Origin of the sequence: Micromonospora inyonensis (assembly GCF_900091415.1) — a bacterium.
Classification (GTDB): Bacteria; Actinomycetota; Actinomycetes; order Mycobacteriales; family Micromonosporaceae; genus Micromonospora; species Micromonospora inyonensis.
Genome location: NZ_FMHU01000002.1, coordinates 108,896 through 224,238, shown reverse-complemented (window position 1 = coordinate 224,238; position 115,343 = coordinate 108,896). Strand labels below are relative to the sequence as shown.

Here is a 115,343-nt window from a genome sequence, read left to right as displayed (position 1 = left end):
TCGCCAGCATCGGGGTCTACCTCGTCGTCCGGGACGTGGGCGACAACCTACGGTTGCCGATCGCAGGGCGCAGCTGCACGGTCCGGGCCGACGGGCAGGTCCGGCTCAACGCCGAGCAGATGGCGCACGCGGCGACCATCGCGGCGATCGGCATCCAGCGGAACATGCCCGAGCGGGCCGTCGTGGTCGCGCTCGCCACCGCCTTCCAGGAGTCCGGGCTGGAGAACCTGGCCGGCGGCGACCGGGACTCGATCGGGCTGTTCCAGCAACGCCCCAGCCAGGGCTGGGGCACGCCGGAGCAGATCCGCGACCCGCGCTACGCCGCCAACAAGTTCTACGCCGGGCTCAAGAAGGTCCGCGGCTGGCAGGAGATGCGGGTCACCGACGCCGCCCAGGCGGTCCAGCGGTCGGCGTTCCCTGAGGCGTACCAGAAGTGGGCCGACGAGTCGGAGGTCCTCACCCGGGCGCTGCTCGGCGACGCCACCGCCGCGGTCGCCTGCACCGTGGGGCGCACGCCGGTGATACGGGGCGACGCCGCCGCGGCCGCGCTCACCCAGAGTCTCACCCTGGACTGGGGGCTGCCGGGGGCGACCAGCCTGGCCGGGCTGACCGGGCTGTCCGTGCCCGCCGCCGACCCCCGCGACGGCTGGCGGTACGCCCACTGGCTGGTGTCGCACGCCCACGACCACGGGGTCAAGCGGGTCCGTTTCGCCGACCTGGAGTGGACGGCAGACAAGGGCACCTGGTCCCGGGTGTCCGACCGGAAGGCGCACGACGCCCGGGTGGTCGCCGAGGTGTTCGCCGAGGCGTGACCTGCGTCTCTCTCCGTCACGACGCGCGGGTCCACCCGCACCACCGGCAGGTGGGGACGTCCACCGTCAGGCCAGCTCCCGGTGGTCGGGTGTCGGACGCCGACCATGGAGACGGCGCGTTACCATCGGCGATCTGTGCCAGAAATGGCGGATTCCCCATGGGGAGGGGTGACGGCGATGTTCGACTACGGTGGCCGGACCGGATACGAGCCAATCAGCGAGGTCGACCGCAAGGAGTTCCACGAGCAGGGCTTCCTCCTGCTGCGCAACGTCCTGACGGAGGACCACCGGGCCGCCCTGGAGGCCGCCGTGGACCGCGTCTACGCCGAGGAGAAGGCCAAGGGCACCACCACCAAGGACGGGACGCTGCACCTGCTGGGCTTCCTGGAGCGGGACGAGCTCTTCGGCGACCTGCTCACCCACCCGATCGCCTTCCCGTACATGTGGGGGCTGGCGGGATGGAACATCTACACCCACCACAACCACCTGGACGTGACCCCGCCGGCGCTGGAGCCGGAGAAGCCGTACTGGGGTTGGCACCAGGACGGGTACCGGCAGAACTCCGACCCGGAGACGATGGACCCGAACCTGCCCCGGCCGATGTTCTCGCTCAAGGTCGCCTACGTCCTCTCCGACCTGTCGGAGACCGGGCGGGGCGCGACCAAGGTCATCCCCGGCAGCCACCTGTGGAACTCGCTGCCCCGGCCGGACGACCTGACCGTGCACAACCCGGACCCGGAGGGCACGGTGGAGATCACCGCGAACCCGGGCGACGCCTTCATCTTCGACCGCCGCCAGTGGCACTCCCGGTCGACGAACCTGTCGAACATCACCCGCAAGATGCTCTTCGTCGGCTACACCTACCGGTGGATCCGCCCGCTGGACGAGCTGCACATCGACTCCGACGGCGAGTGGTGGGCCAACCGCACGCCGGTGCAGCGCCAGCTCTGCGGTGAGGGCACCCACACCGCGAACTACTGGGGCATCAACTGGAACGGGTACATCGACGACGAGATCCCGCTGCGCAAGGAGCTGAAGGAGCGCGGTCTGCTCGACCGCAGCGTCCCCTGGCTCCGCTGACCGCGCGGCCGCCGACCGTGCTGTGGTGACTTTGCACGGCCGACCGTGCTGTGGTGACTGCAGGGCCGCCGACCGTGCTGTGGTGACTGCAGGGCCGCCGACCGTGCTGTGGTGACTGCAGGGGCCCCTTGTTACCGCTTTTTGTGTAGCAGGGGACCCCTGCAGTCACCTCGGGCCGGCGACGCCCAGTCGACGGCGGGCCTTCTCCCGGATCGACTCGGGCAGGTCCGGCGCGTCGAGCAGCCGGGGCAGCAGTTCCGGCTCCCGGTGCAGTGCCCGGAACACCTCGCCGACGGTGACGCCGTGCGCCGGGCGTTCTCGCACCTCGACCGGGTCGTCGGCACCGACCTCGCCCTCCCGGAGCACCCGCAGGTACGCCCCGGGCGCCGCCCGCGCGCCGAACCGCTTGATCAGATCCGGTACGCCCCAGAACCCGGCGAACGTCCGGCAGGGCGTACGCGGCTTGGTGACCTGGAGCAACGCGGACCCGACCGCCCATTCTTCGCCGATCACCGCCCCGGTCACGTCCACCCCGAGGGTGCTGAGGTTTTCGCCGAAACGGCCCGGTGGCACGGCCCGATCCAGCTCCGCCGCCCACCACTCGGCGTCCTCCACGCCGTACGCGTACACCGCTTGGTCCGGGCCGCCGTGGACAGCCCGTTCGGCGATGAAGTCGCCGACCACCCCGTCGACCCGGACCGGTACCCGCCCGGCCGCCGGCCGCTTGTCGATGCCGCTGCGCCCGCTGGCGTCCCCGGCCCACTCCGCCTCGGTGATCACCGCGAGGTTCACCGAAACCAACCTCCCCGTCATGCCGGTCAGCCTACGACCAGACCGGGGGCGGCTGGCGAGTCGTTTCCGGCGGCGGAACCGCCGTGGCCGAGAATGCGCATGTGGCGATGTCCCGTACCGAAGGCAGTGGAGCGGCTCACCGACCGGCGGTGCCCGTCCGACGGCCCCGGCCCGCCGAGCCTGCCCTTGACTACTATCTGGTCCGCCCTCGACGACCGGACGGGCGGGAGGCGTCGCCCGAGGGCATCGTCGTCGAGGAGTTCCGGTTCGGCGCGGACCACTCGCTGGTCCGGGTGGACAGCGCCGCGTGGACGCCGGACGGGCCGGGCTGGTGGACGTCACCGACGCTCAGTCGGAGCATCCGGGCCGACCCGGAGCTGCGCGAACGGGTCGTCGGGGTGCCCCGCCACCGGGTCGAGGTCGTCTACCGTGAGCTCGGCGGCGTCACGCTTCCGGACGAGGCGACCCTGCGCGGTCACCTGCGCGCCGGGGATACCCGCCCGGCGTCAGCCCCGCTACTGCTGGACCGGGAGCGGCCCACCCCGGGTTTCCACAGCACCCGGGTCTACCGGGTGCTGTTCGCCAACGAGCTGGATCCGGACGATCTCGCCCAGTTGGCGGCGGAGTGGTCGATGACGGGTGCCGACCCGGCTCGGGCGGGTGGCGTTCTCGGCACCGCCCGCCGTCGGATCGGGGCCGACGTCTTCCGCTGGGACCTGCGCCGGATCGGCCTGGTCGGCGCGTACTGCCTGGATCTGACCGTCGACCTGGCGACCCGCCGGGACGACGGCGTACGACCGGTGCTGCGCGAGCTGACCACGGCGCTCCGCCTACGGGGGCTGATCCCGGTCACGGTCGAACGCTTCTCCTGAGCCCTTTCGGAGATGGCCCGGTCAAGGGCTGAGGTGGTTGCAGGGGTCCCCTGCTCCACAAAAAGCGGTAACAAGGGGCCCCTGCTACCAACCTCAGCCCTTGACCGCACCCGCCACCAGGCCGGAGACCATCCGACGCTGGACCAGCAGGAAGAAGATGATCACCGGCAGGGTGAAGATCGTGGAGGCGGCCATCACCGGGCCCCACGCCGTGTCGTCCCGGCCGAAGAAGAACGTCATCGCCACCGGGAGCGTGTACCGGTCCTGGTCGTTGATGAAGGTCAACGCGAAGATCAGTTCGTTCCAGGCGGTGATGAAGGAGAAGATGCTGGTCGCCACCAGACCGGGTGCGACCAGCGGGAAGAGGACCTTGCGGAAGATCTGCGCCCGGCTGGCCCCGTCGATCGCGGCCGCCTCCTCCAGTTCCTTGGGCACGGCCGCCACGAAGCCCCGCAGCATCCAGACCGCGAACGGCAACGAGAAGCCGAGGTAGGTGAGGATCAGGCTGGGCAGCGTGTTGTAGAGCCCCAGCCGCTGGATCATCAGGAACAGCGGGATGACCAGCGCCTCCAGCGGGATCATCTGCACCACCAGCAGCATGATCAGGAAGCTGGTCCGCAGCTTGAACCGGAACCGGGCCACCGCGGTGGCGGCGAGCAGCGCCACCAGACCGCTGAGCAGCACGGTCGCCCCGGCCACCAGCACGCTGTTCAGGAGGAAGTCAGCGAAGCTGACGCCGGGGATCAGGTTGCCGGTGAGGATGCTCTTGTAGTGGGCGAGCGTCGGCTCGGTCGGCACCGGTCGCGGCGTCGAGGAGAAGATCTCCCGGTTCGGCTTCAGCGACGTCGCGATCATCCAGTAGACGGGGAACGCGGCGAAGAGCGCCACCAGCAGCCCGGCGCCGTTGAGGGCGATCCGCTTCACGAGCGTGCCGCGCATCACTCCTCCTCCTGCTTGAGCACCATACGGACGTAGAGGCCGGTCACCACGAGCAGGATCAGGGTGAGGATCACCGCGATGGCCGCGCCCAGGCCGTACTTCGGCGGTGGCGAGAACGCCTCCGCGTACGAGTAAATGGAGAGCATGAACGTCGGCCGGTCCTGGGTGCCGCCGGCCAGCACGAACTGCTGGGTGAAGACCTTGAAGTCCCAGATGGTGGAGAGCACGATCAGGATGCCGAAGACCGGCCGCAGCAGCGGGAAGGTGACCTTCCAGAAGACCCGCCACGGTCCGGCCCCGTCCACCCGGGCGGCCTCGTGCAGCTCGCTGGGTACGCTCTTCAGCCCGGCGAGCACGCTGACCGCGATGAACGGGAACGAGTGCCAGACCACCACCAGGGTGAGGATGGTGAAGAAGAGCAGCGGCGAGTTGAACCAGCCGTAGCCGGTCCAGTCGGTGCGGCCGAAGAGCGCCTGGGACAGCCCGTCCGGCAACGCGTTGAACAGCCACGTGACCAGACCGCTGGTGTCGTCGAAGATCCACTTCCAGACGATGGTGCCGGTCAGCGCCGGGGTGGCCCAGGCGAGCATCACGCAGCTGCCGACGAAGGTCGCCATCCGCTTGCCCAGCCGGTTGAGCAGGAGCCCGACCAGGGTGCCCAGGATCATCGTCAGCGCCACGTTGGCCACCGCGAAGAGCACGGTGTTGCGCAGCACCGTCCGGAAGAACGGATCACTGAGGATCTGGACGTAGTTCTCCAGTCCGATCCACGGCCATTCCCGGTCGCCACGTAGCTGGCGGACGTTGTTCAGCTTGTGGAACGACATCCACACCACTTGGCCGAGCGGCCAGAGCAGCAGCACGGCGATGATCGCCAGGCAGGGCAGGAGCAGCAGGTACGGCAGGCGGTCCACCCGGGGCCGCCGCCGCGCGGGGGTCTCCCGCGCGGCGGCGGCCTTCGGTGTGTCGGTCAGCGTGCTCACTTGGCGTTGAGGATGCTTTCCATCTCGGCCGCCGCTTCGGCGGTGGCCTGTTCCACCGTCTTCTGGCCCTTGATCACCGAGCTGTTCATCGCCTGGGTCACCGTCTTGGTCCGGCTGACCTCCACCCACTTGGGGGTGAGCGGCGTGAGCTTGGTGTTCTGGAGCGTGATGGCGAACGCCGCCATCACCTTGTCGTTGGCGTACCCACCGCCGGTCACCAGGTCCTGGTAGACCGGGAAGAAGCCCAGGCTGTCGGCGAAGGTCTTGGAGTTCTTCTTGTTCAGCAGCACGGTGAGGTAGTCCCAGGCGAGGTCCTTGCGCTCACTGTCCTCCCAGACCGCCAGGTCCGAGCCACCGGCGAAGGCCGGAGCCGGCTTGCCGTCCGGGCCGGGGATGGGGAAGGTGCCCCAGACCTTCTCGATCTCGGGGTTGTCCTTCTTGATGGCGCCCTGCTGCCAGCTGCCGCCGAACGCCATCGCCGCCTTGCCGGTGGCGAACTGGGTCCGGGCGTCGATCTCGTTCCAGCCTGCGGCGGCCGGCGGGGCCACCTTGTGCACGGTCACCATGTCGGTCCAGAACTTGACCGCCTTCTGGGCCTCCGGGGTGTTGTAGCCGGACTTCCAGGTGTCGCCCTGCTTGGTGGCGATCTCCGCCCCGGTACTCCAGAGGAACGAGTAGAAAGGCAGCTCGGAGTTGCCCGGCAGGGCGATGCCGTAGGTGTCGGGCTTCTTGGCCTGGACCGCCTTGGCGGCGGCGACGAGCTGGTCCCAGGTCGTCGGCGGCTGGACGCCGGCCTCGGCGAACCAGTCGGTGCGGTAGTACATCGCCCGCACGCCCGCGTACCACGGCAAGCCGTACTGCTTGCCGTTGAGCTGCGCGTTGCGCACCAGGTCGGGCAGGATGTCCTTGCCGTCGGCCCAGCCGTCCATCCGGCCGCTGAGGTCGGCCAGCGCCTCCTGCGCGGCCCAGCCCTGCGTCTCGGTGTTGCCCAGCTCGGTGATGTCCGGTCCTTCGCCACCGGCGAGCGCGGCCTGGAACTTCTTCGGCGCCTCGAGCCACGGGATGTACTGGACCACCACGTCGGTGTCGGGGTGCTTCTTCTTGAACTCGGCCTCGACGCCGTCGAGGAAGGCGGTCTGTGCCTCGCTTCCCTCGCCCATCATCCAGACCGTCAACGTGCTGTTGTCGACTGACTCGGCCTCGCCGGAGCCACCGCAGCCGGCGATCACCATCGCGGCCGAGGCCACGACGGCGGTGACCGGGGCCAGCCGTTTCCACCTGTTCACGCCACTTCTCCCTCGCGCCGTCTGGCACAAACCTTCTCCGCCGCACCATAGTCGGTAAAATTCCTTTACGACAGGGGTGGCCGAGCAGCGAACGTACAACAGACGGAAGGGGCGCCCGGCCGATGGCCGGGCGCCCCTTCGCGGGTGCTCGTGTGGGGGGTTACCGGTGCGTGACGTGGCGACGACGACCGGCACCGGCGACCAGCGCGACGCCGATGGCGGCGAAGGCGACCTGGAACAGCAGCTCGAACCAGTCGACGCCGCGGGTGTCCGCGACCCCGGTGGCCCGCGCCACGATCGTGCCCAGCAGCGCGGCACCGACACCGATCAGCATGTGCAGCCAGATCGGCATGTTCTGCCGGCCCGGGACGACCAGACGGCCGAGCGCGCCGACGATGAGACCAACGATGAGCGCAGTGATGATTCCCCAGACGGTGAGCTCCACGGTCGCCCTCCTCCAATGTGTTGTCACGAGGTGTGTCGTTCCTGTCGTGACCGCTAAGTTCCCGGGGCGCCGAAATCTCAAACCGGCACAACCGGACATCCGGCACCGAGGCCCGACCGGGGGCAACCTGAGAACTACCTGAGAGCGCGACAAAGCCGCAGGTCAGGAAGGGGCCGGGCCGCCCTTTCCCGCGCCGGGCGCGTACCGGAAAATTCCTTCCGGTACGCGGGACGCAGGGCCGGGCGGCCCGCAGAGCGCTCCGCGCGGGTCGATTCGATCCGCAGCTTCGATACGGAGAGTGATCGTCCGGGGTTACTTCTTCCCCGCGCCCTTGCCGTCACCACCGCTGTCGGAGGAGAGAGCGGCGATGAAGGCCTCCTGGGGCACCTCCACCCGGCCGACCATCTTCATCCGCTTCTTGCCCTCCTTCTGCTTCTCCAGCAGCTTGCGCTTCCGGCTGATGTCACCGCCGTAGCACTTGGCGAGCACGTCCTTGCGGATCGCCCGGATGGTCTCCCGGGCGATGACCCGGCTGCCGATGGCCGCCTGGATCGGCACCTCGAACTGCTGGCGCGGGATGAGGGTGCGCAGCTTCGCGGCGATCGTGGTGCCGTAGTTGTACGCCTTGTCCTTGTGCACGATCGCGCTGAACGCGTCGACCGGCTCGCCGTGCAGGAGGATGTCCACCTTGACCAGTTCGGACGACTGCTCGCCGGAGGGCTCGTAGTCGAGCGAGGCGTACCCCTTCGTCCGGCTCTTGAGCTGGTCGAAGAAGTCGAAGATGATCTCCGCGAGGGGCAGCGTGTAGCGCAGCTCCACCCGGTCGGCGGAGAGGTAGTCCATGCCGAGCAGGCTGCCGCGCCGGCCCTGGCACAGCTCCATCACCGCGCCGACGTAGTCGTTCGGGGTGAGCACGGTGGCCCGCACCGTCGGCTCGTACACCTCGGCGATCTTGCTGGTGGGGTACTCGCTCGGGTTGGTGACCACCACCTCCTCGCCGTCCTCCTGGATGGTCCGGTAGACCACGTTCGGGGCGGTGGAGATCAGGTCGAGGTTGAACTCCCGTTCCAGCCGCTCCCGGATGATCTCCAGGTGCAGCAGGCCGAGGAAGCCGCAGCGGAAGCCGAATCCGAGCGCACCCGAGGTCTCCGGCTCGTACGTCAGCGCGGCGTCGTTGAGCTTGAGCTTGTCCAGCGCGTCCCGCAGGTTCGGGTAGTCCGACCCGTCGATCGGGTAGAGACCCGAGTAGACCATCGGCTTCGGGTCCTTGTAGCCGCCGAGCGCCTGGGACGCCGGCCGGGAGTTGATGGTGACCGTGTCACCCACCCGGGACTGGCGGACGTCCTTCACGCCGGTGATCAGGTAGCCCACCTCGCCGACGCCGAGCGCGTCGGCCTTCTTCATCTCTGGGGAGATGACGCCGATCTCCAGCAACTCGTGGACCGCGCCGGTGGACATCATCTTGATCCGGTCGCGGGCGCTGATCCGCCCGTCGATCACCCGGACGTAGGTGACCACGCCCCGGTAGACGTCGTACACGGAGTCGAAGATCATCGCGCGGGCCGGGGACTCGGCCTCGCCCACCGGCGGCGTGAACTGCCGGACGATCTCGTCCAGCAGGTACGGCACGCCCACGCCGGTCTTGCCGGAGACCCGGATGCAGTCCTCCGGCTGGCAGCCGATCAGGTGGGCCAGCTCCTCGGCGTACTTCTCCGGCTGGGCGGCCGGCAGGTCGATCTTGTTGAGCACCGGGATGACGTGCAGGTCGTTCTCGAGCGCGAGGTAGAGGTTCGCCAGGGTCTGCGCCTCGATGCCCTGCGCGGCGTCGACCAGCAGCACCGCGCCCTCGCAGGCCGCGAGGGACCGGGACACCTCGTAGGTGAAGTCGACGTGCCCGGGGGTGTCGATCATGTTCAGGACGGCGTGCTCGCCCGTGCGCTCGCCCTCCCGAACGGTCCACGGCATCCGGACCGCCTGGCTCTTGATGGTGATGCCGCGCTCCCGCTCGATGTCCATCCGGTCGAGGTACTGCGCGCGCATCTGCCGGGGATCCACCACCTCGGTGAGCTGGAGCATCCGGTCGGCCAGGGTCGACTTCCCGTGGTCGATGTGGGCGATGATGCAGAAGTTCCTGATGCGCCCCGGGTCGGTGGCACCAGGAGCGTTCGCGCCGGAGTCGAGCATCGGTGGCACAGCGGTCCGTTCTGGTCGGCGTGACGTGAGCAGGCCGGCGTGACGCCGGCCCCCTCTATGCTCCCACGTCTTCCCGGACGCGGTCGGAGCGCTCCTCCACGCCCTCCCCCTCACGTGGTAGCAGGGGTCCCCTGCTACCACGTGGTGATGAGCAGGGGTCCCCTGCTACCACCTCAGCGGGCCGCCGGCCAGGCGTACGGACGGGCGGGGTGGTCACTCGGCGGGCGGTTCGGTGAAGAGGGCCGCCAGCCGGGGCAGCCGGCGGTGGGCCTCTTCCTCGTCGTCGAAGTCCCAGAAGTCGTTCAGGTCGGGCGGGGCGACCGGGTCCCGGTCCGTCGGCAGGTCCGCCGCGGTGGCCTTCCGGTACGCCTCCCAGGGCACCGCCAGCATGTCATCGCACTCGAACTCCTCGCCGCTGAGCGCGGCGGAGCGCACCCGGGGCAGTTCGGCCAGCGAGTCCGGGTCGGCGACCGCCCGGGCGAACACCGCCCGGCCCTGGGTCATCAGCCAACCCCGGAAGTACTCGAACCCGTCGTCCGAGGCGCCGCCGTTGATCAGGTACGCCGCGCCCCAGAGGTCGACCCGGTACGAGGCGGCCAGCACCCGCCGCTGGTGGTGCGCGTACCCGACGTTCTCCTCCGGGTCCCGCTCGGCGAGCAGGGCGACCGCGGGGGCGGCGACCGCCTCGGGCTCCCCGCCGGCACCCTCCCGGGCCCGGTCGATCAGCTGCCAGAAGTCGTCGGTCCTCATGGGGTGGCAGTCTGACAGAGCCGTGCCGTCACCGGCGGGGCACCGGGAACAGCTCGGCGAGCCGGTCGGTGAGCCAGGCCAGCGGTACGACCACGGTCGGTGCGCGTGGAGTACGACACGGTCGCGCGGCACCATGGACGTCATGCGCGCCGTCTCGCTGCCCCCGGTGTCGTACGCGGCCACCGCCGAGCGTCCGTCCTGGGCGGAACTGCCGGCCGGGCTGCGCGGGGCGGTGGCCGCGCGGCTCGGAGCACCGGTGCGGTCGGTACGGGTCGCCTCGGCTGGCTTCACCCGGGGCTTCGCCGGGGTGCTGGAGACCGCCGACGGCGGGCGGGTCTTCGTCAAGGCGGCGTCGGCGGCCGACCAGCCCCACCTGGTCGGCTGGTACGGCCGTGAGACCGCCATCCTCGACCGGCTCCCCGCCGGGCTGCCGGTCCCCCGGCCCCGGTGGACGCTGGAGGCGGCCGGCTGGTTCGCGGTGGGGCTGACCGCGGTGGACGGGCGGGTGCCGCAGCTGCCGTGGACCGCCGCCGACCTCACCGCCACGCTCGCCGGGTACGCCGAGGTCGCCGCCGCGCTCGCCGACCGCCCGGCCGACCTCGTCGCGGTGGGCCTGCCCCGCCTGGCCGACCTGGCTCGCGACGACCTCGCCTGGTGGCGTGAGGTGGCCGCCGGGCGGGAACCCCGGCCGACCCCCGGTGGCTGGGAGGAGGTCCTGCCCGAACTGGTCCGGCTGGAGTCTCTGCTGCCCGGGTACGCGCTGACCGGTGGGCTGGCCCACGGCGACCTGCGCCTGGACAACGTGCTGATCGACCACTCCGGCCGGGCGTGGTTCTGCGACTGGACCTGGCTCTGCCAGGGACCGGCCTGGTTCGACCTGGCCGGACTGCTGCTCACCGCGTACGGCAGCGGCCTCGACGCGGACGCCCTCTTCGCTGACCATCCGGCGGCGGCCGGGGCGGCGCCCGACGCGCTGGACGCGGCTCTGGCGGCCCTGTCCGGCTACTACCTCACCGGCGCCACCGCGGCTCCGGGCACCGCCTCGCCGCAGGTCCGCGCGCACCGACTGTTCAGTGGTGGCCTCGCCCTCGACTGGCTGGCCGACCGGCACGGCTGGCCCCGGACGGGCCGACCCGGACGGTGAGCGCACACCCGGTCTGAGAAGGTCGACGGCGGCTGGCCCCGGACGGTGTGTCCGCACCCGCCCCCGGGTGTCGACGCACGGGCGGCGACCCCGGACCGGGTCGGGGCGACGCCGGGAGCGACGCCCGTTTTGGCTCGTCCCGAGGGACCTGGTAACCTGGCTCTTCGCGCAGCGATGACGCATGCTCGTCGCGCGCGAAGCAGACCGAAATCCGAGCTATCAAGACGAGGCTGTCGCGTGGCGAACATCAAGTCCCAGATCAAGCGCAACCGGCAGAACGAGAAGCGCCGGCTGCGTAACAAGTCGGTCAAGTCGTCGCTGAAGACCGCCGTCCGCAAGTTCCACGAGGCTGTCGCCGCCGGCGACACCGAGAAGGCCGCCGTGCTCATGCGCGACGCGTCGCGCAAGCTGGACAAGGCCGCCAGCAAGGGTGTGATTCACGCCAACCAGGCCGCGAACCGCAAGTCCGCGATCGCCAAGCGCGTGCAGTCCCTCTCCGCCTGATCGAGCGAGTTCGATCCGGCGAGCGTCGATCTGACCGGGAACCCCCCGGGCCGCACCTGGCCCCGGGGGGTTCCGGCTTTTCCGGGTACGCCCGCACCGATCGACCTGCCCGTGCAGGTCACCGGTGCCGGCGTGTGCCCGGCGACCGTGGGGACCCGCCGACCGGGGCGACGGGTGTGCCCGCTCAGCGGCGGGTCTGGCGGCGGTTCGGCTCCGCTGGCCGGTGATCGGAGCCGACCGCCCGCCGTTCCGGATCGGTGTTCCCCCGACCGGCGTCGTCACGGGTACGCGGCCGACCGGGACGGGCCTGCGGGGCCGACACCACCTCCCCGGGAATCCAGGAGGCCCGGCCGGTCACCGGGTCGACAGGGTGCCCGACCGGGGTGGTGTCCCGACGGCGTGCCGCGCGGGCCGGCACCGGCGCCCGCCCCACCGCGGGTTCCATCTGCCGCCGGAAGCGGTCCCGCTCCTGCTCGGGGACGAGAGAGGCGCTGCGGACCACCGAGGCCGCCACGATGTCGTTCAGTTTGACCATCACCGCCACCGCGGCCGGCAGTAGCAGCACCGCCCACCAGCTGGTCAGCTCGGCGAGGGCGAGCAGAGCGGCCAGCGCCACCGTGCCCTCGAAGAAGAGGAAGCAGAGCACTCCACCGGGGTTGACGAACCGCAGTCCGAGGATCCGCGCGTAGAGCGGACGGTAGCGTTCCTCGTCCGCCGCGAGGGTCGCCCATCCGGTACGCGTCGGCCCGGTCACCGGGTACTGCCCTGCCGGGCCGCCACGACCGAGAAGACCGCTCGCTCCAGCGCGTACGCCCGGTCGTCCGCACCGCCCTTGACCGCCGCGTTGCACTCGGCGGCCACCTGCATCGCGCGTACCAGCCCCTCCGGCGTCCAGCCCCGGGCCTGCCGCTGTGCCCGTTCGATCTTCCAGCCGGGCATGCCGAGGCTGCTCGCGAGCTGGTAGGGACTGCCTCGGCCGGCGGACGCGACCCGGGCCACCGTCCGCACCCCGTCGGCGAGCGCGTCGGCGATCGGGACCGGGTCGACCCCGACGTGCAGGGCCCAGCGCAGGGCTTCCAGCGCGGCGGGCACGTCACCGACCATCGCGGCGTCGGCCACGGTGAAGCCGCTCACCTCGGCCCGACCCCGGTAGTAGCGGGACACCGTGTCGACACCGATCCGCCCGTCGGTGTCGGCCATGAGCTGAGAGCAGGCCGCCGCCAGCTCCCGCAGGTCGTTGCCGACCGCGGCGAGCAGCGCGTGGGCGGCGTCGTCGGTGCACCTGCCCCCGGCGCGCCGGATCTCGTCGCGGACGAAGGCCACCCGTTCCCGGTCGCCCTTCAGCTTCACCGCGGGGACGACCGTGGCCCCCGCTGCCCGCAGGCCGTCGGCGAAGGCCTTGCCCTTGGCCCCGCCCGCGTGCAGCACGACCAGGCAGACCTCCGGGTCCGGGTCCTTCGCGTACGCCAGCAGCGCGGCCACCAGGTCCTTGCGGGCGTCCTGCCCGGCACGGAGGATCAGCACCCGCCGCCCGCCGAAGAGCGACGGGCTGAGCATCTCGGCGATCTCGCCGACGGTGAGGGTGCCGGCCTGGTACTCCCGGACGTCCACGCCGGGGTCGACGGCGCGGGTCTCGGCGACGGCCTGGGAAACGGCGCGCGTGGCGAGCAACTCCTCGTCACCGAGGACGAGCAGAATGGGAGCGAGGCTGGCGGGGGTCACGCCGCCCATATTCGCACGCTCCGGAAGCACATCGTGCCTGCTCGCCACTGCCGCGACGGCGGAGCCCGCACTCAGTGCAAATCCAGACATATAACTCGATCCGCCTCTTTGTTGGTCAATACCGCCGGGCTGTGGAACCGACCGGAGCAGAGAGCAGCGAACCCGGTCGTCCCCGACACCGGTCGGCTCTACGGTCGGCGGCCCGGTGCCTCCCCCCGCGCCACCACCGCCAGGCGTCCGTCCACCGTCACCACCGCCAGGTCCCCCTCGGTGTCGGTCCGCAGCACCCGGGCACCGGCGCGGGCCAGCCTCGACAACACGGCCGGATTCGGATGCCCGTAGTCGTTGCCGGTGCCGACCGGCACCAACGCCACCGCCGGACGGGTCGCGTCGAGAAAGGCCGGATCCTGGTACGCGGATCCGTGATGGGCCACCTTGAGCACGTCGACCCGGAGCGTTCCGGGCGGTACCCGGTCCAGTACCGCCCGCTGCTCCTCGGTCTCGGCGTCCCCGGCGAGCAGGATCCGCACCCCGTCCACCCGGGCGAGCAGCACCACGGAGTTGTTGTTCGGGTCGGATCGGGTGCCCCGGATCGGGTAGGGCGGACCGAGCAGGCTCAGCTCCACCCGGCCGTCGCGGAACGTCCACCCGTCACCGACCGGTGCCACCGGAGCCCCACCCACCATCGCCGCCGACCGGACCAGTTCCCGCCCGGCCGCCGGCTCCGGCCACTGTGGGGTGGCCACCGCCGCCACCCGGCGTGACCGGAACACCCCGTCGACACCGGCCGTGTGGTCGGCGTGGAAGTGACTGACCACGAGCAGCGACACGTGTCGTACGCCGAGCCGGCGCAGACAACCGTCGGCGGCGGCCGGGTCGGGGCCGGCGTCCACCACCACGGCCCGATCCGCCGCGACCGGGAGCACGACCAGGTCACCCTGGCCGACCGCGCACACCGCCACCACCCAGCCCGCCGGTGGCCACCCGCTCGCCACCAGACGGACCGGCAACGCCCCCAGCACGGCGGCGACCCCCACCACGGCGACCGACCGCCGGACCACCGGCCGCCGGACGGCCACCAGCAACGCGACGGTCAGCGCCGCCAGCAGCAGCCCACCGGCGACCCCGCCCGGCCAGGGCAGCGTGCCCGCCGGCAGCCGTGCACCGTACCGGGCGACGCTGACCAGCCACCATGCCGGCCAGCTCGCCAGCCAGGCGACGAACTCGGCCGCCGCCGGCCAGACCGGGGAGAGCAGCGCGGCCATCACCCCCAGCACCGTGGCGGGCGCGATCGCCGGCACCGCGAGCAGATTCGCCGGAACAGCCACCAGGCTGACCGTGCCGGAGATCCCGGCGACCACCGGCCCACAGGCGAGCTGGGCGGCGGCCGGCACGGCGAGCGCCTCGGCCAGGCCGACCGGCACGCCACGCTGGCGCAGCCCGTCACGCCACCGTGGGGCGAGCAGCAGCAGGCCGGTGGTGGCGAGGACGGAGAGGGCGAACCCCGGGTCGCCGGCCAGCTCCGGGTCGACGAGCACCAGCACGGCCACCGCAGCGGCCAGGGCGGGCAGCGCGGCCCGGGGCCGTCCTGCCGCGAGCGCGGCCAGCCCGATCGCGCCCATGGTGGCCGCCCGGACCACGCTCGGGGACGGGCGGACCAGGATGACGAAGCCGACCAGGGCGAGCCCGCAGAGCACGACCGCCAGCCGGGGACCGGCCCGCGCCCAGCGGGCGACCAGCAGCACCGCGCCCAGCACGATCGCGACGTTGGAGCCGGAGACGGCGTTCAGGTGGGTCATCCCGGTGGCCTCGAAGTCCTCCTCCACCGCCGACGGCAGCCGACTGGTGTCGCCGACCACCAGGCCGGGGAGCAGCCCACCCGGATCGTCCGGCAGCGGGACACAGGCCCGTTGCAGACCGGCGCGGAGGGCGCCGGCCGCCCGCTGCGCCCAGCCGGGTCCGCCGCGCGGGACCGGCGGGCCGGTGGCGCTGAGCACCGCTCCGGTCAGGTCCCCGCCGCGCGGCGCGGCGAGCCGCCCCTCGGCGGTCAGCCGCTGACCGGGCAGGAGCGGGCGCCAGGTCGCGTCGGTGGCGAGCACCAGGACGCGGACCGGGGCGTCGACCCGCCGTCCGTCCGGGCCGGTCACGGTGACCAGGTCGGCCGGGACCAGCAGCATGGCCGGACGGCCGGCCACGCCCCGGACGGGACGCGGATCGTCCCGGACCACCAGCTCGGCGGCGACCGGGGCACGGGTCTGGGTCAGCGCACGGATCACGGCCGCGTCCCGGGCCGTCAACCGGGCGCTGGTCGCCGCGCCACCGCAGACCACGCCGAGCAGCACGGCGACGGCGACCCATCCGTACCGCCGAACGGGTTCACGCGGTCGCCCAAGCCACCCGAGCAGGTGGGCGGCGAGCGTGCCGGCGAGGGCGGCGGCGACGGCCGCCAGCAGCGCGCCGGCCGGAGCGGAGAGGTGCAGTCCGGCGAGGGCGGTCAGCCAGGTCGCGACAGCGAGCCCGGCCAGCCGCAGGTCGGGGGGTGGGTCGTGCTGCTCCCCCGCCCTGGCTGCCGACACCCGACCGGTCACACCGTCACCAGGTCCTTGAGCTGCTCGTAGCGGGCGTCCCCGATGCCCTCGACCTGGCGCAGGTCCCCGACCGACCGGAAGCCACCCTGCCGGTCGCGGTGGTCGACGATCCGCTGGGCGAGCACCGGGCCGACTCCGGGCAGCGTGTCGAGCTGCGCCACGGTGGCCGTGTTCAGGTTGACCTTCGCCCCCGGCACCGCCGGTCCCGCCGGGCCGGGCGCCGCTCCTGCCGTGGGCGGGCCGGCACCCGGCGGCGGGGTGACCCCGACGACGATCAGCTCGCCGTCGGTGACCTTGCGGGCCGGGTTGAGCAGGGCGACGTCCACGCCGGGCTGCGCGCCGCCGGCCGCCTCGATCGCGTCGGCGACCCGGGCACCGGCGGGCAGCCGGACCAGACCGGGGCGACGGACCCGGCCGGCGACCGCCACGACCAGCTCGATCCCGCCGCTGCCCGATGACGGCTCCGGGGCGGCCCCGACGGGCGGCGCGGCTGACGCCGACGGCACCGCCACCGGCTCCACCTGCGGCCGGGACCGCCAGGCCCAGAAGCCCGCCCCGAGCACTACCAGGGCCGCGACCACGGCGAGCGCCCGGACGCCCCGCCGGCCCGGGTCGAAGGCCCCCGGACCGGGCAGCGGCGACCGGGCCACCTCGGCCTCGACCGGCGCGGCGTCGGACACGGAGACGTCGGGTGGCGTCGGGCGGGACGGTCGCACCGCACCCGGTCGGTCCGGCGGTCCACCGGCGTCTCCCGGTGGCCCGCCGGCATCGCCCGGGGACGGGCGGGCCCGTTCCGGGAGTGAGCCGGCCCGGCGGGACGGGGCGGCGAACGGCTCGGCGGGCCAGCCGGTACGCACGGGTAGCAGCTGTCGCAACCGTCGGCCCGCTTCGGTCTCCTGGTCGTCGGACACGGCGCGACGGTAGGCCTGCGGAGCCGGGGGCGTCGCCCGGAACCGGGTCACCTGTGGACAGGCGACCGTCCTGTGGACAACGCCCTGATCATGCCCCCGATGTGCTAGCCGTCGCGCACGGCGGCCCGGACCACCGGCCCGGGCCCGGCAGCCGGGCCCCGTTCCGGCTCGTCCGCCGACGGCCACCGGTCACGGTGACGACTCCCGGGCTCGCCGGTGCACCACCACCGACGCCAGCCCCGGTCCGGCGTGGGCGGCGACCACCGCGCCCGCCTCGGTGAGGTACGTGTCGTGCAGGCGGTCGCCGAGCCGGACGCGTAACGCGTCCAGCAACTGTTCGGCCCGTCGCGGGGCGGCCAGGTGGTGCACGGCCAGGTCCACCTGGTCGTCACCGGCCGCCTCGGCGGCGAGATCCACCAGGCGGGCCACCCCCCGGCTGGCGGTACGGACCTTCTCCCGCAACACGATCGCCCCGTCGACCATGTGCATGATCGGCTTGACCGAGAGCGCCGTACCGAGCAACGCCTCGGCGGCGTTGATCCGCCCACCCCGCCGCAGGAACTCCAGCGTGTCGACATAGAAGAGGACACAAGTGCGGTCCACCGCCGCCAGCGCCGCGTCGCGTACCCCGGCGAGGTCGGCGCCCCGGGCGGCGGCCCCGGCGGCGGCGAGCACCGGGAACCCGATGCCCATCCCGGCCGAGCGGCTGTCCACGACGGCGACCCGGCCGTCGAGGTCGGCGGCGGCGGCACGGGCACCCTCGACGGTGCCGGACAGCTCGGCGGACAGGTGCACGGAGACCACCCCGTCGGCACCTTCGGCGAGCAGCCGACGATACGTACGGCCGAACTGCTCGGGGGCGGGCCGGGAGGTGCTCACCGACACCCGGCGCCCGCCGAGCGCCCGGGTGGCGTCGTCGGGGCGGGTCTCGATCCCCTCCAGGCCCTCGGCGCCGTTGAGCACGACGGTCAGGGGCACGACGGTCAGCCGGTGCGCACGCACCAGCTCGGGTGGCAGGTAGGCGGTGGAGTCGGTGACGACCGCGAGGGGCATGCCCGCACGCTAGTCGAAGTCGGGGCAGGTCGCCGACTCCCGGCGGCCGGACCGGGGACGGCCCGACCGACGGGACGAGTCAGACCGCCTCGGTGGCCGGAGCGCCCGCCCCGGGGCCGCCGATCCCGGCGGGTACCTCGGCGGTCAGCACTCCGACGTTGTGGGCCCGCAGCTGCCAGCCCCGGACCTCGTCGTGCCGCAGCTCCGTCCAGTGGCAGTTCGCCAGGGAGGTGACGGTGGCCAGCACGCGGTGGTCCCAGCCGAGCAGCTGACCGCAGCCCTGGCGGGCCCCGCCGCCGTGGGTGGCGACCACCACGGTGCCACCGGGCACGGCGTCCGCCGCGGCCTGGAATCCGGCGCCGACCCGCTTGCCGAGGTCGTCGAGGCTCTCCACCCCGGCACCCGGGTCGGGGTCACCGGCCCGCCAGCGGGTGTACTCGGCGGGGAACCGCTCGGTCACCTCGTCGAGCAGCAGGCCCTGCCACTGCCCGAAGTACCGTTCCCGCAGTCGCGGGTCGGTGCGGACCGGTAGCCCGGTGAGCGCGGCCAGCGCGGCGGCGGTGTCCGCGGCCCGGCTCAGATCGCTGGCGACGATGGCGTCCGGGCGGAGGGCGGCGAGCAACGGCGCGGCGGCCAGTGCCTGCTCACGACCCCGCTCGTTGAGCGGCACGTCGGTCTGCCCCTGCACCCGCCGGTCGTTGTTCCAGTCGGTGTTGCCGTGTCGCCAGACGATCAGCCGGGTCATTCGGCGGTGGCCGCGGAACCGGCGGTGGCGTCGGCCTCGACCAGGTCCCGGTCGACGAACGGGATGGTCGGGCAGTCCTTCCAGAGCCGGTCGAGGGCGTAGAACTCGCGCTCCTCGGTGTGCTGGACGTGGACCACGATGTCGACGTAGTCGAGCAGCACCCAGCGTCCGCCCCGCTCGCCCTCCCGCCGGACCGGTTTCGCCTTCTCCGGCAGCTCCAGCAGCCGCTCCTCGATCGCGTCCACGATGGCGAGCACCTGACGCTCGTTCGGGGCGGAGGCGACCAGGAAGGCATCGGTGATGGCGAGCTGGTCGCCCACGTCGATGATGACGATGTCCTGCGCCTTCTTGTCGGCTGCGGCCTGGGCGGCCGCGGTCGCCAGCTCGTGGGCGCGGTCGGAAACTGTCACCGTTCTCCTTCGATCAACCGTGCGATTCTCCTAGCGTCTCACACGCGGCGGGAGAGTGACGCGTCAGTTCTGGTCGACTACCGGGCATGTCGGGATGAAGCAGACGCCGGCCGCTCCCGGTAGAGCCCCCGTTTGGCGATGTACTGCACCACACCGTCCGGAACCAGGTACCAGACCGGCTCGCCACGGGCGACCCGGGCCCGGCAGTCGGTCGACGAGATCGCCATCGCCGGCACCTGCACCAGGCTCACCGTGTCGGCGGGCACGTGCGCGTCGGAGAGTTCGAAGCCCGGCCGGGTCACCCCGATGAAGTGGGCCAGCTCGAAGATCTCGTCCAGATCCTTCCAGGAGAGGATCCGCTCCAGCGCGTCCGCCCCGGTGATGAAGTAGAGCTGCACCTTCGGGCCGTACTCGGCGTGCAGGTCGCGCAGCGTGTCGACGGTGTAGGTGGGGCCACCCCGGTCGATGTCGACCCGGCTGACCTGGAAACGCGGGTTGGAGGCGGTGGCGACCACCGTCATCAGGTAGCGGTCCTCGGCCGGGCTGACCGGCTCGTCGGCCTTCTGCCACGGCTGCCCGGTGGGAACGAAGACCACCTCGTCCAGCCCGAACCGGTCAGCGACCTCGCTGGCCGCCACGAGGTGGCCGTGGTGGATCGGGTCGAAGGTGCCACCCATGATCCCGATCCGCCGGATGTCTTCCTCCATCCGGAGATCGTATGCCCGGCGGGAGGCGGTCGACCTGCCCTGCTCCACGGCTGCGGCAGCGGTCACAGCGACCGCCGTCGCTCAGCCCAGGTCGTCGCCGACCAGCAGGGACCGGACGTCGCAGCCGACCGCCACGTCGAAGGCGATCCGGCCGAGCCGGCGCGCCGAGCGAGTCGGCGGCCACCCCGGACACCGGTACGTCCGTCGGTCCGCCGGCCGCCAGCGCGGCATGCGGGGTGGGCGCGCCGACCGGCCCCACCCCGACCACCCGGGCCACGGCGGCGTCCACGTCGACGCGGGTGACGGCGGTGTCCCTGCCGTCGGCGGTACCGGCGGTGGTCACGCCGCCACCGCGCGGGCGGTCCGGGCGACCAGGGCCCGCCGCAGGTCGTCGTCGGCGTCGGTGACCACCCGGCGCAGACCGGGGGTGAGGTCCTCCCGGGCCAGCAGCGCCGCGGCCAGCTCCCGGGTCGAGGCTGCCACGGCGTACCGGGGGTAGGCCAGCTTCGCGACCTGCTCGGCCACCCACGCGGTACGCAGCGTCGCCGCCGCCGGCATCTCGGCGAAGTACCGCGCCACGTACGGCCCGGTCACCTCGGCCTGTTCGGGCTGCCAGAAGCCCCCGGCAGCCGCCTCGACCAGCCGGTTCGACAGTCCGGTGTCCCGGGTGACGATCTCCCAGGCCCGGCGCTTGGCGTCCGGGTCGGGCAGCGCCGCCCGGCACCGGGCCGCCTCCACCGCGCCGGTCGCGCTCGGATCGGCGGTCGCCTCGGCGGCGATCTCCGCCTCGCCTGCCGCACCGAGCACCACCAGCCGGCGCAGCAGCGACCAGCGCAGGTCGGCGTCGACGGTCAGCCCTTCGGGCACCCCGGTCCCGGCCAGCCAGCCGCCGAGCAGCGCGGTGTCGGTGCCGGCCGCGATCAGCCCCTGGGCCGCGGCCAGCTGGAGCGACCCGCCGGCCGGCGCGGCGGCCAGCAGTCGTCGGCAGGCTCCGGCCACCTCGGCCAGCGCCGCGTCCCGCGCCCCCGGTTCGAGGTAGCGGTCGATCAGCGGGCGGCTCAGGGCGAGCACGTCCTCGGCGATGATCACCTCGGTCTCGGCGGGGAGCGCCACCGCGATCAGCGCCACCACGTCGGTCACCGGCCGCTCCCCGTCGGTCGCCGCGTGCAGCGCCTCGCCCCAGAGCAGCGCGCGCGCCAGCGGGTCGGCCAGGCCCGGCAGCACCAGCGGTACGGCGTCCACCGAGGCCGGGTCGAGGCGTACCTTGGCGAAGGTCAGGTCACCGTCGTTGGGCAGCAGCAGCCGGGCCGCCGGCCGACCGGCCAGCTCGGGTAGGACGGTACGGCCGCCGTCGGTGGCCGGGTCGAGGTCGACCTCCCGTCGCTCCACCGTCCCGTCGACCGAGTAGAGCCCGACCGCGATCCGGTGCGGACGCAGCACCGGGTGGGTCTCCGGGGCGGTCTGCGAGATGGCCACCTCGGTGTACCGGCCGTCGGCGTCCAGGCCCACCTCGGCCCGCAGGGTGTTCACCTGCGGCCGGCGCAGCCAGCGCTCCGCCCAGCCGCCGAGGTCCCGCCCACTGGCGGCGCTCAGGCTGGCCAGCAGGTCGGCGAGGGTGGCGTTGCCGAACCGGTGCGCGGCGAAGTGCGCGTTCAGGCCGGCGAGGAACGCCTCGTCGCCCAGCCAGGCGACGAGCTGCCGCAGCACGCTGGCGCCCTTGGCGTACGAGATGCCGTCGAAGTTGAGCAGGCCCTCGGCGGCGTCGGTGACCTCCTCGGGGGCGACCGGGTGGGTCGAGGGGCGCTGGTCGGCGGCGTACCCCCAGGCCTTGCGCCGCAGCGCGAAGGTCGTCCACGCCTGGTCGAAGCGGGTGGCCTCGGCGGTCACCCGGACACCGAGGTACTCGGCGAAGGACTCGTTCAGCCACAGGTCGTCCCACCAGCGCATGGTGACCAGGTCACCGAACCACATGTGCGCCATCTCGTGGGCGATCGTGGTGGCGCGCAGCTCGCGCTGCGAGTCGGTCACCGCCGACCGGAAGACGTAGTCGTCGCGGATGGTGACCAGGCCCGGGTTCTCCATGGCACCGGCGTTGAACTCCGGCACGAACGCCTGGTCGTACTTCTCGAACGGGTAGCGCTCGGCGAAGAGCTGGTGGAAACGGTCGAGGCACTGCCGGGTGACGGTGAAGATCTCCTCGACGTCGGCGTCGAGGTGCGCGGCGAGGGAACGCCGGCAGTACAGGCCGAGCGGGATGCCGTCGTGCTCGGTCCGCCGGACGTGGTACGGCCCGGCGATCAGGCTGAAGAAGTAGGTGGCCAGCGGCGCGGTCGGGGCGAACTCCCAGCGTCCGGGGCGGGGCGTGGCGGCGAGCGTCCCGTTGGCGGCGACCGTCCACTCCGGTGGGGCGGTGACCGAGAGGGTCACCGGCGCCTTCAGGTCGGGCTGGTCGAAGGCGGCGAAGATGCGCTGCACGTCGTCCAGGAAGGACATCGCGTAGAGGTAGGTCTCGCCGTCGACCGGGTCGACGAACCGGTGCATGCCCTCACCGGTGTTCGAGTACGCCATCTCCGCCTCGACGGTCAGCGTGTTCACCGCGGCCAGCCCGGTCAGCGGCAGGCGGTCGTCGACCAGCAGACCCGGGTCGAGGGCCCGGTCGTTGAGGCGGACCCCGACCAGCTGGGCGGGTTTGACCTCGACGAAGGTTCCCGCTCCGGGGGTGGCCCGGAAGGTGATGGTGACGTGTGAGTGGAAGCGGTCACCGTCGCCGGTCAGGTCAAGGTCCACCTGATAGGACTCGACGGTAATCGACGCGCCACGCGCAGTCGCCTCTACACGGCTCAGGCTCGGCATCCGCTTATCCTGCCCGATGAGGGAACCGACAGCGTTCCCATTACTCCCGGCACTGGAGGAAGCAACAATGGGTCAGCACCCCAAGGGCGATTTCGACCTGTCGCGGGCCGTCTGGCAGCGCGCCGAGGGGGACACCTCCGACAGCGCGGTCGAGGTCGCCTTCGTCGACGACCTGATCGGCATGCGCAACTCGGCCGAGCCGGACGGCCCGGTCCTGGTCTTCACCCAGGCCGAGTGGGACGCCTTCGTCGCCGGCGCGCAGGACGGCGAGTTCGACCTGGACTGAGACCTGCCCCCGCGACCGGGCGCTCGACGGCGGGCGACGTGGAATCCGACGGGACCCCACGTCGGCCCGGTCCGGCCCCGGTCACCCGTCACCGTCGCCCCACCCGAGCCCGCCGAGACCGGGACCGTGGTGGAAGCCGGGATGACCGACCACGTCGGCGCAGCGCTCCCCGTCCGGACCGATCGCCCCGCAGAACAGCGGCTCCGCCCGGTGCCAGGCGTTGGCCGGCGAGCAGGCCGCACCACCGAGCGCCATCTCGGGACGGAGCAGGCTGAGCGCCTCGGCGTACTCCACCGCCCGCTCACGCGCCTCGGTCAGGTGCGCCGCCTCGAAGGCGAGATGCGCGGTGTAGAGCCGGGGTGGTACCGGGAGCCGCCGACCGTCGCGTCGCCGGTCCACCCGCCACCGGGGTGACCTGTTGTCCTTCATGCCGCTCCCTCCCGTCACCGGCGCTCGGCGTCGGTCCGCGCCAGGCTCCGACACCCGCGTCGGATCGCGCCGCCGGTCTGCCCAGCCAAGCAGGATCCGGCCGCACGGGGAGGAGCCAGCGGACGAGACCGGAGCTGGCCCACACCCGCAGCCGCTGGCCCACACCCCGAGGAGCCGGACCACGGTGGAGCGTGCGGAGCTGTGCCGGACGGTCAGGCCTGCGGGTGCAGCACGGTACGTAGGCAGGCCTCCTGCTTCTTCTCGAAGATCTCGTAGCCGCGCACCCCGTCGGCCAGCGGCATCGGATGGGTGGCCAGGTAGCCGGGGTCCATCTCGCCGGCGGCGATCCGGTCCAGCAGCATGGGGATGTAACGCTGGGCGTGCATCTGCCCCATCCGCAGCACCAGCGCCTTGTTCATCGCCGCGCCGAGCGGGAACTTGTCCACGAACCCGCCGTAGACGCCGACGATGCTCACCGTGCCGCCCTTGCGGCAGGCCATGATCGCCTGCCGGACCGGGACCGGCCGGTCGGTCTGCAACCGGGCCGTCTGCTTCGCCCTGTCGTACGCGTATCCCGGGCCGACGTCGTGGGCCTCCATGCCGACCGCCTCGATGCAGGCGTCCGGGCCACGGCCGGCGGTCATCTCCCGCAGCGCCTCCAGCACGTCCGTCTCGGCGTAGTTGACCGTCTCCACACCGAGCCGGTCGGCGGCGGTGGCGAGCCGCTCCGGCAGCCGGTCGACCATGATGACCCGTTCGGCCCCGAGCAGCTGCGCGGCGCGGGCGGCCATCTGCCCGACCCCGCCCGCACCCCAGACGGCGACCACCTCACCCCCGGTGAGGTGACAGAAGTCGGCGGCCATCCAGCCGGTCGGCATCGCGTCGGAGGCGAAGACCACCGAGTCGTCCGGCACCCCGTCCGGGACCTTGAACGCGCCGATGTCGCCGAACGGGACCCGCACGTACTCGGCGTGGCTGCCGGAGTAGCCGCCGGCCGCGTGCGAGTACCCGATGATGCCCGCCGGGGAATGTCCCCAGAGCTTCTCGGTGAAGACCGGCTGCGGGTTCGAGTTGTCGCAGAGCGAGTACTGCTCGGTACGGCAGTACCAGCAGCCGCCACAGGCGACCACGGAACCGACCACCACCCGGTCGCCGACGCGGAGCCGGCGGACGTCCGGGCCGGTCTCCGCCACCTCGCCCATGAACTCGTGGCCCAGGACGTCGCCCTCCCGCATCGCCGGGAGGTAGCCGTTGATCAGGTGCAGGTCGGAGCCGCAGACGCTGCTGGCCCGGACCTTGACGACGATGTCCCCGGCCGACCGGATCCGCGGCTCCGGCACGTCGCGTACGGCCAGCTTGCCGACGCCCTCCCAGCAGAGTGCCTTCACGGCCGTCCTCCCGCCGTCAGCCTGTCGCGGACCACGTCGGTCACCCGCTCCTGCGCCGGGGTCCGCCCCGACGGGTCGCGGTACGTGTCGATGACCTGGCCGCACTCGATCAGCGCCTTGACCCGGCGCAGGGTGGTCCGCAGCCCCAGGTCCGGATCGTCCCCCCGGGCCAGTCCCAGCGCCCGACGCAGCGGGCCGCCGGAGCGGTACCACAGCTCGGCCCGGATCTCGGTGCCCCGGCCGCCGGGAGCGGGAACCAGGTCGACGTGCCCCTCCTGCGGCACCCGGCCGTCGATGACCTCCCAGGACAGCCGTCCCGGCCCGTCCACGGTCACGTCCGCCCGCCACTCGACCCCACCCTCGCCGGAGGGGTCGCGGGCCACGCACCGCCACCGGTTCGGCCCCGCCTGCTCCAGGGTCGCCCACTCGCCGAGGGCCCGGTCGAGCCGTTCCCGGTCGGTCCAGAAGCCCACGACGGCCTCGACCGGCCGGTCCACCGTGACTCCCCGGCGCACCACGTACCAACCGTTGACCGTGTCCGGTTGCCGCCGGCGCCGCCGGGCGGCGACCGTACGCCCGACGCCGACCGCCCCGCCGGTGGCGACGACGGCGCCGAGCAGCGTCCACCTCGTCCTGTTGCTGGTCATCACGTCTCCTCCAACCGGACGTCCAGGGATGGATCGTCCGTATCCCCGCGCTACCCGGTCAGGTGGCGTCGAAACGGCTCCGGTCCCCGTCGGCGACACGTTTGGTGACCGGGATTGCGGGCACCTGCCCGGGGCAACCGCCCGCCGCCGTCCGGACGCGCCGCCACCCCGGCACCCGACCGGCCGACCCGTCAGCGAGGAGCACCGTTGTCCTTCGACGCCAGCGAGTACGGTCGGCGCGTCGCGGACGTCTACGACGAGGCGTACGCCCACCTCACCGCCGACGACGCGGTGGACCGGCTGGTCGGGCTCGCCGAGGGCGGCCCGGTCTGCGAGTTCGGCATCGGCACCGGGCGGCTCGCGCTCCCCCTGGTGCAGCGGGGGCTGAGCGTGGCGGGTGTCGAGGGATCCCCGGCGATGGTCGCCGGCCTGCGTGCCAAGCCCGGCGGCGACCGGATCACGGTGACCGTCGGGGACTTCTCCTCGGTCCGGGCGCCGGGTGAGTTCGCGCTGGTGCTGCTCGCCTTCAACACGATCTTCGCGCTGCCCGACCAGGCCGCCCAGGTCGCCTGTTTCCGCAACGCCGCCGCGCACCTGCGCCCCGGCGGACGGTTCGTGGTCGAGACCTGGGTGCCCGACCCGGGCGCGTTCCGGGCCGGCACGGCCCTGCGGCCGGTCCGGGTGGCCGAGGACGAGGTGCTGCTGGAAGCGGCCGTGCTGCACCCGGCGGAACAGCGGATGACCACGACCAAGCTGCGGATCACCGGCTCCGGCGTCCGCCTGCTGCCGGCCAACCACCGCTATGCCTGGCCGGCGGAACTGGACCTGATGGCCCAACTGGCCGGCCTGCGCCGGGAGCACCGCTGGACGGACTGGACCGCCCGGCCGTTCACCGACGAGAGCCGCCAGCACGTCTCGGTCTACCGGCGGGAGGAGTCGTGAGCACCCCGCTCCGCCCGGTCCGGCACCCGGCGGCCCGGTCCGCCCCCGCCGCGAGCCGGCTGGCCCTGTCGTACGTGCTGCCGCTGCGCTGGTCCGACGACACCGGGCTGGCCGACCTCACCGGGTACCTGCGGCAGCTCGCCACGCGGGTCGAGGTGACCGTCGTCGACGGTTCCCCGCCGGAGGTCTTCGCCCGGCACGCCGCCGTCTGGCGCGACCTGGTGCGGCACGTCCCGCCCGATCCGGCGCTGCGCGGCGCGAACGGGAAGGTGACCGGGGTGCTCACCGGCGTACGCCTGGCCGGGCACGAGCACGTGGTGATCGCCGACGACGACGTCCGCTACGACGAGGCGGGACTGCGTGCCGTGCACCGGCTGCTGGGCCGGGCGGACCTGGTCCGTCCGCAGAACTACTTCGACCCGATGCCCTGGCACGCGTACTGGGACACCGGTCGGATCCTGCTCAATCGGGCGCTCGGCGCGGACTACCCGGGAACCCTGGCCGTGCGGCGGAGCACGTTCGTCGCCATGGGCGGTTACGACCCGGACGTCCTCTTCGAGAACCTGGAGCTGATCCGCACCGTGCGGGCGTACGGCGGCACCGAGGCGGCACCGGCCGGCCTCTACGTCCGCCGGCTGCCCCCGGCCGCGCGGCACTTCCTCGGGCAACGGGTGCGGCAGGCGTACGACGACCTGGCCCAGCCGGTGCGGCTGGCGGTCTTCCTCGCGGTGCTGCCGGCCCTCGGCGCGGCCGTCGTCGCGCGTCGCCCCGGCCCGGTCCTCGGCGCGGTGGCGGCCACGGTGGCGCTGGCCGAGGCGGGACGGCGTCGGGCCGGTGGCACCCGGGTCTTCCCGGCGGGAGCCGCTCTGACCGCCCCGCTCTGGGTGCTCGAACGGGCCATCTGCTCCTGGCTGGCGCTGGGGCAGCGGGTGTTCTTCGGTGGTGTCCGCTACGCCGGCACCCGGATCCGTCACGCCGCCCACTCCCCGCGCGAGCTCCGTTCCCCCCGGCGCCCCTGACCCGACGTCGATCCTGGACGGTTTCCGTTCTCGGGGAACGAGAACCGTCCAGGAATCACGGCAGGCGCAGGGGGTGCACACAGCGGCTCGCGGCCACCTCCGGCAGTTGGTGCCGGGGATGGCCGCGAGCCGCCGCGTACGGGTCCGGACGGCTGGTCAGTGCCGGACCTGTTCGCGCGCGTGCTGCGCCTGGTCCCGTACGTCGTGAGCGGCGGACCGGGAGTCGTCCTTCACCGTCTGCACGGCCTCCTGGGCGGTCGACTTCACCGACTCGGTGGCGTGCTGCGCCGGCTCGCGGAGCTGCTCCTTCATCTCGCTGGCGACCTCACCCAGCTTCTCGGTGACCACGTGCGAGTGCTCGCGCGCCTTCTCCTTCACCTGGGTGGCGGCCCGCTGCTCCCGGTCGGTGGCGGGCAGCAGCGACGAGGCCAGCCAGCCCACCCCGAAAGCGATCAGGCCGGCGGCGAGCGGGTTCCCCTGGGACTTGCGGCGCAGGGTCTGCGGGGCCCGCTGTGCCGCGTCCCCCACCGACGAGGCGGCCGACTGCGCCGCGTGGCCGACGTTGGACGCCGCCGAGGAGGCACGATCGGTGACCGAGTGGGCGGCGTGCCCGCCGGCGTGGCCGAGGTCCGACGCGGTTCCCATCACCTTGTCCCTCACATTCTGCAGGGCGTTACGTGCCTGCTGCTTGCGGTCGTCGACGATGCGGCTCGGGCTGACCTTGTACGCCAGGGCGTCCACATCGGAGCTCAGGTTGTTGCGGGTGGCTTCGATCTCACGGCGGATCTGGTCGGGGTCGGTGCTCATCGGGTGACTCCCTCCGGGTGGGGCTTCAACGCGTCCGGGATCCGGTGCACGGTGTCGTTGGTGCGCTTCAGACCTCGTACGCGCTCGGCGTTCTTCTTGCCCATCGAGTAGAGGACGGCGGCGACCACGCCCCAGAGGACGGCGACGATCAGTGCCGCCCAGCCGGCGTCCATCACGTTCGACAGTCCGGCCCAGAGGGCGATCGAGAGGAACAGCGCCACCATGTAGCCGCCGAAGCCGGCGCCGCCGAAGAGTCCGGCGGCCTTGCCGGCCTTCTTCCCCTCCTCGCGGATCTCGGCCTTGGCCAGTTCCACCTCCTGCCGCATCAGCGTGGAGAGGTCGGCGGTGACCTGCCGCATGAGGTCGCCGACAGAACGGTTGGTGACCTCCTCGGCGGTGTGCGGGTGGGCTTGCCCGTTCAGGCTCGTCGTGGGCTGGTAGGTGGGGTCGTACCCCTGGGTCGGCATGCTCACGCCGCCGTCTCCTTTCCGTGCGCGCCGGTCCGCGCCCGGTCGGGGGCGTGCCGGCTGGTCAGCGGGTTCACGGGCGGGTGACCCCGCTCGACGGGACGCCCGGCAGCGGGTCGGTCTGGTCGACCGGCGGCAGCGGACGGCCGGTGCCGGTCGGTGGCAACGGCTCGACGTAGCCGGTCGACGGCATCGGGTCGACATACCCGGTCGACGGCGTCGGCTCGACGTAGCCACCCGGACGCGGGGGCTGGGTGTACCCACCGGCCAGCGGGTCGGCGTAGCCCGGGTCGGGCACCGCGTACGCGCTGGGCGGGATCACCGCGGTCCGGTCCGGGTCCGCGACCGGCTGGTAGGCGCGGTGGCCGTTCGTCGTCTGCCCGTCGTCGGCGGCGATGTTCTTGGTCAGCCGGCCGGCGAGGACGCCGAGCAGGGCCGCGCCCACCAGGAAGGTCCCCGGGTTGCGGCGGGCATAGTCGCGCACCTCGTGGAGCAGGTCACCCGGCTGGCGCTCCTCCAGCCAACCGGCGACACCGTGCACCCGCTCGGCGGCCTGGTGGGCCAGTTCGGTCACCGGGCCGGCCTGCCCGCCCTGCTGCGCCATGGCGCGCATCTCGTCGGCCAGCGAGCGCAGGCCGTTCGCCGCGCGTCGCTGCTGGTCGCCGGCCTGGCTGGCGAGTTGGGTGCGGGCCTCGCCGTAGACGTTGCGGGCCTGCCGGGTGGCCTCACCGATGACCTCCCGGCCCTGCTCCTTGGCGGTCTGCGCGACCGCGCCGCCCGCCTGGGCGGCCTCCGCGCCAACCTGCTTGGCCTGCTCACGGACGCCGCTGTCCGAGTTCGACGTACCGTTGTGCGACTCGTAGGTGGCACTGTGCGATCCGTACGTGCCGTTGTGCGGCTCGTAGCCGTAGCCGGTGCTGTGGTTCGAGGACGTGGTTGCCGGATCGTAGGTCATGGTCTGCCTTCCGTCCGCTAGAAACTCGTCGCGGTTCTACTGGGGGGATGTCGCCGACACTCTCGCCGGCTGCCTATTGACCTACCCCCGGTCGACGGGTCCATGCCGGTTTTCTTTGCCGATTCGCCACGGCGGCAAGCCCGATCGGGAACAATGCCGGCCGGCGCGCTGATCCGGCCCGGCCGGCGGACAGCAGGCGGCGAACCGGCCGGCAGGCGGGCGACGGGCGGGCGACGGGCAGGCGGACGGCGATCCGACCCCGGGCAGGTCTCACCGGGGCCGGCCGCTCCGCTGGTGACAGCTCAGGCGGCCAGCGGAAGCCGCTTGGCGAAGCAGACGCTGTACGGGTTGCCGACGTACTCCCCGTACACCGGGATCGGGGCGTACCCGCAGGAGGTGTAGAGCGCGATCGCCGCCGGCAGGCAACGGCCGGTCTCCAGGCAGAGGGTGTGGTGCCCCTCCTGGAAGGCCAACTCCTCCAGGGCGGCCAGCAACTGCCGGCCGATGCCCCGACCCCGGAACGCCGGGCGGACGTACATCCGTTTGATCTCGCCGGTGCCGCTGTCCAGGGCCTGGACCCCGCCGCAGGCCACCGCCCGCCCGTTGACCACGACCGCCAGGTAGCGAATGTCCTCCCGGGTCAGGGTGGCCTGGCCGTCCAGCCCTCCGTCGGCCTCCCGCAACTCGCGCTGCTGCGCCGTGACCAGGGTGGCGATCTCGGGGTCGCCGGCAGGGCGCGTCTCGATCAGCATCCCGCCACGGTAGGACGGCCAGGTTTCCCGCAGGTTGCCGGCGGTGGACCCGGTCACGGAGCGCAGCCGGCTATTCGGCGTCGTCGCCCGCGTCGTCCTCGGCGTCGTCGTCGACCTCGTCCCCGGCCACGATCTCGTCCGCCGGACGCTGCCGGCGGGCCTTGCGCGCGGCGAGCCGGTCGGCCGCCGAGGCCCGGTTCGACTTGTCCTCCAGCCGCACGTCGGTGCCCCGGTTGCCGGGGACGAAGTCGACACCTGCATAGAGGGTCGGCTGCCAGTCGAACTCGCGTTCCCCGATCCGCACCAGGTCACCGGGCTGGGCCCCGGCCTTGGCCAGCTTCTCCTCGACGCCGAGCCGGGCCAGCCGGTCCGCGAGGAAGCCGACCGCCTCGTCGTTGTCGAAGTTCGTCTGCCGCACCCAGCGTTCCGGGCGCGTGCCGCGCACCACGTAGGAGCCGTCGGGCTGGGCCTCGATGGTGAAACCGGCGTCGTCGACCGCCTTCGGGCGGATGACGATCCGGGTGGGCTCGGCCGGCGGCGCGGCCTGCCGGGACTGTTCCACCAGCTCCGACATCGCATAGATCAGCTCGCGCAGCCCTTCGCGGGTGGCCGCGGAGACCTCGAAGACCCGGTAGCCGCGTTCCTCCAGGTCCGGCCGGACGATCTCGGCGAGGTCCCGCCCGTCCGGCACGTCGATCTTGTTCAGCGCGACCAGCCGGGGCCGGTCGGCCAGCCCGCCGTACTCGGCCAGTTCCGCCTCGATGGTGTCGATGTCGGCGACCGGATCCCGCCCGGGCTCCAGGGTGGCGGTGTCGACCACGTGCACCAGCACGGCGCAGCGCTCGACGTGCCGGAGGAACTCCAGTCCGAGCCCCTTGCCGGTGGCCGCACCGGGGATCAGCCCCGGCACGTCGGCGACGGTGAAGGTGCTCTCGCCGGCCTGGACGACGCCGAGGTTGGGCACCAGGGTGGTGAACGGATAGTCCGCGATCTTGGGCTTGGCGGCGGAGATCACCGAGATCAGCGACGACTTGCCGGCCGAGGGGAAGCCGACCAGACCCACGTCGGCGACACTCTTCAACTCCAGGACGACGTCGAGTTCGTCACCGGGCTCACCCAGTTCGGCGAAGCCGGGGGCCTTGCGCTTGGCGTTGGCCAGCGAGGCGTTCCCCCGGCCGCCCCGGCCGCCCCGGGCCGCCTCGAAGGTGGTGCCCGCGCCGACCAGGTCGGCGAGCACGGTGCCGTCCGGAGTCTGCACCACGGTGCCGTTGGGGACCTTGAGCACCAGGTCGCGACCGTTGGCCCCGTCCCGGTTCGAGCCCGCGCCGCCCTTGCCGTTGTCGGCCTTGACGTGCGGACGGAAGTGGAAGTCGAGCAGGGTGTGCACCTGCGGGTCGACGACCAGCGAGACACTGCCGCCGTGGCCGCCGTTGCCGCCGTCGGGGCCGCCGAAGGGCTTGAACTTCTCCCGGTGGATCGAGACACAGCCGTGTCCACCGTCGCCGGCCCTCAGGTGCAGGACGACCCGGTCCACGAACATCGTCACGTCGTCAATCCTCTCCGCGAGGCTCTGTCCCCCGCACGGAAACGCCCCGGGGCAACGCCGGGACGTGAAAAAGACGAAGCGGGCCGGGACACCAGGTCCCCGGCCCGCTTCGTCGGAAGACTACTGCCCCGCCGGTACGATGCTGACGGTCTTGCGACCGCGCCTGGTACCGAACTGGACCGCACCGTCCGCCAGCGCGAAGAGCGTGTCGTCCCCGCCACGGCCGACCAGGTCTCCGGGGTGGAACTTGGTGCCACGCTGCCGGACGATGATCTCGCCGGCGCTGACGACCTGACCACCGAAGCGCTTCACGCCGAGCCGCTGGGCCGCGGAGTCGCGACCGTTACGCGAGCTGGACGCACCCTTTTTGTGAGCCATTGGAGGACGACCTACTTCCCGCTGGAGATGCCGGTCACCTTGACCTGGGTCAACGGCTGGCGGTGACCCTGGCGCTTGTGGTAGCCGGTCTTGTTCTTGAACTTGTGGATCCGGATCTTCGGGCCCTTGGTGTGCGCGGCGATCTCGCCGGACACCGCGACCTCGGCGAGCTTGGCCGCGTCGGTCACCAGGTCGTCACCGTCGACGAGGAGCACCGCGGTGAGCTTCACCGCGTCGCCGGGGGCACCGGCGAGCTTCTCGACCTCGATCACGTCGCCCTCGGCGACCTTGTACTGCTTGCCGCCGGTCTTGACGATCGCGTACATCGGAGGCGGACTCCCTGTCGTTGAGGCTGCTGGCGGTAGTTCCCGCGGCGGCTCACCGGGCGTCGGAGGCGCGGCGGCTCGGGCAGCGAGAACTCGGCGCACCAAAGTACGCCGCAGGCAAGCGTACGCCATGCCCGACCCCGGCCCCAAACCGGGGGCCGCCCCGCCGTGTGTGACAAGGCCCCGGCACGCGACCGGCCCGGGCACGCGACAGGACCCCGTCGCCGGCACGGTCGCCGGGAGCGGGGCCCTGTCGTCCCAGCTACACGCGGGGTCGCCTCACGGCCGGGTACGCCGTCGCGCGCCACCCCGCCGGGACCGGCGACGACCGCCGCCCGCCTCGGCGAGTTCGTCGTCACCCTCCCCGTCGCCCAGGGCGTCCGGGTCGTCGGCGGCGGCGAGCCGGGCCGACTCGCCGCGCTGGGCGTCGGCCACCGCCGGGGCGGCCTCCGTGTCGACCTCGTACCGGGACAGGTCGTAGCCCATCGTGTCCTGGTTGGTGTCGGTCGGGGTCTCGGTGACCTCGACCTCGACCGTGCTCCGCTCCGGCGTGGCCGACTTGCGCCCCCGCCGACGCGTCGACGCGCCGTTCTGCTCGGCCGGCGCCGAGGTGGCCGGGGCCGTCGCCGCGACCGCCTTGGTCTTCTCCGGCGCGCCACCGGCACGCGGCTTCTCCGGCACCGGCTCGGTGTGGATGATCAGGCCCCGGCCCTTGCAGCACTCACAGGTCTCGCTGAACGCCTCCAGCAGCCCCGCGCCGATCCGCTTCCGGGTCATCTGCACCAGGCCGAGCGAGGTGATCTCGGTGACCTGGTGCTTGGTGCGGTCCCGGCCGAGGCACTCGGTGAGGCGGCGCAGCACCAGCTCCCGGTTCGACTCGAGCACCATGTCGATGAAGTCGATGACGACGATGCCGCCGATGTCCCGCAGCCGGAGCTGGCGGACGATCTCCTCGGCCGCCTCCAGGTTGTTGCGGGTGACGGTCTCCTCCAGGTTGCCGCCGGCACCGGTGTACTTGCCGGTGTTGACGTCCACCACGGTCATCGCCTCGGTGCGGTCGATGACCAGGTGACCGCCGGAGGGGAGGAAGACCTTCCGGTCCAGCCCCTTGAGGATCTGCTCGTCGATGCGGTACGTGGCGAAGACGTCGGCGGTGCCGGTGTGCCGGCGCAGCCGCTCGACCAGGTCCGGCGACACGTGCGACAGGTACGACTCGACCACGTCGTACGCCCCGTCGCCCTCGATGACCAGCTCGCGGAAGTCCTCGTTGAACAGGTCCCGCACCACCCGGATGACCAGGTCGGGCTCCTCGTAGAGCAGCACCGGGGCGCCGCCCTCCGCCGCCTTGGCCCGGATGTCCTCCCACTGCGCCTGGAGCCGCTTGACGTCCCGGGCGAGTTCGTCCTCGCTGGCCCCCTCGGCGGCGGTTCGGACGATCACGCCCGCGCCGTCCGGTACCAGCTTCTTCAGCACGTCCCGCAGCCGCTTGCGCTCGGTGTCCGGCAGCTTCCGGCTGATGCCGGAGGCGTTGCCGTTCGGCACGTAGACCAGGTGCCGGCCGGAGAGCGCGATGTGGCTGGTCAGCCGGGCGCCCTTGTGGCCGATCGGGTCCTTGGTGACCTGCACCAGCACCGAGTCGCCGGACCTGAGCGCCTGCTCGATCGAGCGCGCCCGCCCCTCCAGGCCGGTGGTGTCCCAGTTGACCTCACCGGCGTACAGGACCGCGTTGCGGCCGCGCCCGACGTCGACGAAGGCCGCCTCCATGCTGGGCAGGACGTTCTGCACCTTGCCCAGGTAGACGTTGCCGGCCATGGTGCCGGAGGAGTTGCGGGTGACGTAGTGCTCGACCAGGACGCCGTCCTCCAGCACGCCGATCTGGGTGCGGTCGCCGCGCTGGCGGACCACCATCACCCGGTCGACCGCCTCCCGACGGGCCAGGAACTCCGACTCGCTCAGGATCGGCGGCCGGGTACGCCGCTGCTCCCGGCCATCGCGGCGGCGCTGCCGCTTCGCCTCCAGCCGGGTCGAACCGGAGACGCCCTGCACCTCGTCGACGGTCTTGCGCGGCTCACGGATCTTGACCACCGTCGGGACGCCGTCGTCCGCGGTCGACTCGACGTCGCCCGCCCCGCGACGACGGCGACGACGGCGACGACGGGTCAGCCCGTCGGCGCTGTCGTCCTCCTCCTCGTCCGTCTCGGCCTCGGCCTCGGCCTCCTCCTCGGCCTGCGCCGACTCCTCGGCCTCCTCGTCGTCGTCGGCCTCGTCGGCCCCGCCCCGGCCCCGGCCCCGGCCCCGGCGGCCGCGACGGCGACGCCGCCGCCCCGCGGCGGTCTCGTCGTCCTCGTCCTCGTCCTCGGCGGTCTCGTCCTCGGCCTCGGCGGTGGGCTCTTCCTCCGCTTCGACCTCGACCTCGACCGGTTCGAGGTCGCGTCGACCACGGCGACGGCGGCGCGGGGCCTCGACCGCCTCCTCGGCGGCGGGCTCCTCGGCGGGCGGCGTCACCCGGACGGGCACCGCCTCGGGCTCCGGGGCCATGAAGAGCACGACCGGCGGGATGGCCCGGCGACGGCGGGTCGGCTTCTCCGCCACGGGCCCGGCCGGCGGTTCGGCCGGGGCGGACACCGCCACCCCCGGCGGGACCTCGCCGGACCGGTTCTCCGCACCGCTGGACGTCGGGACGGCCTGGTCGGCGTCCTCCTCGGCGACATCCACCGCCGGCTCCGCGTCCGTCCGCGCGCCCACGGCCGGCACGCTCTGCGCGACCGGCGGGTTCACCACCGGCGGCACGTCCTCCGACGTCGGGGCGGCGGCCGGCTCAGCCGGCAGCGGGGGGACGACCTCGGTGGCCGGGCTCTCGGCCGCCTTCCGGCGCCGCGTCCGGGTCACCTTGACCGGCGGTACGACCTCCGCGCCGGCATCCGTCACCTCGGTGGCGACGACCGGCTCCTCGGCAGCCTTCGGGCTGGTCGCCTTGCGGCGGCGACGGGTGGTCTTCGGGGCCGCTTCCAGGTCACCGGCGACCGGGGCGAACACCTCCGCCTGGGGCGCCTCGGGGCTGGTCGAGGCGGTGCCGGCGGCCGCGTCCACGGGTGCCTCGGTCTGTTCCGGCTGGTTGAGCGGCGCGGCCCGGCGCCGGCTGGTCCGCCGTCGCGTCGGCGCGGCGGCGGGGGTCTCGGTGGTCTCGGCGGTCTCACCGGCCGGCTGTGTGCCGGTCCGCTCGCCGCCCTCGGGCTCGTTCTCGAGCATGGACGTTCTCCAGTTCTGGCTGCCCCGGGCGCGGGTGAGCGCTGCCACGCAGGGTTGCCGCAAATGTTTTCCGCGGGCACGCGAGGTGCACGCCCGTCGAAGTCTGCCTGCCTGAGAACCGACCGGATGTCCGGTCAGCGCTCAACGATGGTTGCCCTGTCGCGGTCCGCCTCCAACGGATCCACGATCGCGCCCTGCGCGGTCAACGTGCCCTGCGCCAGCCGGGTCACCCGTGGCGACACCGGCGGCTCCAGGTCGGCCACCACGCGAAGGCCGGAAAGGACGTCATCGGGTCGAACGGAGGGGGTGACCTGCCGGACGACCAGTTCGAGTATCGCACACGGTACGCCGGTGACCTCGGAAGGCGTCTCCACCGGCTCCCGGACCCCGATCCGGAGCACGGCGGCGCGGGCGTCGAACGTGCGCCGTCCCTGCTTCGTCATCCGCTCGACCAGCACCTCGTCGGCGGCGGTGAAGGCGTCCACGGCCCGGCCCAGCGTGACCGGGTCGACACCGGGCAGCTCGATCCACCAGTGGGACGCCTCGATCCGGTCGGCGAGGCTCCCGCCGCCGGCCACCACCGCGTCGAGCACGTCGAGGCCGGGCGAGAGTGCGACGTCCAGCGCGACACGCAACTCGGCCGGGTCGACCGGGGCGCGTAGGCCGATCTCCAGGTACTCCGCCTCGCTGGCCACCCCGGTCGGGGCGGCGCTGGCGTAGGAGATCTTCGGATGCGGGGTGAAGCCCTGGGAGAAGGCGATCGGCACCCCGGCCCGCCGAAGTGCCCGTTCGAAGGCCCGAGCGAAGTCCCGGTGCGAGGTGAACCGCAGTGGTCCCCGCTTGGCGTACCGGATGCGGACGCGCTGGACGACCGGCGCCTGCCCACCCTCCGGCTGTGGTTTCTTGTTGATCGTCGTGCTCCTCGGAATGTCAGTACCCATCGATCATGGAGTCATTGTCGGCGACACGCACCGTGACGACAACTCCATGATCACCCCCTACCGGCCGCGACGCACGACGAGCGCGCCGAGGGTCACTGCTGGGCTGCCGGGGCGGGTACCCGCAGGCCGGCACCGGTGATCGGGGTGAGCGGGAGCAGTTTCCGCCCGGTGGGGCCGATCTGGATCTCGGTGTCCATGGACGGGCAGACACCGCAGTCGAAACAGGGCGTCCACCGGCAGTCGTCCTGCTCGTACTCGCTGAGCGCGTCCTGCCAGTCCTGCCAGAGCCAGTCCTTGTCCAGGCCGGAGTCGAGGTGGTCCCAGGGCAGGACCTCCAACTCGTCGCGCTGCCGGGTGGTGTACCAGTCCAGGTCGACGCCGAACGTCGGCAGCACCTCGGCGGCGGCGTCCACCCAGCGCTGGTAGGAGAAGTGCTCGCTCCAACCGTCGAAACGGCCACCGTTCTCCCAGACCCGGCGGATGACCGCGCCGACCCGCCGGTCCCCCCGGCTGAGCAGGCCCTCGATCAGCGACGGTTCGCCGTCGTGGTAGCGGAAGCCGATCGCCCGGCCCAGCGACCGGTCAGCGTTGATCGCCTGCTTGAGCAGCCTGAGCCGGCCGTCGATGACCTCCGGACGCTCCATCGCCGCCCACTGGAAGGGGGTGTGCGGTTTGGGCACGAACCCGCCGATGGAGACCGTGCAGCGGATGTCCTTGGAACCGGTCGCCGCCCGCCCGGCCCGGATCACCTCGTGTGCCATGTCGGCGATCTCGAGGACGTCGGCGTCGGTCTCGGTGGGCAGACCGCACATGAAGTAGAGCTTCACCTGCCGCCAGCCGTTGGTGTACGCGGTCACCACGGTGCGGATCAGGTCGTCCTTGGAGACCATCTTGTTGATCACGCGCCGGATCCGCTCCGACCCGCCCTCCGGAGCGAAGGTCAGGCCGGTCCGCCGGCCGTTACGGGACAGCTCCTGGGCCAGGTCGATGTTGAACGCGTCGACCCGGGTCGACGGCAGCGAGAGCGACACGTTCGTGCCCTCGTACTGCTGGGCCAGGCCGGAGCACATGTCGCCGATCTCGGAGTGGTCGGCCGACGACAGGGAGAGCAGACCCACCTCGTGGAAGCCGGAGAACTCCAGACCCTGCTGCACCATCTGCCCGACGGTGGTGATCGAGCGCTCCCGCACCGGACGGGTGATCATGCCGGCCTGGCAGAACCGGCAGCCCCGGGTGCATCCCCGGAAGATCTCCACCGCGTACCGCTCGTGCACCGTCTCGGCGAGCGGGACCAGCGGCTTCTTCGGGTACGGCCAGGCGTCCAGGTCCATCGTCGTGCGCTTGTGCACCCGGAACGGCACGTCCGCCCGGTTCGGCACGACCCGCTGGATCCGGCCGTCGGGGAGGTAGTCCACGTCGTAGAAGCGCGGTACGTAGACGCTCTCCGTACGGGCCAGCCGCAGCAACAGCTCGTCCCGACCACCGGGCGAGCCCTCGGCCTTCCACTCCCGGACGATCGCGGTGATCTCCAGGACCGCCTCCTCGCCGTCACCGAGCACGGCGGCGTCGACGAAGTCGGCGATCGGCTCCGGGTTGAACGCGGCGTGTCCACCGGCCACGACGACCGGGTCGGCGTCGGTGCGGTCGGCGGCGAGCAACGGGATGCCGGCCAGGTCGATCGCGGTGAGCAGATTGGTGTAGCCCAGCTCGGTGGAGAACGAGACGCCGAACATGTCGAAGTCGCGCACCGAGCGGTGCGCGTCGACGGTGAACTGCGGCACGCCGTGCGTCCGCATCAGCCTCTCCAGGTCCGGCCAGACGGCGTACGTCCGCTCGGCGAGCACGTCGGGCAGCTCGTTGAGCACCTCGTAGAGGATCTGCACGCCCTGGTTGGGCAGGCCCACCTCGTACGCGTCCGGGTACATCAGCGCCCATCGGACCGTCGCGGCGTCCCAGTCCTTGACCACCGCCCCCAGCTCACCACCGACATACTGGATGGGCTTGGTCACTTGCGGCAGCAGCGGCTCCAGCCGGGGCCACACGGAGTTGGCCACGGCGGGGCGCGGCGTGGTGGACGGGACGCTCATGACGCCCAAGGGTACGCGCCCACCCACCCGGGTCCGCCGGACCGGGTGGACCGAGCCGAACGGACGACGCGGGACCGAACCGGTGACCGCGGGAAGACGCCGATGATCGACACCGTCCCGCGCCGGGGAGCGGTGGGGCATCGGCGGGTACGGGGGGCGCGAATGGCCCCGGTTGGCGTACCGGTACTAACCTCGCAACGGCGCGAGAGGAGATTGCCGCGATGCCGGAGCCGCAGCCGGGAGCAGTAGGACCGGCCGCCGGGAACACGCCGGCCCCGCCACCGTCCGCGACGGAGGCCCGGGACCAGGTGGTTCCCGGCGAGCCCGACCCCTCCGCCGGGTCCGCCGAGCGGACGGTCGAGAACGTGCCGGACGGCTCGTCCGGTGAACCGGCGACCGAGGAGAACCCGGCCGGGCCCGACCGGACCGCCCTGGACGCCACCGGGCCGGACCCGACCGCCCTGGACGCCGCGCGCCCGGAGACCGTCTCGCCCGCGACCGCGCCGACGCAGCGGGGCGTCGCGGCGACCGCGAAGGTCCCCGCCCCCGCGGAGCGGCAGGCCGGGCCACCCGCGCCCGACCCGACCCGGATCGACCCGATCCGCACCGACCCGACGAAGCTCGATTCGGCCCCCGCCGCCCCACCCGCGCCCCGCTGGAGCGGTTCCGCGTCGGTACCGCCGCCCAGGCCCAAGAAGCGCGGTTGGGGCCACTCCGCCGAGCCGGCCCCACCGCCCGTGCCGCCACCCGCCCCACCGGAGAGCCAGGCACCGGTCGACCCGTGGGCCGGGGCGGACACCGGAGGCTGGGACCTGAACGCGGGTTTCGAGCCGCTGCCGGCCACCCGGATGTACCCGACGCCGGCGGACTCCCCGGCCTGGACGCCGGACCCGCCGGCCCCGGCCTGGACCCCACCGCCGGTGACCCCGCAGCCACCACCGGTGGCACCGGTCTCCGGGCAGCCGGTACCCCCTCCGGTCGCGCGCCCCGTCCCGCCGCCCCCGCAGGCGCGTCCCGTGTCACCGCCGCCGGCACGTCCCGTGTCGCCCCCGCTGGCCGCCCGGCCGGTGTCGTCACCGTCCTTCCCTCCACCGCCGGTGCCCACACCGCAGGCACGTCCGGTGCCCCCGCCACCGCAGCCCCGGCCGGTCTCCTCGCCCCCACCGCAGCCCCGGCCGGTCTCCTCGCCCCCGCCGCAGCCCCGGCCGGTCTCCTCGCCGCCACCGGTACCGGCCCGGCCGGTCTCGCCGCCCCGGCAGCGACACCACCCGACGCCGTCCCCGGTCGGCCCACCTCCCAACTGGCAGGCGCCGCAGGGGTACGCTGCGCCGACCCGCCGGAAGCGGCGCTGGCCGGCCCGCATGCTGATCCTGACGCTGCTCTCCATCGCCTGCTGCTGCGGTTGTCCGGCCTGGCTCGGCAAGCCGATGTGGGAGCAGTACCCGGCCAACGCGAGCCTGCCCCCGCAGGTGGCCGACCTGCGGCTCCAGACCGACGCGCGCAGCGAGAAGGTTGCCGACGAACTGCGCGGCGAGGTGAAGACCGAGCACACGCTGGCCGAGGAGACCTTCGCCGGGGTCTACAGCACCCCGCAGGGCAAGACGGTCGTCGTCTTCGGCAGCACCGGTTTCACATTCACTCCGGAGTCGAACGCCGAGGACGAGTTGACCCGGCTGACCCCGAAGTACAACCTCGGTACGCCGCAGGTGGTCGAGACCGACGTGCGTGGCGAGCACCAGCGCTGCGCGGTCGGCCGCGCGGACAGTGTGGACGTGGTGGTCTGCACCTGGGCCGACCACGGCAGCCTCGCCAGCGGGGTCTTCACCCGGCTCTCGCTGACCGACAGCGCCGCGCTGCTCGGCACCCTGCGGGAACGGATCGTGAGCCGGGGCTGACGCTCGGGACGGCGCGGGCGAGGGGTCAGCGGGTGGGCTGGTTGCGGGGCGGGGCGTAGCGGGGGACGTACTCCTGGCCGGTGAGCTTCTGGAGCTCGGTCATCAGTTCGTCGGTCATCGCCCGCAGTGACGTGCGGTCGTCCGGACGGCCGGTGAAGTCCAGGGGCTTGCCGAACCGGACGGTGATCTTCCCCGCGCCGAGGCGGGGCATCCGCGCGCCGATCGGCTGCACCTTCTCCGTGCCGATCATGCCCACCGGGACGACCGGTACGCCGGCCGAGATGGCCAGCCGGGCCGCGCCGGTCCGTCCCCGGTAGAGCCGGCCGTCCGGCGACCGGGTCCCCTCGGGGTAGACGACGACCACGTCACCGCCCTTGAGCGCGGGGATCGCCGCGTCGAAGGCGGACAGCGCCGCCCGACCGCCGGCCCGCTCGACCGGGATCGCCCCCAGCCCGGTGAGCAACGACTTGGTCAGCTGGCCCCGGAAGCCGGTGCCCCGGAAGTACTCCGACTTGGCCCAGAAGGCGAGGTGCCGGGGCACCGTCGCGCCGAGGAACAGCTCGTCGGCGACGGAGAGGTGGTTGCCGGCGAGGATCACCCCGCCGTGCTCCGGTACGTGCTCCAGACCCTCCACGGTCGGGCGCCACCCCCACCGCAGCAGGTTCCCCACGGTGTACTGGCCGATGGTGTAGAGCAGCGGCACGGGTCCTCCGGCGGTCGTACGGGTTCAGGCGGTGTCACGTTAGCCGACGCCCCGCCGATGTGCGGCGACCCCCGTCAGGTCACCCGACGGGCGGAACCGGTACGGCGCGAAGGGCCTCCTCCAGGGAAAACAGGCAACGCGCGCTACGTCGTGTACTCCAACTCCTCGAGTGCGAGCAGTCGCAGGGCACCCGCGGTGCTGTCCGGGTCGAGCGCTAGGAGATAGGCCACCAGTGCGTCGCGGGTCTCCGACACGATTCCTGGCAGCGCTTCCCTTTGCAGATCGCCGGGTAAGAGAATCTGGCGGAAGGCCGGATCGTCGATGGCGTCGGCGACCAACTTCTCCGCCACCCAGTACGGGGTGCGCTCACGGATGGCGAAGGTGAGGTGCACGCTGGGGTCGTCGTCGGCGTTGTACGGGTTGTGAACCCAGCCCCTCGGCAGCAGCATGGCATCGCCAGCCCCGAGGTCGATGACCCGCTCCGGGCCGGCGGCGATCCAACCTTGCAGGTACTCGTCACGCCATACGCGCCAGGACTCCAGGTGGGCCCGCATCGGTGCGTCCACGACCGGCGGCCACAACTCCCACCGCTTCGTGCCCGACACCTGGACGATGACGGCCATCTGCTGGTCCCAGTGGTGGCGCAAGCCCTGGTTGCAGCCGGGGGTCATGAACACGTGCGCGTAGTTGGAATAGCCGGTTTCAGCCTGGATGCACCGGGCGATGCGAGCCATGAACGGCATGACTCGCTGGAGATTGCCGATTCGGATGGTGTAGCCGTCGTCGTAGAGCTTGTGCAGCTTGGCTGCGTCGGCTCGATTGCGGGCGGTCGTGAAGGATCGAGGGTTGATGGCCGGGTGCGGTGCCTTGATCGCGTCGACCTCGTCCGCCGGAGTGCAGTTGAGGTCGATCCAGGCCCACACCTGCTCGGCCGTGAACATGCGGTCCACCTCGGTGCGGGTGCGCTTGTAGACGCGCGGCTCGTCAGGCCAGCGGTCCAGTAAGTCGGCGACGCCTTTCTCGGGCAACAGAAGCTTGAGTGACACGTCTCCTCCTTGTCAGCGTGGAGGCAGGGGACAGGGGATGTCAGGGAAAAAGAGATTCGGACAGCAGACGACGGAGTACGACACGAAGGTGAGCCCGGCGTTGTAGTAGCCCATGGAGCAATCGCTTCCCCGGCTGAGATACCCCCTGTCGTACTCGATGTGCTTTTCGAGTGGCAGCACATCCCCGCCCGGCGGATTGGCGCTCCAGGTCTTGCGAATCCAGGCGAGAGGGCCCTCCACGTCGGTCCAGGTCCGCTCGGCGGATGCCTGGCCCCGGCGCAACAACGCATGGCCGGTCTGCACCGGAGTCATGGTGTTGGTAAGAAACGCCCGCGTCTGCTCGTCCCCCAGGTCGCGGCCGGGCCGTCGCAAGTTCTCCTTGGCGTACTCCTCACGCGAACCGGTCCACACGCCGAACCCGTGCCAGTGACCATGCCAGGTCATTCATCCCCCTCGTCGGGCCTGGGCCCGGCCGCCCTCGTTCGGGTCCGAGGGCGGCCGGGTGTACGTGGTGCGAGATCAGGCGGTCAGGTTGCGCCGGGCGATCCACCCAACCGCGAAAGTGTCCAGCTCCTCGGCGGTGAAGCGCAGGCTGGCGAGGGCGGAGCCCTCCGGCTTGGTGTCAGTGACGACGAAGCCGGCCCCGCCGGGGATCTCGGCGACGCCGACGCAGCTCTCGTTGTCGCTGGTCAGATTGCCGCCGCAGTAGCTCTGGATCTGCACGCCCTCGATGGGCAAGTCGTACAGGTTGGGCTTGAACATGAGAGAACCCTTCTGTGTTCTCGTGTATGCGGAAGGTGCGGCCCCCGCGTCCGTGACTGTCCTACCGTGAAGCGATCGGGTTGCCGGGGAGACTCTCGGAAAGGGGCAAACCGGAGGTCCCCTCACCCTCGGCATGCAGTCGTGGCCCACGCTCGCGTTCATCCTCGCCTCGCCCATGTGACGAAGCGGTCCATCAGGTTTACGTGCCGATCGGGGTTGAGCTGGCCAAGCTGGCCGTACGCCTCGGCCATCAGCGAACTGAGGTAGACGATGAGGCTGGTCCGGTTTCCCTGATACTCCGAGAGCAGACTCAGTCGGGCCGGCTCGCAGGGCCATTCCGTGCCGCAGTTCCGGCACCGCCAGAGTGGGCGCATGGCGACATGCGGGACTGCGCGGGGAACCGCCATCGCAGCATCACCGCCGCCGAGGACGCTCACCAGCGCCCCCGCTCCCCCGCCACTCTCCGGCCAGCGTGAGTAGGCGGTCCCGGCCCGGTCTTACCGCCGGGTACTGCTCCGTGCGCTCCCGGGCCCAGGGCGGAGGCGCGACCCCCACTGCACGGTAGGGCGGCGTCCTGCGGGTTCTCCACCACTTGATGGGGCTGAGCACGTTGTCCTCCTCGAATGTGGAAAGGGGGCCGCCTTGCCTGTAGAGGGGGAGCCGGGCGACCCCCCGGCAAGACCCGCCCCGGCTACCCTCAGCGAGGAGCAGGTCCGCATGAGTGACAGTCCGCTGAGGACAAACCGACGCCGATACGTGCTCAAGCCATCTGCGCAGCCTTGACGGCTGGTCGAGCGGGTGTGGGAAACACACCAGCAGGATTGAGCGGAAAGTGGGGAATCGATGGGAAGCGCCACCAAATACGTGCTCAGTGAGTTGCGCCTTTTCCGCGCTTCCCTCGGGCTCAGCCAAGACGACTTCGGTAGGACCATCGGGTACTCGGGGTCGCACGTCAGCTCGGTGGAGACGGGTGGGCGACCCCCCACCAAGGAGTACATGAAGGCTGTCGACGAGGCGTACGAGACTGGCGAGCGCTTCGGTCGGATGCTGCGCGAGCTGGCGCAACTCGACTCGACGCCGACCTGGCTGCGCGAGTGGATCGAGTTCGAGCGCGAGGCCACCACGCTGCGGTGGTTCGAGCTGGCCTACATCCCCGGGCTGCTTCAGACCGAGCGATACGCCCGCGCAACGCTGGTCGGCGGCCGGTTCGGCGCAGACGAGGTCGAACAGATCGTGGCATCCAGGTTGGAGCGGCAGGCCATCCTGTCGAGAAAGCAACCGCCACAGCTCATCGCGGTGCTTGATGAAGCGGTGCTGCGCCGGCCAGTGCTGGATCAGCCGGGGCTGATGGCCGAGCAGTGCGACCACCTGGCCACCCTCGCCGCCGAGGAGCACATCCAGGTGCACGTCGTGCCGGCGGATGCTGGCATGTACCTCGGGCTGGCTGGTCAGTTCATCATCGCCGAGCTGCCCGACGGGGCCCGGGTGGCGCATGCCGACAATCAGCTCACCGCTCAGATCGTCGATGCGCCCGGCGATGTCGCTAAGCTGGCAAAGACGTGGGAGATCGTGCGGAACGAAGCGCTCCCCCGCCGGCAGAGTTTCGAGCTGATCAAGGAAGTGGCGAAGTCATGGACCTGAAGATCCCGCAGTGGCGGAAGTCAAGCAAGTCCGGCGGGAACGGCGGATCGTGCGTCGAGGTCGCCGACAACATGCCGGACGTCGTGCTGGTGCGCGACACCAAGGATCGGGAGGGCGGCACCCTCCACTTCGACCCGGTGGCCTGGAAGGCGTTCGTCGGGTTCGCCAAGCAGCACTGAGCAGAAACGCCGAGAAGGCCCCCCAGCTTTGCGCTGGGGGGCCTTCTCGATGCGGTGGCGCTACCGACCAGTAGCGCACCGGTCCTCGCGGACCGACGACGGTCAGACCCGACGGACCGCGACCGTCACCCGCTCGCCCTCGCCGACCTCGCCGGTGAACCCGTCGACCGGGTCGGCGAAGTCGACGGACTGCGCCAGCACCTCCCGGGCGACGAAGTCCCGGTACGCCGACACCGCCGCCCGGACCTCGTCCGAGGCGGACAGCACCAGCGTGACGCGGTCCGACACGTCCAGGTCGGCGTCCCGGCGGGCCTGCTGCACCACCCGGACGACGTCCCGGGCCAGTCCCTCGGCGGCCAGTTCCGGGGTGACCGTGGTGTCCAGCACCACCACCCCCTCACCGGCGGGCAGCGGCGCGGAGTGCTCCGCGTCGGCGGCGACCAGGCGCAGTTCGTACTCGCCCTCGGCGAGGGTGACCCCGGCCGCGACCGGCGCGCCGTCGACCAGCTCCCACTGGCCCGCCTTGACCGCCTTGATCACCTGCTGCACCTGCTTGCCGACCCGGGGACCGAGCGCCCGGGGCACCACGGTCAGCACCTGCTGGCAGTAGCTGGCCACCGCGTCGGTGAACTCCACCGCCTTGACGTTGACCTCGTCGGCGACCAGGTCGGCGAAGGGCCGCAGCGCCGCCGCGGCCGGCGAGGCCACGGTGAGCTTCGCCAGCGGCAGCCGCACCCGCAACCCCTTGGCCTTGCGCAGCGACAGTGCCGCCGAGCAGACCTCCCGGGTGGCGTCCATCGCGGCCACCAGGTCGTGGTCGGCCGGGAACGCGTCGGCCGACGGCCAGTCGGTCAGGTGCACCGACCGTTCCCCGGTCAGCCCGCGCCAGATCTCCTCCGCGGTCAGCGGCGCCAGCGGCGCGACCACCCGGCAGAGCGTCTCCAGCACCGTCCACAGGGTGTCGAAGGCGTCGGCGTCACCGGACCAGAACCGGTCCCGCGAGCGCCGCACGTACCAGTTGGTCAGCGCGTCCAGGTACGACCGCACGGTGACGCAGGCCCCCGAGATGTCGTACGCGTCCAGCTGCGCCTGCACGGTGGCGACCAGCTCGTTCGTCTTCGCCAGCACGTACCGGTCGAGCAGGTTGCCGGCGGCGTCACCGGCGGGCGCGGCGTCGGTCTTCCGCTCCGCGGTGTACCCGGCGGCGTTGGCGTAGAGCGAGAAGAAGTACCAGACGTTCCAGAGTGGCAGCAGCACCTGCCGGACGGCGTCCCGGATGGCGGCCTCGGTAACGAGGGCGTCCCCACCGCGCACCACCGGCGAGGCCATCAGCATCCACCGCATCGCGTCCGACCCGTACGCGTCGAAGACGTGGTACACGTCCGGGTAGTTGCGCAGGCTCTTGGACATCTTCCGGCCGTCCGAGCCGAGCAGGATGCCGTGGCTGACGCAGTTGCGGAACGCCGGCCGGTCGAACAGCGCGGTGGCCAGCACGTGCATGGTGTAGAACCAGCCACGCGTCTGCGGCATGTACTCGACGATGAAGTCACCCGGGTAGTGGTGCTCGAACCAGTCGGCGTTCTCGAACGGGTAGTGCACCTGGGCGAACGGCATCGAGCCGGACTCGAACCAGCAGTCCAGCACCTCCGGCACCCGGCGCATCATGGACTTCCCGGTCGGGTCGTCCGGGTTCGGGCGGACCAGCTCGTCCACCGCCGGCCGGTGCAGGTCGGTCAGGCGTACGCCGAAGTCCCGCTCGATCTCGTCCAGCGAGCCGTACACGTCGATCCGGGGGTAGGTCGGGTCGTCGGAGCGCCACACCGGGATCGGCGAGCCCCAGAACCGGTTCCGGCTGATCGACCAGTCCCGGGCGTTCGCCAGCCACTTGCCGAACGAGCCGTCCTTGATGTGTCCCGGGGTCCAGTTGATCTGCTGGTTGAGCTCGACCATCCGGTCCTTGAACTGCGTCACCGCGACGAACCAGGAGGACACCGCCTTGTAGACCAGCGGGGTGTCACAGCGCCAGCAGTGCGGGTACGCGTGGGTGTAGGTGTCCTGCTTGAGCACCACCCCCCGCTCCTTCAGCTCCCGGATCACCGGCTTGTTCACGTCGAACACCTGCTCGCCGGCGTACGGCGGGACCAGCGCGGTGAAGCGGGTGTGGTCGTCGACGGTGACGATGGTCGGGATGCCGGCCGCGTTGCAGGCGTTCTGGTCGTCCTCACCGAAGGCCGGGGCCAGGTGCACGATCCCGGTGCCGTCCTCGGTGGTGACGAACTCCGCGCCGAGCACCTGGTACGCGTTCGGCCCGGCCTGCTCCACCAGGAAGTCGTAGAGCGGGGTGTAGCGCCGGCCCACCAGGTCCGCGCCGCGCACCGTGCCGACCCGCGCGTACCCCTCCAGTTCCTTGGCGTACGCGCCGAGCCGCGCCGCGCCGACCACGTACCGCTCACCGTCGCGCTCCAGCACCGCGTACTCGATGTCCGGGCCGACGGCCAGGGCGAGGTTCGACGGCAGGGTCCACGGCGTGGTGGTCCAGACGCCGAGGCGCACCGGCCCGCGCACCAGCTCCGGCGCGCTCTCGTCGGCGGTCAGCGCGAACCAGACCGACAGCGTCGGGTCGTGCCGGTCCCGGTAGACGTCGTCCATCCGGGTCTCGGTGTTCGACAGCGGCGTCTCGCAGCGCCAGCAGTACGCCAGCACCCGGAAGCCCTCGTAGACCAGACCCTTGTCGTGCAGGGTCTTGAAGGCCCACATGACGCTTTCCATGTAGTCCGGGTCGAGGGTCTTGTAGTCGTTGGCGAAGTCGACCCAGCGGGCCTGCCGGGTGACGTACCGCTCCCAGTCGTGGGTGAACTCCAGCACCGAGGTGCGGCACGCCTCGTTGAACCGGGCCACCCCCAGGTCGAGGATCTCCGCCTTGCTGGTGATGCCGAGCTGCTTCTCGGCGACCACCTCGGCGGGCAGGCCGTGGCAGTCCCAGCCGAAGCGCCGCTCCACCCGCCGGCCGCGCATGGACTGGTAACGGGGCACCACGTCCTTGACGTAGCCGGTGAACAGGTGGCCGTAGTGCGGCAGTCCGTTGGCGAACGGCGGCCCGTCGTAGAAGACGTACTCGTTCTCACCGTTCCGGCCGGCCTCACGGCCCTCGACGGAGGCCTCGAAGGTCTTGTCGGCTGCCCAGTGCTCCAGGACCCGGCGCTCGACCGCGGGCAGGTCCGGGCTCGCCGGGACACCGGTGGCGGTCGGGTCGTGCAACGGATAGGCCATCGGGGGTCGCTCTCCTCGCGTTACGACGACTCCGGCTCGGCGCGTCTGGCGCCGCGCCGACGACCCGGAGCCGTCGAGCTCACTGGTCGTGTGGGTCTGCGAGGACGAGCCCTCTGGGTGCGCCGTGACCGGCGCCCCCGGGTCGGGCCCGCGGTACCACCCCGCTTGGCGGTTGAGAAGCGACCGCCCGCTCGTTGGCCGGCTGTGACGGGCCGGACCCGTCCGGTTCTACTCGGGCCCGTGGGCCCTTTCTTCCGGAGGCTCACCGGTGATGGCCGGGTCGTCGCCTGTGCCGACAAGCGTACTCGACCCGGCCTGCCGACCGCCGCCGAGTTACCCGCCCCCACCGCCCCGACGAGCAGGGTGACGCGGCTCTCACCCTCGGGTGGTCACACCCGGGCGGCTTGGCCCGTCAGGCCGGTGCAGGACACGGACGAGGAGGACCTCATGCAGGCACGGATGAACATCGCCCAGGTCGCGCCGGAGGCGTACCGCGCGGTGCTCGGGCTGGAGAAGTACGTCCGGGCGAACGTCGCGCACCGGCTGCTGGAACTGGTGAAGCTGCGCGCCTCGATGCTGAACGGCTGCGCCTTCTGCGTCGACATGCACAGCCGGGACGCGCTCGACTCCGGCGAGTCCAGCCGCCGGCTGTTCGCGGTCGCCGCCTGGCGTGACGCGCCCTTCTTCGACGAGCGGGAACGGGCCGCGCTGGCCCTCACCGACGCGGTCACCCGGCTCGGCGAGCACGGCGTGCCGGACGAGGTGTGGGACGACGCGGTACGGGTCTTCTCCGAGAAGGAGGTGGCAGACCTGGTGACGGCCATCGCGACCATCAACGTGTGGAACCGGGTGTCGGTGACCACCCGCACCCAGCCGCCCACCGAGGTGGCGACAGCGGGCTGAGGTGGAAGCAGGGGTCCCCTGCTACCGCTTTTGGGGTAGCAGGGGACCCTTGCAGGCACCTGAGAAGAACGGGACGATCAGCCCAGCTCGGGGAACCAGAGCGCGATCTCGCGCTTGGCGCTGTCCACCGAATCGGAGGCGTGCACCAGGTTCTCCCGGTTCGACAGCGAGAGGTCGCCCCGGATCGTGCCGGCGGCGGCCCGGCGCCCGTCGGTCGCGCCGATCAGCCCGCGCACCACGTCGATCACCTGGTCGCCGGAGAGCACGAGGGCGACCAGCGGCCCGCCGGTCATGAACTCCTTCAGCGGCGGGTAGAAGGGCTTGTCGACGTGCTCGGCGTAGTGCTCGTCGGCCAGCGCCGGGTCCATCGTCCGCGACACCATGGCCTCGATCCGCACGCCCTTGCGCTCGAAACGGGAGAGGATCTCGCCGACCAGGCCGCGCCGGACCGCGTCAGGCTTGATCAGTACGAGCGTGCGCTCGGCCGGGCTGCTGCTGGACACGCTGGCTTCCTCCTGTGCGCGGAATTCGGTACGGCTCGGTACGGTCAGCCTAGCGACCCGGCCCCGGCACCGGCGCGGCGGATGCTCCTTCCTTCCGCCGCTGATCCGGCCTAGCCTGGCCCTTGACCCCTGGGAGGTCCACAGTGGCGAATGGCGGGAACCGGTCGATCGCGCCGGTGCGGAAGCTGATCGCGGCGGTGCTGGGCACCGTGGCGACCTTCGTGGTCCTGTTCGGGCTCGGCATGACGAGCTGGTCGATCGTCGCACTGGGTGTGGCGCTGGTGGCCCTGGCGATCGCGCTGGCCACGTTCCGGACCGGCGGTCGCGCCTGGGTGATCGGCGTCGGGCACGTGCACAGCGCCTCCGAGCCGCCCACGACCTACTCCTTCGGCCGCTGTGAGTTGCAGCTCGTCATCGACGCCCCGGGACTGCCGCCCCGGTCCAAGAAGATCATCGAGCCGCGGGTACCGGTCGCCAAGTGGCCCTCGATCGGGCAGACCCTGCCGATCCGGGTCGCCCTCGACGACCAGCGCCGGGTCCGGGTGCTCTGGGACGAGGTCCCCACGCATGCCGAGACGGCCGCGACCATGGCCGACCTGCCGCCGGAGTACGCCGGCGCGGACCCGCTCGACGAGGTCCTGATCCAGCAGGACGCGCCGCCGTGGGCCGAGCACGGCCTGGACGACGACTACCGCGATGCACCGGGCACCGACCCGCTCCTCGACGACGTCGACGGGCTCCCGGACGACCGGGAGGCGGTGGTGGTCCACCAGCGTCCGGGCGGCCCGGTGGTGCTGGAGGGCACCCTCGTCGAGTCGACGGCCCCGCTGCCGCGCCGCGCCACCCCCGCCCCCCGTCCGCCCGTGGAGGACGCGCCCCCGATGACGTACGGCGACCCGTACGCCGGCCCGCCCGACGATCCGTACGCCGGCCGGCCGCGCAGCCCGTACCGGGACCCGTACGACGAGCCGCCCGGCGACCCGGACCTCGACCCGCCCGCGTCGCCGTACCGCGACCCGTACGGCGAGGTCTCCGGCACCCCGGACGCCGGCCCGCCCACCGCCCCGTACCGCGACCCGTACGACGAGCCCCTCGCCGTCCCCGACGCGGACCGCTCCGCGTCGGCGCCGCACCATCCGTACGATGAGCCCGCGCCGGAGCCGGTCGCGTCGCCCGAGCCGACCGGGTCGAGCGACGCGGACGAGCCGACCGAACGGGTCATGTTCATCGAGTCGACCAGGCCGGCCGGGCACGCCAGCTCCGCTGAACCGGCCACCCCGACCGAGCCGGACGGGCCGGCCGGGCAGCCCAGCTCCGCTGCACAGGCCACGCCGGCCGCGCAGGGCACATGGGCTGACAAGGGCACGCCGGCCGGGGCATCGGTCGACACGCCGGTCGTCCCCGTCCGGCAGCGCATCGACGAGCCGATCGTCGACCCGGTCGACGTCCCCCTGGACGCCCCCGACGACGAACCCGTCGCCGACGACCTGGACGAGGCGATCTTCGGGTACGACGCGGGAACCGGCACCACCCCGATCAGCGGCGTCGGGATCACCGTGCTGGTCACCGATCTGGACCGGTCGCTGGCGTTCTACCGGAACATCCTCGGCTTCACCGAGGTCGACCGGGGTCCGGGCAACGCCGTCCTCGCCTCCGGCAGCACCCGGCTGGTGCTCCGCGAGGTCAGCGAGGCCGCACCGATCAGCCGCCGGCTCGTGCACGTCAACCTCGAGGTGGACGACATCCAGGCCGCGTACGAACGGCTCCGCGAGTCCGGCGTCCGCTTCACCTACGCCCCCCGAGTGGTCAACCGGGGCGCGAAACTCGACGTCTGGGCCGCCGCCTTCCGCGACCCGGACGGCCACGGGATCGCCCTCACCCAGTGGCGCACCCGCGCCGATGCCTGACCCCGCCCACTTAGCCACCCCGCCGGTGGCCTCCACCCGTCCGGTGCTCCCGCACGGCCACCGGTGGCGTGCTGCACCGCGCCCCGGCGTGACGTCGGCGGACGGCCTCAGCCTCAGCCTCAGGCCAGGATCACCCGCCGGACGTGCAACGCGTACGCCCACACCAGGCCGAAGATGACGCCGAGCGCCGCCAGCGACAGGTGTAGGAAGCCGCCGAACGCGAGCGCGACCTGGAGCAGGGTGCCGAGATGCCACGCCCACCGACGACCCATCAGGCCAGCGAGCAGCACCGCCAGGACGGCCAAACCGACGATCAACCCGATCGCGGCATCGCTGAGCTGACCGCCGAGCACCCGGATCGGCTGGATCGCCAGCAGCAGCACCAACGCCTCCAGCGCCAGTACGGCGGAGCCGAGCCCACGTACCGCGCGCTCGGGGTTGCGCAGCCCGGACCGGCGGCCGGTGGGCGGCGTGTCCGGCCCGGCGACCGGGTCGGAGCCGCTCACCGCTTCAGCAGCCGACGGGCGTCGGCCACCGTCACCACCGACCCGGTGATCAGCACACCCACCCCGCTCAGCTCCCCCGGCACGTCGGACTCGGCGAGGGCGACGCCCGCCTCGATCGCGTCCGGCATCTCCTCGGCGCTCTCCACCCGGTCCGGGCCGAAGATCTCCGCGGCCAGCGCGGCCAACTCCGCCACCGGCATCGCCCGGGGCGAGCTGTTCCGGGTCACCACCAGCTGGTCGACCACCGGTTCCAGCAGCTCCAGCAGGCTCGCCGCGTCCTTGTCGGCGAGCACCGCCACCACGGCGACCAGCTTGCTGAACGCGAACTCCTCCTGCAACGCGGTGACCGTGGCGGTCATCCCGTGCGGGTTGTGCGCGCCGTCCAGCAGCACCGTCGGGGCCGTCCGGACCCTCTCCAGCCGGCCGGGCGAGCTGGCCGTGGCGAAGCCCTCCCTGACGGTCTCCACGTCCAGTTGGCGCTTTGCGCCTGCGCCGAGGAACGCCTCGACCGCCGCCAACGCCACCGCCGCGTTCTGCGCCTGGTGCGCGCCGTGCAGCGGTACGAACACCTCGTCGTACACCCCACCGAGGCCCTGCAACGTCAGCACCTGCCCGCCGACCGCCACCGACCGGCGCAGGACGCCGAACTCGGCCCCCTCCCGGGCGATGGTCGCGTCCACCTCGGCGCAACGCTCCAGGATCGGCCGGGCGGCCTCCTCGTCCTGCGCGGCGGAGATCACCGTCGCGCCCTTGTGGATGATGCCCGCCTTGGCCAGGGCGATGTCCTCGATCGTGTCGCCGAGCCACTCGGTGTGGTCCAGCCCGATCGGGGTCAGCACGCACACCCCGGCCTGGAGCACGTTGGTCGCGTCCTCCGCCCCGCCCAGGCCGACCTCCACCACGGCGACGTCGACCGGGGCGTCGGCGAAGGTGGCGAACGCCAGCGCCGTGGTCATGTCGAAGTAGGTCAGCGGCTCGGCGGAACGCTGGTCGACCAGGGCGGCCAGCGGCGCGACCTCGCGGTACGTGTCGACGAAGCGTTCCTCGCCGACCGGTTCCCCGTCCAGACTGATCCGCTCCCGGACGGTCTCCAGGTGCGGGCTGGTGTACCGGCCGGTGTGCAGCCCGAACGCCCGCAGCAGTGAGTCGATCATCCGGGCGGTCGAGGTCTTGCCGTTGGTGCCGGTCAGGTGGATCGACGGGTACGCCCGCTGCGGGCTGCCGAGCAGGTCCAGCAGCATCTCGATGCGGTCGAGCTCGAACACCATACGGGTGAAGCCGCGACCGGCGAGTTCCGCCTCGACAGCGGCGAAACCCGTCCGGTCGGCGCGCTCGGCGCGTCCCGCACGGTCGGTACGGTCCGGGTTCTCGGTGCGGTCGGTCACGAGGGCAGCGCCTCCAGGGCAGAGTCGATCCGGACGAGGTCGGCCTCGGCCGCCGCGAGCCGGCCACGGATCTTGTCGACCACCGGCTCCGGGGCCTTGCCGACGAAGGCCGGGTTGTCGAGTTTCGCCCGCGCCTGCGCGACCTCCTTCCCGGCGGCAGCCCGGTCCTTGGTGAGCCGGGCCCGCTCGGCGGCCACGTCGATCGAGCCCCGGGTGTCCAGGGCGACGACCACCTCACCGGGGAGGGTCAGGGTGGCGCTGGCCTGGAAGCCCTCCCCGGCCGCATCGAGCCGGACCAGCGAGCGGATCAGCCGCTCGTGCGCGGCCACACCCGCCCCGGCGAGCCCGTCGAGCCGGGCGACCACCCGCTGCGTGGGCCGCAGCCCCTGGTCGGAGCGGAACCGGCGGATCTCGGTCACCACCCGCTGGACGGTGCCGACCTCGCTCTCCGCGGCGTCGTCGATCAGCGTACGGTCGGCGACCGGCCAGGCGGCCGTCAGGACCGTCCCACCGCCGGTCAGCGCGGTCCACAGCTCGTCGGTGACGAACGGGATGACCGGGTGCAGCAGTCGCAGCAGCTGATCGAGCACGTGACCGAGCACCCGGCGGGTCGCGTCGGCGGCCGCACCACCCTCGGCGAGCACCGGCTTGCTCAGTTCCACGTACCAGTCGCAGACATCGTCCCAGGCGAAGTGGTACAGCAGGTCGCAGACCTTGGCGAACTCGTACGCCTCAAACTGCGCGTCCACCTCGACGGTGACGTGCGCCAGCCGGGACAGGATCCACCGGTCGACGGTCGACAGCTCGGCGGCGGCCGGCAGCGCTCCGGTGGTGTGCGCGCCGTTCAGCAGCGCGAACCGGGTGGCGTTCCAGAGCTTGTTGCAGAAGTTCCGCGAGCCCTGGCACCAGTCCTCGCTGACCGGCACGTCCCCACCGGGGTTCGCGCCACGGGCCAGGGTGAACCGGGTGGCGTCGGCGCCGTACCGGTCGATCCAGTCCAGCGGGTCGACCACGTTGCCGAACGACTTCGACATCTTCTTGCCGTGCTGGTCGCGGACCATGCCGTGCAGGGCCACCACGTCGAACGGCTGCCGGCCGTCCATCGCGTAGAGGCCGAACATCATCATCCGGGCGACCCAGAAGAACAGGATGTCGTACCCGGTGACCAGCACACTGGTCGGGTAGAACTTCGCCAGGTCCGGAGTCTGCTCCGGCCAGCCCAGCGTGGAGAACGGCCACAGGCCGCTGGAGAACCAGGTGTCCAGGACGTCCTCGTCCTGCCGCCAGCCCTCGCCGCTGGGCGGCTGCTCGTCCGGGCCGACGCAGACCACCTCGCCGTCCGGGCCGTACCAGACCGGAATGCGGTGCCCCCACCAGAGCTGCCGAGAGATGCACCAGTCGTGCATGTTGTCGACCCAGGCGAAGTACCGCTTCGACAACTCCGCCGGCTCGATCCGCACCCGACCGTCGCGCACCGCGTCGCCGGCCGCCTGGGCCAGCGGGGTGGTGTTGACGAACCACTGCAACGACAGCCGTGGCTCCACGGTCGTACGGCACCGCGAGCAGTGCCCGACCGCGTGCACGTACGGCCGCTTCTCCGCGACGATCCGCCCCTGCTCGCGCAGCGCCGCGACGATCGCCGGCCGGGCCTCGAACCGGTCCAGTCCCTGGAACGGACCGTGCGCGGTGATCACCCCCCGCTCGTCCATGACCGTCAGGGACGGCAGGTCGTGCCGCTGGCCGATCTCGAAGTCGTTCGGGTCGTGCGCCGGCGTCACCTTGACCATGCCGGTGCCGAAGGACGGGTCGACGTGCTCGTCCCCCACGATCGGGATACGCCGCCCGGTCAGCGGCACCTCCACCTCGGTCCCGATCAGGTGCCGGTAGCGCTCGTCGTCGGGGTGCACCGCGACGGCGGTGTCACCGAGCATCGTCTCCGCCCGGGTGGTGGCCACCACGACCTCGTCGCTGTAGCGGATGGAGACCAGCTCACCGTCGTCGTCGGTGTGCTCCACCTCGATGTCGGACAGCGCGGTCAGGCAGCGGGGGCACCAGTTGATGATCCGCTCCGCCCGGTAGACCAGGCCGTCGTCGTAGAGCTTCCTGAACATCGTCTGGACGGCCCGGGAGAGCCCCTCGTCCATGGTGAAACGCTCGCGGTCCCAGTCGACCGAGTCGCCGAGCCGGCGCATCTGGCCGAGAATCGCACCGCCCGACTCGGCCTTCCACTGCCAGACCCGCTCGACGAACTTCTCCCGGCCCAGGTCGTGCCGGGAGAGCCCCTGGGCGGCGAGCTGCCGCTCCACCACGTTCTGGGTGGCGATGCCGGCGTGGTCCATGCCGGGCAGCCAGAGCGCCTCGAAGCCCTGCATCCGCTTCCGCCGGACCAGCGCGTCCTGGACGGTGTGGTCGAGCGCGTGGCCCATGTGCAGCGAGCCGGTGACGTTCGGCGGCGGTATGACGATGGTGAACGGGGGCTTGTCACTGCACGCTGACGCCCGGAAGTGGCCGTCGGCTACCCACTGCTCGTACCGTCGCTGCTCCACCTCGCCCGGCTGGTACTGGGCTGGCAGTTCGGGGGCGTCGGGGCGTCGGGCATCCAGTCTCTCGGTCACCCAAGAAAGTCTACGGAGCGCTTCGGCGGACCCGACGTGCCCCACCTCGTGTTCGCGTACGGTGGCGGACATGTCCGACGCACACCTGTCCGAGCGTTCGCTGCCCGACCAGTCAGAGCCGCTCGACCTCACCATGGAACCGATCCGGCTGGGCCACCCCGACCCGGACCCCGAGGAGAGCACGCCGCGCGCCCCCCGGTCGCGACGCTGGAAGATCGCCATGGGGGCCGGGCTCGCCGTCGGGCTGCTCGGCACCGCCGCCTTCGGCACGTTCGGCTGGCGGGTGGCACAGCAGAAGGACACCGACGTGACGGTACGCCCCGAGGTCGCCGGGCTCCGGCAGGACGACAGCGAGCGGGCCCGGAGCACGGCGGACTACCTGCGCAGCGGGTTCGCCGCCAGCATCCAACTGGACCGCAGTTTCGGCGTGGTCTACCAGGACCCTGCGGACGAGCGGAAGTCCGTGCTCGTCTTCGGCGGCACCACGCTGCTCTGGCAGCCGGAACGGGAGCTGGACGCCCTGTTCGGGATGATGACCGACGAGACCGGAGCGGTGGAGGGCCTGCGCGAGGTGCCGGCCGGACGCCTCGCCGGGGTGATGAAGTGCGGCACCACCAGCGGTGAGGGCGGCGACTTCGCGGTCTGCGGGTGGGCCGACCACGGCAGCGTCGCGATGGGGATGTTCCCGGGGCGACCGGTCGACGCGGCGGGCACGCTGTTCCGCCGGATCCGCGAGGGCATCCAGACCAGGGCGTGACCCCGCACCACGGCACCGTCCGCCGGCCCGGCTCCAGAGGTGCCGCCCGGCGGACGACTCGGGCGAGGGGCGCCGAATCACTCGGGAAATACAACGAGGGCCACCCCGATATCGGGGTGGCCCTCGTTGAAAGAAGTCCGGCGGTGTCCTACTCTCCCACACCCTCCCGAGTGCAGTACCATCGGCGCTGGAGGGCTTAGCTTCCGGGTTCGGAATGTAACCGGGCGTTTCCCCTCCGCCATGACCGCCGTAACACTATCGACATATCAAACAACCGGTCCAGGTCGTTCGTTAGCCGTGAATCACACAGTGGACGCGAAGCAAAAAGTATGTAGTCAAGTCCTCGGCCTATTAGTACCGGTCAACTGAACCCGTTACCGGGCTTACATTTCCGGCCTATCAACCCAGTCGTCTAGCTGGGGGCCTTACCCATCCGAAGATGGTGGGATACCTCATCTTGAAGCGAGCTTCCCGCTTAGATGCTTTCAGCGGTTATCCCTTCCGAACGTAGCTAACCAGCCGTGCCCCTGGCGGGACAACTGGCACACCAGAGGTTCGTCCGTCCCGGTCCTCTCGTACTAGGGACAGCCCTTCTCAAGTATCCTACGCGCACGGCGGATAGGGACCGAACTGTCTCACGACGTTCTAAACCCAGCTCGCGTACCGCTTTAATGGGCGAACAGCCCAACCCTTGGGACCTGCTACAGCCCCAGGATGCGACGAGCCGACATCGAGGTGCCAAACCATCCCGTCGATATGGACTCTTGGGGAAGATCAGCCTGTTATCCCCGGGGTACCTTTTATCCGTTGAGCGACACCGCTTCCACTCGCAAGTGCCGGATCACTAGTCCCGACTTTCGTCCCTGCTCGACCTGTCAGTCTCACAGTCAAGCTCCCTTGTGTACTTGCACTCAACACCTGATTGCCAACCAGGCTGAGGGAACCTTTGGGCGCCTCCGTTACCTTTTAGGAGGCAACCGCCCCAGTTAAACTACCCACCAGACACTGTCCCTGAACCGGATAACGGTCCGAAGTTAGATACCCAAATCAACCAGAGTGGTATTTCAAGATTGCCTCCACCCGTACTGGCGTACGGACTTCACCGGCTCCCACCTATCCTACACAAGCTAATTCGGATACCAATGTCAAGCTATAGTAAAGGTCCCGGGGTCTTTCCGTCCTGCCGCGCGTAACGAGCATCTTTACTCGTACTGCAATTTCGCCGGGCCTGTGGTTGAGACAGTGGGGAAGTCGTTACGCCATTCGTGCAGGTCGGAACTTACCCGACAAGGAATTTCGCTACCTTAGGATGGTTATAGTTACCACCGCCGTTTACTGGCGCTTAAGTTCTCCGCTTCGCCCCGAAGAGCTAACAGGTCCCCTTAACGTTCCAGCACCGGGCAGGCGTCAGTCCATATACATCGAATTACTTCTTCGCATGGACCTGTGTTTTTAGTAAACAGTCGCTTCCCCCTGCTCTCTGCGGCCATACAACGCTCCACCCGCGCGGGGCTTCACGTCTCCGGCCCCCCTTCTCCCTAAGTTACGGGGGCAATTTGCCGAGTTCCTTAACCACAGTTCGCCCGATCGCCTCGGTATTCTCTACCTGACCACCTGTGTCGGTTTGGGGTACGGGCCGCTAAGAACTCGCTAGAGGCTTTTCTCGGCAGCATAGGATCACTGACTTCACCTGAATCGGCTCGGCATCACGTCTCAGCCCCATGCACCACGGATTTGCCTATGGTGCGGCCTACACGCTTACCCCGGCACAACCACCGGCCGGGCTCAGCTACCTTCCTGCGTCACCCCATCGCTTGACTACTACCCGCCAGGTTCCCACGCTCCCCCAGATCAGTCCGAAGACCTCACCAGGCTCGGGTGGTTAGCACAACGAGGTTCATCAGGGACGCTCTTTCGCGGGTACGGGAATATCAACCCGTTGTCCATCGACTACGCCTCTCGGCCTCGCCTTAGGTCCCGACTCACCCAGGGCGGATTAGCCTGGCCCTGGAACCCTTGGTCATCCGGCGGAAGGGTTTCTCACCCTTCTTTCGCTACTCATGCCTGCATTCTCACTCGTGCCGCGTCCACACCTCGATCACTCGGATGCTTCACCCCCGGCACGACGCTCCCCTACCCATCCACACACCTGCACCAGACATCAAGGCCTGGCGAAGTAAAAATGTGAATGCCACAGCTTCGGCGGTGTGCTTGAGCCCCGCTACATTGTCGGCGCGGAACCACTTGACCAGTGAGCTATTACGCACTCTTTAAAGGGTGGCTGCTTCTAAGCCAACCTCCTGGTTGTCTATGCGACCCCACATCCTTTTCCACTTAGCACACGCTTAGGGGCCTTAGCTGGTGATCTGGGCTGTTTCCCTCTCGACTACGAAGCTTATCCCCCGCAGTCTCACTGCCGCGCTCTCACTTACCGGCATTCGGAGTTTGGCTGATTTCGGTAAGCTTGTGGGCCCCCTAGACCATCCAGTGCTCTACCTCCGGCAAGAAACACGCGACGCTGCACCTAAATGCATTTCGGGGAGAACCAGCTATCACGGAGTTTGATTGGCCTTTCACCCCTAACCACAGGTCATCCCCCAACTTTTCAACGTTGGTGGGTTCGGCCCTCCACGCGGTCTTACCCGCGCTTCAGCCTGCCCATGGCTAGATCACTCCGCTTCGGGTCTAGAGCATGCGACTAAAAACGCCCTATTCAGACTCGCTTTCGCTACGGCTCCCCCACACGGGTTAACCTCGCCACATGCCACTAACTCGCAGGCTCATTCTTCAAAAGGCACGCCGTCACCCCGCAAGGCTCCGACGGATTGTAGGCGAACGGTTTCAGGTACTATTTCACTCCCCTCCCGGGGTACTTTTCACCATTCCCTCACGGTACTTGTCCGCTATCGGTCACCAGGAAGTATTTAGGCTTACCAGGTGGTCCTGGCAGATTCACGGCAGATTTCAGGAGTCCGCCGCTACTCGGGAACACCCACAGAAGGTCAGCAACTTTCACCTACCGGACTCTCACCGCCTACGGTCAGCCTTTCCAGACTGTTCGGCTAGCCACTGACTTTATAACTCCTCGAACACGTGTCAGCATGTTCAGCAGGGTCCCACAACCCCGACCACGCAACCCCTGACAGGTATCACACGCAGCCGGTTTAGCCTCAATCCGCTTTCGCTCGCCACTACTCACGGAATCACTATTTGTTTTCTCTTCCTACGGGTACTGAGATGTTTCACTTCCCCGCGTTCCCCCCATACACCCTATGTGTTCAGGTGCAGGTGACATCACATGACTGATGCCAGGTTTCCCCATTCGGACACCCTGGGATCACAGCTTGGTTGACAGCTCCCCCAGGCCTATCGCGGCCTCCCACGTCCTTCATCGGCTCCTGGTGCCAAGGCATCCACCGTTCGCCCTTGACAACTTGACCACAAAGATGCTCGCGTCCACTGTGCAATTCTCAACCAACGACCAACCCACAACCCACCACATCCCACACCTAAACCCACACGGATCCGGTTTGCGAGACCAGGTCATGCCTGGCAGTAATCGCCTAGAAGAACCAACCACCACGGGTTGTTCCTTCAGGACCCAACAGGGTGCCATCCGCCCCTCCCCAGCCGCACCACAACCCCCGTTCCACCACCCCCGAAGAGATGCGTACTAGAAGATTCCGGCCGTTGCCAGGGAAAAACTCACCAGTGTCTCCGCCATCGAGCACCCCGACCCGACATTCGCAGGTCGCGGGCTCCTTACCACCCTTCGGTGGAAGGTGCTCCTTAGAAAGGAGGTGATCCAGCCGCACCTTCCGGTACGGCTACCTTGTTACGACTTCGTCCCAATCGCCAGCCCCACCTTCGACGGCTCCCTCCACAAGGGTTGGGCCACCGGCTTCGGGTGTTGCCGACTTTCGTGACGTGACGGGCGGTGTGTACAAGGCCCGGGAACGTATTCACCGCAGCGTTGCTGATCTGCGATTACTAGCGACTCCGACTTCACGGGGTCGAGTTGCAGACCCCGATCCGAACTGAGACCGGCTTTTTGGGATTCGCTCCACCTCACGGTATCGCAGCCCATTGTACCGGCCATTGTAGCATGCGTGAAGCCCTGGACATAAGGGGCATGATGACTTGACGTCATCCCCACCTTCCTCCGAGTTGACCCCGGCAGTCTTCGATGAGTCCCCGCCATAACGCGCTGGCAACATCGAACGAGGGTTGCGCTCGTTGCGGGACTTAACCCAACATCTCACGACACGAGCTGACGACAGCCATGCACCACCTGTGACCGCCCCCGAAGGACCCGACATCTCTGCCGGTTTTGCGGCCATGTCAAACCCAGGTAAGGTTCTTCGCGTTGCATCGAATTAATCCGCATGCTCCGCCGCTTGTGCGGGCCCCCGTCAATTCCTTTGAGTTTTAGCCTTGCGGCCGTACTCCCCAGGCGGGGCGCTTAATGCGTTAGCTGCGGCACAGAGAACCGGAGAGGCTCCCCACACCTAGCGCCCAACGTTTACAGCGTGGACTACCAGGGTATCTAATCCTGTTCGCTCCCCACGCTTTCGCTCCTCAGCGTCAGTATCGGCCCAGAGACCCGCCTTCGCCACCGGTGTTCCTCCTGATATCTGCGCATTTCACCGCTACACCAGGAATTCCAGTCTCCCCTACCGAACTCTAGCCTGCCCGTATCGACTGCAGGCCCGCAGTTGAGCTGCGGGTTTTCACAGTCGACGCGACAAGCCGCCTACGAGCTCTTTACGCCCAATAAATCCGGACAACGCTCGCGCCCTACGTCTTACCGCGGCTGCTGGCACGTAGTTGGCCGGCGCTTCTTCTGCAGGTACCGTCACTTACGCTTCGTCCCTGCTGAAAGAGGTTTACAACCCGAAGGCCGTCATCCCTCACGCGGCGTCGCTGCATCAGGCTTCCGCCCATTGTGCAATATTCCCCACTGCTGCCTCCCGTAGGAGTCTGGGCCGTGTCTCAGTCCCAGTGTGGCCGGTCGCCCTCTCAGGCCGGCTACCCGTCGTCGCCTTGGTAGGCCATCACCCCACCAACAAGCTGATAGGCCGCGAGCCCATCCCAGGCCGAAAAACTTTCCACCAACGATCATGCGATCGACGGTCCTATTCGGTATTAGCCCCGGTTTCCCGGGGTTATCCCAAAGCCTAGGGCAGGTTGCTCACGTGTTACTCACCCGTTCGCCGCTCGAGTACCCCGAAGGGCCTTTCCGCTCGACTTGCATGTGTTAAGCACGCCGCCAGCGTTCGTCCTGAGCCAGGATCAAACTCTCCAACAAAAACTTGTTGAACAATCGTCCCGACAACAAAAGTGTTGCCAAAGGAATCCCAACCAACCAGACACACCGAAGCATGCCCAGCCAGTCCGGGGTATAAATCATAATTGGCACTGGCTTATCAAGCACCCTGTTGAGTTCTCAAAGAACAACCACACACCATCCGGAACCCTCACCAGGCACCATCCGGGGCAACCGCTCCAACTTACCTGACTTCGGCTTCCGAAGCAAGAAGCTCTTTCAAGATTCTTCCTGCTGGCTTCAGTCAGACCCACTCCGACGCACCTCGGTTACCGAGGGTCGTTTCTGAGGCGGGATTCCCGCAGACCGGCCGATCACCGCTCTGCGGTGTTCCGCCCGGCTCCTGCCGGCTTTGGTACTCTACCCGGTCGGCTTCGCGATCGCAACCCCAACTTTCCGGGTAACTCCGCACCGCCCGATCCAGCCCCGCTCGGCGTCTCCACCCCGGGCCTGGTGCTCGCTTTCGGCCAGTTTGTCCGGCCTCCCGCTTGCAGAGAGAAAGTTACGCGTCCCGCCGCCAAGGCGCAAATCAACGTTCATCACTGCGACTTCCTCGGGCCGGCGGGACCGCCCGCACGAGGTCGCAAGCGCTGGTGCATCCCCGGGAGGGTCCTCCGCGTGCCAGAGTGTCTGACATGGCTGACCTACCACGGTCCCCGACGACAGTGCTCGCGGAAGACGCGCTGCTGGGGCTCCTGCTGCCGATCTGGCAGCTGGTCATCGCGGTCTTCGTGCTCCTCGCCGTCGTGGCCTCGGTGCGGCGGCTGGCCCGACGGGGCCCCTCCCGGATGACCACGGCTCTCCTGGTCACCGCCGCGGCCATCGCCGGGCTGGCCGTGATCGGTGTCCTGCTCCAGGAGACCTGACCCCGCTCAGAGGCGACGGTTCGCCAGGCTGGGCAGCTCCGCCCGGATCGTCCGCAGCCGTTCCAGGTCGAGGTCGGCGGTGGTGATACCGGCGCCGTCCGGGAGCTGACTGACAACCGTGCCCCAAGGGTCGATCACCATGCTGCGGCCGAAACACGTCCGACCCGGCTCGTGGTCGCCGGTCTGCCCGGCCGCCGCCACGAAGCACTGGTTCTCGATGGCCCGGGCACGCAGCAGGACCTCCCAGTGGTCCCGGCCGGTGTGCAGCATGAACGCGGCCGGCACCACCAGCAGTTCCGCACCGCCCTCGGTGGCCAGCTGCCGGTACAGCTCGGGGAACCGCAGGTCGTAACAGATGGAGAGCCCCACCCGCAGGCCTTCGATCGAGACCACCACCGGCTCGGTGCCAGGGGCGACGGTGGCGGACTCCAGGTACGAGACCCGTCCCGGGATCTCCACGTCGTACAGATGGATCTTGCGGTAGCTGGCCGCCAGCGCACCGGACCGGTCGAACACCAGGGAGGTGTTGTACGTGTGCTCCGGGTCGGGCCCCCGCTCGTGGAACGAGCCCGCGATCACCCACATGTTCAGCCGGTCGGCGACCTCGGCGAAGAAGCTGCCCACCGCGCCGTCCACCGACTCGGGCTCGGGCAGACCGCCAGCCGGGCCGAGATAGTCGACGTACTCGGGCAGCAGGGCAAGGTCGGCGCCGGCCTCGGCGGCGCGGACCAGGAGACGTTCGGCGGCCGCGAGGTTGGCGGTCCGGTCCTCACGGGCGTTCAGCTGACAGACGGCGACGCGCATGCGCACCAGCCTACGGGCGCGGCCCGGGTACGCGCTGTCCCGAGCCCGGACCGCGCTCCGGGCGATGCTCGGCGGTCAGGCCGACTTCTCCTCGCGGTCCCGGCGGGCCCGCCGGCCGGTGAACTCGCGGGGAACGATCGTCGGGTTGACGTTCTCCAGGACCACCTCACGGGTGATCAGTACCCGTGCCGCGTCCGGGTTGCTCGGGACCTCGTACATCACCGAGAGGAGGACCTCTTCCATGATCGCGCGCAGACCACGGGCACCCGTGCCGCGGAGCATCGCCTGGTCGGCGATGGCTTCCAGGGCGGGCTGCTCGAACTCCAACTCGACCCCGTCGAGCTCGAAGAGGCGTTGGTACTGCCGGACCAGGGCGTTGCGCGGCTCGGTGAGGATCTGCACGAGGGCCTGGCGGTCGAGGCTGCGAACGTTGGTGATCACCGGAAGGCGGCCGATGAACTCAGGGATCAGCCCGAACTTGAGCATGTCCTCCGGCATGACCTGACTGAAGATGTCGTCGGTCGAACGCTCGGACACCGCCCGGAGCCGGGCACCGAACCCGGTGCCGCCCTGGCCGGTGCGAGCCTCGATGATCTGGTCGAGGCCGGCGAAGGCACCACCGCAGATGAAGAGCACGTTGGTGGTGTCGATCTGGATGAACTCCTGGTGGGGGTGTTTCCGGCCCCCCTGCGGCGGCACGTTGGCCACCGTACCCTCAAGGATCTTGAGCAGCGCCTGTTGGACGCCCTCGCCGGAGACGTCCCGGGTGATCGAGGGGTTCTCGGACTTGCGGGCGATCTTGTCGACCTCGTCGATGTAGATGATGCCCGTCTCGGCGCGCTTGATGTCGTAGTCGGCGGCCTGGATCAGCTTGAGCAGGATGTTCTCGACGTCCTCACCGACATACCCGGCCTCGGTGAGGGCGGTGGCGTCGGCGATGGCGAACGGAACGTTGAGCATCCGGGCGAGGGTCTGCGCGAGGTGGGTCTTGCCGCAGCCGGTGGGCCCGATGAGCAGGATGTTGGACTTGGCCAGCTCCACGGCGTCACTGCCGGAGCCAGGCGCACCCGCCGCCTCGGCCTGGATCCGCTTGTAGTGGTTGTAGACCGCGACCGCCAGGGCCTTCTTGGCCTGGTCCTGGCCGACGACGTAGTTGTCGAGGAACTGGCAGATCTCCATCGGCTTGGGAAGCTCTTCCCACTTCACCTCGCCGGACTCGGCCAACTCCTCCTCGATGATCTCGTTGCAGAGGTCGATGCACTCGTCGCAGATGTAGACCCCTGGGCCCGCGATGAGCTTCTTGACCTGCTTCTGCGACTTGCCACAGAAGGAGCACTTCAGTAGGTCGCCGCCGTCACCGATCCGTGCCACCTACATTCTCCCTGCACTCGTCGGCCGGTACGCCGGCCCTGGCTTGAGGACGTTGATCCTCGTGTCCGTGTCTTCACCCGGCCGGTCCGACCCGGCGAAGGGGCACAGACCGACGTTACCCGCTGCCGGGGGTTTCTCCGACCCCCAAAACGGGTGTGTCAGAGGCCGGCCGGTAACACGCCCCGGGCCGACCTCCGACCCCCAACTGCTCAGCTGGCGGCGTTGGCGGCCAGCAGACCCTTCTTACGGCTGGTGAGGATGGTGTCGACCACGCCGTACTCGCGGGCCTCCTCCGCCGTCATGATCTTGTCCCGGTCGATGTCCTTACGAACCTTGTCCACCGGCTGGTTGCAGTGCTTGGCGTACATCTCCTCCAGCTGCGTCCGCATCCGGAGGATCTCCCGGGCCTGGATCTCAATGTCCGAGCCCTGCCCGTAGCCACCCTCGGTGGCCGGCTGGTGCATGATGATCCGCGAGTTCGGCAGAGCCATCCGCTTGCCCGGCGTGCCAGCCGCGAGCAGCACCGAGGCGGCGCTGGCCGCCTGGCCGAGGCAGACCGTCTGGATGTCCGGCCGGACGTACTGCATGGTGTCGTAGATCGCCGTCATGGCGGTGAACGAACCACCCGGCGAGTTGATGTACATGATGATGTCGCGGTCCGGGTCGGTGCCCTCGAGTGTCAGCAGCTGCGCCATCACGTCGTTGGCCGACGCGTCGTCGACCTGGACGCCGAGGAAGATGATCCGGTCCTCGAAGAGCTTGTTGTACGGATTCGACTCCTTCACCCCGTACGAGGTGCGCTCGACGAACGACGGCAGGACGTAGCGGTTGTGCACCGGCGCGAAACGCGGTGGCAGGCTCAGGTCGGTCATCGTCAGCTCCTCGATCAGCTCAGGGTCCCGGCGCCTTCCGGAACCTGGGTGGCTCCGGTGATCACCTTGTCGATGAAGCCGTAGTCCTTGGCCTCCTGGGCGGTGAACCAGCGGTCGCGGTCCGAGTCGGCCTCGATCTGCGCGTGGTCCTGCCCGGTGTGGAAGGCGACCCGCTCCTGGAACATCCGCTTCGTGTAGAGCATCTGCTCCGCCTGGATCGCGATGTCGGAAGCCGTGCCACCCATACCACCGGACGGCTGGTGCATCATGATCCGCGCGTGGGGAAGAGCGTACCGCTTGCCCTTGGTGCCGGCGCAGAGCAGCAGCTGGCCCATGGACGCCGCCATGCCCATCGCCACGGTCGACACGTCGTTGTCGATGAACTGCATGGTGTCGTAGATCGCCATGCCGGAGTAGACCGAGCCACCCGGCGAGTTGATCCAGAGGTTGATGTCGCGGTGCGGATCCTCCGCCGCGAGCAGGAGCAGCTGGGCGCAGATGCGGTTGGCGACCTGGTCGGTCACCTCGCTGCCCAGGAAGATGATGCGCTCCTTGAGCAACCGGTTGTAGACCGAGTCGTCGAGGTTGCCAAGGGGGTCGCCACCGCGGGCTTCGATCGCCCGGAGCGGCATCGCTGGGATGTGCATGTCGGTCATGGCAGCCCTTCGCTCTCCGTACCGTCTTACCCGACACTAACCGCTCCACCGGGTGACAGACCCACGGTCGGGACACTGTTCGCTCTCAGCGCAGCTGCCCGGGATCCGTACCCGGAAAAGGGTTTCGGCCGCCGACCACCGCGAACGGCGGTCGGCGGCCGACCCCGCGATCAGTGCTCGTGGTCGTGGTCGTGCGCCTCGTCACCCTCGGCCTTGAGGGCGTCCAGGGTGACCGCGTTGCCCGCCGAATCCTTGATCGCCACCCGCTCCATCACCGAGGCCAGCGCCTTGCCGCGCCGGACGTCACCGAAGATGGCCGCTGCCGCGCCGGAGCGGACCAGCTGGTCGTAGTACTGCTGGGGGGGCATCCCGGCGCGCTGCGCCCGGTGGACGATCTCGTGGCCGAACTCGTCGTCGGAGACCTGGACGTCGTCGGCGTCGGCCAGGGTGTCCAGCAGGAGCTGGATCTTGACGCCCTCGGTCGCCGCCGTGGTCAGCTCCTCGTCGAGCTGCTCCTCGGTCTTCTCCTCGGCCGCGAGGTACTCCTCCAGCGAGGCGCCGATCCGCTCGAGCTGGTCGACCATCGCCTGCTTGCGGCTGGCGACCTCCTCGCGCACCACACCCTCCGGTGCAGGCACCTCGGCCGCGGCGACGAGCTGCTCCAGGGCCTTGTCGCGGGCGGCGTAGATCTGCTCGACCCGCTTGCCCTTGGTGATCCGCTCGCGCACGTCGCCACGGAGCTCCTCGAGCGTGTCGAACTCGCTCGCCATCTGGGCGAACTCGTCGTTCAGCTCGGGCAGCTCCTTCTCCTTGACGGTGCGGACGGTCACCGTCACCTCGGCGTCCTTGCCGGCGAAGTCACCGCCGACGAGCTGGGTGGTGAAGGTGGCGCTCTCGTCGGCGGCGAGGCCGACGAGAGCCTCGTCCAGGCCGGGCAGGAGCTGCTGGCTGCCGACCTCGTGGGAGAGGTTGGTCGCGGACCCGCCCGGCACGTCCTGGCCGTCGACGGTGGCGTTCAGGTCGATCTGGACGAAGTCGCCCTCACCGGCGGCACGCTCGACGGTCTTGAGCGTGGCGAACCGCTCGCGCAGGCTCTTGACCTGCTCGTCGATCTCGCTGTCGTCGATCTGGAGCTCGTCGACGGTCACCTCGATGGTGCCCGGGTCCGGCAGGGTGAGCTCCGGGCGGACGTCGACCTCGGCGGTGAAGTTGAGGCTGTCGCCGTCGTTGAACTCGGTGATCTCCACCTCGGGGCGACCGAGCGTCTTCAGGTCGTGCTCACGGACGGCGGCGAGGATGTTCTGCGGGATGGCCTCCTGCACCGCCTCGTTGAGGACGGCGCCCCGGCCGACCCGCTGGTCGATCACCGCGGGCGGAACCTTGCCCTGGCGGAAGCCGGGAACCTGGACCTGCTGGCCGATCTCCCGGTACGCCTTCTTGAGGCTCGGCTCGAGCTCGACGAACGGCACCTCGATGGCGAGCCGCACGCGCGTCGGGCTCAGAGTCTCGACGGTGCTCTTCACAGGCGTACTCCTTGAACGGATCTCGGTTTTAAGTCTGGGCGTGATTCAGCCCATCGAGTGTAGGCGAGCCGGCCGGACGCTCCGGCAGCCGCCCAGGTACCGCGACGGCGGCCCTTTGGCGACCCGGCCGCGGACGACAGTCGGGGTGGCGGGATTTGAACCCACGGCCCCTCGCTCCCAAAGCGAGTGCGCTACCAAGCTGCGCCACACCCCGTGGCGACCAGAAGTGTATGCCGTCGGCCCGCGGCCGGGGCGTCCGGGCGGCGCACTGGTCGACAGATTCCCACAAACCGCCGCTGACCGGCCCGCAGAACCCGCGCCGGGACGACCACCGGGTGGACCAGGCTGCCCGGAGGACGACGGAAGTCCGGGTGGACCCCGGCCCGTCCGGCTGACCGGCGCGCGGGGCAGCGCCGGTCGTCGCCCCCCTCTCCTGCTGCCGTCGCCGAGTGGCGTCCGGGACGGAATCCGGCTGCACGGTGGACCGGGGCACGCGGTAGGCTGTCGGCGCGTCCGGGAAACCGGGCGCACGCGGGCGTAGCTCAATGGCAGAGCTTCAGTCTTCCAAACTGACGGTGCGGGTTCGATTCCCGTCGCCCGCTCCGCATCTTCGGCCCTGGCCAGCAAGGCAGGGCCTTACCGGCCAGGCGTACGGACAGATCACGACGACCGAGATGTGTTCGGCGGTCAGTTCGCTGCCTTACGGCAGCAGGCTGCCGACGGAGCGACAGGCACCGTCGGCAGCCGGAGTCGGCACGAAGGCGATCAGCGGCCGTTCAGCTTGCGCTGCACGAAGTCGTAGGCCAGGTCACCGATCTGCGGCGCGTACCGCTTCGCGGCCTCGACCGAGGACGGGAAGTTCTCACCGCCCCAGATCCTGCTCTGGCCGCAGTCGCTGGCGAAGTCGCTCAGGCTGCTCCAGGACAGGGTCATGTCGCTGGCCGGGGTCACGCCCGGTTCGACGAGCGAGGAACCTTTGGGCACCGGCCAGGCGATGGTCAACTGGTCGGTACCGATGAAGCGTCGCGCCTGCTGGACGTAGGCGAGGCAGAGCGCGGACGAGGCGGACGGGTACTCCGGGGAGGCGAACGCCAGCGTGCTCAGGTAGCCCTGCCACTCGTCGCCGGTGATGTCGCTGACGGTGCCCTTCCCCGGGCCGCCCCACGCCGTCAGCTTCTCCCCGCCGTACAGGTGACCGATCGCGCTGAACGGCCGCACCGAGTCGTACTCGCGCATCAGGTACCAGGACGCGATGACCACGTCGACGCCGGCCACCACAGAGGCGGCGACGTAGCGAACGGTCTCCTCGGTGTTGAGGTGGATGTTCCCGCGGGCGATCGCGCCGGCGATGATCCCGAAGGGCCGGACGTTGTCGTTGAACAGCTCGGCGGTCACCTTCTGGCGGTCGTCCAGGCCTGCCGACGCCCTCAGCACCGCGTCGGCCTGACTGCGATAGGCCCGGTGGTTGAGGTGGTTGCTGTTGGTCGGCGGAGACACCTGGAACTGTGCGGGGCTGTCGTACGTGAACGGTTTCACCCGGCCGAACTGGGGAGTCGCGAACTCCTGGACCGTGAAGACCTCCCGCGTCGAGGCCGTGTTCGGCTGCCAGCGGGACGGGTTGCGGAGCTGGTACGCCGTGTTGACCGGCCGATAACCCGTGTAGTCGGCGTAGGGCTGCTGGTTGTACTTGCGGCCGCCCGCGTCACCGTCCCGGTTGGAACCGTCGTTCTTTCTCGCCGCCATGGCGTTCCTGGCGGCGAGAATGCCGATACCGCTGGCCGTGGTCGGGTCTTCCGCCGTGTTGTCGGGGTCCAGGCCGGCCGACTCCATCATCTCGAGCCATCGCGACCTGTACTGCGGGAGGATGGCGTTGAACGAGGTGAAGGCCGAGTAGGCGACGGCGATGTTCTTGTTACGCGTCGTGTGTTCCCCCGCGGGCCGCCGACCGAGGTCCGAGAAGATGCCGACCGCCGTGGGGTGATAAGGGGCGATGGCATCAAACCACGGCAGTTCCAACCGCATGGCGTGGTCCAGGGTCCACGACATGGGTCGACCGAGGCTCTCCGTACGCGACACCATGTTGAACGTCGGGTAGACGACTTCGAGCAGGACATTTCCGTGGTCGAGGTCGAATGTCGCCTCCTCCTGCGGGGCCGCCGCCACGCCACTGGTCAGCGATCCCGCCAGGGCCATCGTCACGGCGAAGGCCACCACGCCCTCCAGGCGCCGTCTCCGCAGCCGCCTCAGAATCGTCACCGGAATTTCCTTTCGATCGCCCACCACAAATTGATTTCGCGCCATTGAATAAGGGTCGGAGGATTCTGCACGATATTAGTGCATTTGAATTGCCAACGTCCACTACCCGATCGGGTAGTGGACGCTACCCGCCGTGGCCCACCAGCGGTGTCGCTCAGGTCGAGACCCGCTCGGGACGATGCAGGAGGGCAGGCGTTCTGCTGCCCGGGAAAGGCACGTCAGAGGCGGTGTCAACACCGGTTTGACCGTTGGTGTCGACCGCCCCGGAACCGATTGCCGCACGCGCACTGGATCCCACCTGCCGATAGGTGGGTGTTCGGAATGTCGAGCAGTTCGGAGATCCTGGAACCGGACAGCGACAACAAGGAAGTCCCCACCCGGGACGTACACCCGCAGGCCACGGTCACGCCGGCCGACACGGACCTGCCGCTGTCCCCTTGGCCCAGGCCTCGATGAGCTCGGTGGCCTGGCTGGCGTTGAGCCTCGGGTCGCACAGCGAGGTGTAGCGACGCCGCAACGCCTCCTCGTCCTCCACCGATCCTCCGACGCACTCCGTCACATCGTCCGCCGCGACCTCCAGATGGAGTCCGGCGGCGTACTGCCGGTGCTCCTCGACGATGTCGCGGAACCGCAGCGCCTCCGTGATCACGTCGGCGAGGTGACGCGTCTTCAGGCCGAACCGGGATGTCACCGTGTTGCCGTGCATCGGGTCGCTCAGCCAGACCACCGGGTGTCCCGCGTTCGCCACGCGGCGGACGATCGGCGGCAGGGCTTCCCGGATCCGGTCCCGTCCCATCCGTGGAATCAGGACCAGGCGGCCGGGCTCACGCCGCGGATCGAGCGCCTCGCACACGCGCAGGATGTCGTCGGGGTTCGCGGCCGGTCCGATCTTGCACCCCACCGGATTGGCCACGGAGGAGAGCAGAGCGACGTGCGCCTCGGCCGGCTGGCGTGTCCGCTCCCCCACCCATGGGAGGTGTGTCGAGCCCAGGTACAGGTCATCCGTGTCCGGATCGCGGCGGATCAGCCGGGACTCGTAGTCGACGACCAGGGCCTCGTGGCTCGACCACGGCCCGTCCGTCGTCGCCGTACGGCCGTGTCGCTGACGGTACGTCCGCATCACCCGCTGCACACCGTCGCTGGCCTCGTAGGCCCACACCATGCGCCACGGGTTCGCCTGCCGGGCCGCCGACGTGGCGATGTCCGAGTTGACCATGTGTCCCCGGAAGGAGGGGATGCTGAGCGCCTCGTGCCACTCGAACGCCTGTGACCGGGGTTTGGCGAACTGCCCGCCCATCCGGCCGACCCGGACGACGCTCTGACCGGTGAGTTCGCTGAACCGGTCTCCCAGCCGGTCGATGAGCTCCAGCTTCGTTGCGGTGTGCCGGGGCGTGCACTCGTAGAAGCTCTCGGCGCAGTCGCCCAGTTGCAGCAGGAGGGTGTTGGTCCTCGCCAGTCCCGACAGCGAGCCCCGCAACTGCCGGATCTCGGGGACGGTCACCAGGGGCGGAGCCGACGCCAACGCACGGCACGCCCCGGGGTAGGCGGGGTGGTCCCGCCAGTCCGGTTGCTGGGCCGCCGGCATGCCCTCCCACGGCCCGAGTTCGATGAAGTCCGCCGCAGATCTGGGTTGCTGCATCTGTCCTCCAGTCGAAAGATCAGCGAGACGGGCCTCCGGGGGCCACGGACGGCAGGCCGCGATCCGGTCGTCGGACGGGCGGGTTCCGTTCGCCCGGACCGGCTCGGCCGCGCTGGAGCTTCCCGCCCGGCCGAGCGGTGTGCCGATAGCGTGACCGAGGCTCCGACGCGCGCACATCACGTCTTCGCGCGGCTGGGAGCGCCGTTTGCCGGACGCCGCAGCGCCACGCGGTCGACGCGGCCGAGCAGCCGCACCCGGAAACGGTCGTGGCGCGTTCGCGCCATCGGTCCGGTACGCGACCGGCGGGAGTGGGTCCGGCGCGCCCGGCGGGCGGCGGTGACCGCTACGCCGGGTGCGGACGGGACGATGCGGGCGTCATCCGGCGAGGCGGCTCACCGAGCGCCTCGGACCCGTCGGATCACGGCAGCCGGGTCCGGGCCGACCATGTTCCCGCGCCAGGCCACGTGATGGTCGGGCCGGAGGAGGACGAGGTCGCGTTCCCATACCTGCCGGGCGCCGGTGTCGGTCACCACCGTGTGGCTGACCGGCACACCCTGGGCGGCTGCCGCGTCGAGGAGCGGGTCCGCGCGGCCGTCGCCGGCGAAGTCGACGAGGGTGAGGGACGGGGCGAAGCGATCGTAGATCGGTTCACCGTCGTCGAGGACGACGCTGGGCGGACGGCCGCCGGGCCAGGTCGTCGGCGTGTACTCCCGGGGACTCCACGGGGGTTCGGGCGAATCCTCGTGGCAGACGACGGTCGAGTCGCCGTAGCGGTAGCCCAGCTCGATGCCCCGGTACTCGTTCTCGCCGCGCTCGGCGGTGAGGAAGGCCGCGACGGCATCGGGCGGGGCACCCCCGCGAAGAAGCGCTCCCGCCTCCAGGTGCACACCGAGGTGCCGGTGTGACGTGTGCATGTTGCGCTGGCCCACCGGCCGGCGTTCCGTCTCGTAGCTGTCGAGCAGGCCGGGGCCGCCGAAGCCCCTGACCAGGGCGGCGATCTTCCAGGCCACGTCGACCGCGTCGCCGATGCCGGTGTTCATTCCGTAGGCACCGGTCGGGAACATGCGATGAGCGGCGTCGCCGGCGAGGAGAACGCGTCCGGCCCGGTACCGGTCCGCGAGCATGAAGCCGGGGCGCCAGCGAGAGGTCAGGAGCACCTTGTCGATCTTGACGTCCGTCCGCATCGTGTCGAGCAGGAAGGCCGCCGGATCGGCTGGGGGGATGTCGAACTCGGACGCGTCCATGCCGTTGACGTGCGCGGTCCAGGTGTCCACCTCGTCCTGGGCGATGATGACGTACCGGAAGGCGAAGTAGTGCCAGAACCGCCCGTGCCGGTGCAGGCTGTCCAGGTCGCGGCTCTTGAAGTGCACCATGAAGGCACCCGGCAACCCGGGTACGCCGAAGCCCTCCTCGCCGATGCCCACCGTCCTGCGGACCTGGCTCGACGCGCCGTCGCACCCGATCACGTACCGGGACCGCAGCCGGACCGGTTGGTCGGTCAGCACGTCGACCAGGTGGCTGGTCACCCCGCCGTCGTCCTGGGTGAGGGAGTCGAACCGCAGTCCGCAGCGCAGGTCGACGAGCGGGTTGCGCCGGCAGTGGGCCCGCAGGACCGGCTCCAGGTCGATCTGGGAGATGCGCTGGCCGGGTTCGGCGGGCTGGGTGCCGTCGTTGTGCTCGGCGATGTGTCGCCACTGTTCGGCCACCGAGGGGAGTCCCCACGTGGTGATCGGCTCACCGGCGAGGCCGGTCGACCAGATCACGTCGGCCCGGTGCTCGGGGGCGACCCCGGCGGCACGGACGTCGTCGGCGATGCCGAGTTGCCGGAGGAACTCCATGCTGCGGGAGTTGACGTAGTCGAGCTTGGGGTGAACGGACGTCTCGAAGGTCTGGTCGACGAGAACGCAGGGAACGCCCTGGCGGGCGAGCGCCAGGGCGGTGACCATGCCGACCGGGCCCGCGCCCACGACCAGAACCGGTGCCGGATCCACGATTGACCCTCCCGAAGGGGTGCGGGGCGGTGCGACCCGCCCCACACCGTTCACGGCTGTTCAGAGTGCTTCGCTGGGCGTCCGGCTCTCCCGGCCGCGCTCGTCCGTGCCACCGGTGGTGGGCACGTCCCTCCGGGCGGGCACGACGGCACCCGTGAGGGCACGCACCTGCGTCTCGGCGAAGCGGGCGTCGTCGCGCTCCCTGCTGGTGACCGTGCCGAGGTAGCCGAAGAGGAAGCCGAGCGGCGCCCCGAGCAGGCCGGGCTCGAAGTCGACGAACTTGAAGTCGGCGTCGGGGAACAGGGCGGTGGGGTCACCCGACACCCCGTTGGAGAACAGGGCCATGAACAGGGTCACGGCGAGTCCTCCGTAGACCGTCCACAGCAGTCCCCGGGTGTTGTAACGCCGCCAGAACAGCGAGTAGACGACCGCCGGCAGGACACAGGCGGCACCCAGGTCGATCGACGTCGGGATGAAGATGTGGGTGAGCTGGGTCAGCATCGCCAGGCCGAAGACGACGGAGATGACCCCGACGATCAGTACGGTGCGCCGGATGCTCTTGAGCTCGGCGGCCGGTTCCCGCTTCCGGCCCCGCGCCGCGTTGACGTCCTTGGTGATGGACGTCACCCCGTTGAGCAGCAGTGCCGCGAAGATCCCGCCGGTCGACATCAGGGCGATCCCGCCGAGTGCGCCGGTGGCCCAGCCACCGCCGATTTCGTCCGCGATCTTGGGCAGGGTGATGTCGCGGTGGGCCCCGACCTGGCCGATGGCGTCCCCGCCGAGGATCGCGACGGCGCCGAGACCGAGGATGATCATGCACGTCCAGAACGCGACGGTGATGATCGACGCCCAGCCGGCCGACCGCCGTGCCTCCCGCCCGTTGGGCGTCACGAAGTACCGCATGAACAGGAACGGCATCCCCAGGGCCCCGACGGCGATGGAGAAGGTCTTCGACAGGTGGACCCACGGGTCCTGGTCCGACGCGTACGTGGAACCCTCTGCGAACAGGCGGCCGGTGGTCAGCAGGTCGAGACCGCGCTCGTCGGGATTCGCGTTGGCCTCGGCGTCGTTGAGCAGTTCGACGAGGTTCAGCCTGTACCGGACCAGCACCACCGCGGCCAGCACCGCCACCAGGCCACCCATCAGGACCACCTTGAGCACCAGGATCCGGGTGACTCCTTCCATGCCACCCAGGTACACCCAGGCGACGGCGAGCAGCCCGACGACGGCGGTGATGCCGGCCACCAGGGGCGCGTTGACGGTGGAACTGGTGGAGAACATCCGGTTGGCGACCATGGCGACCGACGCCAGGGCGATGACCGTGAACATGGTGTAGACGACCAGGGTGAGGACCGCCGACGCGATCCGCGCCGGCCGCTCGCGGGCGCGCAGCGCGAACACGTCGCCCAGGGTGTACCCGCCCACGTTCCGTACCGGCCCGGCGTAGATCAGCACCCCGACCACGGTGGACATGCTGAAGGCGGTCAGCAGGAGGATGGCGTCGAAGCCGTTCAGCGCGACGTGCCCGGTAATGATGATCACGGTGGAGTACATGATGGTCCCACCGACCATCGCGAGAGCGTTCTGGCCCGCGCCGATCCGCCGGCCCGCGAGGAGGAAGTCGCTCGGGTTGCGGATGCCGCCACGGGCCGCGCTCACGAGCACGAACACCACGACGCCGATGGCAATGGCGACCGCGAAGGCGACCGCGGGCGACGACCAGGTGTTGTCGATCGGGGGTGGCGCGGGGACCGCGAGAACACCGGTCATCGGAGATCTCCTTCCAGGTCCGCCCGGATCTGCTCGCTGAGGGGATCGAGTCGTTCGCGGGCGAAGCGCAGGGACACCACGGCGATCGCCACCACGAGGAGGAGGGACAGGCCGATGAACAGCAGGCCCACGTTCATGGGGCCACCGAGCCCGGTCCGGAAGAAGTCCGGCACGAAGGCAGCGAGCGTGATGCCGGCGAACCACCACCCGTAGAAGGCGACGCTCGCCCACACGATGAAGGAATTCGATCGGCGCCGCAGCGTCCTGAATTGGGCGCTGTCATATACCGCGACATAACGGTCGTTGTTCGCTGCCGAGTCCACCGTGCCCATGACACCTCCTCTGAGGACGTCGGGATGACGTCGTCGTGACGTGGCGGTCAGTCGATACGCGGCAGTCTCCGTCGCCCCTCCCACACCAGGCATGGCCCATTCACGGGATTTTCGGCGTGCGGCGCCAGAATGGCGTGCCGCTCCGGTCGAACCGCGTGAACGTGTGATGCCTGTCGATGGCTTCGGGGCCGATGGTGTCGCCATGACCTCGGCGCTGGAGAAGACCACGTGGACGTACGACGACTTCACGAGCGACGAACTCGACCCCGCCCGCTGGACGATCATGTCGATGGCGGCACCGGACGGCGCGACCATCCGGTACCAGGACCGCAACGCCCGGGTGCGTACCGGTGACGGGCGGCTGGAGCTGACCGTCAGCCCGTTCACCCGCTTCCACGACACGGACCCGAGGCGGAACAACGCCAAGCAGATGTACCGGTCCGTACGACGCTTCGCCGCGCCGGCGGCGGGCCGGCTGACGTTCGAGGTCGAGATGGGGGTGCGGACCTACGGCCAGATTCCGCACGACCTGCTCGACGCCTACGGCACGGTGAACCTCTTCGACCTGGAGACCGGCGTCGTGCTCAACGCCGCCGCCACGAACGACACCGTCTACGCGGTCGTCGAGCGACTGGCACTTCCCGGCGTGACCCGCCCGGACGAGCACTACGTCCACCGGGTGGTGCTGGACGTGCCGACGGAGCCGGGACGTCGGCACGGTTACGCCGTCACCTACCGGGCCGAGACGTCGGAGGTGGAGTTCCACGTCGACGGCAGACCCGCCTACTGGACGCGGCTGCCGGTGCCGGTGGCGGGCTTCCACGCCGGCATGGCCCTCTTCTCGGCCCGGGACCTCTCCCGCTACCCGCGCGCGCAGCGGGAACACGGGCAGGGCGCGACCGGCTGGTGGGGGCCGTGGCGGATCACGACCGGCCTCAGATGAGCACCTCCCCGCCGTCGATGTTCAGGTTGACACCGTTGACCGCCCGGTTCTCCAGCAGGAACGTGATCGCCTCGGTGCAGTCCTGCATGGTCACCGGCCGCCGGGTGAGCGCGCGTGCAGCGGCGGCCTCGCGCGCGGCGGATTTGTCACTCCAGAAGGGCGTGTCGGAGACGATGCTCGGGTGCAGGGCGTTGACCCGGACCGGCGAGAGTTCCACCGCCAGTGTCCTGACCAGCGCGCCGATGCCGCCGTTGGCGGTCGTCACGGTCGTGGAGCCCGGATACGGCCGGTGACTGGCCAGGCCGCCGATCAGGACGACCGCGCTCTCGTCGGTCATCCGTGGGGCGAGCGCCTGCAGCACCGCCGTGTAGCCGACGAGTTTCACCGTCAGCAGGCGGATCGCGTCGGCCGGACGGTATTCCCGAACCGTGTTGTAGTCCCGGTCGAGCGCCGCGAGCACCAGGTGGTCGACGCGTCGCACGTCGGCCAGCGCGGCCACCATCCGCTCCGGCTCGGCCAGGTCCAGGGCGAGCCCGCGGGCCCGCCCGCCGATCTCGTCGGCGACGCCCTTGGTCCGGTCCTCCGAACGACCGGTGACGACCACGTCGTTTCCCCGTCTGGCTGCCGACTGGGCGAAGTGTCGCCCGATCCCCGACGTTCCGCCGACGACGACGACCTGAGTACGCTCGGACATTGACGTGTTCCTCCATGGTCGGGTGATGGTCCGGCCGGGGGCATGGCCACCCGGCCGCCTAGCTCTCCAACTCGGCCAGCACGGTGGCCGTGGACAACGGCACCGCGCAGCGCTTCGCGGCGTAGCGGAGCGCCATGAGATGGTCGTCGAACGACAGGTCGGCCAGCGCGTCCGCCACGAGGAACGGCTGGATGTCGCGGCTGAACGCGTCGCAGACGGTGACGAGGCACCCCATGTGCGCGTAGACACCGCAGACGACGAGCTGGTCCCGTCCCGACCGCCGCAGCCGTTCCTCGAGGTCGCTGCGGTAGAACGCGCTGTAGCGCCACTTGGTCAGCACCGTGTCGCCCGGCTCGGGGGCGATGTCGTCGGCGAGGCCGCGGTCGGCCTCCTCGCTGCTCATGCCGGGACCCCAGAGGTCGTGCAGCAGCCCCCGGTCCTGGCGGCTCATGCCACCCGGCTGCGCCGTGTACAGCACCGGCACCCCGGCCGCGCGCGCCGCCGCGAGCAGCTTCATCACGTTGGCGACCAGCTCGGTCAGCGGAGACTGCCCGGCCGGAAACGGGCGCAGGAAGTACCGCTGCATGTCGTGCACCAGCACGGCGGCCCGGTCCGGACGCGGGCGCCAGGGCAGCGCCGTGCTCGGCAGGTCGTCGTCACCGGGCATCCGGTACGACGCGATCGGGGCCATGGCCATGGTTCTTCGCCTCCTGTTCCTCGTCGACGACGTCACACGTGCCGAGCGGCACCCCAGGTCACACGTGCAGGGCGGCGCCGCCGTCCACGTACAGGTCGTGCATGGTGACGTGGCCGGCCTGGTCGGACACGAGGTACGCGACCGCGTCGGCCACGTCCCGGGGCTGGGCCAGCTTCCGCAGCGGGATGCCGACCTTGTACGCAGCCGGCGAGCCCTCGATTACCTGCCTCGGATCGGCGCCCCCGAGCATCGCCCGCAGCATGGGCGTGTCGGTCGAGCCGGGCGAGACGACGTTGCACCGGATGCCGTAGTCGGCGAGCTCCAGCCCCAGACAGCGGGTGAAGTGGGCGGACGCGGCCTTCGAGGCGGCGTAGGCGGCCATCTCCGCGCGGGGCACGCCGGCGGCGTTCGACGCCACGGTCACGATCGCGCCCCGATGGCGGTGGATCATGCGTCGGGCCACCGCACGGGACATGTGGAACACCCCGGCCGCGTTGACCGAGAACATGTCGCTCCACTGCCGGTCCGACAGCTCGACCACCCGGCCGGTGTGCAGGACGCCGGCCGCGTTGACGAGGATCCCGACCGGCCCCAGCTCGTCCTCGACGCGCCGCACGAGCGCGTCCACGGCCTCGCTGTCGCAGACGTCGACACGGTAGCCACGGGCCGACTGGCCCTCGGCCTCGAGTTTGGTCACCACGGTGGCGAGTGCCTCGGCATTGCGGTCCACGGCCGCGACGTGCGCTCCCGCGCCGGCCAGGACGCCTGCCACGGCGGCGCCGATGCCCTGCCCCGCACCGGTGACCAGTGCGACCGTCGACTCGATCCCGGTCAGTTCCATCATGCCCTCCTGCTGGTCGTGGCGGCTTGCTCGGCGTCGTACCCGAAGAGCCACTCGTGGCGGTCCAGACCCGACGAGATCTCGGCGGAGGTGTCCCGGCGGCGCTGGGCGTCCCCGTCGACCAGGTGGAAGGTCTCCGCGTTGGCACGGGACTGACGCTGGATCCGCGTGGTGCGGGGAAGCCGGATCCGTTCGTAGCGGCGCAGGGCCGCGTCCAGGCCGTTCGGGCCCGCGTCGGCCAGACAGACCGCGAGCACGACGGCGTCCTCGATCGCCTGGTTCGCGCCCTGCGCCTGGAACGGCAGCATCGGATGCGCGGCGTCACCGATGACGGCCACCCGTCCCGAGCTGAGCCGGTCGATGCTCTCGCGGTCGTGCAGCGCCCACCTGCTGACCGTCTGCGCCGCGCCGATCAGTCGTGCGACGTCCCGGTGCCAGCCCGCGTACGCCTTCGCGAGTTCGGCGACGTCACCCCGCGCCGACCACGACTCCTCCCGCCAGTCGGCGGCGGAGACGGTCGCGCCGAAGCTCACCTGCCGGCCGGACGACACCGGATAGCAGACGACGTGCTGGTCCGGCCCGAGCCACAACCGCACCCGGGGTTCGGTGAGCAGGAAGGGCACCCGTTCGGCCGGGACCAGTCCCCGGTAGATCGTCTGCCCGGAGTACCGCGGCTGGTCGGCCACGATCTGCTCGCGTACGACCGAGTGGATGCCGTCGGCGCCCACCACCAGGTCGGCCGCGACCGTCGTACCGTCGGACAGGTGCAGCCGCGCCTCGTCGGTGCTCTGCGTCACGGCGACGAGCCGGGCCCCGAGGTGCACCCGGTCCGGCGGCACGAGCGAGAGCAGGGCGCTGTGCAGGTCCGCCCGGTGCACCGCGTGATAGGGCGCCCCGAAACGGCGGTGGCACTGGTCGCCCAGCGGGGTGCGGTGCAGGAGCCGGCCGTCGTCCCAGCGGCGCATCTCGATCGCCTCCGGTGCGACCGCGACCGCGCGCAGGCGATCGCGCAGGCCCAGCCGGTGCAGCAGCCGGGTGGCGTTGGGCGCCACCTGCACTCCCGCCCCCACCTCGCTCAGGCGGTCGGTCTGCTCGTGGACGTGGCAGTCGATGCCGGCCCGGTGCAGGGCGGCGGCGAGGGTGAGGCCGGCGATTCCGGCCCCGGCCACGGCCACCCGTATCTGCGGCATGTCGTCCCCGTCAGTAGTAGAGGAGCGCTTTGCCCCAGTCCTCGTCGGGCCCGAACAGGCTGCGCGGCTTGACCACGTCCGGCATGCTGGTCAGCGCCGCGCGCGGCACCAGCGTCCCCGGAGCCAGCCCGACGACCTCGCTGTCGACCCCGAACGCGGCCCGTACCGCAGCCGTCAGCTCCGCCTGCGCGGCCACCCGGTGCTCCTCGGGCACCTCGATCTCGATGCGCAACGCCGTCGGTTCCGCCTTCGCCCGCCAGAACACCACCCCGTGGGACTCCGGGAGGGAGAAGACGAGTTCCTCCAGCCGGTGCTGGGTGACCGTCGCCGCGCCGACCCGGTAGCCGAACGCCGCCCGGCCGAGCACCCGAACGGTGGGGAGGTTCCAGCCGCAGGCACAGTCGTCGTAGGAGACCGACACGTCGTCCTCGAGGTTGTACCGCAGCAGCGGCATCGCCTCGCGGAACAGCGGGGTGACCACGAGCTGTCCGTCCCCGTCCGCGCGGACGGTGCCGGTCCGTGGGTCGTACACCTCGAACAGCGCCCGGTCGGCCCACAGGTGCATCCGGCCGTTCGGGCACTCGCCGGCGAGGCTGCCGGTCTCGGTGGAGCCGTACTCCTCGATCACCGGCACCCCCCACAGCCGGCTGATCCGGCGACGGCGGGCGTCGGTGAGCGGCTCGCCGCCGACGAACAACGCACGCAGCGCGGGGAAGTCGGCGTCGGGCCGGTGCCCGGCCGCGGTCGCCGCGGCGGCCCAGATGAGACATTCGGTCGGCACCGACCAGGTCAGCGTGACACCCAGGTCGTGCATCACCCGGACCACCCGGGCGTACGGCATGGCCAGCGACCGGTTGTCGCCGGGCACCACGGTGGCCCCGCGCAGCCGGCCGGCGGCGTGCGCGAGATGCCCCGTCAGCAGCAGCGCGTACGGCGTACGCACCAGGAAGACGTCCTCGGCGGACATCCCGATCCACTTGCGGGCGAAGCGCTCGGCCAGGTCGGTCCAGTCCTCGGCCGTGTAGTAGGAGGGCGTGGGCCGGCCGGCGGTCCCGCTCGACTCGTGGTAGGTCGCCAGCCGCTCCTTCGAGACGGCGAGCATGCCGAAGGGGTAGTTGTCCCGTAGGTCCTGCTTCGTGGTCAGCGGCAGGTCGGCGAGGTCGGCGGCGGTCGCGGGCAGGGCCCCGGGGTCCAGCCGGTCGCGGTAGAACGGCGAGCGGGTCGCCCAGGTGACCGTCTGCGACAGCTGCTTCTCCTGAAGGCGCTGAAGGTCCTCCGGCCCGTGCCACTGGCCGAGTTGAGGCAGGCTCGGACGTGGGTCGTTCACCGCTTCTCCTCTCCTAGCAGTCGATGTGCGTTGTCCCAGGCGACCTGCCGCCACTGCTCGGGCGACAGCCGCAGTGCCTGAAACTTGGCCAGCTCCACGGCCGGGTGCTGGAGCGGGTACTCGGAGCCGAACACCACCCGCCCGGCGCCGAGGCGGCGCAGCGCCGCCTCGACCACGCACGTGTAGCCGCCCGAGGTCTCCAGCAGGATGTTCGGCTCGTCCCGGATCAGGGTGAGGGCGTAGAGGTCGATGTTGCCGATGCCGCTGTGCCCGAGCACGAAGTCCACCTGCGGGAACCTGCGGCCCAGGTCGACGAGGTCGGCCACGCCCGCGCCCGGCCGGTCCAGGCAGACCACGTACACCGGGTGGTCGAACTCCGCCGCCACGCCGACGAGGTCGGCGACCCGGGGATCGGTCAGGCCGACCCCGTGGACGGCGGGCGAGATCTCCAGGCCGCGGAACTCGGCGGCCCTGGCCCGGTACGCCTCGGCCGGGCGGTGCGGGTTGGCGAAGAAGAACGGCACGAGGCGCCCGTCGGTGCCGGCGCAGGCGGCCAGCACCGCGTCGTTGTCGGCGTCGGTCTCGACGTGGCCGCCCTCGACGAGCTGGCGGGAGAGGCGGTCCAGGTCGATGGTGCCGCCCGCGCACACCACCGCCCGCTCCAGCCCGCACTCGTCCAGCGCCGACCGGAGCCGCTCCCCCGCCCCCGGCCGGGGAGCCAGGCGTACGTGGAAGTCGAAGACGGGCTCAGGGAGGCGGGCACCCCCCGACGCTCCCTCCGTGATCATCGCCGCCACCCTCGTCCCCCGTCGCTCACTTCTCGATGCAGAACTCGTTGATCGGGTAGCCGACGTGCCGCTGCTCGACCGGCAGGCAGCCGAGCACCTTCGTCCCCTCGGTCAGCTCCGTGACGTTCAGCACCGTGCCGCCCGGCCCGAGCACCCGCACGTGCCAGTCGTCCTGGACGATGAGGTTGACCCTCACACCCGAGGGGGCGACCGCGTCGATCGCGAGCAGCGGACGCGTCTCGATCTTGACGCGACCCACCGTGACGATCCGGGACTTCCCCAACGAGTCGACGGCGAGCACCCGGCCGCCGGAGACCAGCTCGCTGAGGTAGTTGGTGCGCCCGTTGGCCGACAGCGTGTACGAGTGCAGCGCACCGGCGTTCACCCGGAACGGCCGGGTCGGCATGTACGGCAGCGGGTGGGTCTCGCTACAGCACAGGATCATGCCGGTGGAATGCGAGCCGACGAGGATGCCCTCGTCGAGCCGGAAGTTCGTGCAGGTGTCGACACAGGCCCGTTCGCCCATCCCGACCCGCCGGATCCCGGTGACCTCCAGCTCCACCAGGGGCACGTCCGCCGCCCTGCTGACCGCGGCGGCCTTCAGCGCGGTGGCCTCCCCCGGGACACGGGGGGCGAGCATCACACCGTCGGAGCCGTGTTCGAGGACACCGAAGACGATCTCCGCCTCCTCGACGTCGGCCACCTGGGTGACGATGCTGCCGTCCGCGCCGGCCGCGGCGGCCAGCACGATCTCCAACGGGATCTTGGTGGGGTTCCGGAAGTACAGCAGGCTCCACCGGTCGTGGCGCGCGGCACGGCACGCGTCGTCGAGGCTGTCGGCGTCGATGATTTCCACGTACCGGCCGAACTCCACGTCGGGGTACTGCTGTGCAAGCGCGGCGGGCTCCCCGTGCCGGGCCGGCTCGACGATGACCAGGTCGGCCGGTCCCAGCTTCTCCGGCAGCGGCTGGTTCTGCGGGAACAGGACCTTCTTCACCGTCGGGGGAAGCGGCTCCAGGTCGGCCGGATCGGCCGCCACGATGGCGTCCACCCTCTGGTGCAGGGCCTCCTCGATGATGGCCGCCTTGGCCCCGTCGACGTTACGGATGTCCAGCCAGCACAGCTTCACGGTCTCTCCTCGCGGAAGGTCAGGGAGTCTCAGTAGGTAAGGGCAAGCCGGTCGTCGACGCCGTCGGGCTCCGGGAGGCGCCGTGATTCGTGCACCAGCCGCGCGACGGCGGCGGCCATCCAGCCGGGCTGGTCGGCCTGGAAGACGTTGCGTCCCATGGCCACTCCGGCCGCGCCGCCGCGCAGCGCGCCCGACACGTAGGCCAGCACGGTCCCGGTGTCCGCCGAGCGCGGGCCGCCGGCCACGATGAGCGGAATGGGACAGGCCCGGACCACGTCGGCCATCTGCTCGGGGGTGCCCGGGTAGTTGGTCTTGACGATGTCCGCGCCGAGGTCGGCGGCCAGGGTCGCGGCGTGCGCCACCAGTTCCGGCGCCCGGGGGTCGGTGATCTGCGGTCCGCGGGCGTACACCATGGCGAGCAGCGGGACGTTCCAGCGGTCGCACTCCCCCGCCACCGCCGCCAGGTCGGCGATCTGCCGGGCCTCCTGGGGTGAGCCCAGGTTGACGTGCACGCTGACCGCGTCGGCGCCCAACCGCAGCGCCTCCTCCACGTGGGCGACCAGGTACTTCGCGTCCGGATCCGGGGCGTGCCGGGTACTCACGCTCAGGTGCACGATCAGCGACATGTCGCCGAACCAGCCGGGATCGACATGGCGGAGGCTGCCCTTGTGCAGCACCACGGCGTCGACACCGGTGCCGGCGAGTTCTCCGAGCAGGGAGTTCAGGTCACCGCGGCGCAGCGGTCCGTCGGTGACGGAATGGTCGAGCGGCACCACGAGCAGACGTCCGTCGTCATGCCGGAACAGGCGTCGCAGGCGGAGGCCTCGGGCGAACGAGGCGTTGAGTACAGCCACGGTGTCATGCCTCTCTCAAGCGATGGCGGGACGACCGGAGGTCGCGGAGGTGACGTCTGCCGGCTCGTGCCGGTCGAGGTGGAACTCGCGGTGCAGCGTCTCGACGGCGTGGACGGTGCGTTCACGCGGCACGATCACGGAGAGCCGCATCTGGGAGGTGGAGATCCAGCTCGTCGGAATGCCGGCCGCAGCGAGTGCCGCCATCAGCCTGGCCGTGTACTCGGGCCGGCTGAGCAGGCCCATCCCGACCACCGACACCTTGCCGACGTTCTCGTCGAAGTGCACGCCCCCGCCGAAGGCCGCCGTCAGCTCGTGCAGCGCGGCCCGCACGGACTGGGCCTGGCTCCGACGGATCGTGAAGCCCATCCGGAACTCGTTCTCGTAGGGCCCGGACCGGGCCACCAGGTCCACCACCGTCCCGTGGGCGGCCAGCACCGCGAACACATCCGGGGCCAGGTCGCGGCGGCTGTCCCGGCAGTGCACCAGCACGCGCGCGACGTCGGTGTCGTGGGTCACCGCCACGACGGCCCGCCGGGTCTCCAGCGGACGGCCGTCCGGCCACTCCACGACGGTCGTTCCGGGCGCCTGTGACGAGGCGTTGCGGACGCGCACTTCGACCCCTTCCATGGCGGCCAGTTCGATGCAGCGGGTGTGCAGGACCCGCGCGCCGGCGAACGCCATCTCCGCCATCACGCCGGGCTGGACCCAGGGCAGGCAGCGGGCCGCGGGCAGGATGCGGGGATCGGCGCTGAAGACACCGTCCACGTCGGTGTAGATCTCGCAGGCCGATGCGCGAAGTCGCGCCGCCAGCGCGACCGCGGTCGTGTCCGAGCCGCCGCGTCCGAGCGTGGCGACGTCCCCGACGCGGTCGACCCCCTGGAATCCGGTGACCACAGCGACCTCGCCAGCGTCCAGCGCCGCCTCCACACGTTCGGCTCCGATCCGCGAGATGAGCGCGTCGCCGTGCCGATCGGTGGTCCGGATCCCGGCCTGGTGCCCGGTCAGCGAAACGGCCGGCACCCCCAGCCCGTTCAGGGCGAGGGCCATCAACGCCGCCGACTCGGACTCGCCCACGGCCAGCAACTGGTCCAGTTCCCGGGACGGATCCGTGGCACCGACGTCGGCGGCCAGCCGCAGCAGGTCGTCGGTTCTGCTGCCACGCGCCGAGACGACCACGGCGACGGCCGATCCACGCCGCCGGGCCGCCGCGATACGCAGGGCGGCATGACGGACGCAGTCGAGAGTCTGCAGGGAAGTACCGCCGTATTTCTGGACCAGCACATTCACAGTCGTTTTCACCGCCCCTCGTCGAGGTCGTATGCCGCCGACAGTAGTCGCGGCGCACCTCGCCGGCTACGACGTACGCAAGGGGTGATCCTCATTCAGGTGTTTACGCCATACCGCCCCAGCGTTACCGGAAATACGGGACGACGACTTCACGTCATGCGCGACGACTTTCGCCGCCGCAGTATCGAGAGGGGTGATCTGATCTCATGCAAAGGGAGCGATATGGACGGGACGCATTCGAGCATGGCCAGCCCCCCGGACCTACTGGCCGGCCTCGGCGAGGACGGGCGCGCCTTCGCCCTGCTGTACCGGCCCGGATCGGCCCAGAACGCGCAGGTGGAGGTCCTGACCGGCGAGGTCTGCGAGATGGACGGCCTCGCCGACCTCCCCCTGCCCGGCGAGCCGGCCAACGGCGCGCGGCACGACCTGCTCGTGGCGATCCCGTACCGGCAGATCACCGAACGGGGGTTCGACTGCCACGACGATCACGCGCCCCTGCTCGCCATGCGCGTCCACCGGCAGGCCCGACTCAGCCGCGCCCAGGCCCTGGCCAGCCTGCCCGAGCGGAACGTACCCGTGTCCGACGCCGGGTTCGACGTCAGCGACGAGGACTACGCGGCGATCGTCAGACGGGTGCTGGCAGACGAGATCGGACAGGGCGCCGGATCCAACTTCGTCATCCGTCGTTCCTTCACCGCGCGCCTGGACGACTACTCGGTCCGCACGGAACTCGCGATCTTCCGACGGCTGCTGACCGGTGAACTCGGGTCGTACTGGACGTTCCTGTTCCACACCGGCGCGGGCACGACGTTCATCGGCGCCTCGCCGGAACGGCACGTCAGCATGGTCGACGGCACCGTCTCGATGAATCCCATCAGCGGGACCTACCGGCATCCCGCGACCGGCCCGGACATTTCCGGGCTCCTGGGTTTCCTGCACGACCCGAAAGAGGCCAACGAGCTCTACATGGTCGTGGACGAGGAACTGAAAATGATGGCCCGAATGTGCACCTCCGGCGGCCGGGTGCACGGCCCGTTTCTCAAGGAAATGGCGCGCCTGACCCATACCGAGTACATCCTGACCGGCCGGAGCGATCTCGACGTACGCGACGTGCTGCGGGAGACCCTGCTCGCACCGACCGTCACCGGCAGTCCGCTCGAGAACGCCTTCCGGGTCATCGGCCGCCACGAGACGACGGGCCGCGGATACTACAGCGGCGTCCTCGCGGTGATCGGCCGTGACGGGACGGGCAGCCGCACCCTCGACTCGGCGATCATGATCCGGACCGCCGAGATCCGCGACGACGGCCGGCTGCGCCTGGGTGTCGGCGCCACTCTGGTCCGTGACTCCCACCCCGAGTCGGAGGTGGCCGAGACGCGGGCCAAGGCCGCAGGTGTGCTCGAAGCGCTCGGCCTCGCCGGCGCCCGCGCCGCAGGTGCGCCCACCCCCGGGGGAGGGCACCCGTCACCGGCCGCTGATCCCCGGGTGCGCCGGGCACTGCTGTCCCGCAACGCCACGCTCTCGCGGTTCTGGCTCGACGGGGCACACCGGAGCACCCCGGAACCGGCGCTGGACGGACGGCGCGTGCTGGTCGTCGACAACGAGGACACCTTCATGGGGATGCTCGGTCACCAGCTGCGTGCCCTCGGCCTGCGGACCACGATCACGCGGTTCGACAGTCCGCTGCATCCGCGGGACTACGACCTCGCCGTCGTCGGTCCCGGCCCCGGCGACCCCGGTGACGCGACGGACCCGCGCATGAACACGCTCCGCGCGCTCACCCGTGACCTGCTCGCCGGCACCGTACCGTTCCTGTCCATCTGCCTGGGCCACCAGATTCTCGCCGCCGAACTCGGCTTCGAGATCATCCGCCGCCCGGTGCCCAACCAGGGCGTCCAGAAGCGGGTCGACCTGTTCGGTCGGAGCGAACTCGTGGGCTTCTACAACACCTACACCGCCCGCTCCGACCACGACTTCATCTCCTGCGGGCGGCACCGGCCCCTGGAGATCAGCCGGAACCCCCAGACCGGCGAGGTGCACGCCCTGCGCGGCGCGGGGTTCCGTTCCGTGCAGTTCCACCTCGAGTCCGTCCTCACCCAGCACGGCCCGCAGATCCTCACCGATCTGCTCGTCTCGCTGCTCAGGGACGCGGGAAGTGCCGGCGTTCCGGAGGCACGCGTGGGTGCGCTTCCCCGGTGAGAGGGCTCACCAGTCCCGTCTGGAAGGCGATGACCACCAGCTGCGCCCGGTCGCGGGCGCCCAGCTTGCCCATCGCGTGACTGACGTGGGTACGGGCGGTCGCCGGGCTGAGGAAGAGTTCGGCACCGATCTCGTCGTTGCTCAGGCCCTGCCCCACCAGAGCCAGCACCTCACGCTCGCGTTGGGTCAGCACCGCCAGTCGGTCCTCGCTGGCCTTGGTCACCGTCCGGGCCGCGGTGAACTGGGCGATGAGGCGGCGGGTGATCCGCGGCGCCAGCAACGCCTCCCCGGCGGCGACGACCCGGATGGCGTGCAGGAGTTCGGCCGGCCCGGCGTCCTTGAGCAGGAAGCCCGACGCGCCGGCCTGAAGCGCCTCGAACACGTACGCGTCGGTTTCGTAGGTGGTCAGGATCAGCACGCGGACCTGGTGCAGCCCGACGGTCCGGGCGATCTCACTGGTGGCCTGGATACCGTCCAGCTTGGGCATCCGGATGTCCATGAGCACGACGTCCGGTCGCGTGGCCCGGACCTGCTCCACCGCCTCGGCTCCGGTGGTGGCCTCCCCCACCACCTCGACGTCGTCCTCGACGTCGAGCAGAAGCCGGAACCCGGAGCGCACCAGCCGCTCGTCGTCGGCGAGCAGCACCCTGATCGGCGTACCGCCGGAGGACGCGTTCCCCGTGCTCACCGATGTACCGTTCCCGCCGGGGCGAGCGGCAGGCGTGCCTTGACCTCGAACCCGCCGTCCGGCAACGCCTCGGCGGCCAGGTCACCACCGAGCAGCAGACAGCGTTCGCGCATGCCGAAGATGCCGCAGCCGGGCTCGGCCGGGTCGGTGGTGCCGCCGCCCGGTGCGACCGCCGCGTGCAGCGCCATCCGGCCGTCGGCCCCGTCGCGACGACGCGCTTCGTTGGTCACCCGGACCTCCAGGGCGTCGATGCCGTAGTCCAGCACCACGTTCACCCGGGTCGGCCCGACGTGGCGGATCACGTTGGTGATCGACTCCTGGAGGATGCGGTACGCCGCGTTGCTGACCGCGCTCGGTGGCGGCGATGTCGGCGATGTCACCTCGAGGTTGATGTCGAGTCCGGCGTCGCGCGCCTTCGCGGTGAGGTCGTCGATCTCCGCCAGGCCGGGAGGCGGCACCCGGCCCTCGCTGGAGTCGCGCAACATCCCCAGGATGGCCCGCATCTCCCGCAACGCCTGGGAACTCATCTGCTCGATGGTCCGCAGCGTCTCGCGGGCCAGTTCCGGCCGCTTGTCGAGGACGTACGCGGTGACCCCGGCCTGGACGTTGATGATGGCGATGGCGTGCGCGACGGTGTCGTGGACCTCCCGGGCGATCCGCAGCCGCTCCGCGTCGACCCGGGCGCGTGCCTCCTCCTCCCGGGTCCGTTCGGCCGACTCGGCGCGTTCGAGTGCCTTGGCCGCGATGACCCGCCGGGACCGGACGGACTCGCCCAGGGCGGCGCTCATGATGCTGGCGCCGATCCGGAAGAACACCCATCCGATCGCGTCCCTGGGTTCGAGATCGGTTGCCGCGACCAGCCAGAGTGTGGCCAGCGCCGCGATCCCCACGCCGGCCATGAACAGGGACCGTCGCCCGTCGCCGAGGGCGGTGAGCGTGTAGATGACGACGAAGAGCCCGAGCCAGCCCGGACCGTCCGGAAAGTCGAGGGTGTAGTACGCCAGGCTGGCGAACGCGGCCGTGACGAATGCCGCGACCGGCCAGCGGCGACGCACGGCCACGACGGCGCCGCTGACGATCAGCAGCAGATAGCCCAGGTTCCCGAGGTCGGTGAGCGGGCGCAGCACCGTGTCGGGTTCCGCCGCGACCCGGCGGAGGGTCCCCTGGACCTGCATCACGGTGATGAAGAGGGCGAGGATCAGATCCTGCGCCAGCGCGGGCAGGCGGAGCCCCGCGATTCGGTCGGGCATGTCGCAATCATAGATATCCCGGGGACGATACGACTCCCGTCAGACACGCGGACAGCTACGACGAGAAGCGCGGTCGGAGTCGATCTCTCTACGTCGGAACGCGTAGACCATCCTCATCCGCTGATCGAAGAACTCTCCAGCTTGATCGTGGGAGAATCGCTTGCCTGGAACCACCGACGGAGGCACCTTGGCCGCACCGCGTCGGCGGACCGAACACCCCTCTGACCCAACCGACCTAAAGGGGTTCTCCCATGCGTAAAGCGTTCGCCGGCCTGGCGGCATTGTTGCTGGTCGTCATCGTCGTGCAGTTCTTCCTGGCCGCCAGTGGCGCGTTCGATTCCGCGCCCCTCGACGAGGCGTTCCGGCCCCACCGTGCACTGGGGTTCGGGACGGTCCTGCTCGCCGTGGTGTTGACGGTGGTGGCCGCGCTGGCAAAGATGCCCGGTCGGATCATCGGCCTGTCCGGCCTGGTCGCCGGACTCGGCATCCTCCAGCCCGTGATCGCGGTCATCGCCAGGGCCTTCGGTGACTCGGGGGACACCACGGCCGCCGGACAGCTCGTGTTCGGCCTGCACGCGGTGAACGGGCTGGCCATGGCGATCGTGGTCCACAGCATCTTCCGGCAGTCGCGTGAGCTGGCGGCCACGCCGCCCACCACGCGGGCCGGCGTGGGCTCCCCGGCTGCCGGGTCGGCAGCCGGCCCGGCGCGATCGGCGTCATGACCACGGTCCAATGGATCCTGCTGGACCATGCCGTAGCACTGCTGGGTGTCGCGCTCTGGTTCGCGACCGGTGTCACGGCAGTCCTCCAGCGCCATCGGCTCGCCTTCGGCCTCCTCGTCGGAGCCGTCCTGGTGACGCTCACCCGACCGGCCACCGTCGTGACGTTGGCCGGTCGGGGTTGGTGGTTCGCACAGGAGAAGGTCCTGCTGGGGCTTCCGCTGCTCGGGGCCGCGGCACTGGCCGCCGTGGTCGTCGCCGGGCCCCGGCTGTTCGCCGCGCGGCGGACGCCCGGTGCGGGCCTGCCGGTCGGCGGCGTCGTCGCGCTGTTCACCGCCGCGTACGCCGCACTGGCCGGCCTGGTGGTGACGTTCCTCGCCGGATACCCGCTGACCTGGAGCACCGCGCTGATCGCGGTCTCCCTCGTCTGTGCCGGCGCTCTCCTGACCGCGCAGGTGCTCGGCAGGCAGGCCGGCGAGCACACCGATGCCGAATCCCCGGTCAGCCTGCGTACGACGGCGCCACGGGACAGCTCGGCACTCTCCCGCCGTGGGTTCATCGGCCTGGCCGCCGGAGCGGTCGCGGCGGGAGCGGGGATCACCGGTGTCGGCCTGCTGTTCCGGAGTCCCGAGGCGGTGGTCACCGGTGGCGGGCCGCGACGCGCCTCCGGGTCCCGGCCACCGGTCTCGGTGGCGGACCTGCGGGGTCCCAGCGCACCGGCCCCGGGCGGCACCAGTCACCGGCACACCCTCACCGCCAGGACCGCCACCGTACGCCTCGCATCCGGAGGTGACGTCGACGCGTGGACCTACGACGGCCAACTGCCCGGCCCGGCGATCACCGCGACGCAGGGTGATCTGATCGAGGTGACGCTGCGCAACTCCGACGTCGAGGACGGCGTCACCCTGCACTGGCACGGATACGACGTGCCGTGTGGTGAGGACGGTGCGCCGGGAGCCACGCAGGACGCGGTGGCGCCGGGCGGTGAGTTCGTCTACCGGTTCCGCGCCGACCAGGTGGGAACGTACTGGTACCACACGCACCAGGCATCGCACCCCGCCGTGCGCAGAGGGTTGTACGGGACGCTCGTCGTGAAACCGCGAGCGGGAGGGCCGGCCGAGGAGTTGGACCTGACGCTGCCCGTGCACACCTTCGACGACACCGTCGTGATCGGGAACCGGGAGGGGCGCACCGAACACACGGTCCGCCCCGGCGCGCCCGTACGACTGCGACTGGTCAACACCGACTCGGAGCCGCACTGGTTCGCGCTGGCCGGCGCGCCGTTCCGGGTGGTGGCCGTCGACGGCCGCGACCTCCACCAGCCGGGCGAGGTGCGTGAGGTCGGGCTTCGCCTACCCGCGGGTGGACGGTACGACGTGGTCCTGGCGATGCCGGGCACACCGGTGGCCCTCGTGCTCGACCACGACCACGGCAGCGGCGTAGTGCTCCGCCCGACCGGCCGCACCGGGAACGATCCGGCCCTGCCGGACACCTCCGGCTGGCCGGAACTCGATCTGCTGCGCTACGGCGAGCCCGCGATCGTGCCGTTCGACGCCGACAACGCCGACCGGCACTTCACGATCGTCCTGGACCGGGCCCTGGCCATGGTCGACGGTCGCCCGGCCTACGCCCAGACCGTCGACGGCCGCGGGCACCCGTCGATCCCCGACCAGCTCGTTGCCGAGGGGGACCTCGTCCGTTACACCGTGGTGAACCGGAGCCTCGAGACACACCCCTGGCACCTGCACGGCCACCCCGTGCTGATCCTCTCCCGGGACGGGACGCGCTCCTCCGGCAGCCCGCTGTGGGTGGACACCTTCGACGTGCGGCCGGGCGAGGTCTGGGAGGTGGCGTTCCGGGCCACCAACCCCGGCATCTGGATGAACCACTGCCACAACCTGCGGCACCAGGACCAGGGCATGATGCTGCAACTCGTCTACGACGGCGTCAGCACACCCTACGAGGACGCGAGCCACGGCCACTCCTGACCCGCGGGTGCGCCCAGGACCGCGTCGACGCGCCATCGGACGCCCCGCACCTCCCGGCCCCGACCCGACAACCACGAAGGATCTCCCACGATGACCGGAACCGAGCGCGACCTGGCGAGTGTCCGCTACATCGTCGACGACGTGCGCGCGGCGATCGAGTTCTACACCACCCACCTCGGCTTCACCGTGCTGAACGCCTACCCGCCGGCCTTCGCCGACGTCGCGCGTGGGCCGTTGCGGCTGCTCCTGTCCGGGCCGCCCAGCTCGGGAGCCCGGGCCACGCCGGCGGACGTGGCGGGATGCGGGCGGAACCGCATCCACCTCGTCGTCGACGACATCGACGCCGAGAAGGAACGGCTGGAGCGGGCCGGGGTGGTCTTCCGTAGCGACATCGTCTCGGGCCCCGGCGGACGTCAGATCCTGCTCGCCGACCCCGCCGGCAACCTCGTCGAGCTGTTCACTCCGGCGGTCCCCGCCTGAGCCCGGTGCGACGCCGAGCCCGGTGCGACGACCGAGCCACCGACCTGACCGTCAACGGTCCGCGTCACGGGCGGAGAGTCGCCTCGCCAGGATGGAGATGATCACCGTGGCGGCCACCACGTGCGTCGCGGCCAGGACGACCTGGGTGGACAGGGCGGTGTCCTGGGCGAGGCCGGGGCCGGCGAGGGAGAGGACGGTGAACGCGACGGCGGCCACCACGAAGGTGCGCGCGGGCCCCCTGGCCCATCGGGCCAGGACCACCGCGAGGACGATGCCGCCGATCGACCAGAGCACGACACTCTGGGCGACCGCGCCCACCGCGATCTTCTGGGCCTTCTCCTCCCAGACGCCGGCTGCCGCCATCGGAACGCCGGCAGCCCGGGCGACGAGCGTGAACGCCTCCGCGGTGACGGCACCGGCCAGGGCGGCCAGGATGCCGACCAGCCATACGGGGCGCGTGACCAGAGACGAGGCGAACGGGGACGGGGGCGGGGACTGGGGAACGGAAACACCCACGGCAATGCCTCCTGCTCGGCGGCTGGGGTGATGCCTCCTTTGTAGAGTAGACGCGGCGCCGCACTGCCGCCAGATCCACCGAAGCGAATATGAAGGCTGTCCGATACGTGGTCTTCGCCTGTCGATCCGGGAAACGGCGCACCGACCGGGCGATTGAGGTGCGTCAGGCCGGGTTACTACGGTTACGGTATTCAAAGGCCAGCAATACCCCGGGTCGGACCGTTTCGACGGTAGGCTCATGACCGGCTTCGACACGACGACCGTCACCATTCCGGTACGTATGCCGAGGTCGTTACCCGTCAATCATCCGAAGGGATTTCCGATGTCCGTCCGTCATGTGTTCACCGCCGCCGCCGCTGGGGTGCTCGGCGGGTTCGCGCTGGCCGCACCGGCCGCCGCACAGGTCACCGCCGCCGAGGAGGGCGGCTCCGGGCGCGGCAAATCCGTGCTCGGCCTGGTGCTGGCGCTGGTCGCGGTGGGCGTCGGCGCGTGGGCGCTGCGCTCCGCCGGTCGGGCCGGCGGCGGCAACGCCCGGGGCGGCGCCATCGCGGCCCTGGTGCTGGCGCTGGCCAGCATGATCTTCGGCGGGATGGCTCTGGCGGACTCCGCCGGTGAGGTCGGCAGCGGCAACGGTCGGGGCGGCGCCATCGCTGGCCTGGTGCTGGCGCTGGTCGGCCTGGTCCTCGGCGGAGTGGCTCTCGCCCGCTCCCGCCGTACCGCCTGACGGGCGGGGCGGCGGTTCCCGATCCACGCCGGGCCAGGGGCCGCCGCCATCCGCTCGCCGTCGTCCCCGCCCGGCGCGAACGGGTCAGATGAAGTCCATCGCCCCGGGCTTCCACCGGTAGTGCGACTCGAGCTTGTAGTACTCGCCCTGAAAGGTCAACGCGACGCCGTAGACGAACTTACGGTCCTCCCCACCGTGCGGAACGCTTCGCACGAACTTCTCGATTTCCGGTTCGACGGAAACGGGCAGGGTCGTCAGGTCGGTGGTCGCGGCGGCGTAGCAGATCCGCTCGATCCTCGACGATTCCCAGCCGAGGGTGACATACAGTCCGAACGCCTTCTCGCCGAGCCTGAGCATCCGCTCACTCGGTGCGGCCATGCCGATCTCCCGGAGCGTCGACCGGATGGTCTCCGGGTCGAAGCTCCCGGCGGGTACGTCGTTGAAGTACACGTTCACCGTTCGGCTCGGGTAGTCGATCCCGAATACCCCGACCCGGTCGTCCAGGCCGTGACGGGCGAAGAACCCGACGTGCCCGGCCAGACTGCGCGGCATGGCGGGGATCTCGGCGAGCTTCGACGTCTTCTGCAGGTCGTCCGGGGTGAAGAACGCGTAGATCTTCTTGAAGCCGCCGACGACCCCGAAGTCGATGCCGTGGCTCTCCACCGGGCAGCGTCCCTGGATCTCGGCGAGGAGGCTGCCGACCGGATGGTCCGTCTCCGGTGTGAGGCCGTGTGACAGAGCGCGGGCGTAGGGGTCGCGGTCGTCCGGGTGCGTCGTGAACCGACAGTCGAGTTCCCTCACGTGCCGCATCGCGGTCGCCACCCGGAAGGCGACCACGGCACCGGGGTGCGCGAACGCGTCGCCGTACGCGGAGAGCAGGGACCAGACCCTGTCACGTGAGTAGGACACGTTCAACAGCCGGGCCGATTCCTCGATGGTGGAACAGAGCTCTGCCGCCTCGGACGTTCCGGGCATCGATCCTCCAGGTGCCGGGCCTTCGCCGTCGTGAGACCAACGGGGCATCGTCAGCCTCCGATCTTCGCCGTCTTGTTACGTTCCAGTCGGACGTGCGCGCGCATGAGCTCGCCCGGATTCGTCTGCGCCGCGAGGAGGGAGAGTTCGCCGCAGAGCACCGTCGCGGCCGCGATGACCGCGAGCCGGCGTGCGTTCTCACCGGGGTCGCGGGAGGCCCGGCAGCCGAGCCGCGTCAGGTTCTCCTCGACGAAGTCGAGCCCCTTGCCGTTGCCGACGGTTCCCACGATCAGGTTCGGCACGGTGCAGGAGAAGTAGAGGTCGCCGTCCCGGTCCTCGGCCACGGTCACCCCCTGTGAGCCCTCGACGATGTTGGCGGCGTCCTGGCCCGTCGCCAGGTAGAACCCGAGCAGCATGTTCGCGTAGTGCGCGTTGGCGGAGCGGATGCCGCCGGCGAGCAGGGTGCCGATCATGTTCTTGTGCACGTTCAACTCGGCAATCGCGGCGGCCGAGGTGCGCAGCGCGTCATGGACGACGTCGCGCGGTACGAGCAGTTCGGTGACCACGTTCTTGCCGCGCCCGAGGATGCCGTTGATCGCGGTCGCCTTCTTGTCGGTGCAGTAGTTTCCCGAGATCGAGCCGTACGAGATTCCCGGAATGGTGTCCAGGATGTGGGTCAGGATGGCGTCCGCCGCCAGCGTCGCCATGTTGTGCCCGGAGGCGTCGCCGGTGCTGAAGCTGAACCGCAGGAACAGCAGGTTGGCCGTGATCTCGTGATGGAAGTCGATCAGTTCGACGAACCGGCCGCACCGACGTACGATCTCGCGCAGCTCGTCGAGCCGCGCGTCGACCTCCAACGAGGCAAGGTACGCGGTCTGCGCGTCCTTCGCCCGGACGAAGACCGAGCGTGTCATGCGCTCGTCGACGAGGGTGGCGACGATACCCGGCTCGACCATCATGGAGATCCGCGCGCCCCGGGCGACGGAGGGCCAGAGCGGCGACTCGTACGTGGCGAGCGGAACCTCCGTCTCGATCGCCGCCACGTTGCCCGAAATGCGCAGGGGACCCACCCATTTCATGGGAACGCCGGCGGTCACGTTCGGGTCTGTCATCGGGTGCCTCCAACCGTCTCGTGGGTGGTGCCGTAGGACCTGGAACGGGTGGCGAGCCGGCGGGTGTCGATGCCCCGGTCGGCGCAGAACTCACGCAGGCCACCGTGGACCAGCACATCGCACCGGGTCAGGTCGGCCGGGGTCCGCGCGCCCAGCGCGGTCATCAGGGCTTCCAACTGGTCGAGCCACCCGGAGATCAGCGAGATCAGCGCCGGCACGCCGCCGTCCAGCACCGTCTTGAGGAACAGGCCGGAGACCCCGGCGGCGGACGCGCCGAGCGCCAGTCCACGCACCACGTCGAGCGGGTGGCGGACCCCGCCGGAGGCCAGCACCGGGATGCCGACTCCCCGGGCGTCCAGCAGACAGGCGGGCGTGGACTGCCCCCAGCCGTTGAGGAAGGAGTAGTCGGCGCGGTCCCGCCGGTCGTTCTCGATGCGGGCGAAGTTCGTGCCGCCACGCCCGGCGACGTCGGCCACCCGCACACCCATGTCCCGCAACCGCGACAGGGTCTCCCGACTCAGCCCGAAGCCGACCTCCTTGACGATCACCGGGACGTCGACACCGGCCACGATCTCCTCGATCCGCGGCCCCCACGAGGAGAAGGACCGGTCGCCCTCGGGCATGACCGTCTCCTGGATGGTGTTCAGGTGGATCTGCAGAGCGTCGGCCCGCAACAGGTCGATGGCCCGCCGCGCCCTCTCCACCGAGGCGGTCGCGTTGACGTTCGCCATGATGAAGCCGTCCGGGTTCTCCCGGCGCATCACGCTGAACGTGTCCGCCACCGACGCGTCGGCGAAGTACGCGCTCATGGATCCCGTCGCGATGGGGACACCGGTCTCGCGGGCGGCGATCGCCAGGTCGCGGTTGATGAGGCCGGTCTTGACGCTGCCGCCGGTCATCGCGTTGATGCAGAGCGGAACCGGCCACTCGATGCCGCCGAACCGCGTGGTGAGCGAGACGTCGGACCGGTCGATGCCCGCCAGGGCGTGGTGGACGAAGGACACGTCGTCGAACTGGTTGTGTCCGTCGAGGTGGCGTTGCTGCTCGGCGGCGAACCGGACGTGGTCGTCCTTGCGATTGGCGATCATCCTGCGCTCCCGTTCGTCGACTGGACATGAATCGGCATGGGAAGCACCCCCACGGCGGCCCAATCCTCGCGCAGCTGAACGATCTCCCTCGTCGCGGTGGCGTCCAGCAACGCGATGCCGCAGTCGCCGCCCCCGGCGCCCGACGGTTTGGCGGCACCGCCGACGGCCTCGGCGGCGTCGCACAGCGCCGTCAGCCTGGTGGTGAAGATGCCCAGCCGGACGTCGTCGTCCAGCTCGGCGAGCACCCGGCGGGCGCCTCGGATCTGGTGCAGCACCTCGTGGTCGTCTCCCCGCTCCAGCGCGCGGATCGAGGCACGCACGCACTCGTCGCTGCGGGCCAGGAAGTTCCGCTGCGCCGTACTGCCCCGCCACTGCCCCGTCGCCAGGCGCCCCGCCAGCGCGGCGGTGCTGGCCGGTTGTCCCGTCCAGCCCACCTCCAGGGCGAGTCCGCGGGGCGGCGGCAGCCGTCGCAGCCCGAACCCCGGCCACGGTGCGCGCAACGTCTCCCCGATGCCCCGACGCCGCGCCATGTCGAGCACCGCTACCCGGTCGGGCGCGTGGTACGCGATCCACCCGCCCCAGACGCTGGCGGCCAGGTCGCCGCCGGAGGAACCGGTGTCGCGTCGCGCCGTGGCCAGCATCGCCAGCCGGAACCGCACGTCGGGCGACAGGTCCACGCCGCAGTACGTGGCGACAGCGGTCACCGTGGCGACCGTCACCGCGCCGCTCGATCCGAGGCCGAACTTCGTTCCGTCTCGGTGCAGGCGACTGGAGATCGAGACGTGGAGCGGGGGCATGCGCAGCCCGCGCTCGGTCAGCAACCCGTCGACCACCTCGATCGCCGACACCACATGGCCGAGGTCGTCGGGCGCCGGTCCCCCGTCGTCTCCGCCGAGCCCGTCGCCGCGCCGACGCAGTCGCGCCGGGGTCGGGCGGAGGTCGGAGTCGATCACGACGTCCGCACCGTCGGTTCCCGACACCGTGACGCCGACCTGCCGATCGACCGCCACCAGGATCGCCGGGTGTCCCGGCTCCAGCACCGCGTACTCGCCGGCGACGAAGAGCTTGCCGGGCGCGTGGCTGACCGTTCCGGTCACCGCTCGGCCCCCGTCCGCAGGAGGGCACCCGGCCCGCGCCGGGCGGTGACCACCGCGCATCCCGGCGCGGCGTCGCGCACCGTCCCGGCCACCCGGGCGGCATCCGCGCGGTGGCAGAGCACCTTGACGTTCGGCCCGGCGTCCATGGTCGCGTAGGCCGGTACACCGTCCGCCCGGAGCCGCAGGACACTGTCGAGCACGGCCACCGTGGCCGGCGACAGGTAACGCACCGCCGGCCGCGCGGCCAGCATCGTCGCGTGCATGCCGAGGGCGTTCCGCTCGGCGATCTCCCCCACCGCGTCGAGATCGCCGCGACGCAGCGCCGCCCGCATCCCGGACAGGTCGGCCATGCTGGAGGTGGCCCAGGACCGGTAGAGCGGGGAGGTCTCGACGGTTCGCCGCATGGCCGCGCGGCTGGAGACGGCCTTCGGGCCCGCGTCCACCAGCGCGATCACCAGCGCGGGGTCGAAGTCCGCCACGGGCACCGGCTCGGCGTAGGAGCCGAGATCCGCGGCCACGCCGGTACCCGGGCCCGCGTGGCAGATCGCGAAGCCGCCGAACACCGACCGCGCGGCCGACACGGACCCACGCCGGGCCAGGCGCGACAGGGCCGTGGGATCGAGATCGAGACCGTACGCGGCGGCACCGGCGAGAGCCAGGGCGGCGAACCCGCTCGCCGACGACGCCAGACCCGCGCCGGTCGGGACGCGGTTGCGGGTGTCGACCACGGCCGGTTCGGTACGTCCCGCGATCTGGCGTACCAGGTCCAGGAAGGCCACGACGCGGTGCCGTGCCTCCCCCCGGGCGGGCGAGCCGTCGAGCGTGACGCTGTCGGCCCGTGCCGTGGAACGCAGCCGTACGGTGGTGGTCGTCGGGAAGACGTCCAGGGTCATCGACAGGCTGTCGACGTACGGGATCATGAGTCGCTCGTCGCGCTTGCCCCAGTACTTGATCAGCGCGATGTTCGGATGGGCGACGGCGGTCGCGCCGGGGTCGAGGACCTCCTCCGCCGGCCCGGCCGGCTGCACCTGGTCACTAAGCATGGCTCGCGAACCTCCCCACCGGTACGACCCAGGTCCGGACGGCGCCGGCTTCGTGGAGACGCCGCACGACCGCTTCTGCCCGGCCCGGGTCGGCGACCAGCGCGATCATGCAGCCGCCCAGCCCACCGCCAGTGATCTTCGCCCCCAGGCTGCCCGCCGCGAGCGCCGCCTCGACCAACGCGTCGATCAGGTCGGTGCTGATCCCGACCTCGTGCAGCAGCCGGTGGTTCTCGGTCAGCCGCGCGCCGAAGTCGCCCACCTGGCCGTGCGCGAGGTCGCGCAGGGCCGCGTGGGTCAGGTCCGACACCCGGCGGACGAAGGCGTCCTGCGTCTCCGCCCGGCCGGCGAACCTGCGCCGCACCAGTTCCACCGCGTCCCTGGTGCTGCCGCCGACACCGCTGTCGGCGATGACGAAGAGCCCGTCGAAGCCGGCACCGGGGCGGGGGGCGGTGCGCTCCGGGGCGTGCGCACAGCCGTTTCCGGGCATGACGATGGGCAGCTCCCGAGCGGTGCCGGACTGGAAGAGGAGGGGCGACGTCGCACCGGTGGCGAGCGCGTCGATGCCGCTCGCCCTGCCGTGCGCGACCTTCTCGGAAGCCTGCACGAGATCGAAGACCGTACCGGCGTCGAGTCGACGGTCGAAGACGTCCGCGAGCGCCAGCACGGCCGCCCGGGCGCAGGCGGCACTGGAGCCGAGGCCACGGCCCTGCGGGATCGCGCAGTCGATGAGCACGTCGACACACATGCGCCCGGCGACGGCGGTCCGTTCCCTGAACTCCGCCACCAGGTGCCGCAGGCCGTCCGTGGCCAGCGGGGTCACCGACGTGGTCGGCGATCCGGCCAGTGCGAAGGAGATCCGGTCCGCGCCGTCGTCCGGATCGGGCAGGCGCGTCGCGCTCGCGGTGGTCGTCAGCTGCGGCACCGGGATGACCAGTGCCGGAGCGCCGTACACGACGGCGTGTTCGCCGAGCAGGATGGCCTTGCCGTGGGCGCGTCCCACGCCGACGCGGCCACGCCCGGCACCCGGGGCGCTTCCGAGGTCGGTGCAGGTGAGCGGGTTCGTCGGCGGCATCACTGGGCCCGCTGCGTTGCCTTGATCGCCATCTCGGCGAGCTGGTGCTTCGCCGGTCTGGTGGCGCTGCTCGCCTCCAGCACGGCCAGGGCCCGGTCGGCGCGGAGCGCGATCTGCCCCTCGGTGTGCTCCACGGCGCCGACGTCGACGAGGATGGCGCGGACCCGGGCGAGTTCGTCGTCGGACAGGTCCGTGCCGAGCTTCGCCCGGAGGAAGCCCGCCGCGTCCGGGTCGTGGCGGTCCGCACGTTCGAGTGCCGTCGCGAGCAGGACCGTCCGCTTGCCCTCACGAAGATCGTCACCCGACGGTTTGCCCGTCACCGCCGGGTCGCCGAACACGCCCAGCAGGTCGTCGCGGAGCTGGAACGCGATCCCGATGTCCGCGCCGAACGCCCGGTAGGCCGCGACGAGGTCGGCCTCCGCACCGGCGATCGCGGCACCGAACTGGAGGGGGCGTTCCACCGTGTACGAGGCCGTCTTGTACTGGTCGACGCGCAGCGCCGCGTCGACGTCCTCGTCGCCGCTGGCCTGGTTGATCAGGTCGAGCAGCTGTCCGTACACGACCTCCGAGCGCACCGCGGACCACACCGGTGAGACCCGGGCGTGCGCGTCCGCCGGCAGCCCGGCCTCGCGGACCAGGACGTCGGCCCAGATCAGGGCCAGGTCCCCGATGAGGATGGCGGTGCCCGTGCCGAAGGCGTCGGGGTCACCGGAGAAGCCCCGCGTCCGATGCCGTTCGGCGTACGTGACGTGCGCCGCCGGATGGCCACGGCGGGTCCGGGACGCGTCGATGATGTCGTCGTGGATCAGGCACGAGGCGTGCAGCAACTCGAATCCCGCGCAGGCGCTCAGCACCGCCGGGGCGACCGGGTCGTGCGGGTCACCCCCGGCGCCGATCCACCCCAGCCAGGCGAAGGTCGGCCGGATGCGCTTGCCGCCGCGCAGCACGTAGCTCTCGAGTTCGGCGACCATCGCCGCGATGTCCTCGCCGAGCGCGTCGGCTTCGGCGCGGCGCTCGGTGAGGAAGTCCCTGATCGCGGCATCGACGGCAGCCGTGTCCGCCGCTGCCCCGAGATAGCTGACGGTCATGATCTCATCTCCCGGTCGAGGCGACGATCATTCTCACGCTGATGCACCTCGGGCTCCCACGAAATCGTTGAAGTCAGGTCACCTCGGGCGCAGGATTTCTGACCCATTCGCGAACGCACGGGTCCACCAGGCGGCAGGGCCAATTTCGAGAACCAGCACATCCACGGGCCGGGCGCTGATCGACACCATCGACAGTAATCGTGGTGCCCCGCCCTGCCCACTACTCACGCGAGTAGTGCGAGCTAGTACCGCCATTCCCGCCACCGGGCCGCGGATCCCGTATAACTGAGTGAGCTTCTGCACTGCGGCGGTCAACCGAGCCCCGGCTCAACGCGGGATGTTCGAGCGTCCGGTCCGGACAGTCGAACACCGCGATGATGGCCGTGCCCACGGCACGCGCTGGACGGTTCTCCAAAACAGACACGGCGGTGGTGGTCATGCATCCGTTGGTGGGACGTGAGCAGATCCTGTCCTCGCTGGGCCGGCACCTGGACGCCACCCTGCGGGGCTCCAGCAGCTGCGTCGTCGTCGACGGGCCCTTCGGCATCGGCAAGACCCACCTGTTGAAGGCCACGGCGCTGGAGGGAGCGGAACGGGGACTGACCGTGGTCGCGGGGCGGGCGAGTATCACCGATCAGCCGATCCCCATTCACCTGCTGATCAACTTTCTGCGGCACGCGATGCCCGAAGACGTCGATGTCGACGAGCTGGTACGCCCGGACAGCAATCCCTTCTGGTTGATGGATCGGGTGGGTGAACTGGTCGGGAGCGCGGCGCGCCGGCACCCTCTCGTGGTCGTTCTGGACGACGCCCAGCGGATCGACGATGTCAGTGCCCTCGCCCTCCGGGGGCTCGTGCAGTCGTTGGCCTCGTCACCGGTGCTGTGGCTGCTCGCCCGCCGGCCGGTCGCCAGCCGGTCGCTCGCCCAGCACGCCGTCGACTGGCTGATCGACCACGTCGCGGTCCGCCTGCACCTGGGCGCGTTGGACAACGAGGCGGTGGCCGAGTTGTGCACCAGCATCCTCGGCGCCAAACCGGACGCGTCCGTGCTCGGCTGGGCGGAGCGCTGCGGCGGCAACCCGTGGCTGATGGAGAACGTCTTCAGCGCGCTCATCAAGGCCGGAAAGATGATCATCGCGGACGGCGCGGCCTCGGTGGTGACCGAGCGGCTGCCCGACGGCGTCCGCGCTGCCGTCCGTGGTCTGCTCGGCGAGATGTCGCCCGCGGTGCGACGCCTGCTCGTCGACGGCAGGCGGATCGGCCACACGTTCACCGTCGACGAGGTGGCGGCCCTGCTCGGCGAGACGGCCCACGACCTGGCCTCCGGCGTCGACGAGGCGGTGCAGGTGGGCCTGCTCCGACGGGACGGCGTGGAGCTGACGTTCACCCACCAGGTGGTCGGGGAGGCGCTTCAGCACGCCGCCTTCCGGGAGCGGGAGCCCGCCGCGCCCGTACCAGCCACCGTGCCCTCGACCAGCACGGGGGCAGCCGGCGGGCGGTCCCGGGCACCGTCCGGCGGCCGGCCTGCGCCCGAGACCGGGGTGCGCCGGCCCGACACCGGTGGGGCGGACGCCCGTCCCGAACGGTCGGGTCCCGTGCCGACGGTCAGGGTGCCCTCCGCTGCGCCGACGCGATCGTCCGGATGCGGATGCGACGACCTGGCGGGCCGGGCCGTCCGGAACCTGGCGGGCCCCTCCGACGACCCGCCGTGGACGCTGGCACGTGCCCTGCGTCTGCTGGCCGGAGCGGGGCGGGGTGCCGAAGCCTGCCGCCTCGCGGACGTCACCCTGCGCCCCGGGGTGGAGGCGGCAGCCGAGGCCCATCTGGTGCTCGAACTGGGGCAGGGACTGCGGGACGCCGGCAGCCACGGCCTGGCAGCCGCACTCGTACAGCGGACGCTGGCGCGGCCGGACGTCTGTGAGCTGGACCGCGCCAAACTGAGTCGGGCACTCGCGGACTCCGCCGGGCGCGTGGGCGACGCGTGCGGCGAGGTTCCGGGGCCGGGGCGTGGACAGCCGACGGTCTCCCGGCAGTGCGACGCCTGCGAACGCCCGTTGTGGACGTGGCTGGTCCGGGCGTTCGTCGCGGCCGACCAGTTCGAGGAGGCGACAGCCGTCCTCGCCGCCGTCCGGCAGGAGACGGAGAAGCGCGGCGGAACCGCGACCGGACCCCTGTGGCACGGCCACCACGCCGAGCTCCTGGCAGCGGCGGGCCGGCTCGAGGAAGCACGGGTCGAGGCCGAGACCGCGCTCCGTCTGGCGGAGCGGTCGGCACCGGAGGACTCCGTGCCCGCGCGCCTCGTTCTGGCCCGCGTCAGCCTGCATCGCGGCGATCTCGCCACCGCCAGTGACCAGTTGCGCCTGACCGAGCGGCTGACGACCGGTGACGCGAGCGCTGACCGGGCCCGCCTGGACTGGGCACTCGCGCAGTTCCACGCGGCCAGTGGGCGTCCGGCGATGATGGTCCAGACGCTGATCAACATCGAGGGGCAGGTCGTACCTGATCCGCTGCTCTTCACCGAGGAGCCGACGGCGGCGGCGACGCTCGTCCGTCAGGCCAGGCAGGTGGGGCTCGGCCCGGACGCCGAGCGGGCGGCCGAGTTCGCCCGGCGCCTCGCCGAGCGCAACCCGGTCGTGCAGTCGTTGATGGGGGGCGCGGAACACGCCGAGGGCCTCCTGCGCAACGACCCGCTCGCGCTGCACCGCGCCGCGGACCTCCATCGGCTCGCCGGACGTCCGCTGGCGGCGGCGAGCGCGCTCGAGGACGCGGCGCGAATGGAACAGAGCACGCGGGACAAGGCCCGGGCGGTTCGTCTCCTCGAGTCGGCCATGGATCTCTACCTGGAGTGTGCGGCGCAGTGCGACCTGGAGCGGGTGCAGAAGAAGCTGCGTCGTCTCGACGGGCACAACGTACGCCGACTGGGTGCCGAGCGGCCGAAGTCGGGCTGGGAGAGCCTCACGAGTGCGGAGCTGCGCGTCGTACGGGCGATCGTCGACGGCAGGACCAACCGGGAGGCGGCGAGCGTGCTGTTCCTGTCGCCCCACACCGTCGACAGCCACCTCCGGCGGGTGTTCTCGAAGCTCGATATCAGCAGCCGCGTCGAACTGACCCGGTACTTCATCGCGCACGAGACCCTCCCACCGGTGATGGCCGTCGCGCACCAGCCCGGGTCTGCCGTCTGAGCGCCACCGGGGTCGCCGGAGCCCTACCTCTGCTCGTCGCCCATCGAGTAGATCGCCGCCCGGCTCGAATAGCTCGCCGCCCCGTGTGCCAGTTCCACCCGGGTGTTGATGCCCAACTTCCGGTAGACCTTCCTGAGGTGGTAGTTCACGGTGTGCGCCGACAGGTGCACCTGCTTGGCGATCTGGCGGTTCGTCAGACCCACGCTCACCAGGTAGGCGATGCGCCGCTCCATGTCGGAGAGGACCGACCAGCAGGCGGCCGTCTGCGGGTCGACCTCCTCGGCGTAGGTCGACGTGGCCTGCCGTCCCCCGACCGGGGCCTTGGCCGCGTAGAGCTTGGCGAGTTCCTCCGTCGCCAGGGCCACCGAGATCGGGTCCGGCGACTGCACGATGATGAGCGCCAGGGCGGCCGGGGCACTGTTCGCCAGCGCCTTGGCGTGCATGGCGGTGAGGCCGATCACCGACATGCCGGGGTTGTCCCCGGCGAGGCCCTCCACCGTCTCGAGAACGCTGCGTTCGAGGTCGCGGTCACCCACGTCGCGCGCGAGACGGACGAGGAACGCGGCGGCACTCGGGTCCTCGAGGTACAGGCTCCGTTCCGTCGGGAGATGGCTGTACCGGTGGGACAGCAGCCGGGCCGCCGCCCGGGGTCCCTCCTTCTTGACGGTGATGAGCGTCTCCGTCCAGGCGTACTGCGCGGAGTCGAGCACCACCTGGCTCGCCATCTCACTCTGCGCTCGGTGCAGGTGGTCGATGGCTGCGGACAGATCCCCGAGGTAGAAGGAGGCGGTGCTGAGTACGGAGTACGCGAGGGGCCGGAGCAGGGGAACGGCGTCCCGCTCCGCAGCGGCGATCGCCAACCCCGCCTCTCGACGCGCCTCTCCTATCCGCCCGGCCTGGAGGAGCAGCCGGGACCGCATGGCCGCCGGCGCAGCCGTCCAGACCGTCGCGGGAAGTCCGCGCAGGCCGGCTTCCGCATCGTCGATCAGGCGTTCGGCCTCGTCGAACTCCCGAAGGTTGGCGAGCTTTCCGGCCAGCGCGAGTTGGAAGTGCAGACGCCAGACCGGATCGACGTTCTCACTGTTGCGCACGGCGGTACGGCCCAGGCTGAGTCCCTCTGCCAACTTCCCCGCCCGCCAGAGCACGTTGGATCGCACGGTCAGTGCCATCAACGCGGGAACGTCGCCCGGCTCGACCCCCCGTTCCCGCAGAATCCTCTCGGAGACCCTGCCGGCCTCCTCCCGACCGAGCAGGAAGTTGCCCAGGATGATCGAGGCCTCCGCGTCGCGCCGGGCGGGAACCGACGCGTCAGGGCTGGCGAGAACGCGTTCCGCGACCCGTACACCGGCTGCCGCGTCGCCGTCCATTATCAGGCTGTGCGCCCGTGAACATGAGCCGCCGGACTCCTGCCTGGCCACGCCGTACGGGTCGGTCGGACGCTCGGTCACCCGTAGCTGCTCCCGGATACGCCCCGCGGTGAGCCTCATCGCCTCCCGCCGGAGGGCATCGTGCGCGGGCGCGGGGATGGACTCGACGACCCCCTGAAGAACGAAATCGCCCTGGAACGCAAGCTGGTGATCGGCGACGACGACGAATCCCGCAGCTATGGCCTCGTCCAGCGGAGTGAGCAGGGTGGCCGAGGACCGGTCGAGCATTCTGGACACGTCCTCCAGCATGAAGGATCTCCCCAGTGCCGCCGCCACCTTCAGGAACTGCTGGCAGTTCGCGCTCAGCTCGCCCAACTGATTCACCACGAATTCCAGAACGCGACGCGGGGTCCGCCGGGCGATCAGGTGGACCGTGCCACCCTCTTCCCTGGCCAGTCCTTCCTCCATGAGCCCGCGCGCGAGTTCGGCAAGCAGACGAGGGTTCCCCCGGCGCCGGCCGCGAAGTCGACCAGCTCGTGGTCCACGTCAGCCCCGAGGATGTCCCGCAGGGCTCGTCCGTCGGCATCCTCATCCTGCGGCCCCCGCCGCAGACCGGTGGTGACACACACAGCGGTCGGCATGGTTTCCGGCGTCTGGTTCTCTAGTGTCGGTCTCGTTTTCATAGTCCCGCCCCCGAGATTATGCAGCACGCACCCGAAAGAAGAGGAATGGTATTGTCTTGAATTACACCGCCGCCGTCGCGGACGCCCGAAATTCAATCACCTTACCACACGACGATGTCGTTCATTGATCTATAGATCAGATTAACCTGCCGTCGGATGCGGGCTTCCTGCGAATTCCCAAAAAATTTCATAGATCGCTTGATATCGGGCAAAAATGAGCAACACCGCCGCCAGCCACGCGCGTTCGCCGTATCGGTTCGGCGCCGCCGCCCACGTCGCCGCGCCGACGACAGACACGTCGGAGCGGACGGGAACAATTGCGGGACAGGACTCGGCCGGCAGCCCGCGCGGGACCACTCCGTCGGCGCACCGGCAGGGCGCGGGCCGCAGGGCAGGCGGCGAGGGCGCGGGCCGCACGGCAGGCGACGAGGGCGGGCCGCACAGCGGGGCGCGTCGCGCGTAGCGCGTAACCGGCCCGTGAGGCAACGCTTCACGCGCAGAAAGAAGTCAATATCATCCTCAGATCGTGAACATTGCAGAGATCCAGGTTTGTAAATATGGCGGCTAGGATTCTCCCATCGTCCAGCGCCTCTCACCTGGGCCCCGAGTCCCATGAGAGGCCACCACAGTAGGAGGACCGGGAGATGACACTCCCCCGCACTCACCGGCGTACCTTCGCCGCGGTCGGCGCGCTCGCCGGCGCCGCCATGGTCACGGCCATGGTCGGCGCTCCCGCAACGGCAGCCCCGTCCGTCGGCGAGATCCGGAGCGCCGGTGGCGCGACGGCCGTGGCCGACAGCTACATCGTGGTACTCAAGGACAGCAGCGTCGGCGGTCGTGCCGGCACCCGGCAGACGGCGGTGAAGAGCACCGCCGACTCGCTCGCCGAGCGCTTCGGCGGCACGCTGGGCCACGTCTACGGTGACGCCCTCAACGGCTTCGAGGTGAAGCTCTCGGAGAAGGCCGCCAAGCGCCTCGCCGCGCACCCGGCGGTCGACTACGTCGAGCAGAACCACGAGGTGTCGATCCAGACGACCCAGAGCAACCCGCCGTGGGGCCTGGACCGCATCGACCAGCGGAACCTGCCCCTGGACGCCCGCTACACCTACGTCAGCCAGGGCACGGGCGTCACCGCGTACATCATCGACACCGGCATCCGGACCACGCACGTCGACTTCGCCGTCGGACGGGCCGTCGACGGGTACGACGCGGTCGACAACGCGCTGCCGGCCGCCGACTGCAACGGCCACGGCACGCACGTCGCCGGCACCGTCGGTGGCACCACCTACGGCGTCGCCAAGAACGTCCGGTTGGTCGCCGTCCGGGTGCTCAACTGCTCCGGCAGCGGCACCTGGGCGCAGGTCATCGCCGGCATCAACTGGGTGACCAGCAACCACCAGCCCGGCCAGCCGGCGGTGGCGAACATGAGCCTCGGCGGCAGCGTCAACAGCTCGCTGAACACCGCCGTGGCCAACTCGATCGCCGACGGCGTCACCTACGCGGTGGCCTCCGGCAACTCGAACGCCAATGCCTGCAACTTCTCGCCGGCCTCGGTCCCGACCGCCCTGACCGTCAACGCCTCGCAGAGCAACGACGCGCGGGCCAGCTTCTCCAACTGGGGCACCTGCACCGACATCTTCGCCCCCGGCGTGGGCGTCCTGTCGGCCTGGTACAACAGCGACACCGCGACCAACACGATCAGCGGCACCTCGATGGCCTCCCCGCACGTCGCGGGTGCGGCCGCCCGGGTGCTCCAGGTGAACCCGACCTGGACCCCGGCCCAGGTGCACTCCTACATCGTCAGCCAGGCCACCACCGGTGTGATCACCAGCCCGGGCACCGGCTCCCCGAACCGGCTGCTCTACCTGGCCCCCACCTTCTGATCCACACCCCCTCCACCGGCCCCGAGGCGACCTCTCGCCCCGGGGCCGGCCCCTTCTTCCGAGGAGAGACGATGACCGGAACACGCTTGCGGGGGCGGCTGCTCGCCCTCACCCTGGCGACCGCCCTGACCGCCGCCCTCGCGCCGGCCGGCACCGCCTCGGCCGCCCCCGGGGAGACGACCCGCCACGCCGGAGCGTCCGCCGCCGAGGGAACGATCCGCCACGCCGGAGCCGCCGACGCCGTCCGGGACAGCTACATCGTCGTGCTCCGCGACGACGTGGTACGCCCGGCCGCCGACGCCACGGGCACCGCCGGGGTCACCCGGATCGCCGACCGGCTGCGCGCCCGCTACGGCGGGTCCGTCGGCCACGTCTACGGCAGCGCCCTGGCCGGTTTCGAGGTACGCCTGTCGGAACGGGCCGCCCGCCGCCTCGCCGCCGACCCGGCGGTGGCGTACGTGGAGCAGAACCGCGTGACCCCGCTGATCGGCCCCGGCACGCAGCTCAACCCGCCGTCCTGGGGCCTGGACCGGATCGACCAGCGCAACCTGCCGCTGGACAACCGGTACAGCTACCCGAACACCGCGCACAACGTGCACGTGTACGTCGTCGACACCGGCGTCCGGGCCACCCACGTCGACTTCGGCCCCCGGGTCACCGGCGGGGTCGACCTCGTCGACGGCGCGCTGCCGGCGGACGACTGCAACGGCCACGGCACGCACCTGGCCGGCACCATCGGCGGCACCAGCCACGGCGTCGCCAAGGAGGTCAGGATCCACCCCGTCCGGGTGCTCAACTGCACCGGCAGCGGCACCTACGCCACGGTGATCGCCGGCATCGACTGGATCAGCGCGAACGCCCTCCGGCCGGCGGTGGTCGAACTGGCCATCGGCGGGTCCGCGAACTCCACCCTGGACGCCGCGGTGACCAACTCGATCAACCGGGGGATCACCTACGTCACCACCGGGGGCAGCTCCAGCACGAACGCCTGCAACTTCTCCCCCGGCCGGGTGCCCGGCGCGCTGACCGTGGTGGGCACCTCGGCGACCGACGCCCGGCTGCCGAGCGGCAACTACGGCAGCTGCATCGACCTGTACGCACCGGGCCAGAACATCACCTCCGCCTGGTACACCAGCAACACCGCCGTCACCACGATCAGCGGCGGCTCGACGGCCTCCGCGCACGTCGCCGGTTGTGCCGCACTCGCCCTGTCGACCAACCCGACCTGGACCCCGGCCCAGGTGTCCGGCTACCTGACCAGCCGGGCGACCACCAACATCGTCACCGGCGTGGTCTCCGGCACCCCGAACCGGCTGCTCTACTGCGGCCCCTGACCCCTCCGCCGATGCCCGGCACCGTCCCGCGTGGCCACCCGGCTCTCCCGGGTGGCCACGAACGCCTGCCCCGCGTCGGGGCATTGCCCGTGGCCGTACACCCAACTACCGTCCCATCCAGTGACGATCGACTATATGATCATCGGCGGTGGCATCGCGGGCGCCACCGCCGGCTACCACCTCGCCCGGTACGGTCGCGTGCTGCTCGTCGAGATGGAGCAGGTACCCGGCCACCACTCCACCGGCCGCTCCGCCGCGCTGTTCTCCGAGTACCACGGCGGCCCGGCCGTCCGCGCGCTGACCCGGGCCAGCCGCGGACTGCTGGCCGACCTGCCGCCGGGATTCGCCACGCAACCGCTGCTCACCCCGCGCGGCGTGCTGACCCTCTGCCCGCCCGGCGACGACGACGTGTTCGACGCGCACCTGCGCGACGGGGCCGAGGTCGACCCGCCGGCCCGGGAGATCGACCTCGCCGAGATCCCGGGGATCTGCCCGATCGTACGGCGGGACCGGCTGCGCCGGGCGATGGTGAAGCCCGCCGCGCGGGACATCGACGTGGACGCGTTGCACCAGGGCTACCTGCGGGGCATCCGCGCAGCCGGGGGCACGGTCAGCCGGCTCACCCGGGTCCGGTCGCTGCGCCGGGAGCGGGGACGGCCGACCGTCGCGCACCAGGCGGCCACCACCCGGGCCGGGTCGCGCAGCAGCGCCTCGGCGGAGAGCACCACCGGGGGCCGACGCGCGGCGGTTCGGACCAGTTCGAACAGCTCCCACTGGTGCTCGTAGCCGATCTCGTGGCAGGCCACGGTGGGCTTGATCGCGTGGTGCGAGCTGATCGTGCGGGCCGGGTGGCGGACGAGGAAGGTGTGCGTGACGTCGGCGATCCGTTCCGGGGCCTCGAAGAGGTGCCCGTACCGGTACTCCAGGGTGTCCTTGACGAAGACCGGACGGTCCCGGCCCAGCTCGACCAGGTGCGCGGTGACCTCGGCGGGGCTGGCGACCGTCACCGTGCCCCCGTCGTCGCTGGGCAGGGACATTAGAGCAGTCATCGATGAATGGGAGTGTGTAACTTTCGGTGATGGGATTCCCGACAGATCGGTGTTCCCACTGGGGACCCGTGGGCACACGCCGGTGACCCGGCCGACGGATGTTCCGTCGGCCGGGTCACCGTGGAGGGAAGCCTCCCGAGCCACCACGGGATCCCGCCCGCTCCGGCCGTCGCGGAGGGTCGACCCCGTTGCGGAGGGTCGGCTCCGTCAGACCGGTCGGCGGCGCGGGTCACCGCCGGTCAGCCACCGAGGCTGGCCGCCGCCGAGGCGATCGCCGAGGCGAAGTAGCTCACCTGGGTGTAGACACCGGGGTAGCCCGCGCGGGCGCAGCCGTTGCCCCAGCTCACGATGCCGACCTGGATCCAGGCGTTGTTGGCGTCGCGGCGGAACATCGGGCCACCGGAGTCGCCCTGGCAGGTGTCGACCCCACCGCTGGCGTAGCCCGCGCAGATCTCCTCGGCCGGGATGATGTCGCCGCCGTAGTTGGCCTGGCAGGTGGCGTCGTCGACGAAGGGCACGTTCGCCTTGAGCAGATAGCGCTGCTGCGCCCCACCCTCACGGGCGGCGCCCCAGCCCGCCACGGTGAACATGCCGCTGTCGTACGCGGTGGTGTTGGCGATCTTCAGGGTCGGCAGCGTGGTGACCGGGGTGGCGAGCCGGATCAGGGCCCAGTCGTCGCCGGACCCGTTGTAGCCCGGCGCCCGGTAGACGTAGTTCGATCGGACCGTGATCCGGCTGGACGACTGGAGGTCGACCACCCCGAGGGTGGCGGTGATGGTGGTGTTCGCGCCGGTGCGGCCCACGCAGTGCGCCGCGGTCAGCACCAGGTTGCGGCTGTAGAGCGAGCCGCCGCAGCCCATCGAGAGCCGGACCATCCACGGGAACTCGCCCTGGGCGGCCGGGGTGCCGCCGACGACGTACGGGGTCACGTCGGCATCGGGCTGGGCGGCGGCCGGTGCCGCCACGACGAACGAACCCACGGTCACCGCCGCCAACGCGACGGCCGTGCGGTGGAGCAGTCTGCGCCAACGTGCCATTGGAGCCTCCCGAACCTGGGGGTGGCACGCCGCGGCGTGCCGAGATCACGATGGCCGAAGCTTACGTTTTTTAATCGATGATTGGCAATGCATGGCGCCTATTCCGCATTCGTCATACCACCGCCCGCGCGCCCGACCACCCAGAGTGCACAATGATCGACCAGACGTGACGTATTGACGTTTATCTTTATAGAGGGTGTGATGGGCGTAACCTGCCGGCCACCCGCTCCCGGAGGGGCCCATGCGTCCTCGAAGCACGCACGTACTCCGCTCCGCCGTCCTAGCGCTGCTGCTCGCCGTCCCCGCCGCCGCCGTACCGGCCTCCGCCGCACCCCCGTCGACATCCGCCCGGGACGGGGGCACCGCGAGCCTGGCCGACGGCTGCGACCCGGTCGACCCGGCCGCCTGCCTGCTGCCGTTCCCCAGCGACCTGTACACCGTCGCCGATCCGGCCACCGACACCGGGATCCGGGTCAACCTGCAACGCTCCGCGATGCCGGAGAACATCTTCGGCGCCAACGTCGACCCGACGGACTGGAACCGCAACGACGGGTTCTCCCCCGGCTCGATGCTGCTCACCCGGATACCGGGGCTCGACCCGGTGGCCTCCGGGATCGCCCCGTCCACCGACATCGGTCGGTCCCTCGCGCCGGACGCCCCGATCGTGCTGGTCAACACCCGGACCGGGGAACGGCACCCGTACTGGGCCGAACTCGACGCCAACGCCGCCGACGCCCCGGACCGCCAGGTGCTGATCATCCGGCCGGCACGCAACCTCGACGAGAACACCCGGTACGCGGTGGGCCTGCGGAGCCTCCGCGACTCCGCCGGCGCGACGATCCCGGCTCGGAGCTGTTCACCACGCTGCGGACGCCCACCGCACCGGCCGACCCGGCGCTGCACCGCCGCTGGGAGTACGCACAGCGGGCCATCGGCGCGCTGGACGCCGCCGGCGTCGACCCGGCCAGCCTGCACCTCGCCTGGGACTTCACGGTGGCCAGCGGGCGCAACCTGACCGAACGCGTCCGGCACATGCGCGACGACGCGTTCGGCCAGCTCGGCACGCTCGCCCCGACGGTGACCGTCGACCGGGTCACCGACTACACCGCCGAGCAGGACCCGGACGTCCGCCGGCAGGTCGAGGGGACCGTACGGGTACCCAGCTACCTCGACACCGCACTCGGCCTACCCGGCTCCCGGCTCGACTACGGCCCGGACGGGCTGCCCGAACGACGCGACCTGACCCTCGCGGCGAAGTTCTACTGCAACATCCCCCGCTCGGCGAGCGCCGCCACCCCGGCCCGCCCGGCCCTGTACGGCCACGGCCTGCTCGGCTCCCCCACCGAGATCGACTCCCGCAAGCTCAAGCAGTACGCCCGGGAGTCCAACTCGATGCTCTGCGCCACCCCGTGGATCGGCATGGCGACCGCGGACATCCCGAACGTCGTCTACTCCCTCGGCGACTTCTCCCAGTTCGGCTCGATCCCGGACCGGACCCAGCAGGGCTTCCTGAACTTCCTCTTCCTCGGCCGGGCCCTGATCCACGCCCGGGGCGTCACCGCGAAGGACGCCTTCCGGGACGCCGCCGGGCCGCTCGCCCGCTCCGGGAGCGGCCAGCTCGTCTACCTCGGCAACAGCCAGGGCGGGATCCTGGGCGGGGCGCTCTGCGCTGTCGCCACCGACTTCACCCGCTGCTCGCTCGGCGTACCGGCGGCGAACTACTCCACCCTGCTGGACCGCAGCGTCGACTTCGACCAGTTCCACCCGGTCTTCCACAACGCGTACCCGGACCCGGTCGACCAACAGCTCTGCCTGGCCCTGGCCCAGATGCTCTGGGACCGCGGAGAGGCGAACGGGTACCTGCACCACCTGACCCGCAACCCGCTGCCCGGCACCCCGGCCAAGCAGGTGATCATGGTCGAGGCGTTCGGCGACCACCAGGTGGCCAACATCGCCACCGAGGTGCAGGCCCGCACCATCGGGGCACACCTGCGGACCCCGGCGCTGGCGGCCGGTCGCAGCCGTGACGTCGTACCGTTCTGGGGCATCCCGGCGGTCCCGGCGATGCCCTACGCCGGCAGCGCCCTCGTCATGGTCGACAGCGGCTCGCCGGCACCCCCGGCCGGGAACACCCCGCCCCGCGAGGGCCTCGACCCGCACGGACACCCCGCCAACTCACCGCAGGTCCGGGCGATGATCGCGCACTTCCTCGACTCCGGAACGCTGGTGGACACCTGTGCGGGAGCCCCCTGCACGGCGCCCACCGGGTAGGGCCGGCGGCGGCGGTTAGAGCGTCGCCGCCGCCGGGTACGAAACCGGCATGGACACGAAAACGGACGCATGGCTGGTCGGTGGACCCCGGGACGGCAGCACCCACGACGCGGGCGGTTCCGCCCTGCTGGAGCTGGAGATCGACGGTCTGATCCACCGGTACGTCAGGACCACGAAGCAGCACGACGACGACACGACGGTATACAACTACGACGGCGCGGTGGCCCCCGGTGGCGGAGAGCCCGGCGTCGAGGATCCCGCCGCG

General features: G+C 70.9%; 98 protein-coding genes, 2 tRNA genes, 3 rRNA genes and 1 pseudogene (2 of these 104 running past the window's edge). 29 read left to right on the top strand and 75 right to left on the bottom strand.

The genetic code is table 11. The features are described from left to right. Both GA0074694_RS16080 and GA0074694_RS16075 read left to right on the top strand, forming a co-directional pair. Positions 1–812: the 3' portion of a hypothetical protein gene (locus GA0074694_RS16080; RefSeq protein ID WP_091459480.1), read on the top strand. 52 nt of this gene lie to the left of the window's left edge; the window shows 812 of its 864 coding nt (coding positions 53–864); its start codon lies beyond the left edge, outside the window; it ends in the stop codon at positions 810–812. Positions 813–989: 177 nt separating this feature from the next. After that, complete coding sequence (locus GA0074694_RS16075) at positions 990–1,892, top strand: phytanoyl-CoA dioxygenase family protein (protein WP_091463301.1); 903 nt, start codon at positions 990–992, stop codon at positions 1,890–1,892. 165 nt (positions 1,893–2,057) lie between these two features. Here the strand turns inward: GA0074694_RS16075 and GA0074694_RS16070 are convergent, their stop codons facing one another. After that, complete coding sequence (locus GA0074694_RS16070; RefSeq protein ID WP_091459479.1) at positions 2,058–2,705, bottom strand: MOSC domain-containing protein; 648 nt, start codon at positions 2,703–2,705, stop codon at positions 2,058–2,060. 62 nt (positions 2,706–2,767) lie between these two features. Between GA0074694_RS16070 and GA0074694_RS16065 the strand changes: the two genes are divergently transcribed. Beyond that, positions 2,768–3,556 carry a hypothetical protein gene (locus GA0074694_RS16065; protein ID WP_176737950.1) on the top strand — a complete coding sequence of 263 codons (789 nt, stop codon included), beginning with the start codon at positions 2,768–2,770 and terminating at the stop codon, positions 3,554–3,556. Between the two features lie 93 nt (positions 3,557–3,649). On the opposite strand, the gene GA0074694_RS16060 is transcribed toward GA0074694_RS16065, so the two are convergent. The 6 genes from GA0074694_RS16060 to GA0074694_RS16035 all read right to left on the bottom strand — a co-directional run bounded on the left by GA0074694_RS16060 (position 3,650) and on the right by GA0074694_RS16035 (position 10,152). Beyond that, positions 3,650–4,495, bottom strand: a complete 846-nt coding sequence (locus GA0074694_RS16060; protein WP_091459477.1) for a carbohydrate ABC transporter permease — start codon at positions 4,493–4,495, stop codon at positions 3,650–3,652. Further along, a complete protein-coding gene (locus GA0074694_RS16055) occupies positions 4,495–5,478 on the bottom strand; it encodes a carbohydrate ABC transporter permease (RefSeq protein ID WP_091459476.1) in 984 nt (327 codons plus the stop codon). Before GA0074694_RS16055 ends, GA0074694_RS16060 begins: the two co-directional genes overlap by 1 nt. After that, positions 5,475–6,764, bottom strand: coding sequence for a sugar ABC transporter substrate-binding protein (locus tag GA0074694_RS16050; protein WP_091459475.1), 1,290 nt, complete (start codon positions 6,762–6,764; stop codon positions 5,475–5,477). Before GA0074694_RS16050 ends, GA0074694_RS16055 begins: the two co-directional genes overlap by 4 nt. Before the next feature lie 160 nt (positions 6,765–6,924). Further along, positions 6,925–7,209, bottom strand: a complete 285-nt coding sequence (locus GA0074694_RS16045) for a GlsB/YeaQ/YmgE family stress response membrane protein (protein ID WP_091459474.1) — start codon at positions 7,207–7,209, stop codon at positions 6,925–6,927. Positions 7,210–7,521: 312 nt separating this feature from the next. After that, positions 7,522–9,402: a translation elongation factor 4 gene (lepA, locus tag GA0074694_RS16040; RefSeq protein WP_091459473.1), complete on the bottom strand. Its 1,881-nt coding sequence runs from the start codon at positions 9,400–9,402 to the stop codon at positions 7,522–7,524. A 213-nt stretch (positions 9,403–9,615) separates the two neighbouring features. Further along, the gene (locus GA0074694_RS16035; RefSeq protein WP_091459472.1) at positions 9,616–10,152 is read right to left on the bottom strand and encodes a DUF4240 domain-containing protein; all 537 of its coding nucleotides are present in this window, start codon (positions 10,150–10,152) and stop codon (positions 9,616–9,618) included. A 142-nt stretch (positions 10,153–10,294) separates the two neighbouring features. On the opposite strand from GA0074694_RS16035, the gene GA0074694_RS16030 reads away from it, so the two are divergent. Then, entirely contained in the window at positions 10,295–11,296 is a 1,002-nt protein-coding gene (locus GA0074694_RS16030) for a phosphotransferase (RefSeq protein ID WP_091463300.1), read from the top strand. Between the two features lie 237 nt (positions 11,297–11,533). Continuing rightward, the gene (rpsT, locus tag GA0074694_RS16025) at positions 11,534–11,800 is read left to right on the top strand and encodes a 30S ribosomal protein S20 (protein ID WP_091459471.1); all 267 of its coding nucleotides are present in this window, start codon (positions 11,534–11,536) and stop codon (positions 11,798–11,800) included. Positions 11,801–11,984: 184 nt separating this feature from the next. On the opposite strand, the gene GA0074694_RS34230 is transcribed toward rpsT, so the two are convergent. The 9 genes from GA0074694_RS34230 to pepN all read right to left on the bottom strand — a co-directional run bounded on the left by GA0074694_RS34230 (position 11,985) and on the right by pepN (position 22,789). After that, the gene (locus tag GA0074694_RS34230) at positions 11,985–12,554 is read right to left on the bottom strand and encodes a hypothetical protein (RefSeq protein WP_425413621.1); all 570 of its coding nucleotides are present in this window, start codon (positions 12,552–12,554) and stop codon (positions 11,985–11,987) included. Continuing rightward, complete coding sequence (gene holA, locus GA0074694_RS16015; protein WP_091459470.1) at positions 12,551–13,531, bottom strand: DNA polymerase III subunit delta; 981 nt, start codon at positions 13,529–13,531, stop codon at positions 12,551–12,553. The genes GA0074694_RS34230 and holA overlap by 4 nt, the downstream gene beginning before the upstream one ends. 179 nt (positions 13,532–13,710) lie before the next feature. Beyond that, on the bottom strand, positions 13,711–16,098 hold the full coding sequence (locus GA0074694_RS16010) for a ComEC/Rec2 family competence protein (RefSeq protein WP_245714767.1): 2,388 nt from the start codon (positions 16,096–16,098) through the stop codon (positions 13,711–13,713). An 8-nt stretch (positions 16,099–16,106) separates the two neighbouring features. Continuing rightward, positions 16,107–17,021: a helix-hairpin-helix domain-containing protein gene (locus GA0074694_RS16005; protein ID WP_245714766.1), complete on the bottom strand. Its 915-nt coding sequence runs from the start codon at positions 17,019–17,021 to the stop codon at positions 16,107–16,109. Between the two features lie 189 nt (positions 17,022–17,210). Then, positions 17,211–18,074, bottom strand: a complete 864-nt coding sequence (locus GA0074694_RS16000) for a DegV family protein (RefSeq protein ID WP_091459468.1) — start codon at positions 18,072–18,074, stop codon at positions 17,211–17,213. A 79-nt stretch (positions 18,075–18,153) separates the two neighbouring features. Then, positions 18,154–18,819: a histidine phosphatase family protein gene (locus GA0074694_RS15995; protein ID WP_091459467.1), complete on the bottom strand. Its 666-nt coding sequence runs from the start codon at positions 18,817–18,819 to the stop codon at positions 18,154–18,156. Then, positions 18,816–19,229, bottom strand: a complete 414-nt coding sequence (gene rsfS / locus GA0074694_RS15990) for a ribosome silencing factor (RefSeq protein WP_091459466.1) — start codon at positions 19,227–19,229, stop codon at positions 18,816–18,818. The genes GA0074694_RS15995 and rsfS overlap by 4 nt, the downstream gene beginning before the upstream one ends. Positions 19,230–19,306: 77 nt before the next feature. Beyond that, positions 19,307–19,936 carry a nicotinate-nucleotide adenylyltransferase gene (nadD, locus tag GA0074694_RS15985; protein WP_091463298.1) on the bottom strand — a complete coding sequence of 210 codons (630 nt, stop codon included), beginning with the start codon at positions 19,934–19,936 and terminating at the stop codon, positions 19,307–19,309. Between the two features lie 339 nt (positions 19,937–20,275). Continuing rightward, a complete protein-coding gene (gene pepN, locus GA0074694_RS15980; RefSeq protein WP_091459465.1) occupies positions 20,276–22,789 on the bottom strand; it encodes an aminopeptidase N in 2,514 nt (837 codons plus the stop codon). A 67-nt stretch (positions 22,790–22,856) separates the two neighbouring features. Between pepN and GA0074694_RS15975 the strand changes: the two genes are divergently transcribed. After that, positions 22,857–23,075: a DUF397 domain-containing protein gene (locus tag GA0074694_RS15975; protein ID WP_067312494.1), complete on the top strand. Its 219-nt coding sequence runs from the start codon at positions 22,857–22,859 to the stop codon at positions 23,073–23,075. Positions 23,076–23,156: 81 nt separating this feature from the next. Here the strand turns inward: GA0074694_RS15975 and GA0074694_RS15970 are convergent, their stop codons facing one another. The 3 genes from GA0074694_RS15970 to GA0074694_RS15960 form a co-directional block, all read right to left on the bottom strand. Beyond that, entirely contained in the window at positions 23,157–23,504 is a 348-nt protein-coding gene (locus GA0074694_RS15970; protein WP_232624890.1) for a hypothetical protein, read from the bottom strand. A gap of 212 nt (positions 23,505–23,716) precedes the next feature. Further along, positions 23,717–24,892, bottom strand: a complete 1,176-nt coding sequence (locus tag GA0074694_RS15965) for a zinc-dependent alcohol dehydrogenase (protein ID WP_091459464.1) — start codon at positions 24,890–24,892, stop codon at positions 23,717–23,719. Continuing rightward, positions 24,889–25,539, bottom strand: coding sequence for an SRPBCC family protein (locus tag GA0074694_RS15960; RefSeq protein WP_091459463.1), 651 nt, complete (start codon positions 25,537–25,539; stop codon positions 24,889–24,891). The genes GA0074694_RS15965 and GA0074694_RS15960 overlap by 4 nt, the downstream gene beginning before the upstream one ends. Before the next feature lie 207 nt (positions 25,540–25,746). Between GA0074694_RS15960 and GA0074694_RS15955 the strand changes: the two genes are divergently transcribed. Further along, positions 25,747–26,481, top strand: a complete 735-nt coding sequence (locus tag GA0074694_RS15955) for a class I SAM-dependent DNA methyltransferase (RefSeq protein ID WP_091459462.1) — start codon at positions 25,747–25,749, stop codon at positions 26,479–26,481. After that, positions 26,478–27,500, top strand: coding sequence for a glycosyltransferase family 2 protein (locus GA0074694_RS15950; RefSeq protein ID WP_091459461.1), 1,023 nt, complete (start codon positions 26,478–26,480; stop codon positions 27,498–27,500). Before GA0074694_RS15955 ends, GA0074694_RS15950 begins: the two co-directional genes overlap by 4 nt. A gap of 156 nt (positions 27,501–27,656) precedes the next feature. On the opposite strand, the gene GA0074694_RS15945 is transcribed toward GA0074694_RS15950, so the two are convergent. The 10 genes from GA0074694_RS15945 to GA0074694_RS15900 form a co-directional block, all read right to left on the bottom strand. Then, complete coding sequence (locus GA0074694_RS15945; protein WP_091459460.1) at positions 27,657–28,307, bottom strand: DUF3618 domain-containing protein; 651 nt, start codon at positions 28,305–28,307, stop codon at positions 27,657–27,659. Then, positions 28,304–28,780 (bottom strand): phage holin family protein, encoded by a 477-nt coding sequence (locus tag GA0074694_RS15940; protein ID WP_425413620.1) that lies wholly within the window; start codon positions 28,778–28,780, stop codon positions 28,304–28,306. Before GA0074694_RS15940 ends, GA0074694_RS15945 begins: the two co-directional genes overlap by 4 nt. A gap of 67 nt (positions 28,781–28,847) precedes the next feature. After that, entirely contained in the window at positions 28,848–29,729 is an 882-nt protein-coding gene (locus tag GA0074694_RS15935; protein WP_245714765.1) for a YfjI family protein, read from the bottom strand. Positions 29,730–30,031: 302 nt separating this feature from the next. Then, entirely contained in the window at positions 30,032–30,481 is a 450-nt protein-coding gene (locus GA0074694_RS15930; protein WP_091463296.1) for a GNAT family N-acetyltransferase, read from the bottom strand. 70 nt (positions 30,482–30,551) lie between these two features. Further along, entirely contained in the window at positions 30,552–32,027 is a 1,476-nt protein-coding gene (gene obgE / locus GA0074694_RS15925) for a GTPase ObgE (RefSeq protein ID WP_091459459.1), read from the bottom strand. 120 nt (positions 32,028–32,147) lie between these two features. After that, positions 32,148–32,405: a 50S ribosomal protein L27 gene (rpmA, locus tag GA0074694_RS15920; protein WP_091459458.1), complete on the bottom strand. Its 258-nt coding sequence runs from the start codon at positions 32,403–32,405 to the stop codon at positions 32,148–32,150. 11 nt (positions 32,406–32,416) lie between these two features. Then, positions 32,417–32,731 carry a 50S ribosomal protein L21 gene (gene rplU / locus GA0074694_RS15915; protein WP_088982529.1) on the bottom strand — a complete coding sequence of 105 codons (315 nt, stop codon included), beginning with the start codon at positions 32,729–32,731 and terminating at the stop codon, positions 32,417–32,419. Positions 32,732–33,010: 279 nt separating this feature from the next. Then, entirely contained in the window at positions 33,011–35,980 is a 2,970-nt protein-coding gene (locus GA0074694_RS15910; RefSeq protein ID WP_091459457.1) for an Rne/Rng family ribonuclease, read from the bottom strand. A 134-nt stretch (positions 35,981–36,114) separates the two neighbouring features. Then, the gene (locus GA0074694_RS15905) at positions 36,115–36,921 is read right to left on the bottom strand and encodes a TIGR03936 family radical SAM-associated protein (RefSeq protein WP_091459456.1); all 807 of its coding nucleotides are present in this window, start codon (positions 36,919–36,921) and stop codon (positions 36,115–36,117) included. A 92-nt stretch (positions 36,922–37,013) separates the two neighbouring features. Then, on the bottom strand, positions 37,014–39,008 hold the full coding sequence (locus tag GA0074694_RS15900) for a TIGR03960 family B12-binding radical SAM protein (protein ID WP_091463295.1): 1,995 nt from the start codon (positions 39,006–39,008) through the stop codon (positions 37,014–37,016). Positions 39,009–39,229: 221 nt separating this feature from the next. Between GA0074694_RS15900 and GA0074694_RS32935 the strand changes: the two genes are divergently transcribed. Further along, complete coding sequence (locus GA0074694_RS32935; protein WP_245714764.1) at positions 39,230–40,903, top strand: hypothetical protein; 1,674 nt, start codon at positions 39,230–39,232, stop codon at positions 40,901–40,903. 25 nt (positions 40,904–40,928) lie between these two features. Here GA0074694_RS32935 and GA0074694_RS15890 read toward each other — a convergent pair whose 3' ends face one another. The 5 genes from GA0074694_RS15890 to GA0074694_RS15870 all read right to left on the bottom strand — a co-directional run bounded on the left by GA0074694_RS15890 (position 40,929) and on the right by GA0074694_RS15870 (position 43,851). Continuing rightward, entirely contained in the window at positions 40,929–41,606 is a 678-nt protein-coding gene (locus tag GA0074694_RS15890) for a lysophospholipid acyltransferase family protein (RefSeq protein ID WP_091459455.1), read from the bottom strand. 143 nt (positions 41,607–41,749) lie between these two features. Further along, complete coding sequence (locus tag GA0074694_RS15885) at positions 41,750–42,652, bottom strand: JmjC domain-containing protein (RefSeq protein WP_091459454.1); 903 nt, start codon at positions 42,650–42,652, stop codon at positions 41,750–41,752. Between the two features lie 12 nt (positions 42,653–42,664). Then, positions 42,665–43,096 carry a hypothetical protein gene (locus GA0074694_RS15880; RefSeq protein WP_091459453.1) on the bottom strand — a complete coding sequence of 144 codons (432 nt, stop codon included), beginning with the start codon at positions 43,094–43,096 and terminating at the stop codon, positions 42,665–42,667. Positions 43,097–43,171: 75 nt separating this feature from the next. Beyond that, positions 43,172–43,414 carry a DUF397 domain-containing protein gene (locus GA0074694_RS15875; protein WP_091459452.1) on the bottom strand — a complete coding sequence of 81 codons (243 nt, stop codon included), beginning with the start codon at positions 43,412–43,414 and terminating at the stop codon, positions 43,172–43,174. Between the two features lie 158 nt (positions 43,415–43,572). Next, on the bottom strand, positions 43,573–43,851 hold the full coding sequence (locus GA0074694_RS15870; RefSeq protein ID WP_342670937.1) for a flavin reductase: 279 nt from the start codon (positions 43,849–43,851) through the stop codon (positions 43,573–43,575). A 406-nt stretch (positions 43,852–44,257) separates the two neighbouring features. Between GA0074694_RS15870 and GA0074694_RS15865 the strand changes: the two genes are divergently transcribed. Further along, positions 44,258–45,055, top strand: coding sequence for a helix-turn-helix domain-containing protein (locus tag GA0074694_RS15865; protein WP_091459451.1), 798 nt, complete (start codon positions 44,258–44,260; stop codon positions 45,053–45,055). After that, positions 45,046–45,234, top strand: coding sequence for a DUF397 domain-containing protein (locus GA0074694_RS15860; RefSeq protein ID WP_176737966.1), 189 nt, complete (start codon positions 45,046–45,048; stop codon positions 45,232–45,234). The genes GA0074694_RS15865 and GA0074694_RS15860 overlap by 10 nt, the downstream gene beginning before the upstream one ends. A 102-nt stretch (positions 45,235–45,336) precedes the next feature. Here the strand turns inward: GA0074694_RS15860 and ileS are convergent, their stop codons facing one another. Then, complete coding sequence (gene ileS, locus GA0074694_RS15855; RefSeq protein ID WP_091459450.1) at positions 45,337–48,504, bottom strand: isoleucine--tRNA ligase; 3,168 nt, start codon at positions 48,502–48,504, stop codon at positions 45,337–45,339. 447 nt (positions 48,505–48,951) lie between these two features. Here ileS and GA0074694_RS15850 point away from each other — a divergent pair, with 447 nt between their 5' ends. Next, complete coding sequence (locus GA0074694_RS15850) at positions 48,952–49,407, top strand: carboxymuconolactone decarboxylase family protein (protein WP_091463291.1); 456 nt, start codon at positions 48,952–48,954, stop codon at positions 49,405–49,407. 77 nt (positions 49,408–49,484) lie between these two features. On the opposite strand, the gene ndk is transcribed toward GA0074694_RS15850, so the two are convergent. Continuing rightward, on the bottom strand, positions 49,485–49,910 hold the full coding sequence (gene ndk, locus GA0074694_RS15845) for a nucleoside-diphosphate kinase (protein WP_091459449.1): 426 nt from the start codon (positions 49,908–49,910) through the stop codon (positions 49,485–49,487). Between the two features lie 143 nt (positions 49,911–50,053). On the opposite strand from ndk, the gene GA0074694_RS34225 reads away from it, so the two are divergent. After that, positions 50,054–51,817, top strand: a complete 1,764-nt coding sequence (locus tag GA0074694_RS34225; RefSeq protein WP_091459448.1) for a VOC family protein — start codon at positions 50,054–50,056, stop codon at positions 51,815–51,817. 119 nt (positions 51,818–51,936) lie between these two features. On the opposite strand, the gene GA0074694_RS15835 is transcribed toward GA0074694_RS34225, so the two are convergent. The 3 genes from GA0074694_RS15835 to GA0074694_RS15825 all read right to left on the bottom strand — a co-directional run bounded on the left by GA0074694_RS15835 (position 51,937) and on the right by GA0074694_RS15825 (position 56,323). After that, positions 51,937–52,323, bottom strand: a complete 387-nt coding sequence (locus tag GA0074694_RS15835; protein ID WP_091459447.1) for a DUF4233 domain-containing protein — start codon at positions 52,321–52,323, stop codon at positions 51,937–51,939. Further along, positions 52,320–53,591, bottom strand: a complete 1,272-nt coding sequence (locus tag GA0074694_RS15830) for a bifunctional folylpolyglutamate synthase/dihydrofolate synthase (RefSeq protein ID WP_245714989.1) — start codon at positions 53,589–53,591, stop codon at positions 52,320–52,322. Before GA0074694_RS15830 ends, GA0074694_RS15835 begins: the two co-directional genes overlap by 4 nt. 113 nt (positions 53,592–53,704) lie before the next feature. Next, complete coding sequence (locus tag GA0074694_RS15825; RefSeq protein ID WP_091459445.1) at positions 53,705–56,323, bottom strand: valine--tRNA ligase; 2,619 nt, start codon at positions 56,321–56,323, stop codon at positions 53,705–53,707. Positions 56,324–56,393: 70 nt separating this feature from the next. On the opposite strand from GA0074694_RS15825, the gene GA0074694_RS15820 reads away from it, so the two are divergent. Further along, positions 56,394–57,080, top strand: coding sequence for a hypothetical protein (locus tag GA0074694_RS15820; protein WP_091459444.1), 687 nt, complete (start codon positions 56,394–56,396; stop codon positions 57,078–57,080). 135 nt (positions 57,081–57,215) lie between these two features. Here the strand turns inward: GA0074694_RS15820 and rrf are convergent. The 3 genes from rrf to GA0074694_RS15805 all read right to left on the bottom strand — a co-directional run bounded on the left by rrf (position 57,216) and on the right by GA0074694_RS15805 (position 62,388). Then, a 5S ribosomal RNA gene (rrf, locus tag GA0074694_RS15815) occupies positions 57,216–57,332 on the bottom strand. 79 nt (positions 57,333–57,411) lie between these two features. Further along, positions 57,412–60,520, bottom strand: a 23S ribosomal RNA gene (locus GA0074694_RS15810). A 353-nt stretch (positions 60,521–60,873) separates the two neighbouring features. Further along, positions 60,874–62,388 (bottom strand): 16S ribosomal RNA (locus GA0074694_RS15805). Together the 16S, 23S and 5S rRNA genes form the textbook arrangement of a ribosomal RNA operon. Positions 62,389–63,041: 653 nt before the next feature. Here GA0074694_RS15805 and GA0074694_RS15800 point away from each other — a divergent pair. After that, entirely contained in the window at positions 63,042–63,272 is a 231-nt protein-coding gene (locus tag GA0074694_RS15800; protein ID WP_091459443.1) for a hypothetical protein, read from the top strand. 6 nt (positions 63,273–63,278) lie between these two features. On the opposite strand, the gene GA0074694_RS15795 is transcribed toward GA0074694_RS15800, so the two are convergent. From GA0074694_RS15795 to GA0074694_RS15770, 6 genes are all read right to left on the bottom strand, one after another. Next, a complete protein-coding gene (locus GA0074694_RS15795; protein ID WP_091459442.1) occupies positions 63,279–64,076 on the bottom strand; it encodes a carbon-nitrogen hydrolase family protein in 798 nt (265 codons plus the stop codon). Positions 64,077–64,151: 75 nt separating this feature from the next. Further along, a complete protein-coding gene (gene clpX / locus GA0074694_RS15790; protein ID WP_091459441.1) occupies positions 64,152–65,447 on the bottom strand; it encodes an ATP-dependent Clp protease ATP-binding subunit ClpX in 1,296 nt (431 codons plus the stop codon). Between the two features lie 209 nt (positions 65,448–65,656). Further along, on the bottom strand, positions 65,657–66,319 hold the full coding sequence (locus GA0074694_RS15785; RefSeq protein ID WP_091459440.1) for an ATP-dependent Clp protease proteolytic subunit: 663 nt from the start codon (positions 66,317–66,319) through the stop codon (positions 65,657–65,659). Between the two features lie 14 nt (positions 66,320–66,333). Beyond that, a complete protein-coding gene (locus tag GA0074694_RS15780) occupies positions 66,334–66,975 on the bottom strand; it encodes an ATP-dependent Clp protease proteolytic subunit (protein WP_091459439.1) in 642 nt (213 codons plus the stop codon). A gap of 170 nt (positions 66,976–67,145) precedes the next feature. After that, complete coding sequence (tig, locus tag GA0074694_RS15775; protein ID WP_091459438.1) at positions 67,146–68,498, bottom strand: trigger factor; 1,353 nt, start codon at positions 68,496–68,498, stop codon at positions 67,146–67,148. A gap of 140 nt (positions 68,499–68,638) precedes the next feature. Further along, a tRNA-Pro gene (locus GA0074694_RS15770) sits at positions 68,639–68,712 on the bottom strand. 317 nt (positions 68,713–69,029) lie between these two features. Between GA0074694_RS15770 and GA0074694_RS15765 the strand changes: the two genes are divergently transcribed. Beyond that, positions 69,030–69,100 (top strand) — tRNA-Gly (locus tag GA0074694_RS15765). 163 nt (positions 69,101–69,263) lie between these two features. On the opposite strand, the gene GA0074694_RS15760 is transcribed toward GA0074694_RS15765, so the two are convergent. From GA0074694_RS15760 to GA0074694_RS15740, 5 genes are all read right to left on the bottom strand, one after another. Then, complete coding sequence (locus tag GA0074694_RS15760; RefSeq protein ID WP_218105712.1) at positions 69,264–70,754, bottom strand: DUF6851 domain-containing protein; 1,491 nt, start codon at positions 70,752–70,754, stop codon at positions 69,264–69,266. 403 nt (positions 70,755–71,157) lie between these two features. After that, a complete protein-coding gene (locus GA0074694_RS15755) occupies positions 71,158–72,393 on the bottom strand; it encodes a 3-deoxy-7-phosphoheptulonate synthase (RefSeq protein WP_091459437.1) in 1,236 nt (411 codons plus the stop codon). Positions 72,394–72,785: 392 nt separating this feature from the next. Continuing rightward, positions 72,786–74,384, bottom strand: coding sequence for an FAD-dependent monooxygenase (locus tag GA0074694_RS15750; RefSeq protein WP_218105711.1), 1,599 nt, complete (start codon positions 74,382–74,384; stop codon positions 72,786–72,788). Positions 74,385–74,444: 60 nt separating this feature from the next. Continuing rightward, on the bottom strand, positions 74,445–76,154 hold the full coding sequence (locus tag GA0074694_RS15745; RefSeq protein WP_091459436.1) for a solute symporter family protein: 1,710 nt from the start codon (positions 76,152–76,154) through the stop codon (positions 74,445–74,447). Further along, positions 76,151–76,486, bottom strand: coding sequence for a DUF485 domain-containing protein (locus GA0074694_RS15740; RefSeq protein WP_091459435.1), 336 nt, complete (start codon positions 76,484–76,486; stop codon positions 76,151–76,153). The genes GA0074694_RS15745 and GA0074694_RS15740 overlap by 4 nt, the downstream gene beginning before the upstream one ends. A gap of 202 nt (positions 76,487–76,688) precedes the next feature. Between GA0074694_RS15740 and GA0074694_RS15735 the strand changes: the two genes are divergently transcribed. Further along, positions 76,689–77,429 carry a DUF6081 family protein gene (locus tag GA0074694_RS15735; RefSeq protein WP_091463288.1) on the top strand — a complete coding sequence of 247 codons (741 nt, stop codon included), beginning with the start codon at positions 76,689–76,691 and terminating at the stop codon, positions 77,427–77,429. On the opposite strand, the gene GA0074694_RS15730 is transcribed toward GA0074694_RS15735, so the two are convergent. The 9 genes from GA0074694_RS15730 to GA0074694_RS15690 are packed head-to-tail and all read right to left on the bottom strand — an operon-like array spanning position 77,422 to position 86,248. Continuing rightward, complete coding sequence (locus GA0074694_RS15730; RefSeq protein ID WP_091459434.1) at positions 77,422–78,123, bottom strand: SDR family NAD(P)-dependent oxidoreductase; 702 nt, start codon at positions 78,121–78,123, stop codon at positions 77,422–77,424. The genes GA0074694_RS15735 and GA0074694_RS15730 overlap by 8 nt on opposite strands. Positions 78,124–78,181: 58 nt before the next feature. Then, the gene (locus tag GA0074694_RS15725) at positions 78,182–78,820 is read right to left on the bottom strand and encodes an isochorismatase family protein (RefSeq protein WP_091459433.1); all 639 of its coding nucleotides are present in this window, start codon (positions 78,818–78,820) and stop codon (positions 78,182–78,184) included. 58 nt (positions 78,821–78,878) lie between these two features. Beyond that, the gene (locus tag GA0074694_RS15720) at positions 78,879–79,661 is read right to left on the bottom strand and encodes a 2,3-dihydro-2,3-dihydroxybenzoate dehydrogenase (RefSeq protein ID WP_091459431.1); all 783 of its coding nucleotides are present in this window, start codon (positions 79,659–79,661) and stop codon (positions 78,879–78,881) included. Beyond that, positions 79,661–80,851, bottom strand: coding sequence for an FAD-dependent monooxygenase (locus tag GA0074694_RS15715; RefSeq protein ID WP_091459429.1), 1,191 nt, complete (start codon positions 80,849–80,851; stop codon positions 79,661–79,663). Before GA0074694_RS15715 ends, GA0074694_RS15720 begins: the two co-directional genes overlap by 1 nt. A gap of 10 nt (positions 80,852–80,861) precedes the next feature. Beyond that, positions 80,862–82,178, bottom strand: coding sequence for a phenylacetate--CoA ligase family protein (locus tag GA0074694_RS15710; protein ID WP_091459427.1), 1,317 nt, complete (start codon positions 82,176–82,178; stop codon positions 80,862–80,864). Next, positions 82,175–82,966, bottom strand: coding sequence for an amidohydrolase family protein (locus tag GA0074694_RS15705; RefSeq protein ID WP_091459425.1), 792 nt, complete (start codon positions 82,964–82,966; stop codon positions 82,175–82,177). The genes GA0074694_RS15710 and GA0074694_RS15705 overlap by 4 nt, the downstream gene beginning before the upstream one ends. A 25-nt stretch (positions 82,967–82,991) precedes the next feature. Further along, the gene (locus GA0074694_RS15700; RefSeq protein WP_091459423.1) at positions 82,992–84,095 is read right to left on the bottom strand and encodes a 3-dehydroquinate synthase II; all 1,104 of its coding nucleotides are present in this window, start codon (positions 84,093–84,095) and stop codon (positions 82,992–82,994) included. A 29-nt stretch (positions 84,096–84,124) separates the two neighbouring features. After that, positions 84,125–84,949, bottom strand: coding sequence for a 2-amino-3,7-dideoxy-D-threo-hept-6-ulosonate synthase (locus tag GA0074694_RS15695; RefSeq protein ID WP_091459421.1), 825 nt, complete (start codon positions 84,947–84,949; stop codon positions 84,125–84,127). A gap of 15 nt (positions 84,950–84,964) precedes the next feature. Continuing rightward, on the bottom strand, positions 84,965–86,248 hold the full coding sequence (locus tag GA0074694_RS15690; RefSeq protein ID WP_218105710.1) for an aspartate kinase: 1,284 nt from the start codon (positions 86,246–86,248) through the stop codon (positions 84,965–84,967). A gap of 231 nt (positions 86,249–86,479) precedes the next feature. Here GA0074694_RS15690 and GA0074694_RS15685 point away from each other — a divergent pair, with 231 nt between their 5' ends. Next, positions 86,480–88,435, top strand: a complete 1,956-nt coding sequence (locus tag GA0074694_RS15685) for an anthranilate synthase family protein (protein WP_091459417.1) — start codon at positions 86,480–86,482, stop codon at positions 88,433–88,435. Here GA0074694_RS15685 and GA0074694_RS15680 read toward each other — a convergent pair. Both GA0074694_RS15680 and GA0074694_RS15675 read right to left on the bottom strand, forming a co-directional pair. Beyond that, positions 88,377–89,123, bottom strand: coding sequence for a response regulator transcription factor (locus GA0074694_RS15680; protein ID WP_091459415.1), 747 nt, complete (start codon positions 89,121–89,123; stop codon positions 88,377–88,379). The genes GA0074694_RS15685 and GA0074694_RS15680 overlap by 59 nt on opposite strands. Next, complete coding sequence (locus GA0074694_RS15675; RefSeq protein WP_091459413.1) at positions 89,120–90,373, bottom strand: sensor histidine kinase; 1,254 nt, start codon at positions 90,371–90,373, stop codon at positions 89,120–89,122. Before GA0074694_RS15675 ends, GA0074694_RS15680 begins: the two co-directional genes overlap by 4 nt. A 251-nt stretch (positions 90,374–90,624) precedes the next feature. On the opposite strand from GA0074694_RS15675, the gene GA0074694_RS15670 reads away from it, so the two are divergent. The 3 genes from GA0074694_RS15670 to GA0074694_RS15660 all read left to right on the top strand — a co-directional run bounded on the left by GA0074694_RS15670 (position 90,625) and on the right by GA0074694_RS15660 (position 93,560). Next, on the top strand, positions 90,625–91,095 hold the full coding sequence (locus GA0074694_RS15670) for a DUF6220 domain-containing protein (protein ID WP_091459411.1): 471 nt from the start codon (positions 90,625–90,627) through the stop codon (positions 91,093–91,095). Beyond that, positions 91,092–93,080 (top strand): multicopper oxidase family protein, encoded by a 1,989-nt coding sequence (locus GA0074694_RS15665; protein WP_091459409.1) that lies wholly within the window; start codon positions 91,092–91,094, stop codon positions 93,078–93,080. Before GA0074694_RS15670 ends, GA0074694_RS15665 begins: the two co-directional genes overlap by 4 nt. A gap of 90 nt (positions 93,081–93,170) precedes the next feature. Further along, positions 93,171–93,560 (top strand): VOC family protein, encoded by a 390-nt coding sequence (locus GA0074694_RS15660; RefSeq protein WP_091459407.1) that lies wholly within the window; start codon positions 93,171–93,173, stop codon positions 93,558–93,560. Positions 93,561–93,611: 51 nt separating this feature from the next. Here GA0074694_RS15660 and GA0074694_RS15655 read toward each other — a convergent pair whose 3' ends face one another. Next, positions 93,612–94,076 (bottom strand): DUF6069 family protein, encoded by a 465-nt coding sequence (locus GA0074694_RS15655; protein ID WP_091459406.1) that lies wholly within the window; start codon positions 94,074–94,076, stop codon positions 93,612–93,614. A gap of 322 nt (positions 94,077–94,398) precedes the next feature. On the opposite strand from GA0074694_RS15655, the gene GA0074694_RS15650 reads away from it, so the two are divergent. Further along, entirely contained in the window at positions 94,399–94,800 is a 402-nt protein-coding gene (locus GA0074694_RS15650) for a DUF6223 family protein (RefSeq protein WP_091459404.1), read from the top strand. 84 nt (positions 94,801–94,884) lie between these two features. Here GA0074694_RS15650 and GA0074694_RS15645 read toward each other — a convergent pair whose 3' ends face one another. Genes GA0074694_RS15645 through GA0074694_RS15615 form a run of 7 tightly spaced genes read right to left on the bottom strand, consistent with a single transcriptional unit; the run spans position 94,885 to position 102,272 of the window. Then, positions 94,885–95,775 carry an aromatic prenyltransferase gene (locus GA0074694_RS15645; RefSeq protein WP_091459402.1) on the bottom strand — a complete coding sequence of 297 codons (891 nt, stop codon included), beginning with the start codon at positions 95,773–95,775 and terminating at the stop codon, positions 94,885–94,887. 50 nt (positions 95,776–95,825) lie between these two features. Beyond that, positions 95,826–96,884 carry a hydroxymethylglutaryl-CoA reductase gene (locus GA0074694_RS15640; RefSeq protein ID WP_141714158.1) on the bottom strand — a complete coding sequence of 353 codons (1,059 nt, stop codon included), beginning with the start codon at positions 96,882–96,884 and terminating at the stop codon, positions 95,826–95,828. Then, positions 96,881–97,972: a type 2 isopentenyl-diphosphate Delta-isomerase gene (gene fni / locus GA0074694_RS15635; RefSeq protein WP_091459400.1), complete on the bottom strand. Its 1,092-nt coding sequence runs from the start codon at positions 97,970–97,972 to the stop codon at positions 96,881–96,883. The genes GA0074694_RS15640 and fni overlap by 4 nt, the downstream gene beginning before the upstream one ends. Further along, a complete protein-coding gene (locus GA0074694_RS15630) occupies positions 97,969–99,069 on the bottom strand; it encodes a phosphomevalonate kinase (RefSeq protein ID WP_245714763.1) in 1,101 nt (366 codons plus the stop codon). Before GA0074694_RS15630 ends, fni begins: the two co-directional genes overlap by 4 nt. After that, positions 99,066–100,112 carry a diphosphomevalonate decarboxylase gene (gene mvaD, locus GA0074694_RS15625; protein ID WP_091459396.1) on the bottom strand — a complete coding sequence of 349 codons (1,047 nt, stop codon included), beginning with the start codon at positions 100,110–100,112 and terminating at the stop codon, positions 99,066–99,068. Before mvaD ends, GA0074694_RS15630 begins: the two co-directional genes overlap by 4 nt. Continuing rightward, positions 100,105–101,184 (bottom strand): mevalonate kinase, encoded by a 1,080-nt coding sequence (gene mvk, locus GA0074694_RS15620; RefSeq protein WP_091459394.1) that lies wholly within the window; start codon positions 101,182–101,184, stop codon positions 100,105–100,107. The genes mvaD and mvk overlap by 8 nt, the downstream gene beginning before the upstream one ends. Further along, on the bottom strand, positions 101,184–102,272 hold the full coding sequence (locus GA0074694_RS15615) for a polyprenyl synthetase family protein (protein ID WP_091459393.1): 1,089 nt from the start codon (positions 102,270–102,272) through the stop codon (positions 101,184–101,186). The genes mvk and GA0074694_RS15615 overlap by 1 nt, the downstream gene beginning before the upstream one ends. A gap of 437 nt (positions 102,273–102,709) precedes the next feature. Here GA0074694_RS15615 and GA0074694_RS15610 point away from each other — a divergent pair, with 437 nt between their 5' ends. Beyond that, positions 102,710–105,454, top strand: a complete 2,745-nt coding sequence (locus GA0074694_RS15610) for an AAA family ATPase (RefSeq protein ID WP_091463286.1) — start codon at positions 102,710–102,712, stop codon at positions 105,452–105,454. 23 nt (positions 105,455–105,477) lie between these two features. Here GA0074694_RS15610 and GA0074694_RS15605 read toward each other — a convergent pair whose 3' ends face one another. Beyond that, positions 105,478–107,196, bottom strand: a complete 1,719-nt coding sequence (locus tag GA0074694_RS15605; protein WP_176737965.1) for a LuxR C-terminal-related transcriptional regulator — start codon at positions 107,194–107,196, stop codon at positions 105,478–105,480. A gap of 952 nt (positions 107,197–108,148) precedes the next feature. Here GA0074694_RS15605 and GA0074694_RS15600 point away from each other — a divergent pair. The 3 genes and pseudogenes from GA0074694_RS15600 to GA0074694_RS15590 all read left to right on the top strand — a co-directional run. After that, on the top strand, positions 108,149–109,387 hold the full coding sequence (locus GA0074694_RS15600) for a S8 family peptidase (protein WP_091459390.1): 1,239 nt from the start codon (positions 108,149–108,151) through the stop codon (positions 109,385–109,387). A gap of 71 nt (positions 109,388–109,458) precedes the next feature. Further along, positions 109,459–110,721 carry a S8 family peptidase gene (locus tag GA0074694_RS15595; protein ID WP_091459388.1) on the top strand — a complete coding sequence of 421 codons (1,263 nt, stop codon included), beginning with the start codon at positions 109,459–109,461 and terminating at the stop codon, positions 110,719–110,721. 135 nt (positions 110,722–110,856) lie between these two features. Next, positions 110,857–111,411: pseudogene (locus GA0074694_RS15590) on the top strand (NAD(P)/FAD-dependent oxidoreductase); the annotation flags it as partial. On the opposite strand, the gene GA0074694_RS34220 reads toward GA0074694_RS15590, so the two are convergent. Together GA0074694_RS34220 and GA0074694_RS15585 are read right to left on the bottom strand one after the other, a co-directional pair. Beyond that, positions 111,297–111,758 carry a sulfotransferase-like domain-containing protein gene (locus GA0074694_RS34220; RefSeq protein ID WP_425413657.1) on the bottom strand — a complete coding sequence of 154 codons (462 nt, stop codon included), beginning with the start codon at positions 111,756–111,758 and terminating at the stop codon, positions 111,297–111,299. The pseudogene GA0074694_RS15590 and the gene GA0074694_RS34220 overlap by 115 nt on opposite strands. A gap of 251 nt (positions 111,759–112,009) precedes the next feature. Further along, positions 112,010–112,807 (bottom strand): S1 family peptidase, encoded by a 798-nt coding sequence (locus tag GA0074694_RS15585; RefSeq protein WP_091459383.1) that lies wholly within the window; start codon positions 112,805–112,807, stop codon positions 112,010–112,012. A 241-nt stretch (positions 112,808–113,048) separates the two neighbouring features. Between GA0074694_RS15585 and GA0074694_RS32255 the strand changes: the two genes are divergently transcribed. The 3 genes in view from GA0074694_RS32255 to GA0074694_RS31690 are tightly spaced (at most 49 nt apart) and all read left to right on the top strand, a layout consistent with a single transcriptional unit that may run on beyond the window. Further along, positions 113,049–113,822, top strand: coding sequence for a hypothetical protein (locus GA0074694_RS32255; protein ID WP_218105709.1), 774 nt, complete (start codon positions 113,049–113,051; stop codon positions 113,820–113,822). Beyond that, complete coding sequence (locus GA0074694_RS32250; RefSeq protein WP_218105708.1) at positions 113,801–115,078, top strand: hypothetical protein; 1,278 nt, start codon at positions 113,801–113,803, stop codon at positions 115,076–115,078. The genes GA0074694_RS32255 and GA0074694_RS32250 overlap by 22 nt, the downstream gene beginning before the upstream one ends. A 49-nt stretch (positions 115,079–115,127) precedes the next feature. Beyond that, positions 115,128–115,343: the 5' portion of a hypothetical protein gene (locus tag GA0074694_RS31690; protein ID WP_091459380.1), read on the top strand. It continues 51 nt past the right edge of the window; only the first 216 of its 267 coding nucleotides appear in the window; the start codon lies at positions 115,128–115,130; its stop codon lies off the right edge, out of view.

Bases quoted from the DNA above. Each gene is read 5' to 3' on its own strand.
- GA0074694_RS16075 (WP_091463301.1), top strand. From the start codon at position 990: ATGTTCGACTACGGTGGCCGGACCGGATACGAGCCAATCAGCGAGGTC.
- GA0074694_RS16070 (WP_091459479.1), bottom strand. From the start codon at position 2,705: ATGACGGGGAGGTTGGTTTCGGTGAACCTCGCGGTGATCACCGAGGCG.
- GA0074694_RS16060 (WP_091459477.1), bottom strand. From the start codon at position 4,495: ATGCGCGGCACGCTCGTGAAGCGGATCGCCCTCAACGGCGCCGGGCTG.
- GA0074694_RS16035 (WP_091459472.1), bottom strand. From the start codon at position 10,152: ATGAGGACCGACGACTTCTGGCAGCTGATCGACCGGGCCCGGGAGGGT.
- GA0074694_RS16030 (WP_091463300.1), top strand. From the start codon at position 10,295: ATGCGCGCCGTCTCGCTGCCCCCGGTGTCGTACGCGGCCACCGCCGAG.
- holA (WP_091459470.1), bottom strand. From the start codon at position 13,531: ATGGGCGGCGTGACCCCCGCCAGCCTCGCTCCCATTCTGCTCGTCCTC.
- GA0074694_RS16000 (WP_091459468.1), bottom strand. From the start codon at position 18,074: ATGCCCCTCGCGGTCGTCACCGACTCCACCGCCTACCTGCCACCCGAG.
- GA0074694_RS15995 (WP_091459467.1), bottom strand. From the start codon at position 18,819: ATGACCCGGCTGATCGTCTGGCGACACGGCAACACCGACTGGAACAAC.
- nadD (WP_091463298.1), bottom strand. From the start codon at position 19,936: ATGGAGGAAGACATCCGGCGGATCGGGATCATGGGTGGCACCTTCGAC.
- pepN (WP_091459465.1), bottom strand. From the start codon at position 22,789: ATGCCGAGCCTGAGCCGTGTAGAGGCGACTGCGCGTGGCGCGTCGATT.
- GA0074694_RS15975 (WP_067312494.1), top strand. From the start codon at position 22,857: ATGGGTCAGCACCCCAAGGGCGATTTCGACCTGTCGCGGGCCGTCTGG.
- GA0074694_RS15970 (WP_232624890.1), bottom strand. From the start codon at position 23,504: ATGAAGGACAACAGGTCACCCCGGTGGCGGGTGGACCGGCGACGCGAC.
- GA0074694_RS15960 (WP_091459463.1), bottom strand. From the start codon at position 25,539: ATGACCAGCAACAGGACGAGGTGGACGCTGCTCGGCGCCGTCGTCGCC.
- GA0074694_RS15945 (WP_091459460.1), bottom strand. From the start codon at position 28,307: ATGAGCACCGACCCCGACCAGATCCGCCGTGAGATCGAAGCCACCCGC.
- GA0074694_RS15935 (WP_245714765.1), bottom strand. From the start codon at position 29,729: ATGACCTACGATCCGGCAACCACGTCCTCGAACCACAGCACCGGCTAC.
- GA0074694_RS15930 (WP_091463296.1), bottom strand. From the start codon at position 30,481: ATGCTGATCGAGACGCGCCCTGCCGGCGACCCCGAGATCGCCACCCTG.
- rpmA (WP_091459458.1), bottom strand. From the start codon at position 32,405: ATGGCTCACAAAAAGGGTGCGTCCAGCTCGCGTAACGGTCGCGACTCC.
- rplU (WP_088982529.1), bottom strand. From the start codon at position 32,731: ATGTACGCGATCGTCAAGACCGGCGGCAAGCAGTACAAGGTCGCCGAG.
- GA0074694_RS15910 (WP_091459457.1), bottom strand. From the start codon at position 35,980: ATGCTCGAGAACGAGCCCGAGGGCGGCGAGCGGACCGGCACACAGCCG.
- GA0074694_RS15905 (WP_091459456.1), bottom strand. From the start codon at position 36,921: ATGGGTACTGACATTCCGAGGAGCACGACGATCAACAAGAAACCACAG.
- GA0074694_RS15900 (WP_091463295.1), bottom strand. From the start codon at position 39,008: ATGAGCGTCCCGTCCACCACGCCGCGCCCCGCCGTGGCCAACTCCGTG.
- GA0074694_RS32935 (WP_245714764.1), top strand. From the start codon at position 39,230: ATGCCGGAGCCGCAGCCGGGAGCAGTAGGACCGGCCGCCGGGAACACG.
- GA0074694_RS15880 (WP_091459453.1), bottom strand. From the start codon at position 43,096: ATGACCTGGCATGGTCACTGGCACGGGTTCGGCGTGTGGACCGGTTCG.
- GA0074694_RS15875 (WP_091459452.1), bottom strand. From the start codon at position 43,414: ATGTTCAAGCCCAACCTGTACGACTTGCCCATCGAGGGCGTGCAGATC.
- GA0074694_RS15865 (WP_091459451.1), top strand. From the start codon at position 44,258: ATGGGAAGCGCCACCAAATACGTGCTCAGTGAGTTGCGCCTTTTCCGC.
- GA0074694_RS15860 (WP_176737966.1), top strand. From the start codon at position 45,046: ATGGACCTGAAGATCCCGCAGTGGCGGAAGTCAAGCAAGTCCGGCGGG.
- ileS (WP_091459450.1), bottom strand. From the start codon at position 48,504: ATGGCCTATCCGTTGCACGACCCGACCGCCACCGGTGTCCCGGCGAGC.
- GA0074694_RS15850 (WP_091463291.1), top strand. From the start codon at position 48,952: ATGCAGGCACGGATGAACATCGCCCAGGTCGCGCCGGAGGCGTACCGC.
- GA0074694_RS15830 (WP_245714989.1), bottom strand. From the start codon at position 53,591: ATGGTGTTCGAGCTCGACCGCATCGAGATGCTGCTGGACCTGCTCGGC.
- GA0074694_RS15820 (WP_091459444.1), top strand. From the start codon at position 56,394: ATGTCCGACGCACACCTGTCCGAGCGTTCGCTGCCCGACCAGTCAGAG.
- GA0074694_RS15800 (WP_091459443.1), top strand. From the start codon at position 63,042: ATGGCTGACCTACCACGGTCCCCGACGACAGTGCTCGCGGAAGACGCG.
- GA0074694_RS15795 (WP_091459442.1), bottom strand. From the start codon at position 64,076: ATGCGCGTCGCCGTCTGTCAGCTGAACGCCCGTGAGGACCGGACCGCC.
- GA0074694_RS15785 (WP_091459440.1), bottom strand. From the start codon at position 66,319: ATGACCGACCTGAGCCTGCCACCGCGTTTCGCGCCGGTGCACAACCGC.
- GA0074694_RS15780 (WP_091459439.1), bottom strand. From the start codon at position 66,975: ATGACCGACATGCACATCCCAGCGATGCCGCTCCGGGCGATCGAAGCC.
- GA0074694_RS15755 (WP_091459437.1), bottom strand. From the start codon at position 72,393: ATGCAGCAACCCAGATCTGCGGCGGACTTCATCGAACTCGGGCCGTGG.
- GA0074694_RS15745 (WP_091459436.1), bottom strand. From the start codon at position 76,154: ATGACCGGTGTTCTCGCGGTCCCCGCGCCACCCCCGATCGACAACACC.
- GA0074694_RS15740 (WP_091459435.1), bottom strand. From the start codon at position 76,486: ATGGGCACGGTGGACTCGGCAGCGAACAACGACCGTTATGTCGCGGTA.
- GA0074694_RS15735 (WP_091463288.1), top strand. From the start codon at position 76,689: ATGACCTCGGCGCTGGAGAAGACCACGTGGACGTACGACGACTTCACG.
- GA0074694_RS15730 (WP_091459434.1), bottom strand. From the start codon at position 78,123: ATGTCCGAGCGTACTCAGGTCGTCGTCGTCGGCGGAACGTCGGGGATC.
- GA0074694_RS15725 (WP_091459433.1), bottom strand. From the start codon at position 78,820: ATGGCCATGGCCCCGATCGCGTCGTACCGGATGCCCGGTGACGACGAC.
- GA0074694_RS15720 (WP_091459431.1), bottom strand. From the start codon at position 79,661: ATGGAACTGACCGGGATCGAGTCGACGGTCGCACTGGTCACCGGTGCG.
- GA0074694_RS15715 (WP_091459429.1), bottom strand. From the start codon at position 80,851: ATGCCGCAGATACGGGTGGCCGTGGCCGGGGCCGGAATCGCCGGCCTC.
- GA0074694_RS15705 (WP_091459425.1), bottom strand. From the start codon at position 82,966: ATGATCACGGAGGGAGCGTCGGGGGGTGCCCGCCTCCCTGAGCCCGTC.
- GA0074694_RS15685 (WP_091459417.1), top strand. From the start codon at position 86,480: ATGGCCAGCCCCCCGGACCTACTGGCCGGCCTCGGCGAGGACGGGCGC.
- GA0074694_RS15675 (WP_091459413.1), bottom strand. From the start codon at position 90,373: ATGCCCGACCGAATCGCGGGGCTCCGCCTGCCCGCGCTGGCGCAGGAT.
- GA0074694_RS15670 (WP_091459411.1), top strand. From the start codon at position 90,625: ATGCGTAAAGCGTTCGCCGGCCTGGCGGCATTGTTGCTGGTCGTCATC.
- GA0074694_RS15665 (WP_091459409.1), top strand. From the start codon at position 91,092: ATGACCACGGTCCAATGGATCCTGCTGGACCATGCCGTAGCACTGCTG.
- GA0074694_RS15660 (WP_091459407.1), top strand. From the start codon at position 93,171: ATGACCGGAACCGAGCGCGACCTGGCGAGTGTCCGCTACATCGTCGAC.
- GA0074694_RS15650 (WP_091459404.1), top strand. From the start codon at position 94,399: ATGTCCGTCCGTCATGTGTTCACCGCCGCCGCCGCTGGGGTGCTCGGC.
- GA0074694_RS15645 (WP_091459402.1), bottom strand. From the start codon at position 95,775: ATGCCCGGAACGTCCGAGGCGGCAGAGCTCTGTTCCACCATCGAGGAA.
- GA0074694_RS15640 (WP_141714158.1), bottom strand. From the start codon at position 96,884: ATGACAGACCCGAACGTGACCGCCGGCGTTCCCATGAAATGGGTGGGT.
- fni (WP_091459400.1), bottom strand. From the start codon at position 97,972: ATGATCGCCAATCGCAAGGACGACCACGTCCGGTTCGCCGCCGAGCAG.
- mvaD (WP_091459396.1), bottom strand. From the start codon at position 100,112: ATGCTTAGTGACCAGGTGCAGCCGGCCGGGCCGGCGGAGGAGGTCCTC.
- mvk (WP_091459394.1), bottom strand. From the start codon at position 101,184: ATGCCGCCGACGAACCCGCTCACCTGCACCGACCTCGGAAGCGCCCCG.
- GA0074694_RS15615 (WP_091459393.1), bottom strand. From the start codon at position 102,272: ATGACCGTCAGCTATCTCGGGGCAGCGGCGGACACGGCTGCCGTCGAT.
- GA0074694_RS15610 (WP_091463286.1), top strand. From the start codon at position 102,710: ATGCATCCGTTGGTGGGACGTGAGCAGATCCTGTCCTCGCTGGGCCGG.
- GA0074694_RS15600 (WP_091459390.1), top strand. From the start codon at position 108,149: ATGACACTCCCCCGCACTCACCGGCGTACCTTCGCCGCGGTCGGCGCG.
- GA0074694_RS15595 (WP_091459388.1), top strand. From the start codon at position 109,459: ATGACCGGAACACGCTTGCGGGGGCGGCTGCTCGCCCTCACCCTGGCG.
- GA0074694_RS34220 (WP_425413657.1), bottom strand. From the start codon at position 111,758: ATGTCCCTGCCCAGCGACGACGGGGGCACGGTGACGGTCGCCAGCCCC.
- GA0074694_RS15585 (WP_091459383.1), bottom strand. From the start codon at position 112,807: ATGGCACGTTGGCGCAGACTGCTCCACCGCACGGCCGTCGCGTTGGCG.
- GA0074694_RS32255 (WP_218105709.1), top strand. From the start codon at position 113,049: ATGCGTCCTCGAAGCACGCACGTACTCCGCTCCGCCGTCCTAGCGCTG.